At 62.3% G+C, this 115,343-nt stretch carries 99 protein-coding genes and 4 pseudogenes (2 of these 103 only partly in view); 49 read left to right on the top strand and 54 right to left on the bottom strand.

Annotation, left to right across the window (positions count from 1 at the left end; all coding sequences use genetic code 11):
* On the bottom strand, positions 1-5,247 hold the 5' portion of the coding sequence (locus BOP93_RS10755) for a non-ribosomal peptide synthase/polyketide synthase (protein ID WP_104502583.1). Its footprint begins 8,790 nt before the window's first position; 5,247 of the gene's 14,037 nt are visible here — the first part of the coding sequence; it begins with the start codon at positions 5,245-5,247; its stop codon lies beyond the left edge, outside the window.
* A gap of 208 nt (positions 5,248-5,455) precedes the next feature.
* Here BOP93_RS10755 and BOP93_RS10750 point away from each other — a divergent pair, with 208 nt between their 5' ends.
* Both BOP93_RS10750 and BOP93_RS10745 read left to right on the top strand, forming a co-directional pair.
* Positions 5,456-5,707, top strand: coding sequence for a type II toxin-antitoxin system HicA family toxin (locus tag BOP93_RS10750; protein ID WP_104502582.1), 252 nt, complete (start codon positions 5,456-5,458; stop codon positions 5,705-5,707).
* Positions 5,704-6,057, top strand: coding sequence for a type II toxin-antitoxin system HicB family antitoxin (locus tag BOP93_RS10745; RefSeq protein WP_065894293.1), 354 nt, complete (start codon positions 5,704-5,706; stop codon positions 6,055-6,057). The genes BOP93_RS10750 and BOP93_RS10745 overlap by 4 nt, the downstream gene beginning before the upstream one ends.
* On the opposite strand, the gene BOP93_RS10740 is transcribed toward BOP93_RS10745, so the two are convergent.
* From BOP93_RS10740 to BOP93_RS10710, 7 genes are all read right to left on the bottom strand, one after another.
* Positions 6,036-7,229: an MFS transporter gene (locus BOP93_RS10740; RefSeq protein WP_104502581.1), complete on the bottom strand. Its 1,194-nt coding sequence runs from the start codon at positions 7,227-7,229 to the stop codon at positions 6,036-6,038. The genes BOP93_RS10745 and BOP93_RS10740 overlap by 22 nt on opposite strands.
* 40 nt (positions 7,230-7,269) lie before the next feature.
* Positions 7,270-8,625 carry an MATE family efflux transporter gene (locus BOP93_RS10735; RefSeq protein WP_104502580.1) on the bottom strand — a complete coding sequence of 452 codons (1,356 nt, stop codon included), beginning with the start codon at positions 8,623-8,625 and terminating at the stop codon, positions 7,270-7,272.
* A 184-nt stretch (positions 8,626-8,809) separates the two neighbouring features.
* Positions 8,810-10,063, bottom strand: coding sequence for a hypothetical protein (locus BOP93_RS27675; RefSeq protein WP_205885798.1), 1,254 nt, complete (start codon positions 10,061-10,063; stop codon positions 8,810-8,812).
* A 169-nt stretch (positions 10,064-10,232) separates the two neighbouring features.
* Positions 10,233-10,703 (bottom strand): hypothetical protein, encoded by a 471-nt coding sequence (locus BOP93_RS10725; RefSeq protein WP_104502579.1) that lies wholly within the window; start codon positions 10,701-10,703, stop codon positions 10,233-10,235.
* 117 nt (positions 10,704-10,820) lie between these two features.
* On the bottom strand, positions 10,821-11,636 hold the full coding sequence (nadE, locus tag BOP93_RS10720) for an ammonia-dependent NAD(+) synthetase (RefSeq protein ID WP_104502578.1): 816 nt from the start codon (positions 11,634-11,636) through the stop codon (positions 10,821-10,823).
* Between the two features lies 1 nt (position 11,637).
* Complete coding sequence (gene pncB / locus BOP93_RS10715; RefSeq protein WP_104502577.1) at positions 11,638-12,855, bottom strand: nicotinate phosphoribosyltransferase; 1,218 nt, start codon at positions 12,853-12,855, stop codon at positions 11,638-11,640.
* A gap of 11 nt (positions 12,856-12,866) precedes the next feature.
* On the bottom strand, positions 12,867-13,514 hold the full coding sequence (locus BOP93_RS10710; RefSeq protein ID WP_104502576.1) for a nicotinamidase: 648 nt from the start codon (positions 13,512-13,514) through the stop codon (positions 12,867-12,869).
* A gap of 145 nt (positions 13,515-13,659) precedes the next feature.
* On the opposite strand from BOP93_RS10710, the gene BOP93_RS10705 reads away from it, so the two are divergent.
* Positions 13,660-14,352: an NUDIX hydrolase gene (locus tag BOP93_RS10705; protein WP_104502575.1), complete on the top strand. Its 693-nt coding sequence runs from the start codon at positions 13,660-13,662 to the stop codon at positions 14,350-14,352.
* A 67-nt stretch (positions 14,353-14,419) separates the two neighbouring features.
* Here the strand turns inward: BOP93_RS10705 and BOP93_RS10700 are convergent, their stop codons facing one another.
* A complete protein-coding gene (locus tag BOP93_RS10700; RefSeq protein WP_104505269.1) occupies positions 14,420-15,193 on the bottom strand; it encodes an L-iditol 2-dehydrogenase in 774 nt (257 codons plus the stop codon).
* A 214-nt stretch (positions 15,194-15,407) separates the two neighbouring features.
* Between BOP93_RS10700 and BOP93_RS10695 the strand changes: the two genes are divergently transcribed.
* The 3 genes from BOP93_RS10695 (at position 15,408) to BOP93_RS10685 (ending at position 18,492) form a co-directional block, all read left to right on the top strand.
* Entirely contained in the window at positions 15,408-16,322 is a 915-nt protein-coding gene (locus BOP93_RS10695) for an AraC family transcriptional regulator (protein ID WP_104502574.1), read from the top strand.
* 176 nt (positions 16,323-16,498) lie between these two features.
* A complete protein-coding gene (locus BOP93_RS10690) occupies positions 16,499-17,449 on the top strand; it encodes a nucleoside-specific channel-forming protein Tsx (RefSeq protein ID WP_104502573.1) in 951 nt (316 codons plus the stop codon).
* A 14-nt stretch (positions 17,450-17,463) separates the two neighbouring features.
* Complete coding sequence (locus BOP93_RS10685) at positions 17,464-18,492, top strand: purine-nucleoside phosphorylase (RefSeq protein WP_104502572.1); 1,029 nt, start codon at positions 17,464-17,466, stop codon at positions 18,490-18,492.
* A gap of 106 nt (positions 18,493-18,598) precedes the next feature.
* Here BOP93_RS10685 and BOP93_RS10680 read toward each other — a convergent pair whose 3' ends face one another.
* From BOP93_RS10680 to BOP93_RS10670, 3 genes are all read right to left on the bottom strand, one after another.
* On the bottom strand, positions 18,599-18,772 hold the full coding sequence (locus BOP93_RS10680; RefSeq protein WP_083203250.1) for a metallothionein: 174 nt from the start codon (positions 18,770-18,772) through the stop codon (positions 18,599-18,601).
* A gap of 89 nt (positions 18,773-18,861) precedes the next feature.
* Positions 18,862-19,317, bottom strand: a complete 456-nt coding sequence (locus BOP93_RS10675) for a DMT family transporter (RefSeq protein ID WP_104502571.1) — start codon at positions 19,315-19,317, stop codon at positions 18,862-18,864.
* A gap of 4 nt (positions 19,318-19,321) precedes the next feature.
* Positions 19,322-19,810 (bottom strand): DMT family transporter, encoded by a 489-nt coding sequence (locus tag BOP93_RS10670; protein ID WP_104502570.1) that lies wholly within the window; start codon positions 19,808-19,810, stop codon positions 19,322-19,324.
* Between the two features lie 115 nt (positions 19,811-19,925).
* Between BOP93_RS10670 and BOP93_RS10665 the strand changes: the two genes are divergently transcribed.
* Positions 19,926-20,858 (top strand): LysR family transcriptional regulator, encoded by a 933-nt coding sequence (locus BOP93_RS10665; protein ID WP_104505268.1) that lies wholly within the window; start codon positions 19,926-19,928, stop codon positions 20,856-20,858.
* Between the two features lies 1 nt (position 20,859).
* Here BOP93_RS10665 and BOP93_RS10660 read toward each other — a convergent pair whose 3' ends face one another.
* Entirely contained in the window at positions 20,860-22,179 is a 1,320-nt protein-coding gene (locus tag BOP93_RS10660; protein WP_104502569.1) for an Nramp family divalent metal transporter, read from the bottom strand.
* A 38-nt stretch (positions 22,180-22,217) separates the two neighbouring features.
* Positions 22,218-23,774, bottom strand: coding sequence for a DUF726 domain-containing protein (locus BOP93_RS10655; protein WP_104502568.1), 1,557 nt, complete (start codon positions 23,772-23,774; stop codon positions 22,218-22,220).
* Between the two features lie 256 nt (positions 23,775-24,030).
* On the opposite strand from BOP93_RS10655, the gene BOP93_RS10650 reads away from it, so the two are divergent.
* Entirely contained in the window at positions 24,031-25,839 is a 1,809-nt protein-coding gene (locus BOP93_RS10650) for a monovalent cation:proton antiporter-2 (CPA2) family protein (protein ID WP_104502567.1), read from the top strand.
* Between the two features lie 72 nt (positions 25,840-25,911).
* The gene (locus BOP93_RS10645; protein WP_104502566.1) at positions 25,912-26,466 is read left to right on the top strand and encodes a hypothetical protein; all 555 of its coding nucleotides are present in this window, start codon (positions 25,912-25,914) and stop codon (positions 26,464-26,466) included.
* A 114-nt stretch (positions 26,467-26,580) separates the two neighbouring features.
* Here BOP93_RS10645 and BOP93_RS10640 read toward each other — a convergent pair whose 3' ends face one another.
* The 6 genes from BOP93_RS10640 to BOP93_RS10615 all read right to left on the bottom strand — a co-directional run bounded on the left by BOP93_RS10640 (position 26,581) and on the right by BOP93_RS10615 (position 32,810).
* A complete protein-coding gene (locus BOP93_RS10640; protein WP_104502565.1) occupies positions 26,581-27,300 on the bottom strand; it encodes an alpha/beta hydrolase in 720 nt (239 codons plus the stop codon).
* 12 nt (positions 27,301-27,312) lie between these two features.
* Complete coding sequence (gene cobF, locus BOP93_RS10635) at positions 27,313-28,068, bottom strand: precorrin-6A synthase (deacetylating) (protein ID WP_065884716.1); 756 nt, start codon at positions 28,066-28,068, stop codon at positions 27,313-27,315.
* 45 nt (positions 28,069-28,113) lie between these two features.
* Positions 28,114-28,668 (bottom strand): histidine phosphatase family protein, encoded by a 555-nt coding sequence (locus tag BOP93_RS10630; protein WP_104502564.1) that lies wholly within the window; start codon positions 28,666-28,668, stop codon positions 28,114-28,116.
* Between the two features lie 77 nt (positions 28,669-28,745).
* Complete coding sequence (locus BOP93_RS10625) at positions 28,746-30,065, bottom strand: MFS transporter (RefSeq protein WP_104502563.1); 1,320 nt, start codon at positions 30,063-30,065, stop codon at positions 28,746-28,748.
* Between the two features lie 33 nt (positions 30,066-30,098).
* Positions 30,099-31,628 carry a class I adenylate-forming enzyme family protein gene (locus BOP93_RS10620; RefSeq protein WP_104502562.1) on the bottom strand — a complete coding sequence of 510 codons (1,530 nt, stop codon included), beginning with the start codon at positions 31,626-31,628 and terminating at the stop codon, positions 30,099-30,101.
* A 3-nt stretch (positions 31,629-31,631) separates the two neighbouring features.
* Positions 31,632-32,810: an acetyl-CoA acetyltransferase gene (locus BOP93_RS10615; protein WP_104502561.1), complete on the bottom strand. Its 1,179-nt coding sequence runs from the start codon at positions 32,808-32,810 to the stop codon at positions 31,632-31,634.
* A 128-nt stretch (positions 32,811-32,938) separates the two neighbouring features.
* Here BOP93_RS10615 and BOP93_RS10610 point away from each other — a divergent pair, with 128 nt between their 5' ends.
* Complete coding sequence (locus BOP93_RS10610; RefSeq protein ID WP_104502560.1) at positions 32,939-33,511, top strand: LuxR C-terminal-related transcriptional regulator; 573 nt, start codon at positions 32,939-32,941, stop codon at positions 33,509-33,511.
* Positions 33,512-33,687: 176 nt separating this feature from the next.
* Here the strand turns inward: BOP93_RS10610 and BOP93_RS10605 are convergent.
* Positions 33,688-34,763, bottom strand: a pseudogene (locus tag BOP93_RS10605) (NAD(P)-dependent alcohol dehydrogenase).
* A 147-nt stretch (positions 34,764-34,910) separates the two neighbouring features.
* Here BOP93_RS10605 and BOP93_RS10600 point away from each other — a divergent pair.
* The 3 genes from BOP93_RS10600 (at position 34,911) to BOP93_RS10590 (ending at position 38,110) form a co-directional block, all read left to right on the top strand.
* Positions 34,911-35,807 carry a VOC family protein gene (locus BOP93_RS10600; protein ID WP_104502559.1) on the top strand — a complete coding sequence of 299 codons (897 nt, stop codon included), beginning with the start codon at positions 34,911-34,913 and terminating at the stop codon, positions 35,805-35,807.
* On the top strand, positions 35,804-37,195 hold the full coding sequence (locus BOP93_RS10595) for an alginate export family protein (protein WP_104502558.1): 1,392 nt from the start codon (positions 35,804-35,806) through the stop codon (positions 37,193-37,195). The genes BOP93_RS10600 and BOP93_RS10595 overlap by 4 nt, the downstream gene beginning before the upstream one ends.
* Before the next feature lie 96 nt (positions 37,196-37,291).
* Positions 37,292-38,110 carry an alpha/beta fold hydrolase gene (locus BOP93_RS10590; RefSeq protein ID WP_104502557.1) on the top strand — a complete coding sequence of 273 codons (819 nt, stop codon included), beginning with the start codon at positions 37,292-37,294 and terminating at the stop codon, positions 38,108-38,110.
* Positions 38,111-38,226: 116 nt separating this feature from the next.
* Here BOP93_RS10590 and BOP93_RS10585 read toward each other — a convergent pair whose 3' ends face one another.
* On the bottom strand, positions 38,227-38,613 hold the full coding sequence (locus tag BOP93_RS10585) for a DoxX family protein (protein WP_104502556.1): 387 nt from the start codon (positions 38,611-38,613) through the stop codon (positions 38,227-38,229).
* 194 nt (positions 38,614-38,807) lie between these two features.
* Here BOP93_RS10585 and BOP93_RS10580 point away from each other — a divergent pair, with 194 nt between their 5' ends.
* Positions 38,808-39,806: an NAD(P)H-quinone oxidoreductase gene (locus BOP93_RS10580; RefSeq protein WP_104502555.1), complete on the top strand. Its 999-nt coding sequence runs from the start codon at positions 38,808-38,810 to the stop codon at positions 39,804-39,806.
* A gap of 603 nt (positions 39,807-40,409) precedes the next feature.
* On the opposite strand, the gene BOP93_RS10570 is transcribed toward BOP93_RS10580, so the two are convergent.
* The 3 genes from BOP93_RS10570 to BOP93_RS10560 form a co-directional block, all read right to left on the bottom strand.
* Positions 40,410-41,537 carry an alkene reductase gene (locus BOP93_RS10570; RefSeq protein WP_104502554.1) on the bottom strand — a complete coding sequence of 376 codons (1,128 nt, stop codon included), beginning with the start codon at positions 41,535-41,537 and terminating at the stop codon, positions 40,410-40,412.
* A 94-nt stretch (positions 41,538-41,631) separates the two neighbouring features.
* A complete protein-coding gene (locus tag BOP93_RS10565) occupies positions 41,632-42,309 on the bottom strand; it encodes a type 1 glutamine amidotransferase domain-containing protein (protein WP_065884738.1) in 678 nt (225 codons plus the stop codon).
* Positions 42,306-42,935: a TetR/AcrR family transcriptional regulator gene (locus BOP93_RS10560; RefSeq protein ID WP_104502553.1), complete on the bottom strand. Its 630-nt coding sequence runs from the start codon at positions 42,933-42,935 to the stop codon at positions 42,306-42,308. Before BOP93_RS10560 ends, BOP93_RS10565 begins: the two co-directional genes overlap by 4 nt.
* A 173-nt stretch (positions 42,936-43,108) precedes the next feature.
* On the opposite strand from BOP93_RS10560, the gene BOP93_RS10555 reads away from it, so the two are divergent.
* On the top strand, positions 43,109-44,050 hold the full coding sequence (locus BOP93_RS10555) for a GlxA family transcriptional regulator (protein WP_104502552.1): 942 nt from the start codon (positions 43,109-43,111) through the stop codon (positions 44,048-44,050).
* 4 nt (positions 44,051-44,054) lie between these two features.
* Here the strand turns inward: BOP93_RS10555 and BOP93_RS10550 are convergent, their stop codons facing one another.
* Entirely contained in the window at positions 44,055-44,693 is a 639-nt protein-coding gene (locus BOP93_RS10550) for a GNAT family N-acetyltransferase (protein WP_104502551.1), read from the bottom strand.
* A gap of 46 nt (positions 44,694-44,739) precedes the next feature.
* On the opposite strand from BOP93_RS10550, the gene BOP93_RS10545 reads away from it, so the two are divergent.
* Positions 44,740-45,612, top strand: coding sequence for an undecaprenyl-diphosphate phosphatase (locus tag BOP93_RS10545; RefSeq protein WP_104502550.1), 873 nt, complete (start codon positions 44,740-44,742; stop codon positions 45,610-45,612).
* Between the two features lie 2 nt (positions 45,613-45,614).
* Here the strand turns inward: BOP93_RS10545 and BOP93_RS10540 are convergent, their stop codons facing one another.
* The 4 genes from BOP93_RS10540 to BOP93_RS10525 are packed head-to-tail and all read right to left on the bottom strand — an operon-like array spanning position 45,615 to position 49,087.
* Positions 45,615-46,439: a sugar phosphate isomerase/epimerase family protein gene (locus BOP93_RS10540; RefSeq protein WP_104502549.1), complete on the bottom strand. Its 825-nt coding sequence runs from the start codon at positions 46,437-46,439 to the stop codon at positions 45,615-45,617.
* 1 nt (position 46,440) lies between these two features.
* Entirely contained in the window at positions 46,441-47,640 is a 1,200-nt protein-coding gene (locus BOP93_RS10535) for an NAD(P)/FAD-dependent oxidoreductase (RefSeq protein WP_104502548.1), read from the bottom strand.
* A 2-nt stretch (positions 47,641-47,642) separates the two neighbouring features.
* Positions 47,643-47,963, bottom strand: coding sequence for a MocE family 2Fe-2S type ferredoxin (locus BOP93_RS10530; RefSeq protein WP_057721995.1), 321 nt, complete (start codon positions 47,961-47,963; stop codon positions 47,643-47,645).
* A 32-nt stretch (positions 47,964-47,995) separates the two neighbouring features.
* Positions 47,996-49,087 (bottom strand): fatty acid desaturase family protein, encoded by a 1,092-nt coding sequence (locus BOP93_RS10525; protein WP_104502547.1) that lies wholly within the window; start codon positions 49,085-49,087, stop codon positions 47,996-47,998.
* A 162-nt stretch (positions 49,088-49,249) separates the two neighbouring features.
* On the opposite strand from BOP93_RS10525, the gene BOP93_RS10520 reads away from it, so the two are divergent.
* Positions 49,250-50,299, top strand: a complete 1,050-nt coding sequence (locus BOP93_RS10520; protein WP_104502546.1) for a LacI family DNA-binding transcriptional regulator — start codon at positions 49,250-49,252, stop codon at positions 50,297-50,299.
* Between the two features lie 242 nt (positions 50,300-50,541).
* On the opposite strand, the gene BOP93_RS10515 is transcribed toward BOP93_RS10520, so the two are convergent.
* Positions 50,542-52,515: a sigma-54 interaction domain-containing protein gene (locus BOP93_RS10515; RefSeq protein ID WP_104502545.1), complete on the bottom strand. Its 1,974-nt coding sequence runs from the start codon at positions 52,513-52,515 to the stop codon at positions 50,542-50,544.
* 173 nt (positions 52,516-52,688) lie between these two features.
* On the opposite strand from BOP93_RS10515, the gene BOP93_RS10510 reads away from it, so the two are divergent.
* The 3 genes from BOP93_RS10510 to BOP93_RS10500 are packed head-to-tail and all read left to right on the top strand — an operon-like array spanning position 52,689 to position 55,414.
* Positions 52,689-53,693, top strand: coding sequence for a Gfo/Idh/MocA family oxidoreductase (locus BOP93_RS10510; protein WP_104502544.1), 1,005 nt, complete (start codon positions 52,689-52,691; stop codon positions 53,691-53,693).
* Positions 53,690-54,469 (top strand): TIM barrel protein, encoded by a 780-nt coding sequence (locus BOP93_RS10505; RefSeq protein WP_162303212.1) that lies wholly within the window; start codon positions 53,690-53,692, stop codon positions 54,467-54,469. The genes BOP93_RS10510 and BOP93_RS10505 overlap by 4 nt, the downstream gene beginning before the upstream one ends.
* A gap of 18 nt (positions 54,470-54,487) precedes the next feature.
* Positions 54,488-55,414 (top strand): sugar ABC transporter substrate-binding protein, encoded by a 927-nt coding sequence (locus tag BOP93_RS10500; RefSeq protein WP_104502543.1) that lies wholly within the window; start codon positions 54,488-54,490, stop codon positions 55,412-55,414.
* A gap of 502 nt (positions 55,415-55,916) precedes the next feature.
* Here BOP93_RS10500 and yghU read toward each other — a convergent pair.
* A complete protein-coding gene (yghU, locus tag BOP93_RS10495; protein ID WP_104502542.1) occupies positions 55,917-56,744 on the bottom strand; it encodes a glutathione-dependent disulfide-bond oxidoreductase in 828 nt (275 codons plus the stop codon).
* 44 nt (positions 56,745-56,788) lie between these two features.
* Positions 56,789-58,015 carry an MFS transporter gene (locus BOP93_RS10490; protein ID WP_104502541.1) on the bottom strand — a complete coding sequence of 409 codons (1,227 nt, stop codon included), beginning with the start codon at positions 58,013-58,015 and terminating at the stop codon, positions 56,789-56,791.
* 65 nt (positions 58,016-58,080) lie between these two features.
* Between BOP93_RS10490 and BOP93_RS10485 the strand changes: the two genes are divergently transcribed.
* Complete coding sequence (locus BOP93_RS10485) at positions 58,081-59,067, top strand: AraC family transcriptional regulator (protein WP_104505266.1); 987 nt, start codon at positions 58,081-58,083, stop codon at positions 59,065-59,067.
* Between the two features lie 162 nt (positions 59,068-59,229).
* On the opposite strand, the gene BOP93_RS10480 is transcribed toward BOP93_RS10485, so the two are convergent.
* Complete coding sequence (locus BOP93_RS10480; RefSeq protein ID WP_104502540.1) at positions 59,230-59,997, bottom strand: SDR family NAD(P)-dependent oxidoreductase; 768 nt, start codon at positions 59,995-59,997, stop codon at positions 59,230-59,232.
* A 138-nt stretch (positions 59,998-60,135) separates the two neighbouring features.
* On the opposite strand from BOP93_RS10480, the gene BOP93_RS10475 reads away from it, so the two are divergent.
* Positions 60,136-61,284, top strand: a complete 1,149-nt coding sequence (locus BOP93_RS10475; RefSeq protein ID WP_104502539.1) for an aldose epimerase family protein — start codon at positions 60,136-60,138, stop codon at positions 61,282-61,284.
* A 115-nt stretch (positions 61,285-61,399) separates the two neighbouring features.
* Here BOP93_RS10475 and araH read toward each other — a convergent pair whose 3' ends face one another.
* The 7 genes from araH to BOP93_RS10435 form a co-directional block, all read right to left on the bottom strand.
* A complete protein-coding gene (gene araH / locus BOP93_RS10470; RefSeq protein ID WP_104502538.1) occupies positions 61,400-62,368 on the bottom strand; it encodes an L-arabinose ABC transporter permease AraH in 969 nt (322 codons plus the stop codon).
* A 9-nt stretch (positions 62,369-62,377) separates the two neighbouring features.
* Entirely contained in the window at positions 62,378-63,880 is a 1,503-nt protein-coding gene (gene araG, locus BOP93_RS10465; RefSeq protein ID WP_104502537.1) for an L-arabinose ABC transporter ATP-binding protein AraG, read from the bottom strand.
* A complete protein-coding gene (locus tag BOP93_RS10460; protein ID WP_065883611.1) occupies positions 63,877-64,881 on the bottom strand; it encodes a substrate-binding domain-containing protein in 1,005 nt (334 codons plus the stop codon). The genes araG and BOP93_RS10460 overlap by 4 nt, the downstream gene beginning before the upstream one ends.
* A 138-nt stretch (positions 64,882-65,019) precedes the next feature.
* Positions 65,020-65,883 (bottom strand): SMP-30/gluconolactonase/LRE family protein, encoded by an 864-nt coding sequence (locus BOP93_RS10450; protein ID WP_104502536.1) that lies wholly within the window; start codon positions 65,881-65,883, stop codon positions 65,020-65,022.
* Positions 65,884-65,899: 16 nt separating this feature from the next.
* Complete coding sequence (locus BOP93_RS10445; protein ID WP_104502535.1) at positions 65,900-67,480, bottom strand: aldehyde dehydrogenase (NADP(+)); 1,581 nt, start codon at positions 67,478-67,480, stop codon at positions 65,900-65,902.
* A gap of 11 nt (positions 67,481-67,491) precedes the next feature.
* The gene (gene araD1, locus BOP93_RS10440; protein ID WP_104502534.1) at positions 67,492-68,481 is read right to left on the bottom strand and encodes an AraD1 family protein; all 990 of its coding nucleotides are present in this window, start codon (positions 68,479-68,481) and stop codon (positions 67,492-67,494) included.
* A gap of 15 nt (positions 68,482-68,496) precedes the next feature.
* A complete protein-coding gene (locus tag BOP93_RS10435) occupies positions 68,497-69,819 on the bottom strand; it encodes an MFS transporter (protein WP_104502533.1) in 1,323 nt (440 codons plus the stop codon).
* Positions 69,820-70,011: 192 nt separating this feature from the next.
* Here BOP93_RS10435 and BOP93_RS10430 point away from each other — a divergent pair, with 192 nt between their 5' ends.
* Together BOP93_RS10430 and BOP93_RS10425 are read left to right on the top strand one after the other, a co-directional pair.
* On the top strand, positions 70,012-71,748 hold the full coding sequence (locus tag BOP93_RS10430; protein ID WP_104502532.1) for an IlvD/Edd family dehydratase: 1,737 nt from the start codon (positions 70,012-70,014) through the stop codon (positions 71,746-71,748).
* A gap of 48 nt (positions 71,749-71,796) precedes the next feature.
* On the top strand, positions 71,797-72,519 hold the full coding sequence (locus tag BOP93_RS10425) for a FadR/GntR family transcriptional regulator (RefSeq protein ID WP_057721977.1): 723 nt from the start codon (positions 71,797-71,799) through the stop codon (positions 72,517-72,519).
* Positions 72,520-72,658: 139 nt separating this feature from the next.
* On the opposite strand, the gene BOP93_RS10420 is transcribed toward BOP93_RS10425, so the two are convergent.
* Complete coding sequence (locus tag BOP93_RS10420) at positions 72,659-74,794, bottom strand: TonB-dependent siderophore receptor (protein WP_104502531.1); 2,136 nt, start codon at positions 74,792-74,794, stop codon at positions 72,659-72,661.
* A gap of 288 nt (positions 74,795-75,082) precedes the next feature.
* On the bottom strand, positions 75,083-76,174 hold the full coding sequence (locus BOP93_RS10415; RefSeq protein WP_104502530.1) for an NADH:flavin oxidoreductase/NADH oxidase: 1,092 nt from the start codon (positions 76,172-76,174) through the stop codon (positions 75,083-75,085).
* 92 nt (positions 76,175-76,266) lie between these two features.
* Between BOP93_RS10415 and BOP93_RS10410 the strand changes: the two genes are divergently transcribed.
* A complete protein-coding gene (locus BOP93_RS10410; protein WP_065883595.1) occupies positions 76,267-76,566 on the top strand; it encodes an ArsR/SmtB family transcription factor in 300 nt (99 codons plus the stop codon).
* A gap of 17 nt (positions 76,567-76,583) precedes the next feature.
* Here BOP93_RS10410 and BOP93_RS10405 read toward each other — a convergent pair whose 3' ends face one another.
* Together BOP93_RS10405 and BOP93_RS10400 are read right to left on the bottom strand one after the other, a co-directional pair.
* On the bottom strand, positions 76,584-77,609 hold the full coding sequence (locus tag BOP93_RS10405) for a GGDEF domain-containing protein (RefSeq protein WP_167400615.1): 1,026 nt from the start codon (positions 77,607-77,609) through the stop codon (positions 76,584-76,586).
* A gap of 2 nt (positions 77,610-77,611) precedes the next feature.
* Entirely contained in the window at positions 77,612-78,463 is an 852-nt protein-coding gene (locus BOP93_RS10400; RefSeq protein ID WP_170875999.1) for a hypothetical protein, read from the bottom strand.
* 329 nt (positions 78,464-78,792) lie between these two features.
* Between BOP93_RS10400 and BOP93_RS10395 the strand changes: the two genes are divergently transcribed.
* The 10 genes and pseudogenes from BOP93_RS10395 to BOP93_RS10355 all read left to right on the top strand — a co-directional run bounded on the left by BOP93_RS10395 (position 78,793) and on the right by BOP93_RS10355 (position 87,204).
* On the top strand, positions 78,793-79,683 hold the full coding sequence (locus tag BOP93_RS10395) for a bestrophin family protein (RefSeq protein WP_057721971.1): 891 nt from the start codon (positions 78,793-78,795) through the stop codon (positions 79,681-79,683).
* Positions 79,684-79,826: 143 nt separating this feature from the next.
* Positions 79,827-80,909 (top strand): annotated as a pseudogene (locus BOP93_RS28160) (HAMP domain-containing protein); the annotation flags it as partial.
* A 345-nt stretch (positions 80,910-81,254) separates the two neighbouring features.
* A pseudogene (locus BOP93_RS28155) lies at positions 81,255-81,770 on the top strand (methyl-accepting chemotaxis protein); the annotation flags it as partial.
* A 249-nt stretch (positions 81,771-82,019) separates the two neighbouring features.
* Positions 82,020-82,610 carry an amino acid synthesis family protein gene (locus BOP93_RS10385; RefSeq protein ID WP_065883587.1) on the top strand — a complete coding sequence of 197 codons (591 nt, stop codon included), beginning with the start codon at positions 82,020-82,022 and terminating at the stop codon, positions 82,608-82,610.
* A gap of 39 nt (positions 82,611-82,649) precedes the next feature.
* A complete protein-coding gene (locus BOP93_RS10380) occupies positions 82,650-83,483 on the top strand; it encodes an alpha/beta fold hydrolase (RefSeq protein ID WP_104502527.1) in 834 nt (277 codons plus the stop codon).
* Positions 83,480-84,961 (top strand): aldehyde dehydrogenase, encoded by a 1,482-nt coding sequence (locus BOP93_RS10375; RefSeq protein WP_104502526.1) that lies wholly within the window; start codon positions 83,480-83,482, stop codon positions 84,959-84,961. Before BOP93_RS10380 ends, BOP93_RS10375 begins: the two co-directional genes overlap by 4 nt.
* 12 nt (positions 84,962-84,973) lie before the next feature.
* Entirely contained in the window at positions 84,974-85,459 is a 486-nt protein-coding gene (locus tag BOP93_RS10370; protein ID WP_104502525.1) for a flavin reductase family protein, read from the top strand.
* Between the two features lie 13 nt (positions 85,460-85,472).
* Positions 85,473-85,862: a carboxymuconolactone decarboxylase family protein gene (locus BOP93_RS10365; RefSeq protein ID WP_065883580.1), complete on the top strand. Its 390-nt coding sequence runs from the start codon at positions 85,473-85,475 to the stop codon at positions 85,860-85,862.
* A 23-nt stretch (positions 85,863-85,885) separates the two neighbouring features.
* Positions 85,886-86,638: a GntR family transcriptional regulator gene (locus BOP93_RS10360; protein ID WP_057721964.1), complete on the top strand. Its 753-nt coding sequence runs from the start codon at positions 85,886-85,888 to the stop codon at positions 86,636-86,638.
* A gap of 2 nt (positions 86,639-86,640) precedes the next feature.
* Positions 86,641-87,204, top strand: coding sequence for an NUDIX hydrolase (locus BOP93_RS10355; protein ID WP_104502524.1), 564 nt, complete (start codon positions 86,641-86,643; stop codon positions 87,202-87,204).
* A gap of 521 nt (positions 87,205-87,725) precedes the next feature.
* On the opposite strand, the gene BOP93_RS10345 is transcribed toward BOP93_RS10355, so the two are convergent.
* Entirely contained in the window at positions 87,726-88,019 is a 294-nt protein-coding gene (locus tag BOP93_RS10345; RefSeq protein ID WP_065898441.1) for a DUF1330 domain-containing protein, read from the bottom strand.
* Between the two features lie 69 nt (positions 88,020-88,088).
* Here BOP93_RS10345 and ribBA point away from each other — a divergent pair, with 69 nt between their 5' ends.
* From ribBA to BOP93_RS10320, 5 genes are all read left to right on the top strand, one after another.
* Entirely contained in the window at positions 88,089-89,195 is a 1,107-nt protein-coding gene (gene ribBA, locus BOP93_RS10340; RefSeq protein WP_104502523.1) for a bifunctional 3,4-dihydroxy-2-butanone-4-phosphate synthase/GTP cyclohydrolase II, read from the top strand.
* Positions 89,196-89,374: 179 nt separating this feature from the next.
* Positions 89,375-90,400, top strand: coding sequence for an ABC transporter substrate-binding protein (locus BOP93_RS10335; RefSeq protein WP_104502522.1), 1,026 nt, complete (start codon positions 89,375-89,377; stop codon positions 90,398-90,400).
* Positions 90,385-91,308 (top strand): ABC transporter permease, encoded by a 924-nt coding sequence (locus BOP93_RS10330; protein WP_104502521.1) that lies wholly within the window; start codon positions 90,385-90,387, stop codon positions 91,306-91,308. The genes BOP93_RS10335 and BOP93_RS10330 overlap by 16 nt, the downstream gene beginning before the upstream one ends.
* Positions 91,309-91,314: 6 nt before the next feature.
* Complete coding sequence (locus BOP93_RS10325; protein WP_104502520.1) at positions 91,315-92,124, top strand: ABC transporter permease; 810 nt, start codon at positions 91,315-91,317, stop codon at positions 92,122-92,124.
* 17 nt (positions 92,125-92,141) lie between these two features.
* Positions 92,142-93,296: an ABC transporter ATP-binding protein gene (locus tag BOP93_RS10320; RefSeq protein WP_104502519.1), complete on the top strand. Its 1,155-nt coding sequence runs from the start codon at positions 92,142-92,144 to the stop codon at positions 93,294-93,296.
* 85 nt (positions 93,297-93,381) lie between these two features.
* Here BOP93_RS10320 and BOP93_RS10315 read toward each other — a convergent pair whose 3' ends face one another.
* The 3 genes from BOP93_RS10315 to BOP93_RS10305 all read right to left on the bottom strand — a co-directional run bounded on the left by BOP93_RS10315 (position 93,382) and on the right by BOP93_RS10305 (position 95,898).
* Positions 93,382-93,744, bottom strand: a complete 363-nt coding sequence (locus BOP93_RS10315; RefSeq protein WP_104502518.1) for a hypothetical protein — start codon at positions 93,742-93,744, stop codon at positions 93,382-93,384.
* A 2-nt stretch (positions 93,745-93,746) separates the two neighbouring features.
* Complete coding sequence (locus BOP93_RS10310; protein ID WP_104502517.1) at positions 93,747-94,217, bottom strand: hypothetical protein; 471 nt, start codon at positions 94,215-94,217, stop codon at positions 93,747-93,749.
* 274 nt (positions 94,218-94,491) lie between these two features.
* Positions 94,492-95,898 (bottom strand): purine-cytosine permease family protein, encoded by a 1,407-nt coding sequence (locus tag BOP93_RS10305; protein WP_104502516.1) that lies wholly within the window; start codon positions 95,896-95,898, stop codon positions 94,492-94,494.
* A gap of 320 nt (positions 95,899-96,218) precedes the next feature.
* On the opposite strand from BOP93_RS10305, the gene BOP93_RS10300 reads away from it, so the two are divergent.
* The 4 genes from BOP93_RS10300 (at position 96,219) to BOP93_RS10280 (ending at position 101,817) form a co-directional block, all read left to right on the top strand.
* Complete coding sequence (locus BOP93_RS10300; RefSeq protein WP_104502515.1) at positions 96,219-96,704, top strand: flavin reductase family protein; 486 nt, start codon at positions 96,219-96,221, stop codon at positions 96,702-96,704.
* 57 nt (positions 96,705-96,761) lie between these two features.
* Positions 96,762-97,805, top strand: coding sequence for an LLM class flavin-dependent oxidoreductase (locus BOP93_RS10295; RefSeq protein WP_104502514.1), 1,044 nt, complete (start codon positions 96,762-96,764; stop codon positions 97,803-97,805).
* A 280-nt stretch (positions 97,806-98,085) separates the two neighbouring features.
* Positions 98,086-100,494, top strand: a complete 2,409-nt coding sequence (locus tag BOP93_RS10285) for a glucose/quinate/shikimate family membrane-bound PQQ-dependent dehydrogenase (RefSeq protein WP_104502512.1) — start codon at positions 98,086-98,088, stop codon at positions 100,492-100,494.
* A gap of 57 nt (positions 100,495-100,551) precedes the next feature.
* Positions 100,552-101,817, top strand: coding sequence for a carbohydrate porin (locus tag BOP93_RS10280; RefSeq protein WP_104502511.1), 1,266 nt, complete (start codon positions 100,552-100,554; stop codon positions 101,815-101,817).
* Here BOP93_RS10280 and BOP93_RS10275 read toward each other — a convergent pair.
* Positions 101,814-102,989, bottom strand: a complete 1,176-nt coding sequence (locus BOP93_RS10275; protein WP_065883553.1) for a XylR family transcriptional regulator — start codon at positions 102,987-102,989, stop codon at positions 101,814-101,816. The genes BOP93_RS10280 and BOP93_RS10275 overlap by 4 nt on opposite strands.
* Positions 102,990-103,128: 139 nt before the next feature.
* On the opposite strand from BOP93_RS10275, the gene xylA reads away from it, so the two are divergent.
* From xylA to BOP93_RS10255, 4 genes are all read left to right on the top strand, one after another.
* Positions 103,129-104,445 carry a xylose isomerase gene (gene xylA / locus BOP93_RS10270; RefSeq protein WP_065891991.1) on the top strand — a complete coding sequence of 439 codons (1,317 nt, stop codon included), beginning with the start codon at positions 103,129-103,131 and terminating at the stop codon, positions 104,443-104,445.
* A gap of 123 nt (positions 104,446-104,568) precedes the next feature.
* A complete protein-coding gene (xylF, locus tag BOP93_RS10265; RefSeq protein ID WP_057721949.1) occupies positions 104,569-105,570 on the top strand; it encodes a D-xylose ABC transporter substrate-binding protein in 1,002 nt (333 codons plus the stop codon).
* Positions 105,571-105,733: 163 nt separating this feature from the next.
* Positions 105,734-107,278 carry a D-xylose ABC transporter ATP-binding protein gene (gene xylG, locus BOP93_RS10260; protein WP_065935299.1) on the top strand — a complete coding sequence of 515 codons (1,545 nt, stop codon included), beginning with the start codon at positions 105,734-105,736 and terminating at the stop codon, positions 107,276-107,278.
* Entirely contained in the window at positions 107,279-108,415 is a 1,137-nt protein-coding gene (locus BOP93_RS10255; RefSeq protein ID WP_065891989.1) for a sugar ABC transporter permease, read from the top strand.
* Between the two features lie 1,343 nt (positions 108,416-109,758).
* On the opposite strand, the gene BOP93_RS10245 is transcribed toward BOP93_RS10255, so the two are convergent.
* From BOP93_RS10245 to BOP93_RS10235, 4 genes and pseudogenes are all read right to left on the bottom strand, one after another.
* Complete coding sequence (locus tag BOP93_RS10245) at positions 109,759-110,679, bottom strand: substrate-binding domain-containing protein (protein WP_104502509.1); 921 nt, start codon at positions 110,677-110,679, stop codon at positions 109,759-109,761.
* Positions 110,680-110,695: 16 nt separating this feature from the next.
* On the bottom strand, positions 110,696-111,451 hold the full coding sequence (locus BOP93_RS28150; protein WP_430758791.1) for a methyl-accepting chemotaxis protein: 756 nt from the start codon (positions 111,449-111,451) through the stop codon (positions 110,696-110,698).
* Between the two features lie 102 nt (positions 111,452-111,553).
* Positions 111,554-111,973, bottom strand: a pseudogene (locus BOP93_RS28145) (HAMP domain-containing protein); the annotation flags it as partial.
* A gap of 1,353 nt (positions 111,974-113,326) precedes the next feature.
* On the bottom strand, positions 113,327-114,826 hold the full coding sequence (locus tag BOP93_RS10235; protein ID WP_104502507.1) for a CoA-acylating methylmalonate-semialdehyde dehydrogenase: 1,500 nt from the start codon (positions 114,824-114,826) through the stop codon (positions 113,327-113,329).
* 108 nt (positions 114,827-114,934) lie between these two features.
* On the opposite strand from BOP93_RS10235, the gene BOP93_RS10230 reads away from it, so the two are divergent.
* Positions 114,935-115,343: the beginning of a LysR family transcriptional regulator gene (locus BOP93_RS10230; protein WP_104502506.1), read on the top strand. 530 nt of this gene lie beyond the right edge of the window; only the first 409 of its 939 coding nucleotides appear in the window; its start codon is at positions 114,935-114,937; its stop codon lies off the right edge, out of view.

Here is a 115,343-nt window from a genome sequence, read left to right as displayed (position 1 = left end):
TGCAGTCCCCGCACCGTCAACCGGCGCGCGCAGCGCCTGGGCCAACCGGGTCGGCGCCGGCAATGGCGCCAGCTCGGCTTTCCAGAATGCTTCGCCGTTGCCTTGCTGTTGCAGCCAGCCCAGATAGTCGCGAAATTGCCCGAGCGGTGCGGGCACGGCCTGGCCTGCATAATGAGCAAGCACTTCGCCGAGCAACTGGGCGTTGCTCCAGCCATCCATCAGGATGTGATGGCTGGTGAAAATCAGCTGCCAGGTCGTGCCCGCACCACGCACCAGCACCAGGCGAAACAGCGGCGCGGCATTGAGTTCGAAGCCGCGTTCACGCTCGGCGTTGGCCAGCGCATCGAAATCAGCGCGGGGGTCTTCAATCACTTGCAGTTGCAGGTCGACCTGGCGGCGAATCACTTGATGCGCGCTGTCCAGGCCCAGCCAATGGAAGCTGCTGCGCAGGATGTCGTGACGGTCCAGCGCGGCCTGCCAGGCGCGCCCGAACGCAAGCAGGTCGAGGCCGTCGATGTCCAGGCGCAGCTGGTTGATATAGGCCTGGGCCTCGGGTTCCAACAGCGTGTGGAACAGCATGCCCTGCTGCATCGGCGACAAGGGGTAAAGGTCTGCGATGGCCGGCCCGGCCACCGGCAATGCATCCAGTTGCGCCTGGGTGACGCGTGCCAGGGGGAAATCCGATGGCGTGACCTGCCCGGCCGGCGTGGCACAGCAATGTTCGATCAGGGTCTTGAGTTCAGCGGCGTATTCGTCCGCCAGGCGCTGGATGGTCGAGGGTTCGAACATCTCGCGACTGAAGCCCCACTGCAAGGCCAACTCACCGCCATACACCTGCCCTTCCACCGTCAGCCAGTTGGCCAGCGGCGCCTCGGGGTCCTGAGCCTGGCCACTGCCCTCGGCGGCCGGTACGAACAGCGCCGACTCATCGAACTGGCGGTCGAACTGGCCCAGGTAGTTGAAGGTGATGCGTGGCGCGGCCAGCCCGGCCAGGGATTCGCGCGCTTGCGGCGCGCCGAGGTAGCGCAGCAGGCCATAGCCCAGGCCCTTGTCGGGGACGGCGCGCAGTTGCTCCTTGACCGCCTTGATTGCACCGGACAGCTCGCCATCGGCTTGCAGGCGCAATGGAAACAGGCTGGTGAACCAGCCGACGGTGCGGGTCAGGTCGATGCCATCGAACAGGTCTTCGCGACCATGCCCTTCCAGCTGGATCAGCGCGGCGGGTTGACCGCTCCAACGGCTGACTACCCGTGCCAGGGCGGTGAGCAACAGGTCATTGACATGGGTGCGATAGGCCGCCGGCGCCTCTTGCAGCAATTGGCGCGTGTGCTCGGCATCGAGGCGCGTTTCAAGCTTGGCGCCCAGGCGATTTTGCAGGCCGCCCTCGGGGTGATCGCAGGGCAACTCGGCATCGATGGATTGCGCCTGCCAGTACGGCAGTTGGTGATCGAGGGCCTGCGCGTGGTCTTGCAGGCGCTGCGCCCAGTGCTGGTAGGCGCTGGTCTTTGCCGGCAATGTCTGTTCGCGATAAGCCTGTTGCAGGTCTTCCAGCAGGATGCGCCAGGACACGCCGTCCACCACCAAATGGTGCACCACCAACAGCAAGCGCTGGGTACCGTCGGCCATGTCGACCAGGGCGGCGCGCAGCAGCGGGCCGTGCTCCAGGTCCAGGCTGCGCTGGGCCTCATCGCACAGCGCGGCGAATTCGGCGTCGCTGCCGGCACGGGCCTGCCACAACACCGATGCGCCGACCTGCGCGGCGTGATGCTGTTGCCAACCCTCGCCCTGCGCCACGAAGCGCAGACGCAGGGCGTCGTGATGCCGGATCAATTGCATCACCGCCGCATCGAGTCGAGAGAACTCCAGGGTTTCACGCGGCGTCAGCAGCAATGACTGGTTCCAGTGCTGACGCGCCGGAATAGCCTGGGCGAAAAAGCCCTGCTGCACCGGCGTCAGGATGACCTCACCGCTGACCGGGCCTTGATCGATCGCATTGAGCTCATCGAAGCTCGCCACCAGCGCCAGGCTGCGCACGCTCTGGTATTGGAACAGGTCGCGCGGGCTGAGGCGGATACCGGCCTGACGGGCACGGCTGACCACCTGGATGGAAATGATCGAATCGCCGCCCAGCTCGAAAAAGTTATCGTCCAGGCCTACGGCCTCGATGCCTAACACACTGCTCCAGATCGCGGCCAAGGCTTGTTGCAGGGGGTTTTCAGGCGCGGCGAAAGCCTGCTGCGGCGCAGTGTCCGGCAGTGGCAGCGCCTTGCGATCAAGCTTGCCGTTGGCGGTCACCGGCAGCCTGGCCAGGGTGATGAAATGGGTCGGCACCATGTATTCCGGCAGGCTGTTGAGCAGCCAGGCCCTGAGGTCACCGACGGCCTCGCTTTCAAGGACCAGATAGGCCACCAGCTGCTTGCCGCCGTGTACCAGGACCACTGCCTCGCGCACCTGCGGGTGCTGCATCAGGCGCGTTTCGATCTCGCCCAGTTCGATGCGCAAGCCGCGCAGCTTGACCTGGTGGTCGAGGCGGCCGAGGTATTCGATCACCCCATCGGCGCGCTGACGCACACGGTCGCCGGTACGGTACAGGCGCTCAGCGGCCACGAAGGGGCTCGGCACAAAGCGCTCGGCGGTCAGCGCCGGGCGGCGATGGTAGCTGCGCGCCAGACCGGTGCCGCCCAGGTACAGCTCACCCGCAACACCGGCCGGTACCGGGTTGAGCTGGGCATCGAGCACGTAGGTGCCGAGGTTGGCGATCGGCCGGCCAATCGGCACGCTGTCAGCGCCTTCGTCGATGCAGGTCCAGTGGGTCACGTCGATCGCGGCTTCGGTCGGGCCGTAGAGGTTGTACAAGGCCGCATTCGCCAGCCTTGCGAACACCTGGCGCTGCGCGTCCAACGGCAAGGCTTCGCCGCTGCAGACAATGCGTTTGAGGCTGGCGCAGGCGCCTGCGCCTGGCTCATGGATGAACGCCTGCAACATGGACGGCACGAAATGCAGGGTGGTGATGGCGTGCCGCTCGATGGTCTCGATCAGGCGGGCCGGTTCACGGTGCTCTCCCGGTGCGGCGACCACCAGGCGCGCGCCGGTCATCAGCGGCCAGAAAAACTCCCACACCGAAACATCGAAGCTGAACGGCGTTTTCTGCAGTACCGCGTCGCTGGCATCGAGTGCGTAGGCCTGCTGCATCCAGCACAGGCGGTTGACCAGCGCACGATGGCTGTTACCGGCACCCTTGGGCTTGCCGGTGGAGCCGGAGGTGTAGATCACGTAGGCCAGGTTCAACCCATGGAGGGTGACGTTCGGGGACGCGCTGCTGTAGGCGTCGAGCCAGTCGGCGGGCTGGTCCAGGGCTATCACCTGGATGCCTGCGGTCGGCAGTCGCGCCAACAGGTTTTGCTGGCTGAGCAGCAGCGTGATGCCGCTGTCGTCGATCATGTAGGCCAGGCGTTCCTCGGGGTATTCCGGGTCCAGCGGGACGTAGGCGCCGCCTGCCTTGAGGATGGCCAACAGGCCCACGACCATGTCGATGGAACGCTCGACACAGATCCCCACCAGCACGTCCGGGCCGACGCCTCGCTCGCGCAGTGCATGGGCCAATTGATTGGCACGCGCGTCAAGCTGGGCATAGGTCAGGGTGACCTCACCGAATACCAGCGCCGGCGCATCCGGCGTGCGTTGGGCCTGGTCTTCAATCAGGTGATGGATCGCGCGTTCGGTCGGGTACGGCGCGGCGGTGTGGTTCCAGGCCTTGACCAATACCTGCTGCTCGTCAGCGCCCAGCATCGGCAACTCGCCGATGCGCTGTTCACCGTCCGCCACCATCGCCTGCAACAGGCTGATCCAATGGCGGGCCATGCGCTGGATGGAAGGCGCATCGAACAGGTCGTTGGCGTATGTCAGCGCGGCATGCAGGGTGCCTGATTTTTCATAGGTGTCGAGGGTAAGGTCGAACTGGGTGGTGCGGCCTTGCCACTCCACCAGCGCCAGTTCCAGGCCGGAGGCGGTACTGACGCAGGCGATATCCGCCACCACCGGCTGATGGTTGTACATCACCTGGAACAGCGGCGTATGGCTCAGGCTACGCTCGACTTTCAAGGCTTCAACCAGGCGCTCGAAAGGCAATTCCTGATGCGCCTGGGCACCCAGGGCGTGTTCCTTGATGGCTTGCAGCAGTTCGGCGACGCGGGTCTGGCCGGTCAGTTCGGTGCGCAGCACCTGGGTATTGACGAAGAAACCGATCAACCCTTCGACTTCAGTGCGATTGCGGTTGGCGATGGGCACGCCGACGCGTATATCGCCCTGCCCCGTGTAGCGATGCAGCAGCACATTGAACGCGCCGAGCAGCAGCATGAACAAGGTGACGTTGTGCTTTTGCGCGCAGGTGCGCAGTTGCGTGGCCAGCGCCGGATCGATCTCAAAGGTGTGGCGCGTGCCCTGGTAGCTGGGCATGGCCGGGCGTGGACGGTCGGTCGGCAGCTCCAGCACCGGGTGTTCATCGCCCAGGCGCGCCTGCCAGTATTGCAGCTGGCGCGCCTGCTCGCCGGCTTCCAGCCAGCGACGCTGCCAGAGGGCGTAGTCGCTGTACTGGATCGCCAGCGCCGGCAATTGCGGCGCCTCGTTGCGCTCATGGGCATCGTAAAAACGAATGAATTCGTCGATCAGCACATTCATCGACCAACCGTCGGAGACGATGTGGTGCAAGGTCAGCAGCAACACGTGCTCGTGTGCATCCAGCTTGAGCAGTTGCACGCGCAGCAGCGGGCCGTGTTCCAGGTCGAACGGCAACAGCGACTGACGCGTTGCCGCCGCGTTGACGGCCTGCTCACGGTCAGCGGGGGCCAGGTTACTGAGGTCCAGGTGCTCGACTACCCCTGACGGTTCGATTGGAACCTGGGCCAGACGCTCATCCGCCTGGCGCTGAAATACCGTGCGCAAGGTTTCGTGGCGCGCCACCAGGCTGGCGAACGCCTGGTCCAGGGCATCCAGGCTGAGCACACCCTTCAAGCGTACGGCGCCGGGCAGGTTATAGGCGCCGCTGGCCGGGTCCAACTGCCACAGAAACCACATGCGCTGCTGCGCGTAGGACAGCGCCTGGCGGTCCTCTGCCTCCACCCCTGCCGGAATCGGAAACCGGGAAAAATCCACGCCTTCTTTCTGCAGGGCCTGCAGGAACACTTGGCGTTTTTCCAGGGGCAACCCGATAAACCGGCGAGCAAGTTTCAAGGAGTCTTCAGCATTCATTTGTTGGAGTCCGGAGCAATAGGCAGGAAGCACAAAGGCACGTCGTCCCTATAAAACGAACCGGAGAGGGAAAAATTAGCGAGCAATGGGGGCTGCAAGCGAGGTGTTATCAAGGGTTACATCAATTCCGGGAAAGACACGCCGAGTCGAGCTAGCATTGACGCACACCACTTTTTGCAACTACATTTAGTTACACGCAGGAAACGCCGTGTCCAAAAATGAAAAGCTGCTCGCCAAACTGCTCGATGAGCACGTGGCATTCACCTGGTCTGAACGCGTAACGCTGTTACGCCGACTGGGCTACACACAGATTGAAGGGGCTGGAAGCCGGGTCAAATTCGATATCGGCGACCCCAGTGCACTGATTACCCTGCACAAGCCTCACCCCGGCAACGAACTGAAACACTACATTCGGCGCCAAATCATCGAACAATTGAAATCAGGAGAACTGATTCAGTGAACAACCAGCTGAAACACAAAGGCTACATCGGCTCCATCGAAGCCAGCCTCGAAGACAACTGTCTGTTCGGCAAAATCCTGTTCATCAAGGCGTTGGTGAGCTACGAAGGCAAAACCGTCGCCGAGCTGGACGCGGCCTTCAGAGAGGCGGTGGACGATTACCTCGCCACCTGCCAGGCCCTCGGGCAAACGCCGGAAAAGCCTTGCAAGGGCTCGTTCAATGTACGCGTGGGCCATGACCTGCATTTGGCGGCAGCGCTGGCGGCGACCCGCAAGAAAGTGACGTTGAACGATCTGACACGCCAGGCGCTGAATGAGTTTTTACAACATCATTGCCCGGCGATTGGCTGACTGCCCAACCGCCGATACCCCAGCACGGCCGAACCCAACACCACCAACCCCGCCGCCAGCGCCACCCAGAATCCGCTGGCGGCGCCGGAGTGGTCAATCATCCAGCCCGAGCTGGCGGCGCCAATGGCCACGCCGATGCTCAGGCCGGTGATCAGCCAGGTCATGCCTTCAGTGAGGCGGCTCGGTGGGACCACTTGCTCCACCAGCGCCATGGACACGATCAGGGTCGGGGCGAAAAACAGGCCGGAGATAAAGATCGCCACGGCCAGGCCCGGAATATCGGTTACCCACAGTAACGGCAACGTCGTCAACGCCGTGGCCACGCCGCAGAACAGAAACTGCCGAGGCAACGAGGCCTTGAGCTTGAGCGTGCCGAAAGCCAGGCCGGCCAGGCAGGAGCCGATGGCGTAGACCGACAGCACGATACTCGCCGCGGCGGGTTGACCCTGATGCTGAGCAAAGGCGACGCTGACCACATCCACCACCCCGACGATTACACCCATGGCCAGCAACAGGGTCATCAGGATCAGCACCGAAGGCGAAGCGATCAGCCAGCGTCCATGGTGGTCGTGGCGTGGGTGCACCGGCGGTTCGGTCTCGCGTTGCAGCACGAAAGTGGTCACGCCCACCGCCAGCAACAGCGCCGCCACCAAAGGCCCGGCCTCGGCAAACAGCACCACGCTCAGACCGACCGAAATGGGCGGGCCGATGATGAAGCACACCTCATCGAGCACCGACTCCAGGGCGAACGCGGTTTGCAGCCTGGGCTGGCCGCGGTACAACTCGGTCCAGCGCGCTCGCACCATGGCCGACATGTTGGGCATGCAACCGGCCAGCGCGGCGAACAGGAACAACGTCCAGTTCGGCGCCTGCAGACGCGTGCACAGCAGCACCATCAACAACGCGCCCCCACCGATCAGCGCGGCGATGGGCAGCACCCTGCCCTGGCCGTATCGATCCACCAGACGCGACACCTGCGGCGCACAAAATGCCGTGGCCAACGCGAACACCGCCGCCACCGAGCCCGCCAGGCCATAACCGCCATGCACCTGCGAGAGCATGGTGATCAGGCCGATACCGGTCATGGAGATCGGCATGCGTGCCAGCATGCCTGCCAGGACAAAAGCGCGAGCGCCGGGAACCTGGAACAACGCGGCGTAGGGATTTGCCATTGATAAAGCGCCTTCTGTCCTTAGGTGGGGCAACCTTGTATCACACCAGCCGCTTGATCTGCTTATGCCGCCATACCAGGCGGTAATAGGCTGTCTGCAACACCAGCATCGCCAGATAAGTCACCGGAAATGCCATCCACACCCCTTCCAGGCCAAAGTGCGCATTGAACAGGTACGCCACCGGCAGTTCCACGCACAGCACACAGAAAATCGAGATGGCGACCGGCATCAGCACCACGCCGCTGGCGCGCATGATCCCGCCGATCACGGCCTGGAAGCCGAACACCAGGATGCTCCACAGCATGATATGCAACAGGTGCTCGGCGTTGACGCGCGCAGCGGCGTCGGTGATGAACAGACCCAGCAGCCAATGCGACAACCCATAGCCGAGCACGATCAGGCCACCGGTGAGGCCGGTATTGATCAACAGCCCGGTGCGCAGGATCGGCCCGATGCGCTCCAGGCGCCCGGCGCCAATGGCCTGCGCGCCCAGGATCGAGGCGGTGATGGCAATCGACAGCGCCGGAAACTGCACGTAATTGACGATCTGCGTCACCGCGCCGTACGCCGCCGTTGCCTGGGAACCGTGGCCGTTGACCAGCGCCAGGATGACCAACTCGGACAACGACAGCACCACCATCTGCAAGCCGGTAGGCAAACCGATGCGCAGGACCTTGCCGAGGATCACCCGGTCCAGGCGCAGGGCTGCGAGCATCTCGCGATCCGGCGCCATCACGTGCTGCTTGTGGCGCAGGCGCAGAATCAGGAACAGCATCGCCAGGGCATTCCCCGCCAGCCCGGCGTACGCCGCACTCTGGATACCCATGGGCGGCAGGCCGATCCAGCCGCGGATCAGCGCCGGCGTCAGCAACAAGCCCACCAGGGTCGATACCATCAGCGCCAACAACGGCGAAACCGTGTCGCTGACGCCGCGCAGCAGCTGGGTATAGAGGATAAATACCAGCAGCAGCGGCATGATCAGCATCATCACCTGGGCGTAGCCCACCGCATCGTCCAGCACGTCGACGGGGGTTCCCAGGGCCTGCAGCGCGGGGCGCGCAAACAGCCCACCCAGTACGGCCGCGAGCAGGCCTATCAGAGCGCCAAGGGTCAGCGTGGCGCCGGTGATCACCTTGACCAAGCCCGTCTCCCCGGCGCCCCAGGCCTGGCCGATCAGCACCGAGGCGCCGGCACCCAGGCCAATTACCAGGGCGATGAAGAAAAACACGATGGGGAACATGCCCGACACCGCCGCCAGCGCGTGGGTACCGAGCATCTGCCCGACATAGATGCCGTTGAGCGTACCGGAGAAGCTTTGCAGAAAATTGGAGAGCACCATCGGTGCCAGAAAGAACAGGTAAACCTGCCACAACGGTCGTTGCTGGGTGACTTCCATGATGGTTTGGGCCCCTGGGTGGCAGTGGAGTGGTCAATCGCTTGAGGCTGTTGGCGCTGAACCGCCAATGGTACGCCGAGATCGATGGACCACTCCAGAGGGCAGGTAGTTGCGTGCAACGAGGCAGGTGCCAGGGGCGGCTGCTATCCGCCTGCCGGAAAGCAGCCTTTGATAGCCGCAAATATTACCCGCCGGCGGATACGGAGAAGTTACCCGCATACGCGCTGGCGTAGGGTTTGCCTGGCGCACGGGAGGATTGCTGGTCGATCATGTGGTCGATGTTGACCATATCAAAGCGTTGGTCTTCAGCACCCGGCTTGCCCTCCTCCCGAACGCCGATATCCAGCTCACGCAACAAGCCAGGACGATTGAGCAATTCCAGGGCCACTTCGCGCGCTTGCGGACTGAAGGTTCGTGTGGACGGGGTAAGACCCGCCGCCTCTTTCAGCTCATTGACATTGACGTACTTGTCATCCGCACCGGCGGTAAACTGTCTGAAATTATTTTTGACGGCATGCAGCAGCCCTTCGTCGCTCATCGTCCTGAATGTATTCGATGCATCCCCCAGGTCCTGCCGGGAGATACTGCCGTCAAGCACGCCACTGCGGCCTTGGTCCAGTGTCTTGAACAGTTGCCCTCGCTCCATCAATTCCTGCGCGACAGCAGTATCGGCCGCACTGATAGGTCGTCCATCCAGGGTATGTCCCGACGCAGCGGCGCTCAGCGATTCGTCCGTGATGCTGCCTCGCGAAGGTTCTTGCAGGGCACTGAAATGGGAAAGCACCTTGGCCGAGAACGCCTCGTCACTGTCATTGGCATAGGGTCGACCTGCGGCCATCATCGGGCTCCATGGCTGGTTACCTTGCACGCCCATATAGGACGGGGGCTGCGTCGCCTGCCAGCCTTGCATGCCTTGCGGCCCACCACTAAATGCAGGTTGCGCGTTGAACTGAGGAAAGCATTGCTGATTTATTCTCTGCTGTTGCATCGCGCCGTTATTCCCTCCGGCGAACCGATTGCCTGACAGTGCGGAATAGCCGCCTGCCTCCTGCTGAGACAACTGACCGATAGCCAGTTGCATATCCTCGCGGTTAATCAGGCCATCCTCCTGAGCGCCGTTTTGAATACCGTCAAACAGGCTTGCGAGACCGGGCCGACCCAATATATCCCTGGCCAGCAACGTCATCTGGTCATCATGACCGCCCATCCCCAATGGGCGATTGGCCACATCAGCCAGCGACTCCCGAGACGCGAACGAACTGCCAGGCGATCTGAAATATTCGAAGTTTTGCAGCAGCATGTCTGCAACGGCCGAGTGGGAATAATTGCTGGTCATTACGCCAGGCATATTCGTCGTCGCATTACCCGCTGGCGAAAATTCGTGGTTCTGCACGGGCGGAGGCGAATAGAACGGTTGGTTTAAGTAAGGATTCATCATGGCAACACCTCATGTCTTGGACGTAACAACGGCCTGGCCAAACACACAAGCGCTCGGTTCAGCTGCCTGTTGGTGGCAACTGAAACAGTGCAGTTCCAAACCAACATAGGGTTTTCGCATCAGGATTGGGCTACCCACCAAACGCCTGCAAGGCTGGCGAAGTGCAAGGTCAAACAGAGCGGTCTGCGCGCCGATCGCCGCCGCCGTGGAGCTGAACACGTAGCTTGAACAGCGAGTGGCGCATCTCGCGGTGGCGTTCGCTATTGAGCAGCAGCAATCCGCACAGCGGACATACGACACCCAACGAATAGGCCAGGGTGTGGGGATGGTACTGAAGCGTCGGTACCACCAGCATCAGACACATCGCAAAATAGCCTGCCAGGACAACACCCGCCCAATGCCGACCGCACACCATCATGACATTGGAAAACACGGCAACAGTCGCCAATGCGACAAGACTCCACCCGGACATCTGCGCTTTGAGCGACGGGTCGAACCGGCGCAGATAGGTCGCATCATCCAATACCGTCACCAGGATGCCTGACAAAATCGCCATGGCCGTCGTGCCGAGAAGCACTGGCAGGTTGCGGCGCAACACCCTGGCAATTGAATCACTCGCTCTCAATACGCTGGAAGCCATTCCCATGATCCTGAACTCATTGATAGCCCAGAGCGTAAAGAATCCTCATCCTTCAATAATGTAGGAAAAATTCCATTTCACGGCGAGACACTTCCTGATATGGCTTGCAGCCCGCGCCTACTGCGGGGCAATCGGCAACGCACGTTTATGCGCTGTCTTGCCATACGCCGCCTCGACAATCGCCCTCACCCGCTCGCTCACCGGTTCGCCCATCAAGTACGCGTCGATCTCGGCGTACGAGCAACCGTAGGCGTCCTCATCGAGTTTTCCCGGTACCAGTTCTTCAAGATCGGCAGTCGGCGGCTTTTGCGCCAGTTTTGCCGGGGCACCGAGTGCGGTTGCAAGCAGGCGCACCTGGGATTTGGTCAGGCCAGACAACGGCGCAAGGTCGCAGGCGCCATCGCCGAATTTAGTGAAGAACCCCATCAGCGCTTCAGCCGCCTGGTCGGTGCCGACCACCAGGCCATTGTGCAGGTTGGCGAGCGCATATTGCGCGATCATGCGCGCGCGGGCCTTGACATTGCCCTTGATGAAATCGCGTTGTGCGGCACTGGCTTGCGCAGCGGCCAGGCTGGTCATCAGGCCGTCGACACTGGCGGCAATGTCCAGGGTATCGACATGGTCCGGCAGGATAAAATCCAGGGAGGCCTGGGCATCGTGTTCGTCGCCCTGGGTTTTGTAGGGCAGACGCATGGCGATAAAGCGCGCGGCGTAGTCTTCGTCGCGCAGTTGCTGCACCGCCAACTGGCACAGGCGGCCTGCGAGCAACGAGTCGACGCCGCCGCTGATGCCCAGCACCAGCGCCTTGCAGCCAGAAGCGCGCAACGTGGTCTTGATGAAATCGATGCGCCGTTGAATTTCCTGGGATTCGCCGCCTGCGACCAGCGAGCGATCGACGTTCAGCGCACGGGCGATGCGTTCTTGAGTGTGCATGTCATACCTCCACGCTACCAATGTTGAATACCTGTGCCGCGTACTGCAAAAACGACGGGTCTTCGCAGACGTTCTTCACCGGGTCATCGGAGAATTTCACCACCGGCTCGCCGTGTACCCGCACCAGCTTCATCACGATGCTCAGTGGCTCCACACCGTCCACATCGCAGGCAAGGCTGGTGCCCATGCCGAAGCCGAACCGGGCCTTGCCGCGGATGTGCCGCAGGATCGGCAGGCATTTTTCGAAATTCAGACCGTCCGAGAACATAAGGTCTTTGGTCATGGGGTCGATACCGAGTTCCTTATATCTGGCCAGTACCTTGTCGGCCCACACGATGGGGTCGCCGGAGTCCTGGCGCAGGCCGTCGTAGAGCTTGGCGAAGTACAGGTCGAAATCCTTGAGGAAGAAATCGGTACTGATGCAATCGGTCAGGGCCATCCCGAGACGGCCGCGGTACTCGCGCACCCAGTTTTCCAGTGCGGCGTTCTGGCTTTCGCGCAGGCGCCCCAGTTGCTGGTGCACCATCAGCCATTGGTGGGCCATGGTGCCGATCAGCGGCAAATCGAATTCATAGGCCAGGTGCGCGTTGCTGGTACCAAGAAACTGCCCTGGGAAGTCGCGGCGCATGATGTCCACCACTTCGCGCTGGGCCTTGAATGACAGACGCCGGCGTGTGGAAAAGTCGGAGACGCGCAGGTCGGCCAGCTCGTCGCGGCTGAGGTTTTTCTCCAGCCAGTCGAACTTCTGGTAGAGCTTGCGGGTGACGTCCTCAAGGATCACGTCGGGGTACTTGTCGCGGTTGCGCAATTCACTGACCAGCGCCAGTACCGGTTGCTCGAACATGATGCAGTGCAGCATCGGGCCGATCACCCGGATGTTCAATTGCCCGTCCACTTCACTGACGTGGATATAACGCAGGTCGAAGCGAAACAGCCCGAGGAAGCGCTCGTAATCCGGCGTGAGGTATTCGCGAAAGCGCGGGTTGAACAGGAAGCGCAGCTCGCCTTCACGCATCTGCAGGCCGGCAAGCTTTTCCAGTTCGGTTCGCAACTGTGGGATCAGATGGCCGAGCTTTTCCCTGGAGCGAACGATGAAGTTGTATTCCACATCCACATTGGGGTGCTGGTGCAGCACCGCCTGCATCATGGTGAAGGTGTAGTAATCGGTGTCGAGCAAGCCCTGGATGACCGGGGACTCGGTGTCATAGGCGCTTTCCATGGTGGATCTCCTTAACGCGTGGCCATCGCGGCCAGTTCTTCGCGGGTGCGGCTGATGGCGGCACCGGCCTTGAGTAACTCGTTGACGGCCTGCACGCTGCCTTCTTCAGTGATTCCTCGGCATGCCGGCAGGTGCAGCACCACCTGCAGGCCGGCCTTGAGCAATTGCAAGGCGGTGGTCTTGACGCAGTAGTCCAGGGCCAGGCCACCGACGAGCACGCGGACGATGCCCCGGGCCTTGAGGTATTCAATGACGCCGGTGGACAGCTTGTCGTGCAGGTCGTGGTAGCAGGCGCCGTAGGGGTGCAGGTCGGGTTCGACGCCCTTCCAGACGAAGTAGTCGTAGTCATAGGGGCTGGGCAATTCAGCCAGCAAGGTGAAGCCCTCGGTACCCGGCACGCAGTGGCTGACCCAGGTGACATCGGCGTGAGCCAGGCCGGTAGGTTGCAGCATCTGGCTGTGCTGCTCGACCACCCAGGGCGCCTGCGGGCTGTGGGCGTCCTTGCTGCCGATACGGCGCCCGGCGAGGCTGGCCATGTAGTTGAGTTCGGCACCGATCAGGTCTCCTCCGGCTACGGGCAGTTCGTCGGGGCACAGCGGCGTGAAACTCTTCTGGGCATCCACATCGAATGAGGCAATGGCAGTTTTGGCGAGGGTCATGATGATTCTCCGGTGGCCTGGAAACAAAAGTACATGTCATGTACTTTCAAGGCAACAAGTATTTTCACGACTGCCTAAGATCGAGTACATGACATATCTGTCCGAAGCGTTAGACTAGGTGCCTACGTTGTAAGAAGGACGTCACATGCCATTGAGCCCCTACCTGCACACCGTCGACTTGTGCGTACTGTGTTACTCCCGTGCCTGCGGGGAATTGAAGCTGTTGCTCAACAAGCGCGATGCCGAGCCCTTTGCCGGACACTGGGCATTGCCGGGTGTGGTGGTCAATGGCGATGTGCAGGACCTGAGCCTGCAGGATGCGGTGGAGCGACTTCGCTCCTGTGACAAGGTCGGCCTCGATCTGGTCTGGAACGAACAGGTGGGCACCGTGGGCGATGCGTTTCGCGATCCGCGCTGCTGGTCATCGTCCACTTACTACCTGGGGATCGTGACCGAAGAAGTCGCTCTGGGCAGCCATCAGGCCTGGTATTCCTTGAATGCGGTCGCCGATGGCAGTATCAAGTTGCCGTTTGATCACAACAGCCTCGTGGCGGCCGTGCAGGAGCGATTGTTTTCCAAATCGCTGTACAGCAGCCTGCCGTTGATGTTCCTGGGCCGTGAGTTCAGCGCACCGGAGGCGACTACGATTTTTTCATTGGTGCTCGCCCGGCCGGTGCTCAAGACCAGTATCCGCCAGCGCTTGCTGAAACTGACCGAGGCCGGGTATCTGCGTGAAACCGGGCGCAAAAAGCAGGGTGAAGGCGGCCGGCCCCAGGCGACGGTGGACATGGTGAAGCCAGGAGAGATCTACTTCTTTGATCGCAGCTTTGCCGAGTAACCGAACAACGAATATCAACGGGGTGGGGCTCGTTGTCCGTGCCCACCGTGTTGATCGGTGCACGCCACTAGTTCATCCAGTTACCGCCATCGACGTTGTAGGTCTGCGCGACGACATAGTCAGCCTCTTTCGACGCCAGGAAGATCGCCATGCCGGTCAGGTCTTCAGCCGTGCCCATGCGTCCGTAAGGCACCTCGTCCCCTACCCGTTTCTTCTTCTCGCCCGGCGCCAGGCCTTCATGCCGGGCGAACAGTGCATCCACCCCTTCCCAGTGCTCACCGTCCACCACGCCCGGGGCGATGGCATTGACGTTGATGCCCTGCCTGATCAGGTTCAACCCCGCCGATTGCGTCAGGCTGATCACCGCCGCCTTGGTCGCGCAATACACCGCCACCAATGCCTCGCCGCGCCGCCCGGCCTGGCTGGCCATGTTGATGATCTTGCCGCCGTGGCCCTGGCGGATCATCTGCCGCGCGGCGGCCTGCAAGGTAAACAACGTACCAGCGACGTTGATCGAAAATAACCGTTCATAGCTGTCGCGGGTGATCTCGACGATGGGTGCCAGGTCGAAGAGTGCCGCGTTATTGATCAGAATATCCAGCTTGCCGGCGTGGGCGACCACGGCGGCAATGGCTGCGTCAATGGAGGCCTGGTCGGTGACGTCCATCGCCACTGCGTAAGCCTGGGGGCCCAGTTCGGCAGCGGTCTGCTCGGCGCGCTGCAGGTTGATATCGGCAATGGCGACCGTGGCGCCTTCGTGAATATAGGCCTGGGCAAACGCGCGGCCAATGCCGCGCGCCGATCCGGTGATCAGCGCGCTTTTACCTTCAAGTCGTTTCATGGCGGTGTCCTTTGCAATCATGTCGGATTCCTGCACGGCTGATTACAGCAGTTGGAGCCGACCTCTCACAAACGCACCGCACACGCTCGACCGGTACTTTTTTAACCGGCCTCAAGCGTGCAAAAAAGTATCAGTGCCCGATAGCACCGTGGGTAGCGCCGCGCCTGCCAAGGCGCGTATTTTGGCGGTTATCCAACGCACAAGAGGCAGCCCCATGCCCATCCGCGCTCCCCTGTTCGAGCAACGCCGCGCCGAACGTGAAGTGATCCTGCCCGAACCGCAGCACTGCTTTCGCTGGTTCGAGCATGACTACCCGATTGACTTGGCGCGCTGGAACCACCACCCCGAATTCGAAATCCACCTGATCCGCCACGGCAGCGGCAAGCTGGTGGCGGGCGACTATATCGGTGCATTCGGCGCCGGGCATGTGGCGCTGATCGGTCCCGACCTGCCCCACGACTGGATTGGCGACCTGGCACCCGGCGAGTACCAGCGCGGCCGTGACGTGGTGCTGCAATTCGACGGCGTCGCCCTTCTTGCTCTGCGCGAGGCCCTGCCGGAACTTGGCGACCTGCAGCCGCTGTTTGAACAGGCGCGACGCGGCCTGGAGTTCAAGCACGAAACAGCGGCGCAGGCGGCGCGGCTGATGGAAGCCATCGGCAACGCCCAGGGCCTGCAACGCCTGGTGCTGTTCCTGCAACTGCTCGACACCCTCAAGAACGCCCCGCCCCGACAGATCAAGGTCCTGGCCAGCCCGCGCTACGCACCGACCCTGGACCCGCGCAGCGCCGACCGCATCAACCAGGCCTTCGACTACCTCATGCGTGAATTAAGCGGCGAGGTGCGCGTGTCGGATATCGCCCGGCAGCTGGAAATGAGCGAACCAGGCTTCTCGCGCTTTTTCAAACGCAATACCGGCCATGGCTTTATCGAACTGATGCGCAAATTTCGCGTGCAGCACGCCTGCCGGCTATTGCTGCAAAGCGACAGGTCGGTGGCGGACATATGTTTTGAAGTGGGCTACGCCAACCTGTCCAACTTCAACCGGCATTTTCGGATCGAGATGAACCAGACGCCAAGTGAATATCGGCGTGAGACCGGCCTGCACGCGGTCAGTCACCTCGGCTGAATGACACCCAGTCATTTTCTGATCAAAGAGACGGTTATTTCCGCCTTTTCTCAGTCGATTCAGACCATTGACGAAAGTTGGTACAGCCTGTGCAAACGTTTGCGGAACCAACCTGGTCGCCAGGTTCACCCTGCCCGAGCAATCGGGTTCAAACCGCGTACGAATAGGGATTTTCAATGCACCCCACCTCAACGCCTCGTGCTTGCCTTGGTGTTTCCTTGCTACTGGCCGCCGTTACGGGACTACTCAGTGCACCCATTTTGGCGCACGACCAGCCTTCGGATGACTCGGCACAGGGCGAAACCCTCAGCCCCGAGGCCAGCCCGCCGGCGAAAAAAGGCGCTTACCTGTCGGAATGGTTCAACCAGGACCTGACCCTGATCGGCAGCAAGGACATCAGCTTCGGTCCCAAGCCCCAGGACGACGTCTACCTGGAATACGAGTATTTCGGCCGCAAGGGTCCGTTCGAGCTGTACGGCTACATCGACGTGCCAAAGATCCTCGGCATCGGTAATGGTAACGACAAAGGCGCGTGGGACCATGGCTCGCCCGTGTTCATGGAACATGAGCCGCGCATCTCCATCAACTATCTGGCCGGCCGCAGCCTGGCGATCGGGCCGTTCAAGGAATGGTATGTGGCGTTCGACTGGATCTACGACCACGGCAGCAACAAAGAGAATCGCGCCAATACCCTGTACAGCGGCCTTGGCACCGACATCGACACCCGCTCGCGGGTCAACCTGTCGGCCAACTTCTACGGGCGCTACCAGTGGGAAAACTACGGTGCCAGCAATGAATATTCCTGGGACGGCTACCGCGCGCAGATGAAATACATCGTGCCCATCGGCAAATTCGACAACGGCGCCTCGCTGACCTACATCGGTTTTACCAACTACGATTTCGGCTCGGACCTGCACAAGGACAACCCGGCGCGCACCGCCAACTCCCTGGTGGCCACCAACGTATTGCTGTACTCGTTCACCCACCTGCGCTTCACCCTGGTCGGCCGTTACTTTCATAACGGCGGCAACTGGGAGGATGGCAGCGAGTTGAATTTCGGCGAAGGCAACTTTCGCGCCCGCTCCGACGGCTGGGGTTACTACGCCGGCGTGGGCTACCAATTCTGATCAAGGAGCTGCAGATGAAAACTTTTACCCGCCTCTCGATGGCCGCAGGCCTCGCCCTGCTGTCCCACGTGGTGCTGGCGGACAGCGCTGCGCCGATCAAGCCCAAGGTGGTGCTGATCACCATGTTCGCCCCCGAGGCGCAAACCTGGATCGATCGCCTGGAGCTCAAACAGGAGGTACGCGTGCCCGGCTTGTCCGCCGAGTACCCGGCGATTCGCTGCAACACCCAGGACGTGTGCCTGCTGGTGACCGGCATGGGCCAGACCAACGCCGCCGCCTCCACCCTGGCACTGGCCCTGTCGCCCAGGTTCGACCTGCGCCAGAGCTATTTCCTGATCGCCGGGATTGCCGGTATCAGCCCCAAGCATGGCACCATCGGCACGGCCGCCTGGGCGCATTACCTGGTGGAATTCGGTACGCAGTGGGAGCTGGATTCCCGCGACGCGCCCAAGGATTGGCCGACGGGTTATATCGGCATCAACACCAAGGGCCCCAATGAAAAACCGCCGCTGGACTACAAGACCGAAGTGTTCGAGCTCAACCCAAAGCTGCAGGCCAAGGCGTTTGCCTTGTCGCACAAAGTGGAGCTGACGGAAAGCAAGGAGTCCGCCGCCTGGCGCAAGCACTACCCCGCCGCCCCGGCCAATCAGCCGCCCCAGGTCACACGCTGCGACACCCTGGCGGGCAATACCTGGTTTTCCGGCACCCGCCTGAGCGAACGCGCCGAGGTGTGGACCAAACTGCTTACGGACAACAAAGGCGAATACTGCACCACCCAGCAGGAAGACAACTCCACCTATGAAGCGCTGCTGCGCGCCAGCCGCGAAGGGCTGGTGGACATCCAGCGCCTGGCGGTGGTGCGTGCAGGCTCCGACTTTGACCGCCCGTACCCGGGCTACAGCGAAGTGGACAACCTGCTCAAGTACGCCGACCAGGGTGGGTTTGTACCGGCGTTGGAGAACCTCTACCGCACGGGCAATCCGCTGGTACAGGCGATCCTGAACAACTGGTCGGCCTGGGAAAAAGGCGTTCCAGAGGCCTGATACAGATCCAACTGTGGGAGGGGGCTTGCTCCCGATAGCGATGCATCAGCCAGTACGTGATTGGCTGATCACCGCTATCGGGGCAAGGGCCCGCCGATCAATCATCTCAGGCGTTGGCAGACGACTTGGCGCATTCGCATCCCGTTGCCGCCGCGCACGGCTCACCGTGCGCATGATGCTCGGCGCAGCCCTGGCAGCAGTAGCCCTTGCCGTCCTTCATTATCGCGTCGACACCCAGTACGCATTTGCAGTGTGGGCAGGCACAGGTTTGATCCGGCATGGTCAGACTCCTTCTTCATGGTCGTCACGGCGCGGCGAATGCCACACCTTAAACAGTGACTCCAGGCACGGCGCCAAGGTTCAGCGCCATCAGTCAGCCTGACGCGTATTGCTGCGATACATGAACACCAGGGCCAGGGCCAGGCACAGCATCGCTACGATCCGGCTACCGGACAACTCGATCGCGGGGTTGCCCAGCCAGCCGAAGTTGTCGATCAGCATGCCCATGCCCAATTGCCCCACGATCACCGCTACCGTGGCAACCGCCGTACCCACCACCGGCACGGCGCCGACCATTACCATCATGTACACCACGCCGAACAGGGCACCGGTCAACTGCCACTTGGGCACCTCCAGCAAACTGACAGCCTGGGCGGGCTCAAAGAAAAAAATCAGCAGCGAGGTGGTGAGCGCACCGACCGCAAAGGTCAGCAGGCTACTGCGCAACACCCCGACGGTCTGGCCCAGACGACCGTTGATGGCGGCCTGCACGCTCAATACCGCACCTGCGGCGACCACCACGACCAACAACACAATCAGATTCATCGCCTTACCCTCGTGCAATCAGAACAAGTGCCGCCACAATCAACGCCAGGGCTATCCAGCGCTCCACATTGACCCGCTTGCGCGCCGTGCCGAACCAGCCGAAATGGTCGATCAGCACGCTCTTGCCCACCTGGCCGGAGAGGATCGCAATCATCGTCATGGCCACACCGATATGGGGCGTGGCCAGGGTCAGCACCACCACGTACATCGGCCCCAGGAAACCGCCGATCAACTGCCAGCGCGGCAGTTGCGTGAAAGCCGGGCCCTTTTGCGGGCCGCTGAACAACAACAGCAGAAACAGGATCGCCGAGCCGACACCAAAGATGCTCAACGTGGCCCATAAATGCCCGACCTGCACCCCCAATGGTCCGAGCAAACCGGCCTCCACCGACAGGCCCATGCCTGCCAGGATGACCAACGGCAGCAACAGCAACCGAAGTATGTTGCGGTTCGGCCGCGACTGGGCCGTACCTTCGATAGAACCTGCCTGCATACATCACCCACGCTTCAAGAAGAAAACAGGGGCGCATTATCCGGTGGTCGAGCTGTGCAATAAATGGCAGCATGCAGACAACACCTTTGCGCAAAACGCACAGACCGGAGCCACCATGCAAGGTTTGAACGAGTTGAGTTTCAAGGCGCTGCGCCTGTTCGTCGCGGTGCTGGACCAAGGCAGTTTTTCCGAGGTAGCGCGCCGCGAAGGCCTTGCGCCCTCCTCGATTTCGCGGCAGATCCAACTGATGGAGCAAGCCCTCGGCCAGCAGTTGCTGTACCGCCACACCCGCGCCGTGAGCCCCACCGAAGCCGGTCGCCTGCTCGGGCGGCATGCGCGGCTGATGCTCGAACAACTGGAGACTGCCAGCCAGGCCCTGCAGGAGCAGGACAGCGAACCCAGCGGACTGGTGCGCATCAATGCGCCAATGGTGTTCGGCCAGCGCCACCTTTCGCCGTGGCTGGGGGAACTGTGCCGACGCTATCCGAAGCTGCAACTGGACATCCAGCAAACCGATACCTTCGTCGACCCGCTGCAGGACGGCACCGACCTGCTGTTTCGCATCGGCGTACTCAATGATTCCAGCATGCAGGCGCGGATCTTCGCGCCGCAACGCTTTCGTCTCGCCGCCAGCCCCGCCTACCTGGCGCGGCACGGCACGCCGCGCCATCCCGACGAACTCGTCAATCACCAATGCCTGGCCTACAAGGGCATTAAAGGCCAGGAGCGCTGGTTCTTGCGTCGCGACCAAGGCGACTGGAGCGCCTACAGCGTCAAAGGCCCGATTACCGGCAACCACGCCGACACCCTGACCCACGCCGCCGAACAGGGCCTGGGGCTGGTGGTGTTTCCCTCCTGGCTGATCGGCGAAAGCCTGCGCGCCGGTACCTTGCAGGCGGTACTGACGGAATACGAGGTGGCAACCACCCTGGAGCCCCAGCAGATCGCGGCGTTATGGCCGGGCAGCCGCAGGCTGTCGCTGAAGGTGCGGACGGTGATCGATTATTTTGTGGAGTGTTTTGGGGCGGTGCCGTATTGGGATCGGTAAGTCAGAACACCCACTGTCCAATCAACCACGCATTCGCCCCACTGATCACCGCAAACAGAAACCACGCCAGCATTCGTGTGGGCAGCCGATTAACAAACGGCCCCATCAACTGTTTGTCGCCGGTCATGCGGATCAGCGGGTATAGCGCGAAGGGCAACTGCAGGCTCAGGACCACCTGGCTCAGAATCAACAGCTTGCCGATGGCGTCGTCGCCCATCAGCCACACCCCGAGAAAGGCCGGGATCAGCGCGAGCCCACGGGTGATCAGGCGGCGCTGCCAGCACGGGATGCGCAGGTTCAGGTAACCCTCCATGATCACCTGCCCGGCGATCGTGCCGGTGAAGGTCGAACTCTGGCCGGAGGCCAGCAAGGCGATGCCGAACAGGATGCTGGCAAAAGCGCCGCCGACCAGCGGGTCAAGCAGATGATAGGCGTCCTGGATCTCCACCACGTCGGTATGGCCGGTCTTGTAGAACGCTGCCGCCGCCAGCACCAGGATGGCCGCGTTGACCATCAGCGCCAGGGCCAGCGAGCCAATGGTGTCGATGCGTGCCAGCTTGACCGCATCCTGTTTGCTGGCCAGGTCCTTGCCGATCAGGCGGGTCTGCACAATGGAGGTGTGTAGGTAGAGGTTATGCGGCATCACGGTCGCACCAAGGATGCCGATGGCCAGGTACAGCGGCGCGGCGTCGCTGATGGCCGACAGGGATGGGGTGAAACCACTGAGCACGTCCGGCCAGTAGGGTTTGATCAGCACCAGTTCGATAAAGAAGCACACACCAATGGTCGCGACCAGCGCCAGCATGATTGCTTCCAGCCGGCGGAAGCCACGGTTCTGCAAGGCCAGGATCAACAGCGTGTCGAAGGCGGTGATGACGATACCGGTGGTCAGCGATACACCGAGCAGCAGGTGAAACGCCAGGGCGCAGCCGAGCACTTCGGCGAGGTCGGTGGCAATGATGGAAATTTCCGCCAACACCCACTGTGTGCGTGCCGAGCGCTTGCTGTAGCGCTCGCGGCACAGTTGCGCCAGGTCCTTGCCGGTCGCGATACCCAGCCGCGAGCACAGGCACTGCACCGCCATCCCCGCGAGACTCGCCAGCAACACTACAAATAACAGGCTGTAGCCATAGCGCGACCCGGCTTCGATGGCAGTCGCCCAGTTGCCGGGGTCCATGTAGCCGATGGAGATCAACAGGCCGGGGCCGGCGAACATCAGGGCGCGCTTGAAAAAAGACGCTTTGGGGTCAACGGCAACGGAGCCGGCCACTTCCGGCGGGCAGAAGGGGGCGGTAGCAATTTTCGGCAGGCTGAATTTCACGCGGTATCCCAGGCAAACACACAAGTCAGGGTGCCAGCTTAGCAGTCCGACGCGACCGTGCGCATCACCGTCTCCCGGGGCAGGTCAAACGCCTCGACCACTTGCACCACCAGGTCCAGCTCCTGATTCAGCGCCTCACGTTCCAGGCGCTGGCGAATCACGCCGACCACCAGCACCGCCAAGGTCGTGATCGAATAAGCCGGCCCGGAAAACGCCCGCACGCCGCTGACCAGCAACATCGCGGCGGCCACCGCCCGGCCCACCACCGGAATCGCCGTGGCGGCGCCGCGCCGCACAATAAACCCGGTAAGTCCGGCCAATGCCGTGCCGCTCAAGGCGGTGGTGGCCGAACGGCCAATGTTGAAACGCGTGAACACGCCTTGCTCTTTTTGCATCGCGGCCTTGAGCTCGGCGTCGAACGCCTGGCGGTCGGCAGCGCTGAGTTTGTCCTGATACTGCTCGATCAGTTTTTCCGCCACCTGCGCTTCGATATCCGCCAGGGCAACGCTGGCAACGGCCTCGTCGAACTTGATGCCCAAGCGTTGCGCCACCGCTTCGGCGATCTGGCGATAGGCCACGCCGTGACCACGGGCCAGGTTCATGAAACTGTCGCCCCCCATGCGCTGCAACTCGATGGCGAGCTTGCGCGGTTCGCGCACATCGGCATCAATCGAGGCACTGCGCTTTTGGGCCATCAGCTCGGCGAGAAACTTCAACTCATCCGGTCGCGCCTGCGCCAGGATCGGAAACAGGTCCGCGTCTTCTTCGGCAAAGCGCACTTCACTGCTGCGCAGGTCGGCGCGGATCAGGCCACGGCGCTCCTGCAGCAGGTCGGTGTACTGCACCACTGTTTTCAACTGCGGCCAGTAGGCGGCATGGTCGAAGCTGGCCAGGTGAACATTGGTGACCTTGGCCTTCAGGGCAGGCGTCACCGCGATGGCATAGCGGCCTATGCAACGCTCGGTGTCCGGCTTCATCGCCAGTGCCCAGTCCTTACTGGAATGGCAATTGATCACCCGCCCCCTGAGCGGCGCCGTCACCTCTTCCCAGGGGCTCGACGTACAGATCGCCCCGCCCATCAGCAATACATTGTTCAGCGGCAGTTCATGGGCGACTTCAGGGTTGGCCAGAACACTCTTGACCAGGATCCGCGCACCCAGGGAGTGCCCGATAAGATTGATTTGTCGCACCTGCAGCGATTCGGCGTGCAGGTAGCTCGCCAGCTCAGGCAACAAGGTCCTGGCCACTTCATCAACCCGCGCCTCGACACTTTTATAATGGTCAAGAAAGTAGGCAATCGCCTTGCCCACCCCCACCGTCGCCGCGCCCAGGCCACCCCCGCCAAGCATCGAGGCGATCACCTCCTTGAACGGTGCAAACAGGTTTTCCAGAAAGTGCCCCGCCGGCCAGAACAACATCAGGTTGGTCGAGCCTTCAATGCCCGCCAGTTGTTCCTTGAAGCCAGCCAACTGCTGCCGGCTGAAAAACGCCGAATAACCGTGAACATAGAGATTGAGCACGTCCCCCTGAGGCTCGCCGCACAGGACGAACGTGGGCTTGCGGGTGCGGTGCATTTCATCCCACTGGTGCTGCATGGGCCGGTGACTCCTGATGGCAAGGGACGGCCATGGTAACAAAGCGTCGATCAAACCGAGATGAAAACGCTGGGCGTCGCTATGCAGGGATGGTTTGCACGTGACGTTGTCAGCGCCCTGTAAAATCGGGCTCTGACCCCGCACTCGTTGATCCTCGCATCAAAAATACAAGTTTCAAAATGCGAAAACGCGTTCTAATAGCGCCCTCGCCCATGAAGGCGTCAGCTGTTGATCCAAGTAGACAATGGAGTTTGCAATGCCCCATGAAGGCAACCTTTTACAAGCAGCCGTGGTGTTCCTGTTCGCCGCCGTGCTGGCCGTGCCCTTGGCCAAGCGTCTGCAACTGGGCGCGGTGCTGGGCTATCTGTTCGCCGGTGTGATCATCGGCCCCTCGGTGCTGGGCCTGATCGGCAACCCGCAAAGCGTGGCGCAGTTCTCCGAATTGGGCGTGGTGCTGTTGCTGTTCATCATCGGCCTGGAGCTTTCGCCCAAACGCTTGTGGGTAATGCGCAAGGCGGTGTTCGGCGTAGGCCTGGCCCAGGTGCTGCTCACCGGCCTGGTCATGGGTGTGGTGGCGCTGTGGCTGTTTGGCCAGTCATGGAACAGCGCGATCGTGCTGGGCCTGGGCCTGGCGTTGTCCTCCACCGCGTTCGGCCTGCAAAGCCTGGCCGAACGCAAGGAACTCAACCAGCCCCATGGGCGCCTGGCCTTTGCGATCCTGTTGTTCCAGGACATCGCGGCAATCCCCTTGATCGCCATGGTGCCGCTGCTGGCCGGCAGCGATCATCCGACCACCGAAGCCCAGGGCGTGCAGCACGTGTTGCAGATCCTGGGCAGCATTGCCGTGGTGATCATCGGCGGGCGCTACCTGTTGCGCCCGGTGTTTCGCATCGTTGCCAAGACTGGCCTGCGCGAAGTGTCCACCGCCACCGCGTTGCTGGTGGTGATCGGCACCGCCTGGTTGATGGAGCTGGTGGGCGTATCCATGGCCCTCGGCGCCTTCCTTGCCGGGCTGCTGCTGGCGGACTCCGAATACCGCCACGAACTGGAATCCCAGATCGAACCCTTCAAGGGCCTGCTGCTGGGTCTGTTCTTTATCAGCGTAGGCATGGGCGCCAACCTCAGCCTGCTGCTCAGCACACCGCTGGTGGTGATCGGGCTGACCTTGCTGTTGATCGGATTGAAACTGCCGCTGCTGTATGCCGTGGGTCGTATGGCGGGTGAGCTCAATCGTGAAAGCGCCCTGCGCCTGGGCGTGGTGCTGGCGGCCGGTGGTGAGTTTGCCTTCGTGGTGTTCAAGATCGGTCGCGACCAGGGCCTGTTCGAACCGCACCTCTACGACGTGCTGGTGCTGACCATCACCCTGTCCATGGCCGTGACCCCGCTGTTGCTGTTGATATGCCCGAAGCTGTTCAAACCCAAGGTCAAGTCGGTGGACGTGCCCGAGGAATACCGCGCCATCGAAGGCGATGCACCGCGTGTGGTGATTGCCGGCATGGGCCGGATGGGCCAGATCGTCGCGCGTATCCTGCGCGCGCAGAATGTCTCGTTCATTGCCCTGGACACGTCGGTGGAAACCATCGAACTGACCCGCAGTTTCGGCGGAATGCCGGTGTTCTACGGCGACCCGCAACGCCCGGAAATCCTGCATGCGGCCAAGGTCGAACAGGCGGAGTTCTTCGTAATCGCCATGGATGACCCGGAGATCAACATCAAGACCGCCGAACTGGTGCGCAACCTCTACCCGCACATGAAGATCATCGCCCGCGCGCGTAACCGCCAGCACGTACACCGCCTGGTGGACCTGGACGCCTCACCGGTGCGTGAAACCTTTTATTCCAGCCTGGAGATGAGCCGACGCACCCTGGTCGGCCTCGGCTTGAGCCAGGCTCAGGCCGATGCGCGCATCGACCGCTTCAAGGCCCACGACCAGCAGGTCCTCGCCGCCCAGCATGCGGTGTACGACGATGCGGCCAAAGTCATGCAGACTGCCCAGGAAGCCCGTACCGAACTGGCGCGCCTGTTCGAGATGGATCGACTGCAGGAAGAGTCCGACAAGGTGTGAGGCTGCAGGTGAACGATCTTGCGAATTTTCTGACAGAATACGCCGCAATTTCGTTCATCTCTGGAGCGCTTCATGGCCACGTTCACCAAGACTGCACTGCTGCTGGTCCTTGCGCTTACCGCCGGCAGCGTATGGGCTGCCTCCAAGGCGACCACGCAAACCATCTCCACCCTGGGCGGCAAGTTCACCTTCGACCTGCCCAAGGCCTACACCGCCGATACCCTGCCTTCCGGTAAAGCCGATGATGGCACCGCCGATACCCAGGGCACCCTGTACGCCAACGCCACCACCAAAAGCGTGGTGATCGTCGCCGAAACCGTACGTAACGATGGGGTAGCCATCAAGGACAACGACCCGCAGTTCCTCGATGGCGCCGTAGCCGACTTCGTCAAGAACCAGAGCGCCGCCCTGCCCGACTTCAAGAAGCAAAACGAGAAAAAACTCACCTACAAAGGCCTCGGCCTGCGGCAAGTCGACAGCACCGCCACCCAGGGCGGCGGCAAGACGTTGAACTCCACCTTTCTCGGCGGGTCCGGCAATCAGTTGCTGGTGATCCAGGCGATATCGCGGGCGGATGATGTGAAGGGGCATGCTGCACTGGTCAAGCAGATTACCGGCGGCAAGTAAGCCAATCTCCAATGTGGGAGGGGGCTTGCCCCCGATAGCGGTGTGTCAGTCTCAATATCTTTGACTGAAAGATCGCTATCGGGGGCAAGCCCCCTCCCACATTTTTAACCGTGTTTATCGCAGGCTCTTCTCCAGCCAAGACTTCAGGTCCTGGATTTCCGCTTCGCTGATCGTATGGTTCATCCCGGGATACCCATGAAATTCCGGCTTCAACCCAATCCCCTCGAGCACCGCATTCGCCCGCGTCCCCAACGCATAAGGCAGCGCCTGGTCCAACGTGCCATGGCCGATAAAGATCGCCAGCTTGGCCAACGCTTCATCCTGCTTGAGCTCGGCCTTGAGCACCGGCAACACACTGCCGCTCAGGGCCGCTATGCCACGCAGCAGCTCGGGCCTGCGCAAGCCCACTTCATAGGACATGATCGCCCCCTGGCTGAACCCGACCAGAAACACACGATCACTCATGGTGTGGTACTTGGCGGTGGCCTTGGCCACAAAGTCTTCAATCAGCCTGGCGCTGCTGTGCAGATCGGCGGTCACGCCATCGTAATCACCGTCACCGGGGGCCTTGGTGAACCAGCGATAGCCACGTGGCTCCACCGGCAGCGGCGCACGCACCGACAGGTAGGTCCAGGTGGAGGGCAGCGCATCCTTGATGCCGAACAGGTCTTCCTCGTTGCTGCCAAATCCATGCAGGAAAATCACCAGCGGTTGGTTGCGTGAATCGCCCTGGGTTTGCTCCAGGTACGACAGCGGCAAGTCGGTGTGCAGGTCGGCATCCGCCTGGGCGACACCGGCCAGCAGGGTCAGGGTGAGCGCGAGCAATTTGAGCATGGAAACTGTCCCTCAGGGTTTGCGCAACAAATAGGTGTCCATGATCCAGCCATTGGCGAGCCGCGCAGCCTTGCGTACCCGTTGGATATCTTGCGCCACGTCAGCCACTTTGCCGCTGATCAGGATTTCGTCCGGCGTGCCCAGGTAGGCGCCCCAATAGATGTCCAGGTCTTGATCGGCCACGCTGCGGTAGGAATCTTCGGCATCGAGCATCACCACCAGGGTGTCGGCATCACTCGCCTGCCCCGCCGCCAGGCGCCGCCCGGTGGTGATTTCGATGGATTTACCGATCCGGTTCAACGGCACTTTATGCCGGGCCGCCAGGGCCTGCACGCTGGTGATGCCGGGGATCACCTCAAACTCGAATTCACAGCGGCCGTCGGCCAGGATCGCCTGCAGGATGCGAATAGTGCTGTCGTACAACGCCGGGTCACCCCAGGCCAGAAACGCGCCCACTTCGCCGTCGGCCATTTCCTCGTTGATCATACGCTCGAAGGTTTGCTGCTTGTCGCGGTTGAGGTCCCGCACGGCGGTGGTGTAGTCGATATCACCGCGCGCGCGCTCAGGGCAATCGGCCTCGACAAAGCGATAGCCAGGCTCGGTGATGTAGGTCTCGCAGATTTCACGCCGCAGGTCGATCAGTTTGTCCTTGCTCTGGCCCTTGTCCATCAGGAAGAACACGTCGGTGCGGTTCAGCGCCTTCACGGCCTGCATCGTGATGTAGTCGGGGTTGCCGGCGCCGATGCCGATGATCAGGATGCGTTTCATGGGTTGCTCTCATTGCGGAGCGTGGATTTTGCCATGATCAGGGGGTCAGGCGTGAGTTTCCAGACGCAGGCGCCAGACTGCATTGAAGCGCAGTTCGGTGCGCGACAGCGGTTCAACGTCGATCCGGTAGAACATCGAGACTGGGCACTGCATGACGAACAGCAGCGCAGCGCGGATAACGAACGGATGGGTCACTGCCAGCACATGGCCGGGCTGACGTTCCTGGGACTTGATCCAGTCCCCGACCCGCGTGCACAACTGCTCCACCGACTCGCCGCCATGGGGTGCGGCGGCGCTGTCGGTGAGCCAGGTGTTCATCCCATCGTTGTCGAGATCGCCGATTGCCTGGCCTTTCCAGTGCCCCAGGTCCAGATCGCGCAGCGACTCTTCGATGCACGGCTGCGCACCAAATAACGCGGCCGTCTGCCGGGTTCGCGCCTCCGGCCCGCACACCAGGCGCACAGCCTTGGGGTAATGGCCTGCCAAAGACAGTTGCGCGTCTTGCCAGTCCATGAGCAGCGACTCGTCATCGGCAAAACGTGCCTGTTTCTGCGCCGCCGTGGCCGCATGGCAGATCAGGGTCAATCGGGTAGCCTGCACGCCATTCGCTCCGCCGGGATCAGGCCGCCAAGCCTGGCGCAGTTAACGCCTCAATGCAACGCCCGGCGACCGCGCCCTCAAGCCAATGCCGCCGCCGCAGGCACTGCCGCCGGGCTGGTGCTGGCCACGAAGTCCTCCTTGCGCAGCAGCACCAACGCGATCAGCGACACCACCCCGGTCGCCACATAGAAGTACCAGGGCGAGGTGATGTCACCGGTCACCTTGATCAGCCAGGTGGAGATCAGCGGCGCGCTGCCGCCAAACACCGCGACCGGCACGTTGTACGCAACGGCAATCCCGGTGGAACGGATGCGCGTGGGCAGCAGTTCGCTCATCAGCGCATAGGTAGACGAAGCGTACAGGCCGAACAGAATCGCCACCGCCATTAACGGCGCGAAGAAGGTTGCCGGCGTGGCGGTCGGTGCCATCTTGAACAGCCAGAACATCGCCAGGGTCGCCAAGGTGCCGATCACCATCAGGAACGGCTTGCGCCCGTACTTATCGGTGAAGGCGCCGCCGAACGGCATGACGAAGGCCGCCGAGAAACTGGCGACGAACACATAAAGCAAGGTGGTGCCGCTGTCGAACTTGAGAATCTTGGCCATGTAGGTCGAGGCAAAGGTCAGCACCAGGTAAAAAATCGAGCTGTGCAAGGTGATGATGAAGAACACCAGGGCAATCGCGCGCTTCCACTGCCAGACTTCACGCAGGGGTGCGCGAGAAGTTTGCCCGGCGCGTTGCAGGGCAAGGAACTCGGGGCTGTCTTCGAGCTTGAGGCGGATGTACATGGAAATGAAGCCCAGGGGCGCGGCAATCAGGAACGGCACGCGCCAGGCCCAGTCCTGCATCATGTCGGCGCCCAGCACCCAGGTCATGCCATTGGCCACGGCGCCGCCCAGCAGCAGGCCAAGCACGGCGGTGACCATCAACCAGCAGGTGGCAAAGCCGCGTCGGCCGGGACCGGCGTATTCGGAAATGAAGCTGGTGACCGTGCCGATTTCACCGCCCGCCGAGAAGCCTTGTACACAGCGCACCAGGATCAACAGAATCGGGGCGGCGATGCCCAGGGTCGCGTACGTGGGCAGCAAACCGAGCATCACCGTGGAGCCGGTCATCATCACCAGCGCCATGATCAGGGTTTTACGCCGGCCGATCTTGTCCGCCAGCGGGCCGAAGAACAGCCCGCCCAGGGGCCGGATGAAGAAGCTCAGGGCGAACGCGGCAAAACTGGCCAGCAGGCTGGTGGTGGGGTCGTCGGAGACGAAGAACGCCTGGCCGATATAGACGGCAAGAAAGCCGTAGACGCCATAGTCGTACCACTCGATCAAGTGGCCGGAGGTGGCACCGAGAAACGCGCGGCGGCGTTTGCGGACAGTGTCGTGCGCGTGATTGCCCATCGAGGGGACTCCTTGTCTGTTTGTCGATCCATGCTAAAGCGCGGCGATACTCGCTGCTTTGAGCCATTGCCGCAAGTCGGTCTTGAGGATTTTGCCGTAGCTGTTCTTGGGCAATTCGTTGCGCCACACGTATTTTTTCGGTTTTTTGAACGACGCCATGCGCGCCAGGAACCATGCCGTCAGCTCGCCTTCGTCGAGGGGCCGGCCGCTGCGCGTGACCACAAATGCCACCACTGACTCGCCCCATTGCGGGTCTGGCTCACCCACCACGCACACTTCAAACACCTCGGGATGCTGGGCCAGCACTTCCTCGACTTCGCGCGGATACACGTTGCTGCCGCCGCTGATAATCACATCCTTGGAGCGATCCGTCAGGGTCAGGTAGCCGGCGGGGTCGAGAAAGCCGATATCACCGGTCAGCAACCAGCCATCGACCAGGGCCTGGCGGGTGGCGTCGGGGTTACGCCAGTACCCCTGCATGACCGTGGCGCCTCTTACGGCAATTTCGCCGCGCGTTCCCGTGGGCAGCGGTTGGTGCCCGGTATCGAGAATGCGGATTTCCACGCAGGCTTGCGCATAACCAACGGACGCGGCCAGGGTCGCCCAGTCAGGGCGCTGGCGGTCGGCAATCAGCCCGCGGGGCAGCACGCTGATGGTCATCGGGCTCTCGCCCTGACCGTAGATCTGCACCAAACGGGCGCCGAAGGTGTCGATGGCGTCGCGCAAGTCGGCCAAATACATCGGGCCACCGCCGTAGACAATGGTCTTGATGCCTTCGCCACTGTAGCCCTGGCGCCGCGCCTGCTCGACCATGCGCTTGACCATGGTCGGCGCGGCAAACAGCGAAACACTGCCCAGCTCGGCCGCCAGGCCAAACAGCTCGGCGGCGTCAAAACCGTTGGATGCCGGCACCACATGGCGCGCGCCGCAGCGTACGTGAATGAAGTTATAGAGCCCGGCGCCGTGGGACATCGGCGCGGCATACAGCGCCGCATCGTCGGCGCTCACCGGGTCGACATCGGTGGCGTAACACAACGACATGGCGATCAGATTGCCATGGGACAGCATCACCCCCTTGGAACGCCCGGTGGTGCCGGAGGTGTAGAACAGCCAGGCGAGGTCGTGATCCTGGCGCGGCACCGGTTGCTCCAGTGTCGACCCGCCACGGTCAGGCGGCAGCACGCGGCCATCGACCTCCGTGCAGCACAGGGGCAGATCCCGCGATGAAAACACCCGGCCGCCATCGGTAAAGATCAAGCGGGCCTGGGCGTTATCGGCGATCCACGCCGCCTCGGTCGGATGCAGCTTGGCGTTGATCGGCACCGCCACCGCCCCTATCCACCAGATGGCGTAGAGCAACTCCAGGTAGTCGCAGCTGTTTTTCATCAGCACTGCCACCGCATCCCCCGGCTGCACGCCGTGTTGGTCCAGCAACTGCGCGGCGCGCTGGCGCACATGAGCGGTGAAGGTGGCGTAGTCGGCCACTTGCCGGGCGCCGTCGAACAATGCCGGGCGTTGCGGGTCGCGACGCTGGGTGTCGTGCAACCAGTTGGCAATGTTCATCACTCAGTACCGGCGCGCATGCAGGACCGAGGCGTAGTTGGCCACCGCCATGCCCCCCATGTTGAACACCAGCCCGAACTCGGCGTTGGGCACCGCCAGGCCGATCGGCTCGCCGGTCAATTGCCGGAACGCCAGGGCATGCATCGAGACGCCGGTCGCGCCGACGGGATGGCCCTTGGCCTTGAGCCCGCCGGACAGGTTCACCGGCAAGCGCCCACCGGCGCGCACCACGCCGCTGTCGAGCACACGGTGCCCCTCGCCTTTGGGCGCCAGGCCCATGGCTTCGTAGATCAGCAGCTCGGCGATGGTGAAGCAATCGTGCACCTCGGCGAAACTCAGGTCGGCCAGGGTTACGTTCGCCCCGCGCAACGCCCCATGAATCGCCCGCTGCGGACCTTCAAACGCGAGGATGTCGCGCTGGGCGATGGGCAAGGTGTCATTGACCTGGGTCATCGCGCGAATCTGCACATCGCGACGAAACGCCCGCGCCCGCTTGGGTGAAGCCAGGATGATCGCCGCCGCACCGTCGCTGATCAGCGAGCAATCGGTGAGGCGCAGCGACTCGGCCACGAACGGGTTGCTCTGGGACACGTTGTTGCAATGCTCGAAATTCATCTCCCGGTGCATCTGCGCCAACGGGTTGGCCATGGCATTGGAGTGGTTCTTGGTGGCGATCGCCGCCATCGAGCCCAGCGGGCTGTGGTAGCGCTCGGCGTATTGGCGTGCGGCGCGGCCGAACAGCTGCGGGAAACTCAGGCCGGCCTCGGCCGCGTCGTTCTGGTAACCGGCGCCGGCCAGCGCCTGGGTAACGGCGGCCGTGGAGGTGTGGGTCATTTTTTCGGCGCCCACCACCAGCACCAACTCGGCGCTGCCGGACAGGATCGCATTGACCCCGGCCTGGATCGCCGCCGAACCGGATGCGCAGGCGTTCTCACAGCGCGTGGCCGGCTTGAAGCGCAGCCCGGGGTCGGCCTGCAACAGCAACGAAGCGGCAAAGCCATCGGGCACCAGCCCGGCATTGAAGTGCCCCAGGAACAGCGCGTCGATCTGCGATGCCTCGAGGCTGGCATCGCTGAGGGCCTCACGCGTGACCTGAACAATCAGATCCTCCAGCGTGATGCCTTCCAGGCGACCAAAACGCGAATGACCAGCGGCAACGATAGACACGCAATCAACAGGCATAATCAATTTCTTCTGTGCTTGAACCGGACTTTCCCTACAATGACCCACCTCAGGGCGCGGGCCAATTCGTGTAACTACTTACATGGATAAGTAGTCCGCCAGTGAGTTGAACAACGAGGCAGGATGCCATGACCGTGTTTACCCAGCCATTGAAAGACCTCGAACGCCTGGCGTTCAAACTGTCCCCCGCTCCGCAGTTGGTCACCAGCAACCGCGTGATCCTCGACTGCAACGACGCGTTCCTGAAACTGTTCGGCTATACCCGCCAAGCGCTGGTCAATCAATTGACCTTGCTGATCTACCCGTCCCAGGCCGACTACCAAGCCATTGGCAAGCGCAGCCATGATTGGCTGCTTGACAGCGACAACGGTTTTTATTCCGACGAGCGTTTCATGCAGCATCGCAACGGCGAGGTGTTCTGGGCCAAATCCCATGGCTACACCCTCACCCCCAAGGACCCGTTCAAGCTGATGATCTGGCACTTCGAACGCCTGGACCGCAGTCACCAGGGCACAGGGGACCTCACGCCAAGGGAGCGGGAAATCGCCATGCATATTGTCAACGGACTCAAATCCAAGGAAATCGCGTTGCGTTTGGGCATATCCCATCGCACGGTGGAAGTGCACCGGGCGCGGTTGATGAGGAAATTGCAGGCCAAGACGGTGGTGGAGTTGGTATCGAAGATCATCATGGTGGCGTGAGGGGGCAAGCCCCAATACCAGCCAGGGTAGGAGCGAGCTTGCTCGCGAAAAACTCACAGGCGCCGCGTTCATTCCGGAAGCACGCGTTATCGTTGACGTTTTTCGCGAGCAAGCTCGCTCCTACAGAGGGCAAGCCCCCTCCCACATCTGGACCGGGATCGACACAAAGCGAACGGTCAAGCCACACTGGCCGCACGACTCTCCTGCTTCAAACTCTCCATATCAATCACAAACCGATATTTCACATCGCCCTTGAGCATCCGCTCATACGCCTCATTGATACCCTGGATATCAATCATCTCAATATCCGAAACAATCCCGTGCTGGGCACAAAAGTCGAGCATCTCCTGGGTTTCCTGAATCCCCCCGATCAACGAACCCGCCAGGCTGCGACGCTTGAAGATCAGGTTGAACACCGCAGGCGACGGATGCGGACTGTCAGGCGCACCGACCAGGGTCATGGTGCCGTCGCGCTTGAGCAAGCTGATAAAGGCATCCAGGTCATGCGGCGCAGCGACGGTGTTGAGGATGAAGTCCAGGCTGTTGGCAACCCTGGCCATTTCATCCGCGTTCTTCGACACCACCACCTGATCGGCGCCCAGGCGCAGGCCGTCTTCGCGCTTGTTCGGTGAAGTGGTGAACAGCGTCAAATGGGCGCCCATGGCGTGGGCAATCTTCACCGCCATATGCCCAAGCCCGCCGAGGCCGACCACCCCGACTTTCTTGCCCGGGCCGACCTTCCAGTGGTGCAGCGGCGAATAGGTGGTAATCCCGGCACACAGCAACGGCGCCACCGCCGCCAGGTGGGTGTCACCGTGGGAAATGCGCAGCACGAACGGCTCCTTGACCACGATGTTGTCAGAATAGCCGCCATAGGTGTTTTCACCGCCGAACAGCGGCCCGTTATAGGTGCCGGTGAAGCCGTTCTCGCAATACTGCTCCTCGCCCTCGGCACAGGATGCGCAGTGTTGGCAGCTGTCAACCATACAGCCGACACCGGCCAGGTCACCCACCTTGAACTTCGTTACATTGGCGCCGACCGCCGTCACACGGCCGACGATTTCATGGCCGGGCACCGAAGGATAAAGGGTGTTGTTCCACTCGTTGCGAGCGGTGTGCAGGTCGGAATGGCACACCCGCAATAAAGAATGTCGATCTGTACGTCATCCGTCCCGGGGGCGCGGCGCTCAAAGGCAAAGGGCTTGAGCGAATCCTTGGAGCCCCGAGCGGCGTAGCTGTAAGTCTTGGCCATTTCGTTCATCTGCGTGATCTGACGGAAGAGTGCGGTGGACACGCCGGGCCGCTGAAACGTTCAACCGAGCACGTCCATACAATTCGCGCTGCGCCGTGCCCCCTAACCTCACGGCTTTCGAACCTGCACAAGCGCTGGAGAGTGGGCATGCGTAACAAAGCAATCAAGGTATTCGTGGCACTGACGCTGTTGGCAAGCGCAATGATCAACTGCGCGCTGGCCGCCACCCCAGGCGTCGCCGTGGCGCCACAATATGACACCAGCCACGTGTATGTGGCGCCGGCCGATGTCGAGCGTTTCGCCCGGAGTTTCCTTGCCACGTTCGGCGGCAAAAGCACGCCCCAGGTGGTGGTGAATGTACTGCCGGTGCCGAGCAGTACCACCTCGCAATTGCTGCAGACCCCGGCGGGCACGGTATCGTTGTTCGGCTTTACCACGCCCGTACCGCACCCCTTCGGCCAGGAGCGTAACGGCTATCTGGTCAAGGACATGGACGTGGCCCTCAAGGCCGCGCGGGAGAACGGCGCCGATGTGATCGTCAGCGACTTTCCCGACCCCATCGGCCGGGACGCGGTGGTGCAGTGGCCGGGCGGCGTCAACATGCAACTCTACTGGCACACCAAGACCCCGGATTACGCGGCGTTCGAGACCATTCCGGAAAACCGCGTGTATGTCTCCAACGACAGCGCCGAGCGCTTTATCAAGGCGTTCCTCGGTTTCTCCCACGGCAAGGTCGTGAGCGACGACACGCACGCTCCCGCCGTTGATGTCGGCCAGGCGGGCGGCACTTACCGACGTGTGGAGCTCGAATCGCCCTTCGGGCGCATGACCGTGCTGGTCACCAACGGCCAACTGCCCTACCCGTTCGGCCACGACACCACCGGTTATCAGGTCAGCGACCTGGCCACGACCCTCGGCAAGGCCACAGGGTCCGGGGCCAAGGTGCTGGTGCCCGCGTTCGACAGCAAGGGTCGGCGCAGCGCACTGGTTGAATTCCCCGGCGGTTATGTCGCGGAAATTCACCAGCTCACCGCGGCAAAATGATTCGTCACACAGGCTGGAGCCTGGCCGTGCTGTGGCCGCTGCTGGTCGGCAGCGTCCATGCCGAGGATCAACCGAGCCGACCGGCGATCAAGGCCAATCGCTGGCAGGAAGACTGGTCGGTGCTCAAGGACCCGGCGCTGCGCACGCAGCCACTGGACAACCTCAAGTATATCCCGCTGTCCGGTACCGACCCGTTCACCTACCTGTCCCTGGGCGCGACCTTGCGCGAGCGCTTCGAGATGAATGACGCCAGCGGTTTCGGCGTAAAGAACGTGGCCCGTGACCGCTATTTGATCCAGCGCTTTCAGGTGCATGCCGACCTGCACTTGAATCAGCACTGGCGCGTGTTCACCCAGCTTGAAGACGTGCGCGCGTATGACAAGACCACGATCGGCGGCGCCGATCAGAACCGTGTGGATCTGCGCCTGGCCTTTGCCGAATACGTGAACACCTTCAGCAGCGGCACGTTCAAGAGCCGGATCGGCCGTCAGGATTTCGCCTTCGACTTGCAGCGCTTCATTTCGTCACGGGACGGCCCGAACGTGCGGCAGTCGTTCGATGCGTTGTGGGCCGACTGGGAAACGCCGAACTGGCGCTTTATCGGGATCGCCAGCCAACCGGTGCAGTACCAGGATGGCCGGCATTTCGACGACAAATCCAACAGCGATGCGCGCTTTCACCTGCTGCGGGTCGAGCGCCTGGTGGGCGGCACGAACGAGCTGTCGGCCTACTACGGCGTGTACGAACGCAGTGCCGCGCACTACCTGGACGCCGATGGCGACGAGACGCGCCAGTTGTTCGATGCGCGCCTGGGGGGCGAGGCACAGGGGTTCGACTGGGACATCGAAGCCATGCTTCAAGGCGGCTCGGTGGGCAGCAAGAACATCCGCGCCTGGGCCGGCGGCAGCCGCACCGGCTACACCTTTGACAGCCTGGCGTGGAAACCGCGCGTGGGCCTGCAACTGGACATTGCCTCCGGCGACCGTAAAAGCGGTGACGGCACGGTCGGCACCTTCAACCCGCTGTTCCCCAACGGCTACTATTTTTCCCTGGCGGGCTATACCGGCTACAGCAACCTGATCCACGTCAAGCCGTCGATCACCGTCAAGCCCATCGCCAGGCTCAGCGTGCAAACCGCCGTCGGCCTGTTGTGGCGGCAAACCACTGCCGATGCCGTCTACACCCAGCCCAGCGTGCCGGTCGCCGGCACCGCAGGCCAAGGTGAACGCTGGACCGGCGCCTACGGCCAGTTGAGAACCGACTACGCCTTCACGTCGAACCTGACCGGCGCGGTCGAAGCCGTGCACTACGCGGTCGGCCAGACCCTGCGCGATGCCGGCGGACACGACAGCAACTACCTGGGCATGGAACTCAAGTTCAGCTGGTAACGCCGGCAAGCACACCGATACAAGCCGCGCGTCGGCTTTGACGCAATAGTGGCGTGGTTTTCACCCACTCTTTTCATGCAGACAAAGGAGCTTCAGATGAGCACATTCGTTGCCAAAGACGGTACCCAGATCTATTTCAAGGACTGGGGCAGCGGCAAGCCCGTGCTGTTCAGCCACGGCTGGCCGCTGGATGCCGACATGTGGGAATACCAGATGGAATACCTGAGCAGCCGTGGCTTTCGCACTCTCGCGTTCGACCGCCGAGGCTTTGGCCGCTCGGACCAGCCGTGGACCGGCAACGACTACGACACCTTCGCCGACGATATCGCCCAGTTGATCGAACACCTGGACCTCAAGGAGGTGACCCTGGTGGGCTTCTCCATGGGTGGCGGTGATGTGGCCCGCTACATCGCGCGCCATGGCAGCGCACGGGTCGCCGGGCTGGTGCTGCTCGGCGCCGTGACGCCGATCTTCGGCCAGAAGGACGATTACCCGCAGGGCGTGCCCAACGACGTATTCGATGGCATCAAGGCCGGCCTGCTGAAGGACCGTGCGCAGTTCATCAGCGATTTCAACACGCCGTTCTTCGGGCTCAACAAGGGCCAGAAGGTCTCGGAAGGTGTACTCACCCAGACCCTGCAGATCGCCCTGCAGGCCTCGCTCAAATCCACCGTGGACTGCGTGACCGCGTTCTCGCAGACCGACTTCCGCGCGGACATGGCCAGCATCGACGTGCCGACCCTGGTCATCCACGGTGACGGTGACCAGATCGTGCCGTTCGAAACCACCGGCAAAGTCGCGGCCCAGATGATCGAGGGCGCGCAACTGAAGGTGTACAAGGACGCGCCCCACGGGTTCGCCGCCACCCACACCCAACAGCTCAATGAAGACCTGCTGGCCTTCCTCAACCGCTGAAAATCCCCTGTGGGAGGGGGCTTGCTCCCGATGAGGGTGTATCAGTCGATTCATTCAGCGACTGACACACCCTCATCGGGAGCAAGCCCCCTCCCACATTTGAATCACCTTGACTATCAGGCAAAGCGCTGCCCCAGTGTCAGTCGCCCCGGCCCGGCGATCAGGATGCTGGTAAAGATGATCATCAACAGCCAGCCAAACTGCCCTTCGAACAGCGTCCACTGCGGATGCACCACCAGCAGCGCGATCACCAGCACCGCCAGGATCGGCAGGCACGCCAGGCGCACCAGCACGCCCGCTACAATCAACAACGGGCACAGCACTTCGGCGAAAATCGCCAGCCACAAGGTGACAGACGCACCCAGGTGAAACGGGTCTTCGATCAGCTTCAGCTGTTCGCTGTAGTTGAGCAGTTTCGGCAACCCATGCACCCACAGCAAAAACAGCGCCCCGCTGACTCGCAGAAACAACAGCCCGATATCCTGATTTCTTGTTTCGTTCATACGCCACCTGTGTCCGTCGAAATGACCGACCGCCAGTGTGGTCCTGATCATGACAATGGGCTTGCAGGGGTGTGCTGACTTCGCAACCGGCGCCATTGAGGTTGCACTGCTGCTGGAAGCGGGCATCATCTGGCTGAACCGTCGACCGCTCGCCACGGTCCCACCCATACGCTCATCGTTACAGGAACCCGTCCATGACCCTGCCTCAAGAAATGACCCTGATCGAAATCACCACTCCCGGCGGCCCCGACGTGCTGCAGCCACGTCGCGCAGACGTGCCGGTGGCCGGCCCGGGCGAGATCCTGATTCGCGTGCATGCGGCCGGGGTCAACCGTCCCGACGCCCTGCAACGCGCCGGCAAATACCCGATGAAACCCGGCATGAGTCCGATTCCAGGCCTTGAAGTGGCCGGTGAAGTGGTGGCGCTGGGCGAAGGCGTGCATCAATATGCGCTTGGCGACAAGGTCTGCGCCCTGACCAATGGCGGCGGCTATGCGCAGTTCTGCACGGTGCCGGCCAGCCAGGCGTTGCCGATTCCCGAAGGCATGGACTGGATTCAAGCGGCGGCCGTGCCGGAGACCTTCTTCACTGTCTGGGCCAACCTGTTCGGCCTCGGCGGCGCCTGCAACGGCCAGCGCGCGCTGATCCACGGCGGCACCAGCGGTATCGGCACCACCGCCCTGATGCTCTGTCGGGAATTCGGTATCGAGGCATTCGCCACCGCCGGCAGCGCCGATAAATGCGCGGCGATCGCCAAGCTCGGGGCGCAGCCGATCAATTATCGCGAAGAGGATTTTGCCCAGGTCATCGCCGAGAAAACCGCAGGTAAAGGCGTCGATGTGATTCTCGACATCATGGGTGCCTCCTACCTCAACAACAACCTCAAGGCCCTGGGCATGGACGGCCACCTGGTAATACTGGGCTTCCTCGGCGGCGCCAAGGCCAATGAGGTGGACCTGCTGACCATCCTCGGCAAACGCGCGGTGATCACAGGCTCCCTATTGCGCGCCCGCACCCGCGAAGAAAAGGCCGCCATTGCCGAGCAGTTGCGTGAACACATTTGGCCGGTGCTGAGCCAGGGGCGTTGCCTGCCGATCATCGACAAGGTGTACGAATACACCGACGCCGCCCAGGCTCACGCACGGATGGAAGGTGGGGACCATATCGGCAAGATTGTGTTGCGCGTCGAATAAACCAGCCCCCTGTGGCGAGTGAGCTTGCTCCCTCTGGAGCATAGATATCCACACAACTCAGCAGCGCCCAACCGTAACCACGATGCGAAGCGAGTCGCTCTTGATCTTGATCTGCTTTTGATCTCAGGCGCCCCGTTAAACCACGCTGGCCGAACGCAGGCTTGAATCCGTGGGTAACCCGGCAGGACGCCGGGTTAGCCGCACTGGGCCAGGGATGGCCCATTGCGGCGGCCCACGGATTCAAGCCGGAGAGAGGGCACACCGAGCCTAGGCGAGGTGCCGAGTGGTGGGGCAAGAGCCCTTTTGGTTACTTTTGGGGCTCTTTTCCAAAAGTGACCCGCTGTAAAGGCGGAACCAATAGAAGCCGTTACCGCAGAAACGGATATGTACTCGGTCCAATCCAACATCCTGGTCGGCCCAGAGGCCGCCATCGCGGGCAAGCCCCCTCCCACATTTGGATTGTGGAGCATCAGTAAGGTAGTCATAGGCTGACGAGTAGCCACGGGGAGCAAGTCGAATCGTCGCACCGCCCCTCCCACATTTGGACCTCGGAGCGTCAGGTAGATACGCGTTAGCTCCCTCGCCACAGGGTAGCTGTCGAGCTCAGCCTGGTTGGACATATTCCGGATAATCCACATACCCCGCCTCGGTCCCGCCATACAACCCCTCAGCCTTCAACGCATTCAACGGCCAGCCATTGAAGATCCGCTGCGGCAGGTCCGGGTTGGCAATGAACGGCCGGCCGAATGCAATCAGGTCCGCCAGCCCGGCTTCCACCAGTGTTGCACCGCGTTCAGCGGTGTAGCGGCCGGCATAGATGATGCATCCACTGAAAGTGCTGCGCACGGCCTGGCGGAAGCTGTCCGGCAGGTCGGGAGCATTGTCCCAGTCGGCTTCGGCGATGGAGACATAAGCGATACCCGACTGCTCCAGCACCTTGATCGCTTCAATATAGGTGTGGTGCGGGTCTTCTTCCACCAGGCCGATGTAGACACGCTCCTGATCGGTGCCACTGAACAACGGCGAAAAACGCACGCCGACGCGCTCAGGGCCGACTACGCGGCACACGGCATCGACGATTTCGCGCAAAAAGCGCAGGCGATTGTCCAGCGTGCCACCGTATTCATCATCGCGCTGGTTGGAATGGGCCGAGATGAACTGGTTGACCAGGTAACCGTTGGCCGAATGAATCTCCACTCCGTCGAAGCCGGCGTCCAGGGCATTGCGCGCCGCCTGTGCGTAGTGGCCGACCAGCTCCTCGATCTCCAGCACCGTCAGGGCGCGGGGGACCGGCGGTTGTTTGAGCTCGCCGGCACCCGGTGCCGTTTCGATAAAGGCCTTGGCCTGCAGGGCCTGGATGGCCGAGGGGGCGACTGGTGCGGCGCCGTCGGGTTGCAAGGCATTGTGGGACACGCGGCCCACATGCCACAGCTGGGCAAAGATCACGCCGCCCTCGGCATGCACCGCCTCGGTGACCTTGCGCCAGCCGTCGATCTGCGCCGGCGTATAGATCCCCGGCGTCCACGCGTAACCCTGGCCGCGAGGTTCGATCTGGGTGCCCTCGCTGACCATGAACCCGGCGCTGGCGCGTTGACGGTAGTACGTGGCCATCAAGTCGGTGGCGATATCGCCCGGTTGCGCGCTGCGCTGGCGGGTCAGGGGCGGCAGCACGATGCGGTTGTTCAGGGTGTGATGCCCCAGTTTTACAGGGGTGTTCAACGGATGAGCCATGGGGATATTCCAAATTCAGGACGAGCGAAAACACTGGCGACTCTTGCGAGCCGCCACATGCATCAATCGGTGGGGTTAAGTCGGTGGGGTTAAGTTAAGCGGTGAGGTTCAACAGGGCCTTGGCCACTTCACTGGAGCTGCCGGGGTTCTGCCCCGTCACCAGCAGACCATCGACAATCACGAACGACTGCCAATCGGCGCCCTTCTCGTACTTGCCGCCCAGTTTCTTGAATTCATCTTCCACCAGGAACGGCACGACGTCAGTCAGGCCCACGGCGGCCTCTTCCGAGTTGGAGAACCCCGTGACGCGACGGCCCTTGACCAAGGGCTCGCCGTTGACCGCCTTGACGTGACGCAAGGCGCCCGGTGCATGGCAGACCAACCCGACAGGCTTGCCGGCACGCTCGAACGACTCGATCAGCGCAATGGACACCGGCGACTCGGCCAGGTCCCACAGCGGGCCGTGGCCGCCCGGGTAGAACACGGTGTCGAAGTCATCGGCGTTGACCGCGTCCAATTTCACCGTAGTGGCAAGGGCCTGCTGCGCGGCAGGGTCGGCGTTGAAGCGATGGGTCTGTTCGGTCTGGGCATCGGGCTGATCGCTGACCGGGTCCAGCGGCGGCTGGCCACCGGCAGGCGATGCCAGCACCACCTCGGCACCGGCGTCCTTGAACGCGTAATAGGGAGCGGCAAACTCTTCGAGCCAGAAGCCGGTCTTGCGGCCGGTATCGCCCAGCTGGTCGTGAGAGGTCAGTACCATTAATACTTTCATGTTCCAGTGCCTCGATCGTGGTGGATAGCAGGGGTTTCGGGATGGCCCAACAACTGTCGGGTCAGGCCCAGCGCCTCATCGAACGGCGCGGTGGTACGGGTGATCTTGCCCATGACGCTGGTTCCCAGCCACAACGCGTACAGGCGTCGGGCCAGGCTTTCAGGGGATTGCTCAATCATCAGCGAGCCGTCTTGCACGCCGTGCTGCAACGCCGTGGCGAGCAACTCGATGGTGCGTGACGTGCCGCGTTGCAACGCCAGGCGCATCGGCTCTGAAAGGTCTGACACCTCGGCGCCGAGTTTGACGGCAAGGCATTTGCCGGCGTCGGTGCAGCCGGTGTGGTTGTCGATCCAGCCCTGCCAGTAGCGCATCAGCCTGGCGTAGTGGGACACGCCCGGCTGGCTGAACAGCTGCTGCATGCCCTCGATGTAGTGATCGAAGTAGGTATCGAGCAGCACCACCCCGAACGCATCCTTGGAGGTGAAGTAGTGATAAAACGAGCCCTTGGGCACCTCGGCGGCTTGCAGGATTTCGTTCAACCCCACCGCAGAAAATCCCTTGGCGCCGACAATCGCTTGTGCACTGTCAAGAATGGTCTGCCGTGCGCTTCTGGTTTGGCTGTGCATGCTTGGCCCCTTGCGATTAGACCAGTCGTCTAGTTCGTTGGGGCAATGTTAGGGACCGGGGCGCAGGCTCACAATGTCATATCCGCAAGGATTCCGGACATTCGCCACCGGCAGTTGCCGTTTACCCGGCACGCGCCGACAATCCTCCCTCCCGCGCCCCTTGGAGAATGACGATGCACAGCGTTGCGCTGATGGTTTACCCGAACTTCCAATCCCTGAGCCTCAGCCTGGGCTCGGTGTTCGAGTGCGCCAACCTGCTGCGGGGCGAGCCGGCCTATGCCTTTCATCTGGTGTCGGAAAGCGGCGGCGCCGTCATGACGTCCCAGGGGTTTTCGGTAAACACCACGGCGATACGTCCCGAGGGCTATGACACGCTGATCGTCAGCGGCTACCTGGAGTTTCGCCTGCCGGAAGCCAATCTGCTGGAGATGGTCAAGGCGGCTTCTGCGCAATCGCGCCGCGTGGCCTCGCTGTGCATGGGCATTTTCGTGCTGGCCGAAGCCGGCTTGCTGGAAGGCAAGCGCACCACCACCCACTGGATCCACGCGCCGGCGTTTCGCAAGCGCTACCCGCACATTCGCCTGGAAGACGACAAGTTATTCGTGGTCGACGGCCAGGTGTGGACCGGCGCCGGCATGAGCGCCGGGGTCGACCTGGCACTGGCGATGGTGGAGAACGATCTGGGCAGTGACCTGGCCCGGCGCATCGCCCGCAAGCTGGTGATCGCACAGCGGCGCGGCAGTGAACAATCGCAACTGTCAGCCCTGCTCGAACTGGACCCCAAGTCCGACCGCGTACAACTGGCCCTGGCCTACGCCCGGGAAAACCTCACCCACGACCTGTCGGTGGACGCCCTGGCCGAGGTCGCCCGCCTCAGCCCGCGCCAATTCAGCCGGGTGTTTCGCGAAGAAACCGGGCAGACGCCGGCCAAGGCCATCGAAGCGCTGCGCGTGGAAGCGGCACGGGCCATGATGGAAACCAGTCGCCACCCGGTCGAAGTCGTGGCCCGCGAAACCGGGTTCGGTGATCGTGAGCGCATGCGCCAGGCGTTTCTCAGGGCGTTCGGGCAACCGCCGCAGGCGATGCAGCAGGTGCTCTGCGGGCGGGTCCAGTAATCGATCAATGCAGTGAAGCGTGGGTAATCAGGTAGCTCATCAGGTGCGGCTCATCGTCCAGCTCCAGGGTCTGCACCGGACGCGGCAGGTTATCCAGCACCGTGCGCCAGAACGCCTGGGACACTTCGTCCTGATCAAAAAAACGCACCAGCCAATTGTCCTCACCGCTGCACAGCACCTGGGTGGCGATGGCGCGGCCGATGCCTTTGCGGCGGTAGCGCTTGAGGATGAACAGGTCGGCCAGTTCCAGGGCGTTGATGCCCGGCAGTTCGCTGCCTTCGATCAGCAGGAAGCCGGCGATATAACCGTCCACCAGTAACAGATTGGCGCTCCATTGCGGGTCTTGCCAATAGCGGGTCAGGTGCTCGTCGTGGATGTAGAAACGGCCATCGGCCTCGACGTCTTCCTGTTCCCAGTCCGAAGACTCATACGCGTAGTACTGGTAGAGATTGCGGATCAGCTCGGCGTGTTCAGGGCCGGTCTGGATCAATTCAACGGTGGTTTCAGGCATGGGGCTCTCGGTGAAAAAACGCAGGGCGCCATTGTTCACAAAAGCGCTGTCCAGCGCCAATACATTGCCCAACCTTTCTATTGGCTGAACCGATTGCAGATAGCGACCGCCCAGGCCGAAATCCTGAAACATTTAGAATAAACTTTGCCGGTTATCCCTTTTTTCAAGGACTTGTATTTTGACTAACGTCTGCTCCGCCGGCCTGGATGTGGGGTTCGCCTCCCTGGATTACCTGCAGATTTTCATCCTGGGGGTGATCCAGGGCATTACCGAGCTGCTGCCGGTGTCGTCCACCGCCCATATGCGCGTAGTCCCCGCCCTGCTCGGCTGGCAAGACCCGGGCTCGGCGTTTTCCGCGGCGATGCAGTTGGCGGCGCTGGCGGCGGTGGTGAGCTATTTTTGGCGCGACGTGCAACAAGTGACCACCGGCAGCATCAGTGCCGTACGCCGGGGCGACTACAACGACCGCTGGTTCAAGCTGGCGGTGGCGATTGTGCTGGCAACAATTCCGATCTGCATCGCCGGCCTGGTGCTGTCCTCGACCTTGAACACCTGCAACTCGCCGTTGCGCGGGCTGATGGTGATCGGCATTGCCTGCGTGGTGATGGCGGTGTTGCTGGCGGCGGCTGAACTGCGCGCCCGCCACACCCGCGACGTAAGCCAGATGCGTCTGCGTGATGCGCTGATCGTCGGGGTCGCGCAGATTGGCGCGTTGATCCCCGGCGTATCGCGTTCGGGCTCGACCTTGACCGCGGCGCTGTTCCTGAACTTCAAACGCGAAGAAGCCGCACGGTTCTCGTTCCTGCTGGGCCTGCCCGCCATTGCCCTGGCCGGTTTGAAAGAACTGTGGGTGCTGCTGCACACCGACATGCCCGCCCATGCCTGGCCGCATTTGATCTTCGGCCTGGTGGTGGCGAGCATATCGGCGTTCTTCGCCATCTGGGGCCTGATGAAGTTTCTGGAACGCTTCTCCACCTGGCCGTTCGTGATCTACCGCGCGCTGCTGGGGGTGTTTTTGATCGTGGCGGTCAGCACCGGCTTGCTGGCCTGATGCTACGTTGTCGCCAGTGAGTGGTCCCACACCTGGCGAATCAGCGCCTTGAGCTTCAGCGCCTCGGCCCAGCGATCACTGAGCTCTCGGCCGTCCGCGCCGGTGATCGCGTAAGGCGGCGGGCCGAGTTCGCAGGTGAACGACAGGCTTCGCGGCGTCTCGGGGCGGGCCAGCCAATCCTCGATCCCGTAGCGCCACCATCCGGTAAATCGTTCTACCCACGGCTGATGCTGCGGGAAATCCAGCGCCACCTGCACCTGTTCACTGCTGGCCACGCGGCCATGAAAGCCCCAGCTACGGCGCAGGATGGTACGTATGTGCTCATCGTCATCGGCGTCGCCGGGCTCGGGCAATTCGCGCCCGACCACGTAGTGGGACAGATCGGCCAGCAGTTTCAAGTCAGGCATGTGCGCCAGCAGGTCGAGGGTGAACAGCAGATCACTGGTCAGTCGATAACGGTGGGTTTCCAGCAGGATCGGGAAATCCACCTGCTCGGCCAGGCGTTGCCAGCCTTCGATCAACCGTCCCGCCTCGGCCTGGGTACGCGGACGCACGTCGGCTTGCAGGGTCAGGTGGTGACAGCCATAACGGTTGATCACCTCCAGGGCACGCGCCAGGTCGTCCACCGTCTGCGGGAACAGTTGCCCTTCGATCTGCAAGCCCCGCGCAGCGGTGGCTGCATGCAGGCGCGCAACTGCGTCGGCCTGCCAGTAATGGTCGGTGACGCCATCGAAACCGGCGGCGGCGATGCGATCCAGCTGCGCCTCGATCGGGCCGGGTTCGGTTTGCATCGCCCATAAGGATTGAAATACCAGCAATTGGCGCATATCAGCCTCGCAGCCATTGTTTGAGAGAAACACCCGGATCCGCCAGGGCAACCGACGACAACGGCACACGGGCGCTGATCAGGCGTTCGCACAGCTTGATGTCCCTGGCCACGCGGTTGCCCGGCGCCCAGCCGCAGGCGCCTTGCAAATGTCCGTTGTCATCCAGATAGAACAGCAGCAGGCCGCCATCGGGCAGGTGCCGGCTGACCGTGCTCGGCGTCATCACGCCAACCGTCTGCAAGCCCCAGTCGTACTGGTCGGACCAGAACCCCGGCACGGCCTCGAAAGGTAATGCGCGGCCGAGCAGATTCAAGGCGGCATGCCGCCCCTGAGCCTCGGCGTTGCGCCAGGTTTCCTGGCGCTGGTAAAGCCCGCCAAGACGGAACTCACAGACGTCCCCCGCCGCGTAGATATTCGCCGCGCTGGTGCGCAACTGCGCGTCAACACGAATGCCCTGCCCCACGTCCAGCCCGGCCGCCGCAGCCAGTTCGATATTGGGTTGCATGCCGATACCGACCACCACCAGGTCGCACGGCAGCGTGTGCCCATCCACCAGGCGTACAGCGTCGGCCTCGATGGACGCCACGGCGACATTCACGCGCACGTCCACGCCTTGCTCGCGGTGCAACGCCAGCAGCGCGTCACTGATAATTGCGGGCAATACCCTGCCCGCCAGGCGCGGGCCGGCTTCGAGCAGCGTCACCGCGCAGCCCAGGCCGCGCGCGGTCGCCGCCACTTCCAGGCCGATAAAGCCGCCGCCGATAACCACCAGCCGAGTGCCAGGGCGTAACTGCTCGCGCAGGGCCAGGGCTTCGTCATGGGTGCGCAGGTACAGCACGTTGGACTGCGCCTGCGGCAGACGCCGCGCACGGCCGCCGGTGGCCAGCAGCAATCCGTGGTAGGGCAGCCACTGGCCATCGGCCAACTGCAGCCGATGCTGCAACGGCGCCAGCCGACTGACCGCGTTGCCCGCCAGATGCTCGATACCCAGCTCGGCCAGGCGCGCGCTGTCGCACAGGCTGCAGCCGGCCAGGTCCTGGCTGCCTTGCAACAGGCCCTTGGACAGGGGCGGTCGTTCGTACGGCACGTGGGGTTCGTCGCCGATCAGGATCAGCCGACCGCTGTAACCCTCTTCGCGCAGGGTCAACGCCGCACGGCCACCGGCATGGCCGGCGCCGACGATAATCAGGGGCGCGTCCATCGTCACGCCGTGACGGCGAGCAGCACCCGCCCCGCTTCGACCCGTACCGGGTAGGTTTGCAGATTGACGCACACCGGTGCGCCCAGGGCCTTGCCGGAGCGGTAGTCGAAGCGCCCATTGTGCTTGGGGCATTCGATCACATGGTCCATGACCAGGCCGTCGGCCAGGTGGATTTTTTCATGGGTGCACAGGCCGGCGGTGGCGAAAAACTCATTCTCGGCCGAGCGAAACACCGCATAGGTGTGCGCCCCATGGTCGAAGCGCAGCACGTCTTCTTCGTCTATGTCGCCCACGGCGCAGACGTCGATCCATTGATCGTTCATGGTTTTTATCTCTTATTAAAAGGAAACGAACTTCAGCCGGCAGAGATTTCTGCGTGCACGGAGGCAGGGGCTGATTCAGGCTGCCGTCGGATCGGACGCTGGACGAAATAGGTCGGGTCGCTGCGCTGCTTCCAGACCGTCGGGAGGATCTCCTTGTAGGCCTCCCACAAATTGGCGTAAGGCGGCGGGCAGTCGCGACGGATCTCTTCGTGCAATTGCGCCAGTGCGTGGAACGGCACCATCGGGTACATGTGGTGCTCGAGGTGGTAGTTCATGTTCATGTAGATAAAACGCAGCACGCGGTTCATGTAGATCGTGCGGCAGTTGCTGCGGTGGTCGAGCACGTCTTCGGCCAGGCCCACGTGCTGGGTAAGGCCGAACAGGTAGCCGAGCCAGGCGCCATAGATGCTTGGCAAGCCCACCAGCATCAGCGGCAGCCAGCTGTGAAGGTACAAGGCGCTGCCGATGATCACCCCATACAGGCCAACCCAGATGCGCGCGGCGCGAAACACTTTGGGCCATTCGGATTCGGGGATGAAATCCCGTTCCTGGGCACTCATCCGGCCGATGGCATGGCGCGCCACGCCACTGAAGGTCTTCCACGCCAGGGGCAGATTGAACAGGCTCAGGAACATCATCAAAAAGCTCGGCGGGCGCGGCTCGACGATCTCCGGGTCGCGGCCGACGACGATGGTGTCGGTGTGATGCCGGGCATGGCTCCAGCGCCACACATGGGGCTCGAAAATGCACATGAAGCATGCCACCTGGTACAGCGCGTCATTCATCCAACGGGTCTTGAATGCCGTGCCATGGCCGGTTTCGTGCCAGCGCGGGTTGGAAGCAGTGCCGTAGAGCACGCCATAGGCCAGGAAGAACGGCACGCAGGCCCAGGAGCCCCAGAACCAGTAGCCGCCAAAGCCGGTTGCGAACAATGCCGCGAACCAGATGGCCGTGTCGACCAGCGCCGGGCCGTCGCGGCGCTGCATCAGTTCCTTCATGCGTTTGCGCGGGACCGGCGACTGGTACCAGCGCGCCGAAACCAGGCCTTTTTCGGCGGCGCGGGCGGCCTCGGGGCCGGTCAGGCTGTAGTCGCGCCGGGCGCGGTGAGCGGTGTGTCCAGGCATTGTTATTGTTCTCCGCAAGCGTAGGGTTTCAGGTACTTTGCGAAACCAACGATAGAGTGCGGCTAAATCACCCTCAAGGCCTTGAATCCATTCCCTATCAAGCTATCATCCAGGCCCAGCGGAGCTTGATAGTTTTCTATCAAGACGCTCAAGGGGCTCGCCATGACCAACCATAAACGCCCGACCATCGCCACGGTTGCCGCCCATGCCGGCCTCAGTGTGGCCACCGTCGACCGCGTGTTGAACGCCCGCGCACCGGTCAATCCACAAACCGCCGAACAGGTGTTCCAGGCCGCCGAAGCCGTGGGTTATTTCGCCGCGCGGCTGATCGGCCAGCGCATTCGCGAACGGCGCCCGACCTACCGCTTCGGCATTCTCCTGCTGGGCACCGCCCAGGCGTTCTATGCCAACCTGGCCCAGTCCATCGGCGACGCGGCGCAGCATCACGCCACGGCCAACCTGACCTGCCAGTTCGACTACATCAACGACCGCACGCCCAGCGCCATCGTCACGCAAATAGAGCAGTTGGCCGTGCAGTGCGACGCCCTGGCGGTGGTCAGCTTCGCCCATCCGCTGATCAATGCCTGTCTTGCGCAAATCCGCGAAGCCGGCGTGCCGGTAGTGGCATTGCTTTCGGATATTCATGAGCAAGCCCGGGAACCGTATGTGGGCCAGGACAATCACGTCGTCGGACGCACCATGGGCTGGCTGTTGGCGCGCACGTGCGGTGCGCGCAAGGGCAGCGTGGGCATTCTGCTCGGCGGCCATCGTTTCCTCGGCCACCAGGCACGGGTCGAAGGCCTGCACAGCTACCTGGCCGAACACGCGCCGGGGCTCAAGCCGCTGGAACCGCTGATCAACCTGGACAACTGCGACATCACCGAAGAGGCCACCCTCGACCTGCTCAGCCGCCACACCGACCTGCGCGGGTTGTGCGTGGTGGGCGGTGGCGGTGACGGCGTGATCAACGCCCTGGCGCAACTGCCCAAGCGCCCGGCGTTGTGCTGCATCCTGCAGGAGTCCACCGAATTGTCGCGCCAGGCGCTGAGCCGCGGCTTGATCGATGTGGTGATGGATTCGCAGCCGCGCCAGACGGCGGTGGCGTTGGTGGAGTTGCTGGTGCAATTGCAGAGCGCCGAGGGGTTCGATGCAATGCGGCATCGGGTGTATATTGCGCCGCACATTGTTACCTCGGAAAATATGGGCGCCTGAGGCATGGACGGCGAATGGGGGGTTTGCTCCCGATGGCGGCCTCTCAACCGACGGGTATCCATCTGACGCACCTCGGTCCAAATGTGGGAGGGGGCTTGCCCCCGATGAGGGAGAGTCAGTGAGTACATCAGTGACTGACACACCGCCATCGGGGGCAAGCCCCCTCCCACATTTTTACCTCGGAACGTCAGGTAAATACGCGTTGACTGTCCGGCCGTCACGGGAGCAAGCCCCCTCCCACATTAGTAACCGCCCACCGGCCTGCGAAAATCTCCGGCATTCAACCCGAACCGAGTCATCTTGTTGTACAGCCCGCCCCGGGACACGTTCAACTGACGGGCGGCCAGGCGGATATTGCCGCCGGTGCTTTTGAGCGCGGCGACGATGGCATGCATTTCGTGGCTGCTCAGGTCCTGGGTGGGTTGCGGCGCATAGCCATGGGCCAGCGCACGGGGCTTGCTGTCCAGCGGCAAGTCGCCCGGCTGGATCAACTCGCCCATGGCCAGGTTGGTTGCCCGTTCGATGGCGTTTTCCAGTTCGCGCACGTTACCCGGCCAGGCATGGGCGCAAAGCAAGGCCAGCGCGTCCGGCGCGAAGCCCTGCACCGTTTTACGCAACGAGCGCGCGCAGCGCTTGAGGAAGTGCCGCGCCAGCAGCGGGATGTCTTCGCGGCGCATCCGCAGCGGCGGCACCGTCAGGTTCAGCACATTCAGGCGGTAATAAAGATCTTCGCGAAACGCGCCGTCGGCCACTGCCTGGCTGAGATTGCGGTGGGTGGCGGCGATGATGCGCACATCCACCTGGCGTGCGCTTTTTGCGCCGACCCGCGCGACTTCACCTTCCTGCAACACCCGCAACAGGCTGACCTGGGCGTCGAAGGACATGTCGCCAATCTCATCCAGGAAGATGGTGCCGCCATCGGCCAGCTCGAACTTGCCCGCCGAGCCGCCACGGGCCGAACCGGTGAACGCGCCCTCGACATGCCCGAACAGTTCACTCTGCACCAGGTCCCGTGGAATCGCACCGCAGTTGACCGCCACGAACGGACCGTGGCAACGCTCGCTGGCGTTATGGATGGCCTGTGCGAACAACTCCTTGCCGGTGCCGCTTTCCCCGAGAATCAGCGTGGTGGAATCACTGCGGCTGGCGATGCGCCCCAGGTGCAGCGCATCCTGGATCGCCCGCGAGCTGCCCTGGATGGTGTCGAAGGTATACCGCGCCTGGGTGCCGACAATGCGCCGGGTGATTTCACGGATGCGCCGGTTTTCGCGCAGCGACACGATCACCCCGCCCTGCTCCAGTGGGCACACCGAGACCAGGCAGGCGAGTTGGCTGCGGTCATGCAAGTGGAATGTGCAATCCAGGTCGCGCACAGCCTCACCCAGCGTCTCGCTCAATTCACTGCGGCCCAGGTGCTGGAAGGGACTGCCAATCAGCTCCAGTCCCACCCCGAACAACTGCCGGGCATAGCGGTTGAGCGCCTTGATGCAGCCGCGTTCATCCACCACCACGAGGCCTTCGTTGAGCACTTCAAGCACGGTCTGCTGTTCTTCCAGCAACGCCTGCAGCGCCATTTGCCGCGACACGGCTTCAGCGGCCGCCTGCACGGTGCCCAGGGTATGAAAGTGAAACCAGCCGGGTTCGGCGGTGAGCGTCAGCACGGCCAGGGTCTGGCCCTGGGCGTTCTTGATCGGCGCGGCGGCGCAGTGCATGCGGCGTTGACGCAGGCCGACCGCGAAGTTTTCTTCGGCCAGCACATACACCAGGTGATCTTCAGCCAGCGCCAGGCCGGTGCAGTTGGTGCCCTGCACCGATTCGAGCAGTCGACTGCCCACGGGGGTGATATCCAGCCCGCAGAAATGCAAGGTGGTGCCCTCGGCATCGGTGAGGTTGATATGCCCGCGTGGGTTGTACGCCAGCAAGCCCTGCATGACTTGCGCGGCGGCGTCGATCAGCACGCGGTGGCTGGCCAGCGTGGCCGTCAGGCGGTCGGCGGCGACGAAGCGGTACGCGTTGTCGGCCGGATCAATGCCGGCCTGGAGGCTGCGCAGCCAGGAGTCCCAGATCAATTGACGCACCTCGCGCGGGCGTTGCACCTGGCCGCGCAGGCAGGCCTGCCACGCCTGTTCCAACGCGGCGACCGGGCCATCGTTCAGCGCGGCGGGGCCCAGCGCCGTCAGGTAGTCGAGGTCTTGCGCACTGATCGCAGCGCTCATAAGCGGGCTCCATGTTCATGTTTTCGACATGTCAGCATAGACATGTCATTTAAATGAACACTATATTTTTTAAACTCTATAAATATCAGCTAGTTATATTCTGGCACAGCCTTTGCTCCTGCCTCTTTGCCAACCAGGATTGTCCTGAGGCCAACAATAAAAAGGGGTCACACATGAATACCAAACGCATCCGCCTGGGCTTGATCGGTGCCGGTCGCATGGGCAGCTTCCACGGCCTGACGGCCGCCCGCCACATCCCCGGCGCCTGCCTGGCCGCCATCGCCGACCCTACCCCAGGGCAAGCCGCGCGTCTGGCGGCGGAGCTGGGTGTGGACAAGGTCTACAACGACCCACAGCAACTGCTCGACGACCCGGACATCGACGGCATCCTCATCGCCGCCCCCGCCCGCAGCCATGCCGAACTGGTGATCAGCGCCGCCCGCGCCGGCAAGGGGATTTTCTGCGAGAAACCCATGGCCATCACCCTCGATGAAGCCGACCGCGCCATCGCCGCCGCCGCCGATGCCCGTGTGACCCTGCAGGTCGGCTTCAACCGGCGCTTCGCCAAGAGCTTTCGCAGCGCTCACCTTGATGTTGCCGCAGGACGCATCGGCACCCCGCAGTTACTGCGCTCACTGACCCGCGACCCGGCGCTGAAGAACCCTGGCGCCTCACCGCAATGGGTGATTTTCCTGGAAACCCTGATCCACGACTTCGACACCCTGCGCTACCTCAACCCCGGTGCCGAAGCGGTGCAGGTGCAGGTGATGGCCGACGCGCTGATCGCCCCGGAATACAAAAGCCGAGGCTTGCTCGACACCGCCGTGGTCACGATCCGCTTCGATAACGGTGCGATTGCCACCGCCGAAGCCAGCTTCCAGGCCGTATATGGCTACGATGTACGCGGTGAAGTGTTCGGCAGCGCCGGCATGCTGACCATGGGCGGCGTGCAGGCATCCGACCTCGTGCGCTACCAGGTCCAAGGCATCCAGGCCGACACCCAGCGCCTGGACACCGACCTGTTGCGCGACGCCTACATCGCCGAGCTCAACCACTTTGTCGACTGCCTGCGCAGCGGCGCCAAACCCCTGGCCAGCGGTGAAGATGCCCGCGCCGCCCTGGCGATTGCGCGCGCGTGTATCGAATCCTACGAGCAAGGCACGGCGGTGAGCCTGTGATCCCGTTCAAGCTGGCGGTCAGTGCCGAGATGGTGTTCCTGGACCTGCCGTTCGTGGAGCGGGTCAAACGCATTCATGCACTCGGTTTCAGCGCCGAAATCTGGAGTTGGACAGACAAGGACATCAACGCCCTGGCCGCGACAGGCGCGGACTTCACCTCCATGACCGGCTACATCAGCGGCACGCTCACCGACCCTGACGGTATCCGCCACTTGCTCGACAGCGCCCGCGAATCCCTGGGCATTGCCGAGCGCCTCAACTGCCCCAGCCTCAATCTGCACGGCACCGGCCTGGGTGACGGCGGACTGCCGGTGCAGCCCGTCAGCCACACCTCCGGGCGCATGTGGCTGAGCGCCTGCAAGACCCTGGAAAAGATCGCACGCCTGGGCGAGGACGCCGGCCGTGTGTTCCTGCTGGAAAACCTCAACACCGAGCTGGACCACCCCGGCACCCCGTTCGCCCGTGCCGCCGACACCCTGGCCCTGATCGAAGCGGTGGGCAGCGCGCATTTGAAGATGAACCTGGACCTGTACCACGCGCAGATCGGCGAAGGCAACCTGATCGAACTGGTCCAGCGCGCAGGCCCCGCCATCGGAGAAATCCAGGTGGCCGACGTGCCCGGACGCCAGGAGCCCGGCACCGGCGAAATCCACTATCCGGCGATTGCCAGGGCGCTGCATGCCATGGGCTACAGCGGCGTGGTCGGCCTGGAAGGCTGGGCCAGCGGCGCCAGCGACAGGGCCCTGGAGCGTTTCCGCCAGGCGTTCACCCTATAACAACAAGAGGAACACCTTATGCATCGCTATTCATTGATTGTTGCCACGCTGTTACTGCTGTTCAGCCAATGGAGTTTTGCCGCGTATCGCATCGGCGTGAGCATCGCGCGGGTCGACGATAACTTCATGACCTACGTGCGCACCGGCCTTGAAGCGGCCGCCGCGCAACAGGACGTGCAGATACAGTTCGAGGACGCCCAGGGCGACGTGGTGCGTCAGCTCAATCAGGTCGAAGGTTTCCTCAACCAGAACGTCGACGCCGTGATCGTACTGCCGGTGGACACCGCCGCCACCGCCAACATCACCCGTGCCGCCGTCGCCAGCAACACCCCGCTGGTGTACGTCAACCGTCACCCGGATGAACGCACATTGCCCAAGGGTGTGGTCACCGTGGCGTCCAACGACATTGAGGCCGGGCAATTGCAGATGCGCTATCTCGCGGAAAAACTCGGCGGCAAGGGCAACGTGGCGATCATCATGGGCGACCTGGCGCAAAACGCCACCCGCGACCGCACTGAAGGCGCCAGGCAGGTGCTCAAGGAATTTCCGGGCATCAGGATCGTTGAGCAGCAAAGCGCCGAATGGCAACGCAGCAAGGCCATGGACCTGACCAGCAACTGGTTGCTGGCGGGCACCCAGTTCGACGCGATCGTGGCCAACAACGATGAAATGGCGATTGGCGCGGCCATGGCTTTACAGCAGGCAGGCAAGGCCAAGGGCGAAGTGGCGATTGTGGGGATCGACGGCCTGCCCGATGGACTCGCGGCGATCCGGCGCGGCGTGCTCAGCGCATCGGTGTTCCAGGACCCCAAAGCCCAGGCGACCCAGGCCGTGCAGGCAGCCGTGCGGATGATCAAGGGCGAGCCGATTGAGTCGGAGGTGTGGGTGCCTTTCGAGCTGATAGAGCCCGAACAGGTGGCCGTCTTCGAACAACGCTACAAATAAATCGAAGGCAAGCCCCTCCCACACAAACAACGTATCCACGATGCGAAGCGAGCCGCTCTTGATCTGCTCTTGATCTGCTCTGCTTTTGATCTCAGGCGCCCCGTTAAACCACGCTGGCCGGAATACGCCATGGATTTGGGGGGTAAACCGGCAGGGATGCCGGTTTAGCCGCCCCGCGCCATGGATGGCGCGTGGCGGCGGCCCCCCAAATCCATGGCGGATTACGGGCACACCGAGCCTAAGCGAGGTGCCTAGTGGTGGGGCAAGAGCGTTTTGCTTACTTTTGCGCTTTTCAAAAGTGAGCCGCTGTAAAAGCGGAACCCTAAGTGGCCGTTACCTAAATAATGGATATGTACTCGGTCTGATCCAAGATACTGGCCAGCCCAGAGGCCGCCATCGGGGGCAAGCCCCCTCCCACATTTGGACCGAGGTGTGTCAGATGGATACCCGTCGGTTGAGAGGCCGCCATCGGGAGCAAGCCACCTCCCACATTGGTTTTCACTCAGTCCAGATCACGTGCATCATGGCGCTCAGCCAACTGATCGTCACCCGACACCCGATTCACCCGCCGTCCACGCTGCACCGCCGGCCGCGCATCAATCGCATCGGCCCAGCGCAACACATGCTTGTACTCATGCACCGACAGAAACTCCGCCGCCCCATACAAGCGCCCTTTCACCAACCCGCCGTACCAAGGCCAGATAGCGATATCGGCAATGGTGTATTCATCCCCGGCAATGTACTCGCTCACCGCCAGGCGCTTGTCCAGCACATCCAGCTGCCGCTTGGCCTCCATGGCAAAGCGATTGATCGGGTACTCCATCTTGCTTGGCGCATACGCATAGAAATGCCCGAAGCCGCCGCCCAGATACGGCGCGCTGCCCATCTGCCAGAACAGCCACGACAGGCACTGGGCACGGGCCGCAGGTTCGGCGGGGAAGAACGCCGCGAATTTTTCGGCCAGGTATTGCAGGATCGCGCCCGACTCGAACACGCGAATCGGCGCAGCTCCGCTGTAATCCATCAACGCCGGAATCTTCGAATTCGGGTTGGCCCCCACGAAGCCGCTGCCGAACTGATCGCCGTCGCCGATCTTGATCAGCCAGGCGTCGTATTCGGCGCCGGTGTGCCCGAGGGCCAGCAACTCTTCGAGCAGGATGGTGACCTTCTGCCCGTTGGGGGTGGCCAGGGAATACAACTGCAAGGGGTGCTTGCCCACCGGCAAGGCTTTTTCATGGGTGGCGCCGGCGATGGGCCGGTTGATACTGGCGAAGGTGCCGCCGCTTTCGGCGTCCCAGGTCCAGACCTTGGGGGGTACGTAGTCAGCCATGCTCAGTGCTCCTAGGGCGTTTGCGATCAACGAAGGGTTTCAGACTAAACCAAAGACTGATGGCGCGTCACACCCAGATCCCCTTCTTGCCCTGGAACCTGCACACGCAGTGCGATGAGTAAGGCCGCGAGCAGCATCAACACACCCGCACCGACAAACACGCCACCAATGCCACTGAAGCTGAACATCAACCCGCCACCGGCAGCGCCCGCGGCGATGGCCGACTGCACCGACGCCACCACCATGCCTCCGGCACTTTCGGCCTGATCCGGCACCGCTCGCGCGACCCAGTTCGACCACGCCACGGGCACGCCGCCAAACGCCATGCCCCATAGCGCCAGGAGCAATGCCTGGGTCGGCAGTGACGCAGGCAGCCAGACCAGCGCCAGTGCCGCAATGCCCACCAGCACCGGCATCAAGACCAGCGTTGCCCGGGGATGGCGCACCAGCAACCAACCGGCGAACAGCGTGCCGGCTAAATTCGCTACGCCGAAACCCAGCAGCATCAGCGCCAGCCCTTCCGTACCGACCCCGGTGGTGCTTTCCAGGAACGGCCGGATATAAGTAAACAGCGCGAAATGCGCGGTGTGCACCAGCACGCAGCCGAACATGCCCATGGCGATGCCGGGGCGCTGCAGCACGTGCAGCACGGTGCGCAGGCGCGCGGTGCCATTGGGCGCCAGGCGCGGCAGCGTGAACGACTGGAACGCCAGGGTTACCAGGCCGACGGCGGCCGCCGCGATAAACGCACTGCGCCAGCCGTACAGGCCACCCAGGTAGCTGCCCAGCGGCACAGCAACCACGGTGCCCAGCGCGATCCCGCTGAAAATGATCGACAGCGCACGGGGCAACGACGCCGCAGGCACCAGGCGCATCGCCACCGCCGCCGCCATGCTCCAGAAACCGCCGAGGGCGATGCCCAGCAGGATGCGCATCAACAACAGCACCGTCAGGCTGGAGGACAACGCCACCAGCAGGTTGGAGGCGATCATAAGCGTGGAAAAGCCCAGCAGCACGATGCGCCGGTCGATACCACGGGTCAGCCCGGGCACCAGCAAACCGGCAAACAGCGCGACCACCGCCGTGACGGTGACGGCTTGCCCGGCCAGCGCCTCTGTAACGCCCAGGTCCAGGGCCATCGGCGTCAACAGGCTGGCCGGCAAGTACTCAGCCGTCAGCAGGCCGAACACCCCCATCGCCAGGGAAAATACCGCCAGCCAGGCCGGCTCTGCCACAACGCCCGCAGGCGCATGGGCTGCACAATCAGTCATAACAAGTCTTCCTGCAGTCATTAACGTGACGCTCAGTCTAGGTAGCCCGATCAGGATGATCTATGATGCAGAACCTTGAATCCTTGACTGAAACCCCGAATATGACTTCAGTGGACGCTTTCACCGCTTCCTCCGACCTGATCAATGAGTTGCTGCGCGGCATGCGCCTGCGGGGTGTGCAGTACCGGCGCATTCAGGCCGGGCCTACGTTCGGCATCGGTTTTGGCGCCAAGCCGGGCCACGCCTATTTCCACTTCCTCGCGGCCGGTCGCGCCACGCTGCGCGCTGAGGACGGCAGCCTTTTCGCACTGTCGGCCGGCAACGCGGTGTTCGTCTCCCATGGCGGCGCGCACGCGTTGCTGTCCGAAGCGGATGCCGCTGTGCAGGACATCAGCCATTTCGACAGCGCACCGCTGGGGGATACCGTCTGCGCCGTGGATGCGTCACCCGATACCGTCCCCGACCGGCTGTTGTTCAGCGCATGCATGGAGTTCGAGCTTGGCAGCCTCCAGGGTCTGGGCAACCTGATGCCGGCCCTGATGCTGATTGATACCGCAGGCCAGCGTTACCCGGGGCTGATGCCGATCCTGGCGGTCATGGAACGCGAAGTGTCCACGGCGCGCGTGGGTTATGCCGGTATCCTCGCGCGCCTCGCCGATGTGGTGGCAGCGATGATCGTACGGGGCTGGGTCGAGTGCGCCTGCGGCAACGCCTCGGGCCTGGCGGCGGCGTTGCGCGACCCGCGCCTGGCCCGCGCCCTGCTCGCCCTGCACCAGCAACCGGGCCACGACTGGAGCGTGGCGGAGCTTGCCGACCAGTGTCATACCTCGCGCTCGGTATTCGCCGATCGCTTCCAGGCCGTCCTCGGCGTACCGCCACTGCGCTACGCCACGCAACTGCGCATGCGCCTGGCCAGCCAATGGCTGACCCTGGAGCGCATGCCCATCGAAACCGTGGCGCAGCGCCTCGGCTATACCTCCCAGGCGGCGTTCAGCCGTGCCTTCAAGCGCATTACCGGACAGCCGCCCGGCGCTGCCAGGCGTTCGATATGAAGGCCTGGAGCAGCACCGCTTTTCAAATGTGGGAGGGGCGGTGCGACGATTCGACTTGCCCCCGATGGCGGTGTACCAGACAACATATAAGCTGGCTGACACACCGCTATCGGGGGCAAGCCCCCTCCCACACTTCATCCTCATCGTTTGATAGTCGCGTTTCTACACCCAACCACCATCCACGATAAAGTTCTGCGCCGAACACATCGCCGAGGCGTCGGAAGCCAAAAACAGCGCCATATTGGCGATATGCTCAGGCATCACACTGCCCGGCAGGCACTGGCTGCGGGCGATCAGCTCGCGGGCGGCGTCGTCCACCCACATGGCCAGTTGCTTTTCCGTCATCACCCAACCCGGCACCAGCGTGTTGACGCGGATGCGGTGCGGCCCCAGCTCCCGAGCCAGGCCGCGGGTCATGCCATGGGCGGCGGCCTTGCTGGCGGCGTACACCGGGTAGCCGGCGGAGGCCATCATCCAGCCGACAGAGCCGAGGTTGATGATCGAGCCGCCACCGGCGTGTTTCATCATCGGTGCCACGGCCTTGGCGGCAAAGAACGCGTGCTTGAGGTTGACCGCAATCAGGCGGTCGAACATCTCCGAGTCGATTTCCTCCAAGGTATGGCGCACATCGTTCGCGGCGTTGTTGACCAGTACCGTGATCGGGCCCAGGGAGTGTTCGAAACGCCCGATCGCCGCGCGATAGCCAATCTCGTCGGTGATATCGCAGCATTCGAACTCGACGGTATGCCCCTTGGAGTTCAACAGTGCCGCCAGGCGTTCGCCCTGGCTTTGTGCGCGGTCCACGAAGGCCACCTTGGCGCCCTGGGCCGCGAAGGCCCGCACCATGAATTCGCCGATGCCGGAAGCCCCGCCGGAGATCATTACGGTCTTGCCCTTGAGGTCGGGATACAGGGCGTGCTCAGTACTCATAACGTGATGCCTCGATCAATTAGTCTTATTTTATTTTACGAAATCGGCGTTAAAGGCTATAAATTCGCTGTCCAAGTGACGAAATATCGCACATTAGTAGAACTATTCAATCCTAAAACAACAAAAGGAAGTTCGACCATGAAGCACCCTCGATACCTGCTGTCCGGCCTGGCGCTGTCCATGCTGATCGCCAGCGGCGGCGCACATGCCGCCGGCTTGAGCAGCGAACACAAACCCTTCGGCAAAACCAACGACGGCACCGCCGTCGAACAATACGTGCTGCGCAACAGCCATGGCATGCAAGCCACGGTAATTACCTACGGCGGTGTGCTGCAGTCGCTGAAGGTGCCGGACAAACACGGCAAGGTCGACGACGTGGTGCTGGGTTTTGACGACGTGCAGGGCTACCAGGCCGGCACCGCGTTTTTCGGCGCGACCATTGGCCGCTTCGGCAATCGCCTGGCCGGCGGTGCCTTTGAACTCGACGGCAAACGCTACCAGGTGCCGCTCAACGACGGCCCCAACTCGCTGCATGGCGGCGCCCAGGGCTTCGACAAGCAGGTGTGGCAAGCCAAGCCGCTCAAGGACAAGGATTCGGTCGGGGTCACCCTCACCTACCTGTCCAAGGACGGTGAAATGGGCTTCCCCGGCAACCTGAAAACCGAAGTCACCTATCGCCTGAACGACAAGAACGAACTGCACATCGACTACAAGGCCACCACCGACAAACCGACCGTGCTCAACCTGACCAACCACAGCTACTTCAACCTGGCCGGCGCGGGCAATGGCGACATCCTCAAGCAGGTCGCCACCCTGCACGCCAGCCATTACACCCCGGTGAACGCCACCCTGATCCCCACCGGCGAACTGGCGCCGGTCAAGGGCACGCCGATGGACTTCCTCAAGCCCACACCTATCGGCCAGCACATCAAGAACGACCACCCGCAGCTCAAGTTTGCCGAGCCGAAACAGGGCGGGTTTGACTTCAACTGGGCCCTGGATACCAAGGGTGACGTCAAGCAGCTGGCGGCCGAGGTGCATGACCCCGAGTCGGGTCGGCGCTTGCAGCTCTACACCAGCGAGCCTGGGGTGCAGTTCTATACCAGCAACTTCCTGGACGGTTCGATGAAGGGCAAGGGCGGCAAGGCGTACCAGCATTGGAGCGGGTTCACCCTGGAGACCCAGCATTTTCCGGATGCACCTAACCAGCCTGGTTTTGCCTCGACTCGCTTGAACCCAGGGCAAACCTATACCCAGAACACCATTTTTAAATTCACTGCCGATTAAAACTGTGGGAGGGGGCTTGCCCCCGATTGCGGTGGGTCAGCTACAGATGCATCAACTGACTCACCGCTATCGGGGGCAAGCCCCCTCCCACATTTGATCTCCAGATAACTTGGATTCAGCGTTGTTTCATGCGGTCGATGACCACGGCCAGCAGCAGGATCGAGCCGCGAATCACATACTGATAAAACGTGTCGATGTTTTTCAGGTTCATCGCATTCTCGATGATCGCCAGGATCAACACCCCGGCAATCACATGGCGGATCATGCCGATACCGCCACTCAATGACACCCCGCCCAGCACACAGGCCGAAATCACCGTCAGCTCGAAGCCCTGGCCGATCATCGGTTGGCCGGAGGTCATGCGCGAGGCCAGGATCACCCCGGCCAACGCGCCGATCAAACCGTGCACGGCGAAGATCAGGATCTTGGTGCGATCAACGTTCACGCCGGCCAGCAACGCCGCTTCCGGGTTACCGCCGATGGCCATGGTGTTGCGCCCGTAGGTGGTGTAATTGAGCAACCAGCCGAAGAACAGGAAGCACACGATGGTGATCAGGATCGGCACCGGCACGCCGAACAACTGGCCGTTGCCGAACACGAAGAACTGATCCTGGGACACGCCCACCGCTTTGCCGTCGGCAAAGATATAGGCCAGGCCACGCACGATCTGCATGGTCGCCAGGGTCGTGATCAACGCGTTAACCCGCAGCTTGGCGATAACGATGCCGTTGATCAGGCCCACCATCAGGCCCATCAACAGCGCTGCGCCGATGCCCAGCATCACGCTGTCGGTATCGCGCATCACAATCGCCGCCACCACGCCGGCGCAGGCAATCACCGAGCCCACCGACAAGTCGAAATGCCCGGAAGCCAGGCAGAACAGCATGGTGCACGCAGCAATGCCCACCGTGGAAATCGCCAGGCCCAGCCCGCGCATGTTCAGCGGCGAGAGGAAGTTATCGATCAACAAGGCACACAGCACAAAGATGCCCACCGCCGCCAGCAGCATGGCCCAGTTGTCGAGCAGTGCGCGCAGATCGAGGGGTTTGCGTGCCGACGGCAACGCGTTGTTTTGAAGGGTCATGGTCGTCTCTCAGTTCGCCAGGCCGCGCGGCAAGGCCAGCTGCAGCAGGTTGGATTCAGTCGCGTTTTCGCGCAGTTGTTCACCGCGCATGGCGCCTTCGCACAGCACCAGGATGCGGTCGGAAATGCCCATGACTTCCATCAGGTCGCTGGACACTACGATCACCGCAATACCCTGGGCCGCAAGGTTGTGGATGATCTGGTAAATCTCGGCCTTGGCGCCGATATCGATACCGCGCGTGGGCTCATCCAGCAGCAGCACCTTCATCGGCATCGACAGCCAGCGGCCAAGAATGGCCTTTTGTTGGTTGCCGCCGGACAGGTACATAATTTTCTGCTCGGCGCTCGGCGTCTTGACCTTCATGGCCTTGATTTGCCCGTCGGCGTTGCCCTTTTCCCAGCCATCGCGTAGCAGCCAGCCGAACGCCGAATGCGCGCCCCGGGCACTGATGTTGATGTTTTCGGCGACGCTGGACAGCGGAATGATGCCCTCCTTCTTGCGGTCTTCCGGGCACAACAGCACACCGGCCGCGATGGCATCGCGCGGTGAACGCAATTGCAGCGGCTCACCGCACAACTCCAGGCGGCCGGCACTGGCACGCTCCAGGCCGCTGAGCAGGCGGAACAGTTCCGTGCGCCCTGCCCCCACCAACCCGAACAGGCCGAGGATCTCGCCTTTGCGCACATTGAAACTGATCGGCTCGCGCAGGCCGGGACCGAGCAGGCCGTCGACGTTCAGGGCGACGTCGCCGTGCTCGCGCGGGCGATAGTCGTAGATGTCCTGGATATCGCGGCCGACCATGCAGGTCACCAACTGATCGTGGCTCAGCGCGCTCATGTCCTCGAAGGTGCGCACGAAGCGCCCGTCCTTGAACACCGTCACCGCATTGCAGATACGGAACACTTCTTCCATGCGGTGCGACACGTAGAGCACCACTTTGCCCTCATCGCGCAGGCGCGCAATGATCGCCATCAAGCGATCGATCTCGCGCGCCGACAGGCTGCTGGTCGGTTCATCGAAGGCAATCACATGGGCGCCACGGGACAGCGCTTTGGCGATTTCCACCAGTTGGCGCTGGCCCAGGGACAGGCGCCCGAGCTTTTCCTGGGGATCGATTTCATCGGCCAGGCCCTTGAGGCACGCCAGCGCCTGCTGACGCAGCACGCCGCGGTTGACCACGCCAAAACGCGACGGCAAATGCCCGAGGAACAGGTTCTCGGCCACGGTCATTTCCGGCACCAGGTGCAGCTCCTGGTGAATCACCGCCACGCCGCTGGCAATGCTGTCGGCGGCGTTCTTGAAGGCCATGACCTGCTCGCCGATCTGCACCGTGCCGCTGCTGGGAATATAGGCACCACCCAGGATCTTCAGCAGCGTCGATTTACCCGCACCGTTCTCGCCCATCAGGGCGTGCACTTGCCCCGGGTGCGCGGTGAAGCTGATGCCATCGAGCGCCTTGACCCCAGGGAAGGTTTTGCCGATACCGTCAAAACGCAGGGCCGCAGCGGTCATTTCCACAGCCCGATCTTGGTCAATTCTTCCTGGAAATTGGCGCGGGTGATCAGGGTCACTTCGTCCATGGCGGTGTATTTGGCGGGCTCTTTACCGGTGGTGACCCACTCGTACATCGCCAGCGCGGTGTTGTAGCCCTCGATATGCGGGCTTGGCAGCATCGAGCCGAAGAAGCCGCTGTCGGCTTTCTTCAATTCGCCGATGGCGTCGGTGCCATTGATGCCGATGCCAATGACGTTGGCGGCCTTGAAGCCGGCGCTTTCAGTGGCACGTACGCCACCGAGCACGGTGTTGTCGTTCATGCCGCCGATAATCAGGTTTTTCGCGCCGCTGGGCAGCTTGACCAGGGCCGAGTTGGTGGCGTCCATGCTGCCGGGCACGTCGAGGGTTTTAAGCGCGGCGGTGAGGATATGGTCCTTGGGAATGCCGGCTTCTTCCAGGGATTTGATCGAGCCGTCGGTGCGTTTCTTGCCGGTGTCGAGTTCGTTGAAGGTGTTGATCACCGCGTAGGTGTCCTTCCAGTCCCAGCCGCGTTTTTTCGCTTCGGCGGCCATCGCGGCGCCCTGTTTCTGGCCGACTTCAAACGCGGCCATGCCCAGGTACGGCACGTCTTCCATGAAGTTGCCCTTGGCGTCGACGAAGCGGTCGTCCACGGCCATTACTTTGAGGCCGTTGACCTTGGCCTTGGCGACGATGGCCGGGCCGAGGGACACGTCCGGCGGGCAGATCACGAATCCCTTGGCGCCGTTGGCGGCCAGGCTGTCGATGGCCGAGAGGGTTTTCTCGCCATCCGGCACGGCGATCTTGATCACAGTGAAACCGTGCTCCTTGCCGGCTTTTTCGGCGAAGGCCCATTCGGTCTGGAACCAGGGTTCTTCGGCCTGTTTGACCAGGAAGCCGATCTTCACTTCTTCAGCGGCCAGCAACAGCCCGCTCAAGCTCATGGCCGAGACCGCCACAGCGGCGCAGCACAGGGAACGCAAACCACGACGACGATTCATACGGGTGACTCCTTGTTGTTGTTTTATGTTTTTGTGTAGGAGCGAGCTTGCTCGCGAAAAACCTGAGAGCACCGCGTTCATCCAGGATGAACGCGTTATCGTTGACGTTTTTCGCGAGCAAGCTCGCTCCTACAGGGTTTATCCGGCAAAGCGAGTGCAAGGTTTTCCAGGGACATCAACTTCCAGGGCCAGCACCGCACCGTCCAGGGAGTGACCCAGGGGGCTCGCGGCGCTGGTGATATACAGGGTGGTGAGATCCGCTCCACCGAAAACGCAACTGGTGGGCCGGCTGACCGGCAGTTCGATGATGCGGTCCACCTCACCGTCAGGCGCCAGGCGCAGCAGGCAACTGCCGTCCCAGCGCGCATTCCAGATATAGCCTTGAGTGTCCATGGCCGAGCCGTCCGGCCCGCCGCGTTCGTGCGGGCCGAACCACACCTGTGCGGGTGCCAGCCGGCCATCGGCGTGGATCGAATGCTGATAGAGCGTGCCATCCAGGCTGTCGCCAAAGTGCACCTGGCTACCCTCCTCGTTCCACAGCAAGGTATTGGGAATGCCCAAGCCGCTGAGCAACGGCGTGACCGTCGCATCGGCATCGATGCGAAACAGCCCGCCGGAGCGTCGCGTGATCGGCAGGTCTTCACCCTGCTCGCCAATATTGTTCTGCATGGTGCCCAGCCACAGTCGGCCCTGGGCATCGCAGCGCGCTTCATTGCCACGGTTGCCCGCTTGCGGGTCTGCCACGCACAGCAGGGTCAAGGCTTCGGTGCTCAAGTCCAGCCGGTACACACCGCTGCTCAGGGTCACCAGTGCATCGCCGCTTTCACAGGGAATGAACGCCGAGACGTGCTCGGGTAATTGCCAGACCCGCAACTGCCCGTCCATCAGGCGCAGCGCCTGCCGGGCGGCGATATCCACCCAATAAAGGGCCTGGGAAAGCACATCCCAGAATGGCCCTTCGCCCAACCGGGCACGGTGTGAGGTGACTGCGCTCAATGTCATGAAGCCTCCGGGTGACTTACAGCGATTCGCGAGACGGCGCGCCATCCACCAGCCGCTGGATACGCAGCGGGTTGGCGTTCTTCAGCGCGTCGGGCAGCAGGCTGTCAGGGTAGTTCTGGAAGCACACCGGGCGCAGGAAACGATCGATGGCCAAGGTGCCGACCGAGGTGCCACGGGCATCGGAGGTGGCCGGGTACGGCCCGCCGTGCACCATTGAATCGCAGACTTCCACGCCGGTGGGGTATCCGTTGAGCAGGATGCGCCCGACTTTCTGCTCCAGCAGCGGCGTCAGCTCGGCGAACTGTTGCAGGTCGGCCGGCTCACCAATGATCGTCGCCGTCAACTGCCCGTGCAGGCCGTGCAAGGCGGTGCTGAGCTGGGCCTGGTCGGCGACTTCGACAAACACCGTGGTGGGGCCGAAGACTTCTTCCTGCAGCACTTCGTCGCCGTCGATCAACAGGCGTACATCGGCTTTGAACAGTTGCGGCTGCGCCTGGTTGCCCGATTGCGCGTTGCCGGCCAGGTGTTCAATGCCAGGGTGGGACAGGAGTTTTTCCAGGCCCTTGCCGTAGCTGCCCAGGGTGCCGGCGTTGAGCATGGTCTGCGCCGGTTGCTCGCCGATCAGCTGCGCCACTTGTTGGGTGAATGCGCTGAATTCGGGCGAAGCGATGCCGATCACCAGGCCTGGGTTGGTGCAGAACTGACCGCAGCCTTGCACCACCGAAGCGGTCAGGTCGCGGGCCACGCTTTCGGCCCGTGCCTTGAGGGCCTGGGGCAATACAATCACCGGGTTGATGCTCGACATCTCGGCAAATACCGGGATCGGTTGCGGGCGGGCTGCGGCCATGTCGCACAGGGCACGGCCGCCCTTGAGCGAGCCGGTAAAGCCCACCGCCTGGATCGCCGGGTGCTTGACCAGCGCTTCGCCGACGCCGCCACCAAAAATCATGTTGAATACACCGGCGGGCATCTCGGTTGCTTGCGCAGCGCGAATGATTGCATCGGCGACCTGTTCAGCCGTCGCCATATGGCCGCTGTGGGCCTTGAACACCACCGGGCAGCCTGCCGCCAACGCCGCCGCGGTATCGCCACCGGCCGTGGAAAACGCCAGGGGGAAGTTGCTGGCGCCGAACACGGCGACCGGGCCGAGGCCGATGCGGTATTGGCGCAGGTCCGGGCGCGGCAGCGGCTGGCGATCAGGCAGTGCCTTATCGATACGCGCACCGTAGAAATCACCGCGACGCAGCACGGTCGCGAACAAGCGCATTTGGCCGCTGGTACGCCCGCGCTCGCCTTTGATGCGCGCTGCCGGCAGTGCGGTTTCACGGCAAACCAACTCAATGAAGTTATCGCTCAGGGCATCCAGTTCGTCGGCGATCGCATCCAGGAACTGTGCGCGGCGCGCGGCACTCAGGGCGCGGTACGCCGGGTAAGCCTGCGCGGCGGCCTTGGCGGCGGCGTCCACCTCCTCCGGGGTGGCCTGGTAGAAATCCTGGGGCAAGGCTTCGCCAGTGGTCGCGTCAACGCTTTGCAACTTGACGCTGCCGTTGGCGCTGCGCTGGCCGCCGATGAAATTGTGGCCGAGGAACTGGGTCATGAGGCTCTCCTTTAAAGGGTGATGACGTTGCCGGGTTCGAATGCCGCTTCGCTGCTGCCGACACGGTTGACCAGCGGCGCGCCGAACTCAGCCTGGCTGATCTCGAACACATCGCCGGCCTGGGTACGTATACCGTCGGCAAATGACAGCGTGGCGGTGCCGAAGAAGTGAATATGCACATCGCCAGGCTTGAGGAACTGGCGGTATTTGAAGTGGTGGTATTCGAGGTTTTCCAGGCTGTGGCACATATTGGCCTCGCCGCTGAGGAATTCGTTCCGCCAGATTTCCTCGCCGTTGCGCAGGATACGGCTGGTGCCCGACAAGTGCTGGGGCAACTCGCCCACGCGCACCTCCGGGCCATAGCTGCAACTGCGCAGTTTGGAATGGGCCAGGTACAGGTAGTTCTTGCGCTCCATGATGTGGTCGGAGAATTCGTTGCCCACCGCAAAGCCCACACGATAGGGCTTGCTGTCCGGGCCGATCACGTAAAGGCCGCCGATTTCCGGCTCTTCACCGGCGTCTTCGGCAAACGGCGGCACCGGGAAGGCTGCGCCCGGGCGCACGACGGTGCTGCCGTCGCCCTTGTAGAACCACTCCGGTTGCACGCCCGCCTGGCCGGCCGCCGGCTTGCCGCCCTCCACGCCCCATTTGAAGATGCGCATGGTGTCGGTCAAGGCGGTCTCGTCGCCGGCCTGGTGCATCTTGTCCCGCGCCGAAGCGCTGCCCAGGTGGGTTAGCCCGGTGCCGCTGATGAGCATGTGTGCAGGGTCCGGATGATCCAGCGGCGGCAGGACCTTCAGGTCGGCCAGCAGGCTCGCATAGTCATGGCTGTCGCCCAGGCCGAGGCTGTTCACCTGTTGTTCCAGGCCCACGCCCGCTTCGATGGCGGCCAGGGCCAACTCGCGCACGCTGCGCGCGGTGCGCACCTCACGCAGTTGTCTGCCCTCGACGACGCCGACGCGGCGTTCGCCGTTGCTTGACTCGAACTGAACTAAACGCATGAATTTTCTCCCAGGTTAAGGTCGTGTGGCGCCGCGGGCGCTGGCGGCGAATTGGTCAACGGGCAGCACATGCTTGCGCTCCAGCACACGGTAGACCACGCCGGTCAAGACCAGCCCGAACACCATCACCGCCGACAGGAAGTACAGGCCCGAAGCCAGGTTGCCGGTGTATTCCTTGAGCGCACCGATCACGAACGGGCCGATGTAGCCGCCGAGGTTGCCCACCGAGTTGATCAACGCAATACCCGCCGCCGCACTGGCGCCGGCGAAGAAGCGCCCCGGCAAGGTCCAGAACACCGCCGTGCAGGAAAACAGGGCGAATGCGGCCAGGCACAGCGCCGCCATTTGCAGCACCGGCGCACTCAGCCAGGCACTTGAGAACAGGCCGATGGCGCCCAGCACATAGAGCACGGCGAGATGGCCGTAACGGTCGTTCAGACGGTCGGAACTGCGCGGGATGATCAGCAGACCGATGATGCCAAAGAGGTAAGGCACGGCGGAGATGAAGCCGGTGGTGAGGTCACTGCCGCCGAACTGCTTGATCAAGGTCGGCAGCCACAGGCCCAGGCCGTAGATGCTCAAGGTCACCGGCAGGTAGAACAGCGCCAGCAGCAACACGCGCTTGTCTTTCAACGCATGCAGCGGGTTGCCGTGGCGGGTCTGGCCGTAGGCTTGCAGGTCTTTGTTCAACTCACCCGTGAGCCAGGCCTTCTCCTCCTCGCTCATCCACTTGACTTGCTTGGGGCCGTCCGGCAGGTAGCGCAGCACCGGCCAGGTCAGCAGGATCGCCGGGGTGCCGATCACGATAAACAGCCACTGCCAGCCGTGCAGGCCGAGGATGCCATCCATGCCCAGCAGGCCGCCCGACACCGGGCCGGTGATCATCATGGCGATGGGTTGGGACAGAATGAACAGCCCGAGAATCTTGCCGCGATGGCGCACCGGGAACCACTGGGTGATGTAGTACAGCACGCCCGGAAAGAACCCCGCCTCGGCCGCGCCGAGCAGAAAGCGCATCACGTAGAAGCTGTGCGGCCCCTGCACAAAGGCCATGCCGATGGTGATGGTGCCCCAGGTGATCATGATGCGCGCAAACCAGCGCCGCGCGCCGAAGCGGTCGAGCATCAGGTTGCTGGGAATCTCGAACAGGAAGTAGCCAATGAAGAACAACCCGGCGCCCAGGCCATAGGCCGCATCGCCGATGCCGACGTCGGCGCCCATGTGCAGCTTGGCGAAGCCCACGGCGGAGCGGTCCACATAGGCAATCAGGTACAGCAGGATCAGGAAGGGAATCAGTTTCAGCGTGATGCGCCGAATAAGCCGCAGTTCCTGGCTCATGGGGTCGATCTCCGATTGTTGTTTTTATAGAAGCTCGGGGGACGCCTCTCGCGAAAATCCGCCAGGGTCATACCTCAGTTGAGAAAGACTATATAGTAGGACTATTTACAAAACAACTCTTCCAAAGCTTGGTTTTTGCGCTTATGTTTAGCTACGGTTAGAACATATAGTCATACAATAAGAGAATCGATCATGTCTGATAAAAAGCCCGGCCTACGCTCCGCCCAGTGGTTTGGTACTGCCGACAAGAACGGCTTCATGTACCGCAGCTGGATGAAGAACCAGGGCATTGCCGACCATCAGTTCCATGGCAAGCCGATCATCGGCATCTGCAACACCTGGTCGGAGCTGACCCCGTGCAACGCGCATTTCCGCCAGATCGCCGAGCACGTCAAACGCGGCGTGATCGAAGCCGGTGGCTTCCCGGTGGAATTCCCGGTGTTCTCCAATGGCGAATCCAACCTGCGCCCTACCGCCATGCTCACGCGCAACCTGGCGAGCATGGACGTGGAAGAAGCGATTCGCGGCAACCCGATTGACGGCGTGGTGCTGCTGACCGGCTGCGACAAAACCACCCCCGCGCTGCTGATGGGCGCCGCCAGTTGTGATGTGCCGGCCATCGTCGTCACCGGCGGGCCGATGCTCAACGGCAAGCACAAGGGCCAGGACATCGGCTCGGGCACGGTAGTGTGGCAGCTCAGCGAACAGGTCAAGGCCGGCACCATTACCCTGGATGATTTCCTCGCAGCCGAAGGCGGCATGTCGCGCTCGGCGGGTACCTGCAACACCATGGGCACCGCGTCGACCATGGCCTGCATGGCCGAAGCGCTGGGCACCTCCCTGCCGCACAACGCGGCGATTCCGGCGGTGGATGCGCGGCGTTATGTGCTGGCGCACATGTCGGGCATGCGCGCGGTGGAGATGGTGCGCGAAGACTTGAAGCTGTCGAAGATCCTCACCAAAGAAGCGTTTGAAAACGCGATTCGCGTCAACGCGGCCATTGGCGGTTCGACCAACGCGGTGATTCACTTGAAAGCCATCGCCGGGCGCATCGGCGTCGAGCTCGACCTGGATGACTGGACGCGCATCGGCCGTGGCATGCCGACCATTGTCGATTTGCAGCCGTCGGGGCGCTTCCTGATGGAGGAGTTCTACTACGCCGGTGGCCTGCCCGCCGTGCTGCGCCGCCTGGGCGAAGCCGACCTGATCCCGCATCCGAATGCCTTGACCGTCAACGGCAAGTCGTTGGGCGAGAACACCAAGGACTCGCCGATCTACGGCCAGGACGAAGTGATCCGCACCCTCGACAACCCGATCCGCGCCGACGGCGGCATCTGCGTGTTGCGCGGCAACCTGGCGCCCCTGGGAGCGGTGCTCAAGCCATCGGCCGCCAGCGCCGAGCTGATGCAGCACCGTGGCCGCGCGGTGGTGTTCGAAAACTTCGACATGTACAAGGCACGCATCAACGACCCGGAACTGGACGTGGACGCCAACTCGATCCTGGTCATGAAAAACTGCGGGCCCAAGGGTTATCCAGGCATGGCTGAAGTCGGCAACATGGGCCTGCCGGCCAAGCTGCTGGCCCAGGGCGTGACGGACATGGTGCGTATTTCCGATGCGCGCATGAGCGGCACGGCCTACGGCACGGTGGTGCTGCACGTGGCGCCGGAAGCGGCGGCCGGCGGGCCGTTGGCCGCGGTGAAGGAAGGCGACTGGATCGAACTGGACTGCGCCAACGGCCGCCTGCACCTGGACATCCCGGACGCAGAGCTGGCGGCGCGCATGGCGGACCTGGCGCCCACTGAAAAACTCATCGTCGGCGGCTATCGCCAGCTGTACATCGACCATGTGCTGCAGGCCGACCAGGGCTGCGACTTTGACTTCCTGGTGGGCTGCCGTGGCGCCGAAGTCCCACGGCATTCCCATTAATTGGGATGCTATGATGCGGCGAATCTAAGCCAGAGCCTGCCCGTCGTTATGGATCACCAGCCGCCCAAGCCGCGCAAGAGCATGCATGCCCAGATCGTTCAGGACTTGGGCATGCACATCGTTTCCGGTCGCTTCAAGCCGGAAGAAAGACTGCCCATGGAAGCCACGCTGTGCGAGGAATACAAGGTCAGCCGTTCGGTGCTCCGCGAGGCGACGCGGGTGCTCAGCGCCAAGGGCCTGGTGTATTCCAAGCCCCGGGTGGGCGCCGTAGTGCGGCCACGCTTGAAATGGCACCTGCTCGACCCGGACGTGCTGTCCTGGTTGATGCAGTCCACGCCCCACAGTGAATTCTTCAATACCCTGGCCGGGGTGCGGCGCATTCTCGAACCGGAAATCGCCGCCATGGCCGCGACCACCGCCACCGATGAAGACATCGCCACCATCGAACACGCGTACCAGGGCATGGAAACCGCCAAGACTCACGACGAGCTGTTGCAGGCCGACCTGGACTTTCACCGCGCGATTGCCGACGCCACCCGCAACGACCTGCTCGCCTACATGTGCAACATGCTGTCGCTGCCGTTGCGTGAATCGATCAACATCACCAACCGCCGCCCGGATATCCAGGGGTTGAGCCTGCCCCGGCACAAGGCGATTCTGACCGCGATAAAAAACCGTGACGCGCTGGGCGCGCGGCATGCCTCGCTGGTGCAACTGGATGACACCCGCGTGGCGCTGGATACGGTGATGAATGTGTTGACGCCGCTGTAACGGGCCCGGAGTGTAAGTAAACGGGATCAAATGTGGGAGGGGGCTTGCCCCCGATGGCGGTGTATCAGTACCAGATAATCTGACTGACCCACCGCTATCGGGGGCAAGCCCCCTCCCACATTTGGATGTGCGTTCATATTTAGAGGTTGTAGGCGATTCCGACCTGCACCGTACGCGGCGCGCCTGGGTAGGCGTAGATATTGCCGAAGGCGCCTTCCTCATACTCACGGTTGAACAGGTTTTTCACGTCCAGATTGACGCGTACCTGTTCATTGATTTTGTAGTAACCGAGCAGATCGACCACGGTGTAGGCGTCCATCGAGAAGGTCGTATTGGCGGTCTGGCCCGCGCGCTGGTCGACGTATTTGCCGCCGGCGCCAAGGCCCAGCCCTTTCAGCGCGCCGTCCTGGAACTCGTAGACGTTGAGCAGGCTGAAGCTGTTGCGCGGGATGTTCATCAAGCGGGTGCCGGAGCGCAATGTATTGTCGCGGGTGACTTCGGCATCCACGTAAGCGTAACCGCCGATCATGCGCCACTCGGGTGTGAGGTTGCCCGCCACGTTCAGGTCGAACCCGCGGCTGCGCACCTGGCCGGCGGCGACACTGAAGGTATTGTCAACCGGGTCGGTGGTCAGCACGTTTTTCTTGTCGATCTGGTAGATCGCCGCGTCGACGCTCAGTTGGCGGTCAAGCGCTTCCCACTTGATACCCAGCTCGTAGGACTTGCCTTTCTCCGGTGCAAAACCGCCACCTTCGCGGCTTGCGCCGGTGTTGGGCTTGAACGAACGGGCGGCGTCGGCATACACCGCGACGGTGTCGGTGAGGTCGTAGATCATACCCACACGCGGGGTAACGGCGTTGTCGGCGGCCTGCCAGCTCTTGCCTGCTGGCACATAGTTTTCGTAATCATGCTCAAAGCGTTCGAAGCGCGCACCCGCCAGCACTTTCAAACGCTCGGTCAAAGCGACCTGATCCTGCACAAAGACGGCGTAGGTCTTAAGGTTTTCCTTGTCGTGGGTGGGCGTGCGGGTCAGCGCTGGACGAGGCTGGCCGTAGACCGGGTTGAAGATGTCGATCGGGTAAGTCCCCGCAGCCGCACTGGAACGCTGGATGATCGACTTGTAGTCGTAATCCTCGTATTCGACGCCCGTGAGCAAGGTGTGATCGAACGCGCCGGTGGAAAAATGCCCGGTCAGATTGAGTTGGTAGTCCTTGTCGGTCCACTCCAGCTTGCGGTAGTTGAAGTTGCGTTGCAGGGTGCGGCCATCGGCGCCCAGGCTGCCCGGCCCGTTGGCTTCGATGGCGTTGCCTTTCAAACTGCCGTCCAGCCACTGGAAGCCGCCGCCGAGGGTCCAGTTGTCGTTGAGCGCATGCTCGAAACGCAATTGCGCCATGTTGTTGTCGTTGTGCAGCTTGCCCGCGTCCTTGTCGCCCCAGAACGTATCGCGCGACGGCGTGCCGCGCTGGTTGGGAAAGCGCGTCAGACCACGGTCCAGCGGGTGATTGTTGCGCATGAAGTCGCCTTCGAAGATCACCTTGGTGTCATCGCTGGCCTGCCAGGTGATCACCGGCGCCACGCCGTAACGTTCGGTCTCGACATGGTCGCGAAAGGTGTCGCCGCCCTCGCCCACCACGTTCAGGCGATAGGCCAGGCGGCCCTCTTCGTCCAGCGGACCGGAGGCGTCCAGGGTGCCGCGCTGCATGCCCTGGTCATTGACTTGGCTGCCGAGGGTGACGCTGCGTTCGGCCAGCGGCTGCTTGGACACCACATTGAACGTGCCACCCGGATCGCCACGGCCGTAGAGCATGGTCGCAGGGCCGCGCAATACCTCCAGGCGCTCGATGGAATTGGCATCCGGCATGTTCGGGTACCCGCGGTTGATCGGGAAGCCGTTGCGGTAGAACTCACCGGTGGTAAAGCCACGCACGGTGAAGGTGGTCAGGCCCTGGCCGCCGAAGTTGTTGGCACGCCCCACGCCGCCGGCATAGTCGAGGGCATCCTGCAGGCGCGTTGCGCCAATGTCCTCAACCACCTCCTTGGACACCACGCTGATGGACTGCGGGGTTTCATGAATCGAAGTGTCGGTACGCGTCGCACTGGCTGAACGTGTGGCGTGGTAGCCCTTGACCGGTCCTTGAGCCGTCTCGAAATCCGCCGTGCCGGTCACAGTGGTCGCTTGCAACTCAAGGCTGGTTTTTTCGGTGGGGACACTATCTGCCCAACTGAACGGGGAAAACGCCTGCAGCACACAGATGGAAATCAGGGTACGACGCATGGATGTTGAACCTAGTGAATGAGCCAGATGGGGCGGCAAACCTGCCAAGAATTCGCCGCGCATCATATATCAATGCATTCTCGTTTGATATCCGTTCTCATTTGTTATTTTTCGTGTATCAGCTTTGTACGAAGTGGCGCGGATTGTCTGATGGATGAAAAACAAATGTGGGAGGGGGCTTGCCCCCGATGGCGGTGCATCAGTCAAAAATACTTAGACTGACCCACTGCTATCGGGGGCAAGCCCCCTCCCACATTTAGATGTGCGCAAAAACGCTTTCTACTGGCCTCAGCGATAGCGTTCCAACCAATGCGCATAAGGCGCCGGCAAGGTCCAGGAGGATTTGTCCACGCCCAGTTCCTTGGCCGCAAAGTACGCCCAATGCGGATCGGCCAGGTGTGCACGGCCCACCGACACCAGGTCAAGATGCCCGGCCTGCAGCGCGCCTTCGGCCAGTTGCGGCGTACCAAAGCCCCACGCCGACGTCACCGCAATACCCGCTTCGCGGCGCACACGCTCGGCGATCGGGCCCAGGAAGGCCGGGCCCCACGGGATGTTGGTGTCGGGAATGGTGAACCCGACGCTGACGCTCAGCAGGTCCAGACCACCGGCCTTGAAACGGCGAGCCAATTCGATGGACTCGGTGAGGGTCTGCTCATCGCGACCGTCGTATTCGATCACACCGAAGCGTGCGGTAAGCGGCAGGTTTTCCGGCCAGACTTCGCGCACGGCGGCCAGGGTTTCCAGGAGGAAGCGGCTGCGGTTGTCGAAGCTGCCACCGTAGGCGTCGGTGCGCTGGTTGGAGTGTTCGGAAAAAAAGCTCTGGCCCAGGTAGCCATGGGCGAAGTGCAGTTCGATCCACTCAAAACCGGCATCACGGGCGCGACGGGCGGCGTCGACGAAATCCTGCCGGACCCGGGCGATATCGTCCAGGGTCATGGCACGCGGCACCTTGGGCAGGTTCTCGCCGAACGCAATCGCCGACGGGGCGATGGTTTCCCAGCTACGGGCATCGGACGCAGGGATGTGGTCGTCGCCTTCCCATGGGCGGTTGGCGCTGGCTTTGCGACCGGCGTGGGCGATCTGGATACCCGGTACGCACCCCGCCGCCTTGATGGCCTTGACCATGGGCACGAACGCCTCGGCATGGGCATCGCTCCAGATACCGGCGCAGCCTGGAGTGATACGCCCCTCAGGCGAGACGGCGGTGGCCTCGACCACCAGCAGGCCGGCACCGCCACGGGCCATGCTGGCCAGGTGCACGTGGTGCCAGTCATTGACCATGCCGTCGTCGGCCCTGTATTGGCACATCGGTGGAATGGCAATGCGATTGCGCAGGGTGACGTCTTTGAGTTTGAACGGTTCGAATAATGCGGACATCAGATACTCCGAGGGAAAGGTGGATTGATTCGATAGTTCGATGGTAATCGAACTATGGTGTCCAGTGCCACCCCCCTGTTATGATTTGCTCCATGCGCGCATTCAAACACCCTACCCTGCAAGAACTCACGCTGGAGCGTCTGCTTTACGCCCTCAGCGACCCCGTGCGCCTGGAAATCGTGCGCTGCCTGGCCGACGTGCCCGAAGCCACCTGTGGTGAACTGGACGGTGGGCGACCCAAATCCAGCGTGTCCCACCACTTCAGGGTATTGCGCGACGCCGGCCTGGTGAACACGCGCAATGTGGGCACCACCCACATGAACTCATTGCGCCGTGATGAACTCGAGGAGCGTTTCCCCGGGTTGCTGGCCAGCGTACTGGCCCAGCGCTGAATCACGCCGGCAGCGCTTCAGGCCGCGACGGGCCGCAGCGGCGCGCCATCCAGATGCACACAGTCCTTGCCATTGCGCTTGGCGCCATACAGGTTCTTGTCGGCGATCTTGAGTACCATCGACAGTTCGTCACCTGAGGCAAAGCGCGCCATGCCGGCACTGCACGTATAGTTGTGCGGGGCCGCGACGCTGCAACGGATCGCCTGCAGCAAATCCAGCACAAACTCGCAGGCAAACGCCGGGTCATCGCCCTGCAACAGCACGCCGAACTCTTCCCCGCCGATCCTTCCAAAGCTGTAGCTGCCTGTGGCGTTTTTCAGGCAGAGCGCCATCGCGCGCAGAATTTTGTCGCCAACGTCGTGGCCATACCGGTCGTTCATCGCCTTGAAACTGTCGATGTCGAGCATGATGAAGTAGCCACCGTGGCCGCTGTCGAGCAACTTTTCGAAGCTCTGCATGAACGCGCGCCGGTTGAGGATAGACGTCAGGTAATCGGTCTCGGCCAAGGCGCGAAACTCACTTTCCACCAGCAACACCGAACGCAGGTTCTTCAGGTACGAGTAACTGAGGATAAAACCGATCGACACCGACGAGGCGCAAAATATCAACAGATAGCCTTGGGTTGCGGCATACAGCTCGGCCTGCATGGGCGACCACAGGATGAGCCACACCGACAGCGCGCCGACCAGATAGTCCTGAACGCTGATAAACAGGATGGCGCTGCCGACCACCAGCGTGACCGCCAAGGGCAAGCCATAGATACGCAATTGCGGATTCAAGTGAATCACATAGGCAAACCCCACTGACAACAGCACGATGTAGGTCACCCCCAGCAAGCGCCACAGTAGAAAGTTCGTCGTCAGCGAATGAACACGGCAAACAAGCAACAGGGCAAGGGTGACACTCAACATATACAGGTCCAACAGCGTTGCCTGCATCCAACCGATACCTGTCCAGGCAATGATGCCTATCCATTCGGCTTGCGTGACCGCAGGCGACAGTAACCTGCGCATCCTGGGTCTCAACTTCAAGTGAGCCGGCATCCTTACGCTCCCATTTCAATAGCATGCAGGCCCACCGCAAATGAAAAGGCCATGAACCGCTTTACCAGGCTGACGAAGGGTGGCAGCACTTCCAGGCGGGTCTTGGAGTGCGCTTTGAAATAGCCCTTTTCAACGCCCTCCTGAACCATTCGGATAATGTGGGTCTTGGACACCGAAAGTTGCTTGGCCAATGCAAGATAAGACGATGACCTGAACGTTGCCCGATCATTTTCCGGCGCAAAGGCATCGTTATAAATGGCCAGCATCAACAGGTGCCCGGCGTCTCTTTTCACCAGCCAGTAACACTCGGGCAGCAATACATCGACCGTCAGGTCGGCGTCGAGAATGATGGCAAAGCCCCTGAAGTAGAGGGCCAGGAAGCCGCGATCATCCAGCTCGCGCATTTTCCGGAATATCGCCCGGTCAGGGTACAGCCGCGCCAACGACTCGGTAAGCGAGTTCAACATCAAGCGTGCTTCACGGCAGGCTTCATCCGAGGGCGCATACACTCGGAAACGGCTGTCTTCCGGGTGCGGCGCCACCTCCATGAAGCCCAGCGCGCGTAATAACAGAAACATTGATTCCAGGCTGTTTTTTGAACAATACCTGCGCGTCACGCACAGGGTTTTAACTTCGGACAACAACGGTAACGGTGTGGCGAAGTACTCACTCAATAACGCAAACGACACCATCAGACGACTGTACTTAAGTGCACTCTTGTAGAAAAACGGTCGTCTGGAATAGGGCACGAGCAGCACGTGGTAATGCGCTCTCAAGCACGATTCAAAATCCTTATGACGTTCGATTGCTTGCGCGGTACTCCACATAGCCGACTTCAACGAACTGACATGCATGAAAGAGCCCTGATCATCCAACTTGATTCCTGATCTCAGCTACGAAATCCCTGCAGCCCGGCCCCAAAACAAATCACGTGGTAAACCCTGCGGTTAATGGCTTTTTGCCTCGAACGCAATGTACAGCGATTGCTGCGCAAGACGTCATCAGTACCAAAGTTGTTCCAGTTTGCCGGTGCCTCCTGCCATCGGCAGTTCGAAGACACTTCCTGTTACATCCACCCCGGCGTCGCGCTAAAACATCCAACCAGGTCTCGTTGGGCGAACCTTCATCCGCCTGCGGCGTCGTAACCTGGCATTGTCGCCAAACGCACGCGCGAGGTTCTCGTTTGAAAGCTGCCCTTCTCAAGAAATACCGCCTGATCATCAAGACCATGGGCTATGTGGGCTGGGCCCTGTTCTGGCTGTTGTTGTGGGATATCGCCGTCACGGTGGATTTCATGCTGTTCCTCAACTCCAAGATCAACCTGCCGCTGATGCCCCTGACCTTGCTGGGTTCGGCGCTGGTGGTGCTGATCAGCTTTCGTAACAGCAGCGCCTACAACCGCTGGTGGGAAGCGCGCACTTTATGGGGCTCGATGGTCAACAACTCGCGCAGCTTCGCGCGCCAGGTGCTGACCCTGCTGGACGACCCCGACAGCGAAGTGAACCCGATCAAATCGACCCTGCTGCGCCGTCATGTGGCCTATGTGAATTGCCTGGCCGCGCACCTCAAGGGCGAGCCCTGCCCGGAGGAAGTGCGCGCGTTCATCCCAGACGAGGAATTCGCACGCAATGGCGCCACCAACAACTTTGCCAACGACATCCTGACCGGCTCGGCCGCCTTGCTCGCCCGGGAATACAAGGCCGGTCATCTGGACAGCATCCGCCTGGCGCGGCTGGAGTCGACCCTGGTGGACCTGTCCAATGCCCAGGGCGGCATGGAGCGCATCGCCAACACGCCGCTGCCCTACCCCTACGTGTATTTCCCACGGCTGTTCATTTCGCTGTTCTGCCTGATCGTACCGGTGGGCCTGGTGGAATCCCTCGGTTGGTTCACCCCGTTGGCCTCTACGGTGGTGGGCTTCATGCTGCTGGCGATCGAACGCATCGGCACCGACCTGCAAAGCCCGTTTCGCTCCAGCGAACATCAGATCCAAATGGAAGCCATCTGCGAAACCATCGAGAAAAACCTGCAGTCCATGCGCCGTGACGCCCTGGCCGGCGATCAAATCGGCTGAGTCCCCGCCCTTCCCCCTCAAGTGCCGGCGCCCTCGGTCGATAAACCGAGGGTACGCATGGCCTCGGCCCCATAACAACGCATGCGACGCTTAGCACGACCGTTTCCCCCTTGCCAAAACTATAAATACCCGCGGGTGAAGTCATGAATATCAAGCAGAAGCTGACATGGGCGTTTGCGGCCATCGCGTGCGTGCCGGTCATCCTGGTCGCCGTTATTGTGGTGTTGAATGTGCGCGAAGGCGCCCTTGCCAACTTTCTCGACAGCAGCGGTCGCGAGATCCGCCAGATCGACAATGGCATGAAGCAGTTTTTCGACGGCATCAGCCAGAACGTGGAATTCGTGGCCAAGGACCCGCGCGTTGTTGCGGCCAAGGACCTGAAAAGCTACGCCGGCGCGGATGGGGCGAAAATCCCCCTCACACCGACCAATATCGAGCTGCTGGCGATATTCGACCAGTTCGCCAAAAGCCATCCCAGCACCGCCTACCTGTCCCTGGGCCTGCGCGATGGCGGCTACGCCAGCTGGCCGGACGACACCAAGCTGAACAACTACGACCCACGCGTGCGCCCGTGGTACCAGGCCGCCGTCGCTGCACCGGGCAAGACCGTGCGCACCGGTGCCTACTACTGGGCGCCGGACGATGTGGTGCTGATCGGCACCGTGCGCACCGTCGCCGATGCCACGGGCAATATCCTCGGCGTGGTCGGCCTGGACGTGTCGCTCAAGCAACTCACTGAACTGGTACGCACCATCAAGCTGGGCGACAGCGGCTACTTGATGCTGGTGGAAGACAACGGCAACGTGCTGGTAGACCCCAGCGATGCCAAGCACAACTTCAAGCCCCTGGCCGACCTGGGCCCCAACTACGCCGAACTGGCCAAGGGCGGCGACGGCGTGACTCAGGTCGACATCGACGGCGTGGCCTACATGGCCAACGTGGTCAGCTCCAAAGACCTGGGCTGGCGCTTTATCGGCCTGATCAAGCGCGATGAAGTAATGGCCGGCGCGACCCGCCTGACCTGGTTGATCGCGGCCATCGCCGCGGTATTGGCCGTCGTGTTCGCCATTGTCGGCGCCAGTTTCGCCCGCGTGATCGTGCGCCCGATTCGCGGCGTGGCCGATGGCCTGCAGGAAATCGCCGAAGGTGAAGGCGACCTCACGCGTCAGCTCAAGGTGCAAGGCAAGGACGAAACCGCCATCCTCGCCGGCTGGTTCAACCAGTTCCTGGGCATGATTGCCCAACTGGTGCAACGCATCGGCAACGCGTCCTCGGACCTGCAAACCGCCGCCGCCGACACCAGCGAAGTGGCCAGTAACATGAACCAGGCCGCCGGTCGCCAACGCGAAGCGGTGGAACTGGTGAGCACCGCCTTCAACGAGATGGTGGCAACCGCCAATGAAGTGGCCCGTTCCTGCAGCGCCGCTGCGGTGAGTGCCGACGAAGGCTATCGCGACGTACACAACGGCCAGCAGCACATCGGCGAAGCCACCGGCAGCGTGCTCAAGCTCAGCGAAGACTTGCAGAAGTCGACCCAGACCATGCAGTTGCTGGAGCAGGACAGCCAGAACATCAACACCATCCTCGACACCATCCGTTCGATTGCCGAACAGACCAACCTGTTGGCGCTCAACGCCGCGATCGAGGCGGCCCGCGCCGGCGACCAGGGCCGTGGTTTTGCGGTGGTGGCCGACGAAGTCCGCGCCCTGGCTCGACGCACCGCCGACTCCACCGGCGAGATCGACAGCCTGCTGGGCAATCTTGCCCGCCGCACCCAGGAAGTCACCCAACAGATGCAAGGCAGTTTGCTGGTGTCGCACACCAGCGTCGAGCGTATCCAGCAGGCCCGCGACAGCTTCGAAAAGATCCGTGGCTCGGTGGACTCGATTCGCGACCAGAACACCCAGATCGCCACGGCCGCCGAAGAACAGCACCAGGTGGCCGAAGAGATCAACCGGCACATCGCGCAGATCCATGCCGATGCGCAGCTGGTTGAAGAGTTTGCGCATACGGCGCAGACCGGCTCGGGGCGTTTGACCGACATTTCCGGTCAGCTCAACGGTCTGGTGGGCCGCTTCAAGTTCTGACGTCCTCTCCCAAAGCAGGCGGTGAGCCCTTCACCGCCTGATCGCTGCACCCCTTCCCCCCCTCAAGCACTGCCAGCGAGCAACTGTAGGAGCGAGCTTGCTCGCGAAAAACTTCAACGATAACGCGTGCTTCCTGAATGAACGCGGTGCCTGTGAGTTTTTCGCGAGCACGCTCGCCCCTACAGCTATTGCGCTTCTCGTATTATGGTATACCATCATACGCAGACCCTCACTTAGACGGAGCAGCCCATGAGTTTCGAAATCCGCAAGATCGTCAGCTATGTAGAAGAGACCTTTATCGAGGGCGGCAAAGCCTCCGACACGCCCGTGAAAATGGTCGGCCTGGCCGTGGTGCTGAAAAACCCCTGGCTGGGTCGTGGTTTCGTCGAAGACCTGAAGCCGGAAATTCGTGCCAACTGCTCCGACCTCGGCGCGCTGATGGTCGAGCGCCTGGTCGCCATCATCGGCGGCGCCGAGAACATCGAGGCCTACGGCAAAGCGGCCGTGGTGGGTGCCGATGGCGAGATCGAACACGCAAGCGCGATCATCCATACCCTGCGCTTCGGCAACCACTACCGTGAAGCGGTCAAGGCCAAGAGCTACCTGAGCTTCACCAACAAGCGCGGCGGCCCGGGCACCTCGATCCAGATTCCGATGATGCACAAGGACGACGAAGGCCTGCGCTCGCACTACATCACCCTGGAAATGCAGATCGAAGACGCGCCGCGCGCCGACGAAATCGTCGTGGTGCTGGGCTGCGCCGATGGCGGTCGCCTGCACCCACGGATCGGCAACCGTTATATCGACCTGGAAGAGCTGGCGGCTGAACAAGCCCAGTAAGCAACACCGGCCATGACAAAAAGCATGCAGGAGCGCTCCATGATTCGGCTCACCGCTGAACGCACCCCGGCCGGCACCAGTTACCTGGCGACCGGCCAAGGCCAGCCTGTGGTTTTGATCCACGGCGTGGGCCTGAATAAAGAAATGTGGGGCGGGCAAGTCGTTGGCCTGGCCACGAAATACCATGTGATCAGCTATGACATGCTCGGCCATGGCGCCAGCCCGCGCCCGGCCGCCGGCACGCCGTTGCTCGGCTATGCGGACCAGTTGCTGGAACTGCTCGACCACCTGCAAGTGCCCCAGGCCACGGTGATCGGGTTTTCCATGGGCGGCCTGGTCGCACGGGCGTTTGCCCTGCATTACCCCGACCGCCTCAAAAGCCTGGTGGTGCTCAACAGTGTGTTCAACCGCAGCCCCGAGCAGCGTGCCGGCGTCATCGCGCGCACGGCCCAGGCCGCCGAGCACGGCCCGGATGCGAATGCGCAAGCGGCGCTGTCGCGCTGGTTCAGCCCTGAATACCAGGCGGCCAACCCGGCGCAGATCGCCGCGCTGCGCCAGACCCTGGCGGGCAACGACCCCCAGGGCTACCTCACCACCTACGAGCTGTTTGCGACCCAGGACATGTACCGCGCCGACGACCTCAAGGGCCTGCGCGTGCCCACCCTCGTCGCCACCGGCGAACTGGACCCCGGCTCGACGCCGGAAATGGCCCGGCAACTGGCCGACTGTATTCCCGGCGCCACGGTTGCGGTGCTGGCCGAGCAACGGCATATGATGCCGGTGGAATCACCGCGCCTGGTCAACAGCCTGCTGCTGGGGTTCCTCGACACCGTGTACACCCAAAATAATCCAATAAAGGGGATCGTTGCATGACACTCGCACGCTTCCAGATGTGCATCGGCGGTGAATGGGTCGATGCCCTGTCCGGCAAGACTTTCGACAGCCTCAACCCGGCCCTGGCCGAACCGTGGGCGCAACTGCCCGATGCCGATGAAGCCGACGTGGACCGCGCCGTACAGGCCGCGCAAACGGCTTTCGAGAGCCTGGCCTGGCGCGGCCTCAGCGCCACCGCACGGGGCAAACTGCTGCGCCGCCTGGGTGACTTGATCGCACAGAACACCGAACAACTGGCGCAGTTGGAAAGTCGCGACAACGGCAAGCTGATCCGCGAGACCCGCGGCCAGGTCAGCTACCTGCCGGAGTTCTTCCACTACACCGCAGGCCTGGCCAACAAGCTCGAAGGCGGCACCTTGCCGCTGGACAAGCCGGACCTGTTCGCCTACACGGTCCACGAAGCCATGGGCGTGGTCGCCGCGATCATTCCGTGGAACAGCCCGCTGTACCTGACGGCGATCAAGCTCGCGCCGGCCCTCGCGGCAGGCAACACCATCGTGATCAAGCCCTCGGAACACGCTTCGGCGACCGTCCTGGAACTGGCGCGCCTGGCCCTCGAAGCCGGCATTCCACCGGGCGTGGTCAACGTGGTGACCGGCTACGGCCCAAGTACCGGCGCCGCCCTCACCCGTCACCCACTGGTGCGCAAAATCGCCTTCACCGGCGGCGCGGCCACCGCACGGCATGTGGTGCGCAGCAGTGCGGAGAACTTCGCCAAACTGTCGCTGGAACTGGGCGGCAAGTCACCGAATATCATTTTTGCCGACGCCGACCTCGACAGCGCCATCAACGGTGCGATTGCCGGTATCTACGCGGCGTCAGGGCAAAGTTGCGTGTCGGGTTCGCGCCTGCTGGTGCAGGATGAAATCTACGACGAGTTCGTCGAGCGCCTGGTGCAGCGCGCCGAGCGCATCCGCATCGGCAACCCTCTGGACGATGCCAGCGAAATGGGCCCCATGGCCACCGCCCAGCAACTGGCTGTGGTCGAAGGCCTGGTGGCGGATGCCATCGCCGAAGGCGCACGCCTGCGCACCGGTGGCAAACGCCCGCAGAACCTCGGTGCAGGCTGGTTCTATGAGCCGACGCTGTTCGAGTGCGACGCCAACTCAATGAAAATCATGCAGGAAGAAGTGTTCGGCCCAGTGGCTTCGGTGATTCGTTTCAAGGATGAAGCCCAAGCGCTGGCGATTGCCAACGACTCCCAGTTCGGCCTCGCCGCCGGCATCTGGACCCGCGACCTGGGCCGCGCCCATCGACTGGCCCGCGACGTGCGCTCGGGGATTATCTGGGTCAACACCTACCGCGCCGTCTCGGCCATGGCGCCCATCGGCGGCTTCAAGAACAGCGGCTACGGACGCGAAAGCGGCATCGATTCGGTGCTGGCCTACACCGAGCTGAAGACGGTGTGGATCAACCTGTCCCAGGCGCCCATGCCTGATCCCTTTGTGATGCGTTAAGAGGCCACACCCATGATCGAACCCGGCATTTACAAAGACGTCATGAGCTCGTTTCCTTCGGGCGTCACGGTGGTCACCACCCTCGACCCGGACGGCGGCATCGTCGGCATTACCGCCAGCGCATTCAGTGCGCTGTCGATCGACCCGGCCCTGGTGCTGTTCTGCCCCAACTACGCGTCGGACACCTACCCGATCCTGCGCGACAGCAAGCGCTTCGCCATCCACCTGCTGTCCGCCGGCCAGACCGCCGAAGCCTATGCCTTCGCCGGCAAAGGCAAGGAAAAGGCCAAGGGCATCGAGTGGCACTTGAGCGACTTGGGCAACCCGCTGCTGGCCAACGCCACGGCCATCATCGAGTGCGAGTTGTGGCGCGAATACGACGGCGGTGACCACGCGATCATTGTCGGCGCGGTGAAGAACCTGATCCTGCCCACACAGCCGGTCACGCCGATGATCTATCACAAAGGCAAGCTCGGCCCGCTGCCGACCCTGGCCTGAGGAGCACTGAACCATGAGCAACGACAAGTATGAACAGGGCCTTAAAATCCGTACGCAAGTCCTGGGTGAAGCCTACGTACAGCGTTCAATCGACAACGCCGACGACTTCACGCGACCGCTGCAGGAGATGGTCACCGAGTACTGCTGGGGCCATGTGTGGGGCCGGGAGGGTTTGTCGCTTAAAGAACGCAGCATGATAAACTTGGCAATGATTTCGGCCCTCAATCGGCCTCACGAACTCAAGCTGCACGTGCGTGGCGCCTTGCGCAACGGACTGAGTCGTGAACAAATACGCGAAATTCTGCTTCAGGTCGGCATTTACTGCGGGGTTCCCGCCGCCGTGGACAGCTTCAGGCTGGCCCGTGAAGCCTTCGCCGAAGCCGATGCCGAGGCCTCCAGTTAACCGCCACATTCAGAGCAAACCCCATGAAACGCGCGCCCCTCGACGACAGCTTCAAGGTCAATCACAACCCGGTCACCCTGCGCGAAATCGTGCTGGAGAAACTGCGCAGCGCCATCATGAATTTCCAGCTGCTGCCCGGTGACCGCCTGGTGGAGCGCGACCTGTGCGACCGCCTTGGCGTCAGCCGCACGTCGGTGCGCGAAGCCTTGCGCCACCTGGAGTCCGAAGGCCTGGTGGAATTCGCCGATGCCAAGGGCCCGCAGGTGGCGATCATCACCCTGGCCGATGCCGTCGATATCTATGAACTGCGCTGCGTGCTCGAAGGCTTGATCGTGCAGCTGTTCACCCTGCGCGCCAAGGCCAAGGACATCAAGGCCCTGGAAAAAGCCCTGGAGGAAAACCGCAAGGCCCTCAAGGAAGGCGAACTGCAGCAAGTGATCGACTCCGTGCAGGGCTTCTACGATGTGTTGCTCGAAGGCTGCGGCAACCACGTGGCCGCCACTCAGCTGCGCCAGTTGCAGGCGCGTATCAGCTATCTGCGCGCGACCTCGGTGTCCCAGCAGAACCGGCGTGGCGCCAGCAACCAGGAAATGGAGCGCATGGTCCAGGCGATCAAGAGCGGCGACCCCCTCGCCGCCCACCAGGCCTGCGTCGATCACGTACGTGCGGCGGCAGCCGTGGCCCTGGATTACCTCAAGCGCAAACAGGAAGAAACCGGCAAGCTCCCCGAGATCACCCTGCCCATCGCGCTCAAAGAACCGCGCATAGGTCACTGACCGTGCCCGGCCCCAGCTTCTGCCCGACCTGCGGCGGCCATGACCTCGGTCACCGACTGCCACCGGGCGACACCCACGAGCGCCTGATGTGCCGGGGCTGCGGCTACATCCACTACATCAACCCCAAGATCATCACCGGCTGCATCATCGAGCAGGACGGCAAATACCTGCTGTGCCAGCGCGCAATCCCCCCGCGCCCCGGCACCTGGACGCTGCCGGCGGGCTTCATGGAAGGTGGCGAAACCACCGAAGAAGCGGCGTTGCGCGAAGTCTGGGAAGAGACCGGCGTGCGCGCCGAGATCGTGTCGCCCTACTCGATTTTCAGCGTGCCGAAGATCAGCGAGGTGTACATCATCTTCCGCGCCATCGCGCTGGAGATCACCGGCCAGTTCGGCCCGGAAACCCTGGCCTACACCTTCTTCGCCCCCGAGGACATCCCCTGGGACAGCATCTACTATCCGGCGATCCGGCAGATTCTGGAGCGCTATATCGAAGAGCGCCAGGCGGGGGTATATGGCATTTACATGGGGAATGATGACAGCGGCAAGATTCACTTCATGCGCTGATCTTCAGCCTAATGTGGGAGGGGGCTCGCCCCCGATGGCGGCCTCTGGGCCGACCAGGATGTTGGATTGGACCGAGTACATATCCGTTTCTGCGGTAACGGCTGCTAATGGTTCCGCTTTTACAGCGGCTCACTTTTGAAAAGCGCAAAAGTAAGCAAAACGCTCTTGCCCCACCACTCGGCACCTCGCCTAGGCTCGGTGTGCCCGAACGCAGGCTTGAATCCGTGGGCCGCCGCAATGGGCCATCCCTGGCCCAGTGCGGCTAACCCGGCGTCCTGCCGGGTTACCCACGGATTCAAGCCTGCGTTCGGCCAGCGTGGTTTAACGGGGCGCCTAGGATCAAAAGCAGATCAAGATCAAGAGCGACTCGCTTCGCATCGTGGTTACGCGGTTGGGCGCTACAGAGTTGTGTAGATACCTATGCCTCGATGAGGGTGTGTCAGCTACAGATAAGCTGGCTGACCCACCGCCATCGGGGGCAAGCCCCCTCCCACATTTGGACCACACTGGGCCAGGTATACCTAGGGCGCCAGCCCTTCCACAATAATGATCTGCGCCTCCCCCACCCCCGCTCTGTGGCCCTTCGCCGCCTGATATTCGGCAGACTCATAGCACGCCACCGCCTGCTCATAGCTCTCAAACTCAATCACCACATTGCGCTGCCGTGCCGGCCCGCCTTCCAGTGCCTCACTGCGCCCGCCCCTGGCCAGGAAGCGCCCGCCGAACTTCGCAAACGCCGCTGGCGCGCGTTGGGTGTACTGGGTGTATTGCTCTGCATCGGACACGTCCACATGGGCAATCCAATAGGCCTTCATCGAGACATCCTCTTGTTTGGAATTTGTGGTATACCATAATACATACAACCAACAAGCAGAGCACTCCCCATGCCCTTCAACAGCATCGCCGACATCATCGAAGATTACCGCCAGGGCAAGATGGTGCTGCTGGTGGACGACGAAGACCGGGAAAACGAAGGCGACCTGCTGCTGCCTGCAGCGTGTTGCACCGCCGAGACTATCAGCTTCATGGCCCGCGAAGCCCGTGGCCTGATCTGCCTGACCCTCACCGATGAACATTGCCAACGCCTGGGCCTGGAGCAGATGGTGCCCAGCAATGGCAGCGTGTTCAGCACCGCGTTTACCGTGTCCATCGAGGCCGCCACCGGGGTGACCACCGGCATCTCCGCCGCCGACCGCGCACGCACGGTGGCGGCGGCTGTGGACAGCAACGCCGGCCCCGCCGACATTGTGCAGCCGGGGCATATCTTTCCACTGCGCGCCAGGGATGGCGGTGTGCTGACCCGCGCCGGCCACACCGAAGCCGGTTGCGACCTGGCGCGCCTGGCCGGGCACACACCGGCCTCGGTGATCGTGGAAGTGATGAACGATGACGGCACCATGGCCCGCCGCCCCGAGCTGGAAGCCTTTGCCCGCAAGCACGGGATCAAGATCGGCACCATCGCCGACCTGATCCACTACCGTCTCAGCACCGAACGCACCGTGGTACGCATCGGCGAGCGCGACCTGCCCACGGTGCACGGCACCTTTCGCCTGATCACCTTTGAAGACCGCATCGACGGCGGCGTGCACATGGCCATGGTCATGGGCCAACTGCGCCGCGATGAACCGGCGCTGGTACGTGTGCACGTGATCGACCCGCTGCGCGACCTGGTCGGCGCCGACTACAGCGGGCCGTCCAACTGGACCTTGTGGGCCGCCCTGCAACGCGTGGCGGCAGAAGGCTGCGGCGTGGTGGTGGTGCTGGCCAACCATGAATCGTCCCAGGCCTTGCTCGAACGCGTCCCGCAGTTGACCCAGGCGCCGCGTCAGTTCAGCCGTTCGCAGTCGCGGATTTACTCGGAAGTGGGTACCGGCGCGCAGATATTGCAGGACCTGGGCGTAGGTAAACTGCGCCACCTCGGGCCACCGCTCAAATACGCAGGCTTGACCGGTTACGACCTGGAAGTCGTGGAAAGCATCCCCTTCACCTGAGGCTGAAAACCCAGCGTTGGCAGATAGCCGGTATGGCAAAGTGCTTGCGCAAAGTTTGGAATACCATAATATGATATTCCATAGGCCGGACGACCTTAACCAGTTGCTCCGGACCGACTGCTCCCGATAGGCGGGCACTGCAAAGCCCCGCTCATAAACACAACAATGAGGGCGTAAACATGGTGTTGAACAAAGGTGCAACCGCGGCGCTGTTCGCGGGACTGTTGAGCGTGGCCACCCACGCGGCCATGGCAGCCGAAAGCGTCAATTTCGTCAGCTGGGGCGGCAGCACCCAGGATGCGCAGAAGCAGGCGTGGGCCGATCCTTTCAGCAAGGCCAGCGGCATCACCGTGGTCCAGGACGGCCCCACCGACTACGGCAAACTCAAGGCCATGGTCGAAAGCGGCAATGTGCAGTGGGACGTGGTGGATGTCGAAGCCGACTTCGCCCTGCGCGCCGCCGCCGAAGGCCTGCTTGAGCCCCTCGACTTCGCGGTGATCCAGCGCGACAAGATCGACCCGCGCTTCGTCTCCGACCATGGCGTCGGTTCGTTCTTCTTCTCCTTCGTGCTCGGCTACAACGAAGGCAAGCTCGGCGCCGGCAAACCGCAGGACTGGAGCGCCTTGTTCGACACCAAGACCTACCCCGGCAAACGCGCCCTCTACAAATGGCCAAGCCCAGGCGTGCTGGAACTGGCGCTGCTGGCCGACGGTGTTGCAGCCGACAAGCTCTACCCCCTTGACCTGGACCGCGCCTTCAACAAACTCGACACCATCAAGAAAGACATTGTCTGGTGGGGCGGCGGCGCGCAGTCGCAACAGTTGCTGGCCTCCGGCGAAGTCAGCATGGGCCAGTTCTGGAACGGTCGCATTCACGCCTTGCAGGAAGATGGCGCACCGGTGGGCGTGAGCTGGAAGCAGAACCTGGTGATGGCCGACATTCTCGTGGTGCCCAAAGGCTCGAAAAACAAAGCGGCGGCGATGAAGTTCCTGGCCAATGCCAGCAGTGCCAAAGGCCAGGCGGATTTCTCCAACCTGACCGCCTACGCGCCGGTGAACATCGACAGCGTGCAGCGCCTGGATTCGGTCCTGGCGCCCAATCTGCCGACCGCCTACGCCAAGGACCAGATCACCCTCGATTTCGCCTACTGGGCCAAGAACGGTCCGGCCATTGCGACACGGTGGAATGAATGGCTAGTCAAATGAAAATGACGGCAACCACGCCGGCCGGGGGCGCCCTCGGCGGTACCGTTGGCGCGAAGGCCGGGGCGCCGTCCCTGGCGCAGCGTTGGCGCGGATCGAGCAACCTGATTCCGGCGCTGCTGTTCCTTGGCCTGTTCTTCCTGGCGCCACTGATCGGCCTGCTGCTGCGCGGCGTGCTGGAGCCGGTGCCGGGCCTGGGCAACTACGAACAGCTGTTTGCCAACTCGGCGTATGCGCGGGTGTTGCTCAATACCTTTTCAGTGGCCGGCCTGGTGACCCTGTTCAGCCTGCTGCTGGGCTTTCCGCTGGCCTGGGCGATTACCCTGGTGCCGCGCGGCTGGGGCCGTTGGATCCTGAGTATCGTGCTGCTGTCGATGTGGACCAGCCTGCTCGCCCGCACCTATTCCTGGCTGGTATTGCTGCAAGCCTCGGGAGTGATCAACAAGGCGTTGATGGCCATGGGCATCATCGATCAACCGCTGGAGATGGTGCATAACCTCACCGGCGTGGTAATCGGCATGAGCTACATCATGATTCCTTTCATCGTGTTGCCGCTGCAGGCGACCATGCAGGCCATCGACCCGATGATCCTGCAGGCCGGCTCCATCTGTGGCGCCAGCCCGTGGACCAACTTCTTGCGCGTCTTCCTGCCGCTGTGCCGGCCGGGGTTGTTTTCCGGCGGGTTGATGGTGTTTGTGATGTCCCTCGGCTACTACGTCACCCCAGCCCTGCTGGGCGGTGCGCAGAACATGATGCTGCCCGAGTTCATCATCCAGCAGGTGCAATCGTTCCTCAATTGGGGCCTGGCCAGTGCCGGTGCGGCGTTGCTGATTTTGATCACGCTGGTGCTGTTCTACTTCTACCTGAAGCTTCAGCCGGAATCCCCGGTTGGCGCCAGCAACGCGAGGTAAGCCGTCATGCTCCTGACCCCCAACGCCATGAGCCGCAGGCTGCGCCTGGGCCTCTACACCACCACCGGTTTGATTGGCCTGTTCCTGCTCTTGCCGATCGTGTTTATCGTGCTGCTGTCGTTCGGCTCGTCGCAATGGCTGGTGTTCCCGCCGCCCGGCTGGACGCTGAAATGGTACGGCCAGTTCTTCTCCAACCCCGACTGGATGAACGCGGCGCTGGCCAGCCTCAAGGTGGCAGTGCTGACCACGGTGTTCGCCGTCGCGCTGGGGTTGCCTACCGCCTTTGCCTTGGTGCGCGGGCGCTTCCCCGGTCGAGAACTGCTCTATGGTTTGTTCACCCTGCCGATGATCGTGCCGCTGGTGATCATCGCCGTGGCGGTGTACGCGCTGTTCCTCAAGCTCGGCTACACCGGCACGATGTTCGCCTTTGTGGTCAGCCATGTGATCGTTGCGCTGCCGTTCACCATCATCTCGATCATCAACTCGCTGAAGCTGTTCGACCAGTCGATTGAAGACGCGGCGGTGATCTGCGGCGCCTCGCGCGTACAGGCGGTATTCAAGGTGACCTTCCCGGCGATTCGCCCAGGGATGGTGGCCGGTGCGCTGTTCGCCTTTCTCGTTTCGTGGGACGAAGTGGTGCTCAGCGTGATGATGGCCAGCCCGACGCTGCAAACCCTTCCCGTGAAAATGTGGACCACCCTGCGCCAGGACCTGACGCCTGTGATCGCCGTCGCTTCGACGTTGCTGATCGGCCTGTCGGTACTGGTCATGGTGATTGCCGCCGCCCTTCGTCGGCGCACTGAAACCCGCGCCTAAGCGCCCAGGAGCAGAACATGAGTGCAGTGATCCAAGATGTCGCGCAGAACCCCGGCCAACCCCTGGTCAGCCTGCGCAACCTGAACAAGTACTACGGCGACTTTGCCGCCGTGGACAACATCTCCCTGGACATCCAGGACGGCGAGTTCCTTACCTTCCTCGGCTCCAGCGGCTCGGGCAAGAGCACCACCCTGTCGATGCTCGCCGGCTTTGAAACGCCGAGCAGCGGCGAGGTCCTGGTGAGCGGGCAATCCCTGGTCAACGTGCCGCCGCACAAGCGCGACATCGGCATGGTGTTCCAACGCTACTCGCTGTTTCCGCACTTGTCGGTGCGCGACAACATCGCCTTCCCCCTGGCCATCCGCAAACTGGCCAGCGCCGAACGCGAGAAACGCGTCGACGCCATGCTCAAGCTGGTACAGCTGGAACCGTTCGCCCATCGCCGCCCTTCGCAACTCTCCGGCGGCCAGCAACAGCGCGTCGCCATCGCCCGCGCGCTGGTGTACGAGCCACGTATCCTGCTGATGGACGAACCCCTCGGCGCCCTCGACAAGAAATTGCGTGAAGACCTGCAGGACGAGCTGCGCCAGCTGCACCGGCGCCTGGGCATCACCATTGTCTATGTGACCCATGACCAGGAAGAAGCCATGCGCCTGTCCCAGCGCATCGCGATTTTCAGCCACGGCAAAATCGTCGGCCTGGGCAGCGGTTTCGACCTGTACCAGAACCCGCCGAACGCGTTCGTCGCCTCGTTCCTGGGCAATTCCAACTTCCTCAAGCTCAAGGCCCAGGGCAATGCGGCGGCGTCGTTCGAAGGGCAGTCGCTGTCGATCCGCATGACCAGCGGGCTGCGCACCGAGCAGGACGTATTGCTGATGGTGCGCCCGGAAAAGGCCCTGGCGCTGAGCGTCGAACAGGCCGCCGAGCAACCGTTGGCGGCGGGCTGGAATGAAGTCTCGGCGATTGTCGGGGAGGTGCTGTTTCTGGGCGAGAGCCAGACATGCGCGGTGAAGACCCTGGGCGGTACGTCGATGGCGGTCAAGGCGCTCTCGGCAGCGGGCATGCCGCTCAAGGCCGGCGACCCGGTGCGGGTGCGCTGGGCCACGGCGGATGCATGTGTGTATACGCAGTGGGCGGAGAGTGATTTGAACAAGGCGGCCGGGGCGCATTGAGCTTGCTTTGGAATGCTTCATGTGGCAGCGGCTGGGAGAGCGCCAGCTGGTTTGTAGCTGGCCGTTCCACCATCGCAGCGTCGCATCAACCTCTGTACCAAATGACCCAGATGACGGTTCCAACCACCCAGATATGACTGATGCGATAGGGCCACAGGGCCCATCTTCTGAGCGCTAAGGGAACTAATGCCAACTCGTCCTCGGTGACCAGGCCAGCTTTCACAAAACGCTTGGAATCAGACAGGAAATCAATCATAAGCCCCATGCGGTAAAACTTATCGATCCGTTGGTTCCTTTTCCAAAAACGTTTGTGCCTACGAACACATTCGTTCTCACTGAAGTAGCTTTCCAGCTCGTCCAGTTTTCTGTATTCGGCGTATAGCATCAGCCCCAGAAGGATGAACACCCCCGCCATCAGCACGATGCTATAGACAAGAAAGAGCGACATTATTAAGCCCCCTCTGATTGAAATAAAAAAACACCATCGACTTCTACGATCTCTCCACCCATGAAAGCACCAACATCTCCCAAAGAAGAACCTCCTGCATACCCTCCCGCAGCGCCACCGATAATTCCACAGGCCAACTCGGCGCGCCCCTTGGTGGCGACCGCGAAAGCTATCCGGCAAAGGCTGCCCCCAACCTTTGCACCGAAATTGCCAATCCAGGCAGCCCCCGCCACGCTACCCGCCAACCGCCCCGTCTCCACATACCTGGCCCGCCGACACTGGGCCTCCCTCCCCGTCATACACGCCTCCTCGATCTCCAATCCCGCCGCCCCAACGTCCATCGCCAGGCCCACATACATACCCTTGCCCAACCACTTCGACACCCGGGCAATCGCCGCCATCCGTTGGGCATACCCGGCAATCTCACCCTTATGCAAATAGCTTCTGGTGGAGACCCCGAGGATCTTCTTCAACGACTGAAATGGTCGGAGCGCTGGCGGCTCAAACCGCTTCCCATCAAATGGGACTTCAAGCTGCTGTAGTCGATTGTGTGGTCGTTGATATAACCCTGCGCCATGCCCTGCATCCCGCGTCCAATAGAGAGGGCATCGGAATATAAGCAAGCGAATACGGCCCGGACACACGCCGGAAAGCGAAAAGAAAAATAGAGAAGTTGCCTACGTCACCCGGAAAAACCGACTACAAAAAAACCCGGCAAGCGCCGGGTATTTGATGTGACGTGAGGGTTCAGTCCGAATAACCCAGCTTCGCCGCCCGGACCTTCTGCGTTTGCTTGCGCGTCGCCAGGCAGTAATACAACGGACACGTCACCGCCAACCCCACCAGCCACGACAAGTCCGCGCCTTCCACCAGGTTGGCCCAGGGCCCCACATACAACGACGTATTGGCAAACGGCAGTTGCACGATGATCCCGATGAAGTACGCAACGATCGCATGCAGGTTAAATCGGCCATACACCCCGCCATCCGCCTGGAAAATCGAGGCAATGTCATACACCCCGCGCTTGATGAGGTAGAAATCGATCAGGTTGATCGACGCCCAAGGCACCAGCACCAGCAACAGCGCGAGGATCAGTCCGATGAATTGCGCGATGAAGTCCGCCGACGCACCCAGCGCCACCAAGCAGCAACCGGCGAGGATCACGCCTGACAGCACCACGCGCACCTTGATGCTGGGGGTCCAGCGGCTGGCGAAGGTCTGGATCGAGGTGATGATCGAGAGCACCGCGCCGTACAGGTTCAGGGCGTTGTGGCTGATGATATTGAGCAAAAACAGCACCATCAGGATCGGCCCCAGCGCGCCGGTGGCTTGCTTGACCGCGACCATGGCTTCGGTGCCTTCCGGTGTGGCCAGCGCCGCCACCAGGCCGAAGGCGAACGACAGGATGGTGCCCAGGGTTGCGCCCAGGTAGGTGGCAATAAACGGCCGGGTGATGCCGATGTCCGCCGGCAGGTAACGCGAATAGTCGCTGGTGTAGGGCGAGAAGCTGATCTGCCAGATGATCCCGAGCGACACCGTGGCCAGCCAGCCGGCGGCGTTGAAGCCGCCACGGGTGAGGAAGTCGGCCGGCAGGTCATGGGCAAAGATGTAGACAAAACCGGCGAGCAACGCGCTGCCCATCACCCAGGTGCCGATGCGGTTCAAGGTATGGATAAAGCGGTAGCCGATCACGCCGATGGCCGTGGCGCTGAGCGCGCCGATCAGGATGCTCGCCGGCACCGGCACCGAGGGCACGATGCCGACGATGGATTTGCCGGCCAGCACAATATTGGAAATGAAAAAGCCGATGTAGATCAGCGCCGCGAAAAACACGATCAGCAGCGCGCCGTAGCGCCCGAACTGGCCACGGCTCTGCACCATCTGCGGGATGCCCATGCGCGGGCCCTGGGCCGAGGCCAGGGCAATCACCACGCCGCCCAGCAGATGCCCGAGGGCAATCGCCAGCAGCCCCCACAGCAGGTTGAGATGGAACACCTGGGCCACCATCGCACCGGTGACGATGGGCAGCGGCGCGATATTGGTACTGAACCATAACGTGAACAGATCGCGGGCCTTCCCGTGGCGCTCTGCGAGGGGGACGTAATCGACCGTGTGATGCTCGATCAGGGGGTCTTGCCGGGACATCTGAGGCATAGGAATAACTCGCGCTTGTCTGATCTTATAGTTGTTTGACGCCATCCGAAGGAAGCTCGATGGCTCCCCCTCAGACGAACACCATATTATGGTATTCCAACATTTTAACAAGACTGATCCGCTGTTTTAGCCCGCCTCTGATCCGGCAATCGCGCCCCGAGAACAACCGCCATCACGGGATAAATCCCCGTAATAAAGGACTTTGGCGGGCTCCGGACACGTTTATCGCCTGTCCAAAAAAGCCCTTGCAACTCCTGTATTACGGTATACCATCAGACCTATAAATTTAAAAAAACCGCTTCATAGCAGAGGACCATCCCATGATCGATGCCGCCATCTACAAACAAGTGATGGGTTCGTTTCCGTCCGGGGTCACCGTGATTACTACGCTGGATGACGACGGGCAAATCGTCGGCCTCACCGCCAGTGCGTTCAGCTCGCTGTCCATGGACCCGGCCCTGGTGCTCTTCTGCCCCAACTACAGCTCCGACTCCTATCCCGTACTGATCAGGAACAAACGCTTCGCCATCCATGTGCTGTCCGGCGGGCAGCAGAGCGAAGCCTATGCCTTTGCGCGCAAAGGCAAGGACAAGGCCCAGGGCATCGAGTGGACCCTGAGTGCACTGGGCAATCCGATCCTGGCCAACGCCACGGCGGTCATTGAATGCCAGCTGTGGCGCGAATACGAAGGCGGCGATCACGCCATCATGGTGGGCGCCGTCGAGAACCTGATCGTGCCGGCGCAACCGAACAACCCCCTGGTGTATTGCCACGGCAAGATGGGTACCCTGCCGGTGCCTGCCTGACACCCCGCTCAACCCGTTTTTTTGCGGAAAAATAACAATAGATCCGAGGTACGCGTCATGAAATTTTCGCTGTTCGTACACATGGAACGCTGGGATGAAAGCGTCAGCCACCGTCAGTTGTTCGAAGACTTGACCGAACTGACCCTGATGGCCGAAGCCGGTGGCTTCAGCACCGTGTGGATTGGCGAACACCACGCGATGGAATACACCATATCGCCGAGCCCGATGCCGTTGCTGGCTTACCTTGCGGCCCGGACCACCACGATTCGTCTGGGCGCCGGCACCATCATCGCGCCGTTCTGGCACCCGCTGCGGGTGGCGGGGGAATGCGCGTTGCTCGACGTGATCAGCAACGGACGCATGGAAGTGGGCCTGGCCCGTGGCGCTTACCAGGTTGAATTCGACCGCATGGCCGGCGGCATGCCCGCCTCGAGCGGCGGCCAGGCCCTGCGCGAAATGGTGCCGGTGGTGCGCGCCCTGTGGCAAGGCGACTACGCCCATGACGGCGACATCTGGAAATTCCCCACCTCCACCAGTGTGCCCAAGCCGATCCAGCAGCCCACCCCACCGATGTGGATCGCCGCCCGCGACCCCGACTCCCACAATTTTGCAGTGGCCAACGGCTGCAACGTGATGGTCACGCCGCTGATGAAAGGCGACGAAGAAGTCCTGGACCTGAAAAACAAATTCCAGGCTGCCCTGGACAACAACCCTGGCGTGCCCCGCCCGCAATTGATGGTGCTGCGCCACACCCACGTGCACGCCGCTGATGATCCCCAGGGCTGGAAAGTCGGGGCCAAGGCGATCTCGAAGTTCTATCGCACCTTCGATGCCTGGTTCGGCAACAAGAGCGTGCCGGTCAACGGTTTCCTGGAGCCAAGCCCGGAAGAGAAGTTCGCCGCGCGCCCAGAGTTCGAGCTGGAGAGCCTGCACAAAACCGCGATGATCGGCACCGCAGAAGAGATCATCCCGCGCATTCAGTACTACCAGGAACTGGGCGTGGATGAGTTCAGCTTCTGGTGCGACAACAGCCTGCCCCATGCCGAGAAAAAGAAGTCCCTGACACTGTTTATCGAGCAGGTAATGCCAGCGTTTCGCTGACCGACTGCCGGCGCCCTCTGTAGGAGCGAGCTTGCTCGCGAAAAACGTCAACGATAACGCGTGCTTCCTGAATCAACGCGGTGTCTGTGAGTTTTTCGCGAGCAAGCTCGCTCCTACAAAGGGCGGTGACCGGCATCAGGGCTTGCCCGTCCTACGTTCTTTGCCCTCGGCCCATCATCGCAGCATCTGTAACAGTCTATTGCACGAGCATAATGTACTAACCAGTTACTTATCTTGCTAAAATCGCGCCCTTGCCCTCTCTCACTCGAGTCCTTTCGACATGAAACGAGCATCGCGCGCCGCTGGCGTCTCTAGATTCCTACTCCTTGGCCTGGGCGTGATCATCGCCCTGCTTGGCCTTGCGCTCGCCGTCGGCGGCGCCAAATTGATCAGCCTGGGAGGTTCCTGGTACTTCCTGGTCGGTGGTGTGGCCATGGCCATTGCCGGGCTGATGATTGCCCGGCGCAACCCGGCGGGTGCCTGGCTGTTCGCCGCGTTCCTGGTCGGCACGGCCGTCTGGGCCGTCGCGGACGTGGGCCTGGTGTACTGGCCGCTGTTCTCGCGCCTGTTCATGTTCGCCGTGATCGGTATCGTGGTCGCGCTGGTGTATCCGTTGCTGGTCGGCAAACCGGCGCGTGGTGCGTACGGCGTCGCTGCCGTGCTGACGCTCGGCGTGGCAGTGGCGGCGGGCAATATGTTCGTCGCTCACCCAAGCGTAGCGCCAACCGGTGCAGGCCCAGGCATCACCCCGGTGGCTGCGGCCGATGCCCAGAAAGACTGGGCCCACTACGGCAACACCGAGGGCGGCAGCCGCTTCGCCGCGCTGGACCAGATCAATCGCGACAACATCGACAAGCTCAAAGTCGCCTGGACCTACCACACCGGTGACGTGGCGATCAGCGACGGCAACGGTGCCGAGGACCAACTGACGCCCCTGCAGATCGGCAACAAAGTGTTTATCTGCACCCCGCACAACAACCTCATCGCGCTCGACGCCGACACCGGCAAGGAGCTGTGGAAGAACGAGATCAATGCCCAATCGGCGGTCTGGCAGCGCTGCCGTGGCATGGCCTACTTCGACGCCACTGCGCCGATTGCCCAGCCCACCCAACAAGGCAGCTCGCCGGTCATTGCCGCCAGCGTGCCCGCCGGTGCGCAATGCCAGCGTCGTCTGCTGACCAACACCATCGATGCACGTCTGATCGCCGTGGACGCCGACACTGGCAAATTCTGCGAAGACTTCGGCACCCACGGCCAGGTGGATTTGAAGGCCGGCCTGGGTAACGTCCCGGACAGCTACTACCAACTGTCCTCGGCGCCGCTGATTGCCGGCACCACGGTGGTGGTGGGTGGTCGCGTCGCGGATAACGTGCAAACCGATATGCCGGGCGGCGTGATCCGTGGTTTCGATGTAATCAGCGGGCAGATGCGCTGGGCGTTCGACCCCGGCAACCCTGAAGACAAACACGCACCAGCCGCTGGCAGCACCTACGTGCGCAGCACCCCGAACAGCTGGGCACCGATGTCCTACGACCCGCTGATGAACACGGTCTTCCTGCCGATGGGCAGCTCGTCCACCGACATCTATGGCGTGGAGCGCACCCAGCTCAATCATAAATACGGTGCTTCGGTACTCGCGCTGGACGCCTCCACCGGCGCCGAGAAATGGGTGTACCAGACGGTCCACAATGACCTGTGGGACTTCGACCTGCCGATGCAACCCAGCCTGATCGATTTCACCCCGCCGGGCAGCGACAAGGCGGTGCCCGCCGTGGTGATCGGCACCAAGGCCGGGCAGATCTATGTACTCGACCGCGCCACCGGCAAGCCGTTGACCGACGTGCAGGAAGTGCCGGTCAAAGCCGCGAACATTCCTAACGAGCCGTACTCCCCCACCCAGCCCAAGTCCCTGGGCATGCCGCAGATCGGCGCACAGACCCTGACCGAATCGGACATGTGGGGCGCCACGCCGTATGACCAGTTGCTGTGCCGCATCGACTTCAAGGGCATGCGCTACGACGGCCTGTACACCGCGCCGGGCACCGATAAATCCCTGAGCTTCCCGGGCTCCCTGGGCGGCATGAACTGGGGCAGTATTTCCACCGACCCGGTGCACGGCTTTATCTTCGTCAACGACATGCGCCTGGGCCTGTGGATCCAGATGGTGCCGTCGCAGAACAAGGCCCTGGCCGCCTCCGGTGGCGAAGCGCTGAACACCGGCATGGGCGCCGTGCCGCTCAAGGGCACGCCGTACGCGGTGAACAAGAACCGCTTCCTGTCGGTGGCCGGCATTCCGTGCCAGGCGCCGCCGTTCGGCACCTTGACCGCCATCGACATGAAGACGCAGAAAATCGCCTGGCAAGTACCGGTAGGCACCGTTGAAGACACCGGCCCCCTGGGCATCCGCATGCACCTGCCGATCAAAGTCGGCCTGCCGACCCTCGGCGGTACGCTGTCGACCCAGGGTGGCCTGATCTTTATCGCCGGCACCCAGGACTTCTACCTGCGCGCCTTCAACAGCGGCAACGGTGATGAAATCTGGAAAGCCCGCCTGCCGGTGGGCAGCCAGGGCGGCCCGATGACCTACGTGTCGCCGAAAACCGGCAAGCAGTACATCGTCGTCACCGCCGGCGGTGCACGCCAGTCCACCGACCGTGGCGACTACGTGATCGCCTACGCCTTGCCGTAACAACCCCTTGTTAGCGCGGTGCGCCCGCACCGCGCTTTTGTGTCTGGAAAATCCTCCATGAACCCTACTTCTCATACGTGCCTTGGGCGCCTGGTGCTGGGCCTGGCCTTTGCCGCCGCCCTGCCCGTTCAAGCCGACGACACCACCCTGACCGGCGACTGGGGCGGCCTGCGCCGCGAACTCGACGACCAGGGCGTGCGCTTCAGCGGCGACTACAGCGGCGAGACCGCCTACAACGCCCACGGCGGCCAGCATCGCTCGGCGCGCTATTCACAGAATCTCAAGCTCGGTGTGCAGTTCGACCTGGGCAAACTCTACGGTCTCAACAACGGCGACCGCATCCAGCTGACCATCAACGACCGACGCGGCAACAGTGCCTCCGACGACCTGGTGGGCAACCGCCTGCCGATCCAGGAGAACTACGGTGGCCTCTACACCCGCCTCACCGAGTTGAGCTACGAACGCACGCTGTTCACCCCGGCACTTAACCTCAAGCTCGGCTACATGGCCATGGGCAATGACCTCGGCGGCCTGGACAGCGGCATCCTGTGCAACTTCATGAACGCCGGGTTCTGCGGGCACCCGTTGAACATGTCGGGCGGCAGCGGCTGGGCCAACTACCCGAATGCGCACCTGGGCGCGCGAGTGAAATACGACTTCTCGCCCAACTGGCAACTGCGCGTGGCCGCGTTCAATGTCGACCCGTCCAGCAACGGCAATTCCAGCCGCGCCTGGCACCTGGGGCCCAAACACACCACCGGCACGGTCGTGCCCATCGAGCTGATCTACAAACACACCGGCAGCCTGCCGGGTGAATACAAGCTCGGTTATTACTACGACAGCTCCGATGTCAAACGCATCGGCAGCGACAAAGAGGTCAGCGGGCGTGGCGGCCACTACCTGTTGATCGACCAGGCCGTGTGGGCCTCGCCGACGTCCCAGGGCCGCAGCCTGCATGCCTTCGGTCAATATTCGGCGGCCAGCGAGGCGGCCTCGCCGTTCAGCAAGTGGTATGGCGCGGGCGTGGTGTTGTACAAACCGTTCGAAGGCCGCCCGCGCGACACCGTCGCCCTGGGCTATGGCCGCGCCGTGCCGAACCCGCGCAGTCGCGATGTACAGGAACTGGCGGCCTTCAATGCAGGCAACCCCTACCCTGCCCTGGACAGCGCCGAGCAGTTGATCGAACTCAGTTATGGCTATCAGGCCACGCCGTGGCTGACCTTGCGTCCGGATGTGCAATACATCATCGAACCGGGGGCATTTTCCGGGAAGCATATCGACAATGCGCTGATCCTGGGTATGCAGGTCAAGGCGGTGTTCTAAGCCGCGCCCTGCTGGTACTGCCGCGGCGTACACCCGTACTCGCGGCGAAACACCGTGTGCAGGTATTGCGCCGAGGTGAACCCGCAGGTCTGCGCAATATCGGCAATCGCCAGCGCCTGGTTTTCCAGGCCCCTGGCGGCGGCGGCGAGTTTGAAGCGCAGGATCTCGTCGTGCACGCTGCACCCGCGCACCTTGCGAAAGTGCGACTCCAAGGATGAACGCGACACCCCGACATACGCCGCCACCTGCGCGGTCTTGATGCCCTGGCAGGCGTATTGACGAATGAACAGCAGGGCCTGCATCACATAGGGATTGCCCAAAGGTTGATGCAGGCTGGAGGCCTGCACGTTGATCGCGTCCGGCGGCACCAGCACCTGCGTACCCGCACAGGGTTTGCCATGCAGCATCTGATGCAGCAGCGCGGCGGCGGTGCGGCCCATGGTTTCGGTGCCCTGGATCACCGAACTGAGCGGCACCCGCGTCAGCGTGCGGGTCAGCGGGTCGTTGTCGATACCGATCAGCGCCACTTCCTCCGGCACCGCAATGCCTGCGGTCAGGCAGGCCTGCAACAGTTGCCGGGCACGGGCGTCGGTCACGGCAATAATGCCGATGGGCTTGGGCAGGCTGTGCAACCAGGCAATCTGCTGCTCCACCGCGCTGTCCCACAACGGCGCGCTGGTGCCCAGGCCGCGATAGATCTCCACCTGCAAACCATCGCGCTGCATCAAGCCGCGAAACGCCTTCTCACGCTCCTGGGCCCAGCGATTGGCCTGGGCTTCGGGCAGGCTGAAACAGGCAAACCGCGTCAGCCCGGCCTCGATCAGGTGCTCGTAGGCCAGCTTCATGAGGGCATGGTTATCGGTCGCTACATAGGGAATCCCCTTGGGGTACAGGCTGACGTCCTCATACGACCCGCCCACCGCCACCACCGGTATCCGACTCCCGGCCAACGCCTCACCAATCAGCGGGTCATCGAAATCGGCAATGATTCCATCGCCCTGCCAACGCTCGATGCCGCGCAGGCGACAGAGGAAATCCTCCTCCAGGAACAAATCCCAGGACGCACGGGTGCTGCTCAGGTAATTGCCGATACCGGCGATGATGCCACGGTCGTAGATTTTGCTGCCGTTGAAGAGCAAGGCAATGCGGTGCACGGGCGGTAGGGTTTTCATTGTTTTTGTCCTCGGGCCGGTGGAGACAGACTAGACCTGACTGCACAAAATCGCACCACCCCTTGGTGATTTTCATAATCAGCAGCCCCAGTGCCGTTGCTAGTATCCAGACACCGCCAAGAACAATAAGGAAAACCCCATGCCGTACTTCCCCGGTGTCGAGCAGGTTCGCTTCGAAGGCCCTGCCAGCGACTCTCCCCTCGCGTTTCGTCACTACGACGCCAACAAGCTGATCCTCGGCAAGCCCATGCGCGAGCACCTGCGCATGGCCGCCTGTTACTGGCACACCTTTGTGTGGCCGGGGGCGGATATGTTTGGAGTGGGCACCTTCAAGCGGCCGTGGCAGCGCAGCGGTGATCCAATGGAGCTGGCCATCGGCAAGGCGGAGGCGGCCTTCGAGTTTTTCTCCAAGCTGGGCATCGACTACTACAGTTTCCACGACACCGACGTGGCGCCTGAAGGCCGTTCGCTCAAGGAGTACCGCAACCACTTTGCGCAGATGGTCGATCACCTGGAGCGTCATCAGGAACAGACCGGCATCAAGTTGCTGTGGGGCACCGCCAATTGCTTCAGCAACCCGCGCTTTGCCGCCGGCGCCGCGAGCAATCCTGACCCTGAGGTGTTCGCCTACGCCGCCGCCCAAGTGTTCAGCGCAATGAACGCCACGCTGCGCCTCAAGGGTTCCAACTACGTGCTGTGGGGCGGCCGTGAAGGCTATGAAACCCTGCTCAACACCGACCTCAAGCGCGAGCGCGAGCAGCTTGGCCGGTTCATGCGCATGGTGGTGGAGCACAAACACAAGATCGGCTTTACCGGCGACCTGCTGATCGAGCCCAAGCCCCAGGAACCGACCAAGCATCAGTACGATTACGACAGCGCCACGGTGTTCGGCTTCCTGCACGAGTACGGCCTGGAGCACGAGATCAAGGTGAATATCGAGGCCAACCATGCGACGTTGGCCGGGCACAGCTTTCATCATGAGATCGCCACCGCCGTGTCCCTGGGAATTTTCGGCAGCATCGACGCCAACCGTGGCGACCCGCAGAACGGCTGGGATACCGACCAGTTTCCCAACAGCGTCGAGGAAATGACCCTGGCCACCTATGAAATCCTCAAGGCCGGCGGGTTCAGGAATGGCGGCTACAATTTCGATTCCAAGGTACGCCGCCAGAGCCTGGACGAGGTGGACCTGTTCCACGGCCACGTGGCGGCCATGGATGTGTTGGCCCTGGCCCTGGAGCGCGCGGCCGCCATGGTGCAGAACGACCGCCTGCAACAGTTCAAGGACCAGCGCTATGCCGGCTGGCAGCAGCCGCTGGGCAAAGCCGTACTGGCGGGCGAGTTCAGCCTGCAATCCCTGGCCGAACATGCGTTTGCCAACGAACTGGACCCGCAGGCCGTGAGTGGTCGGCAGGAGATGCTGGAAGGAATCGTGAACCGGTTTATCTACACCTGACGCCCATACCGGGGGCTGTGACATTTGCGCGACAAATCTATGCACAGAGCGCCCGAGGACGCTCTACAGTTTCAGGCGCACCACGCTGTGTCTTTTCCAACAACAATAAAAGGACGCACCACCATGAAGTCATTCAAACGTACGCTGCTCGCCACTGCCCTGGCCCTGCTCGCCCTGCCGGTGATGGCCGATTCGGCTCACCCGAAAATCGGTTTTTCCATCGACGACCTGCGCCTGGAGCGCTGGTCCCGAGACCGTGACTACTTCGTCGCGGCGGCGGAAAAACTCGATGCCAAGGTGTTCGTGCAGTCCGCCGATGCCAACGAGCAGAAGCAAATCTCGCAGATCGAAAACCTGATCTCCCGTGGCGTCGATGTGATCGTGATCGTGCCGTTCAATGCCACGGTGCTCACCAACGCGGTGGCCGAAGCCAAGAAGGCCGGGATCAAGGTGGTGTCCTATGACCGCCTGATCCTCAACGCGGACATCGATGCCTACATCTCTTTCGATAACGAAAAAGTCGGCGAAATGCAGGCCAGCGGCGTGCTGCAAGCGGCGCCCAAGGGCAATTACTTCCTGCTCGGCGGCGCGCCGACCGACAACAACGCCAAGGTGCTGCGCGAAGGCCAGATGAAGGTGCTGCAACCGGCCATCGACAAGGGCGATATCAAGATTGTCGGCCAGCAATGGGTGAAAGAGTGGAACCCCACCGAAGCCCTGAGCATCGTCGAGAACGCCCTGACCCGTAACAACAACAAAATCGACGCCATCGTCGCCTCCAACGACGCCACCGCCGGCGGTGCGATCCAGGCCCTGGCCGCGCAGAAGCTGGCGGGCAAGGTGCCGATTTCCGGCCAGGACGCGGACCTGGCGGCGATCAAGCGCGTGATCGACGGCACCCAGACCATGACCGTCTACAAACCGCTCAAGTTGATCGCCACCGAGGCGGCCAAACTCTCGGTGCAGTTGGCGCGCAATGAAAAACCCACCTACAGCTCGCAATACGACAATGGCAGCAAGCAGGTCGACACCATCCTGCTCACCCCGACGCCGCTGACCAAGGCCAATATCGACGTGCTGGAGAAGGACGGGTTCTACACCAAAGAGCAGATCGCCGGGCAATGATGACTGCCTCGATAAAACCTCGCCCCCTGTAGGAGCGAGCTTGCTCGCGAAAAACGTCAACGATAATGCGCGCTTCCTGGATAAACGCGGCGCTCTCGGGTTTTTCGCGAGCAAGCTCGCTCCTACGGGGGTGGGCGCCAGCCTATTTGTGTGAGCCTTTCCCATGTCCGACTACCTGCTGCAAATGAACGGCATCGTCAAAAGCTTCGGTGGTGTCAACGCCCTCAATGGCATCGACATCAAGGTGCGGCCCGGCGAATGTGTCGGGTTGTGCGGCGAAAACGGCGCCGGCAAATCCACCTTGATGAAGGTGCTGTCGGCGGTCTATCCGTACGGCACCTGGGAAGGAGAAATCCTCTGGGACGGGCAGCCGCTCAAAGCCCAGTCCATCAGCGAAACCGAAGCCGCCGGCATCGTCATCATCCATCAGGAACTGACCCTGGTGCCCGACCTGTCGGTGGCCGAGAACATCTTTATGGGCCACGAACTGACCCTGCCCGGTGGGCGCATGAATTACCCGGCGATGTTGCACCGCGCCGAGGCGTTGATGCGTGAACTCAAGGTGCCGGACATGAATGTGGCGCTGCCGGTGTCGCAATACGGCGGCGGCTACCAGCAACTGGTGGAGATCGCCAAGGCCCTGAACAAACAGGCGCGCCTGCTGATTCTGGACGAGCCCTCTTCGGCCCTGACCCGCTCGGAAATCGACGTGCTGCTGGACATCATCCGTGACCTCAAGGCCAAGGGCGTGGCCTGCGTGTACATTTCGCACAAGCTCGATGAGGTGGCCGCCGTGTGCGACACCATCGCCGTGATTCGTGACGGCAAGCACATCGCAACCACCGCCATGGCCGACATGGACATCGCGCAAATCATCACGCAAATGGTCGGCCGCGAGATGAGCAACCTCTACCCCACCGAACCCCATGAGGTGGGTGAGGTGATGTTCGAGGCGCGCAACGTTACCTGCTACGACGTCGACAACCCCAGGCGCAAACGCGTCGACGATGTTTCCTTCGTGCTCAGGCGTGGCGAAATCCTCGGCATTGCCGGGCTGGTGGGCGCCGGGCGCACGGAGCTGGTGTCGGCACTGTTCGGCGCCTACCCCGGGCGCTACAGCTGCGAGGTGTGGCTGGAAGGCCAGGTGATCGACACGCGCACGCCGCTCAAGTCGATCCGCGCCGGGCTGTGCATGGTGCCCGAGGACCGCAAGCGCCAGGGCATCATCCCCGACCTGGGCGTGGGCCAGAACATCACCCTGGCGGTGCTCGACACTTATGCCCACCTGACCCGCATCGACGCCGAGGCCGAACTGGGCAGCATCGACCAGCAGATCGCGCGCATGCACCTGAAAACCGCCAGCCCGTTCCTGCCGATTACCAGCCTGTCCGGCGGCAACCAGCAAAAGGCCGTGCTGGCAAAAATGCTGATGGCCAAGCCCAAGGTGCTGATCCTGGATGAGCCCACGCGCGGGGTGGATGTGGGCGCCAAGTACGAGATCTACAAACTGATGGGCGCGCTGGCGGCCGAAGGCGTGGCGATCATCATGGTGTCGTCGGAACTCGCCGAAGTGCTCGGCGTGTCCAACCGCGTGCTGGTGATCGGCGACGGCCAGTTGCGTGGCGACTTCATCAATCAGGGGCTCACCCAGGAACAGGTACTCGCCGCTGCGCTCAGCCAAAACAATAATGATCGGAAGACCGCGTAGATGAATCAGGTCAAACACCTTTTCACCCGCTACAAAATGCTCGCCCTGGTGATCGCCGTCGCGTTCATCTGGCTGTTTTTCAGCTGGCAGACCGACGGCGGTTTCCTCACGCCACGCAACCTGTCCAACCTGCTGCGGCAGATGTCCATCACCGGGATACTGGCGTGCGGCATGGTGCTGGTGATCATCAGCGGCGAAATCGATTTGTCGGTGGGTTCATTGCTGGGCTTGCTGGGCGGGCTGGCGGCGATCCTGGACGTGGTTTATCACATCCCGCTGCTGGCCAACCTGAGCCTGGTCGCGCTGTGCGGCTTGATGATCGGCCTGGCCAACGGCTATATGACGGCCTACCTGCGCATCCCGTCGTTCATTGTCGGTCTGGGCGGGATGCTGGCGTTTCGCGGGATCCTGCTGGGGATCACCGGCGGCACCACCATCGCGCCGGTGTCGCCGTCGCTGGTGTACGTGGGCCAGGGGTACTTGCCGCATTCGGTGGGCATTGGCCTGGGTGTCCTGCTGTTTGCATTGACCCTGTTCCTCACCTGGAGGCAGCGGCGTAACCGCGCACTGCACGGTTTGGCCGCGCATGCCCTGATGCGCGACGTACTGCGCGTGGTGCTGATCGGCGCAGTGCTGGCCGGGTTCGTCACCACCCTCAACAGCTACGACGGCATCCCGGTGCCGGTGTTGCTGTTGCTGGTGCTGCTCGGCGTGTTCAGCTACGTCACCAGCCAGACCGTGTTCGGCCGTCGCGTGTACGCGGTGGGCAGCAACATGGAGGCGACGCGGCTGTCGGGTATCAACGTGCAGGCGGTGAAACTGTGGATCTTCGGCATCATGGGCGTGATGTGCGCGCTGGCCGGCCTGGTCAACACCGCGCGCCTGGCCGCCGGTTCACCGTCAGCGGGGAACATGGGCGAACTGGACGCGATTGCCGCGTGCTTTATCGGCGGCACCTCAATGCGCGGCGGCTCGGGCACAGTGTATGGCGCGTTGCTCGGGGCGCTGGTGATTACCAGCCTGGATAACGGCATGTCGATGCTCGACGTGGACAGCTACTGGCAGATGATCGTCAAGGGCAGCATTTTGGTGCTGGCGGTGTGGGTGGATGTGAGTACGCGAGCGGGCCGGCGCTGACCCAGTGGCTGAACGCGGTCAAAACTGTGGGAGGGGGCTTGCCTTGATGCCAGTCAGTGAAGGCTTTTTTGTAGGAGCGAGGGGGGCGCCTAGCTCTTGCTCGCGAAAAACGTCAACGATAACGCGTGTTTTCTGAATGAACGCGGTGCCAGTGAGTTTTTCGCGAGCAAGCTCGCTCCTACAGACGGCGGCGTACGCTTAACTGACTGGCATCAGAGCTTGCCCCTCCCCCCACAGTTGATTGCATTTTTCAACATTGGGGTTGGTGGCACTTGCTGGCAGTTGCCAAGACCAGGCTCCATTGAGTGCCTGACCTGTACAAAACCCACTGCCTGAACGCGCTCAAAACTGTGGGAGGGGGCTTGCCCCCGATGGCGGTGGGTCAGTCACAGAATGATCAACTGATACACCGCTATCGGGGGCAAGCCCCCTCCCACATTGGTCTGCATTTCAACATTGGGGTTGGTGGCACTTGCTGGCAGTTGCCAAGACCAGGCTCCATTGAGTGCCTGACCTGTACAAAACCCACTGCCTGGACGCGCTCAAAACTGTGGGAGGGGGCTTGCCCCCGATGGCGGTGGGTCAGTCACAGAATGATCAACTGATACACCGCTATCGGGGGCAAGCCCCCTCCCACATTGGTCTGCATTTCAACATTGAGGTTGGTGGCACTTGCTGGCAGTTGCCAAGACCAGGCTCCATCGAATGCCTGACCTGTACAAAACCCACTGCCTGGACGCGCTCAAAACTGTGGGAGGGGGCTTGCCCCCGATGGCGGTGGGTCAGTCACAGAATGATCAACTGATACACCGCTATCGGGGGCAAGCCCCCTCCCACATTGGTCTGCATTTCAACATTGGGGTTGGTGGCACTTGCTGGCCGTTGCCAGGACCAGGCTCCATCGAATGCCTGACCTGTACAAAACCCACTGCCTGGACGCGCTCAAAACTGTGGGAGGGGGCTTGCCCCCGATGGCGGTGGGTCAGTCACAGAATGATCAACTGATACACCGCTATCGGGGGCAAGCCCCCTCCCACATTGGTCTGCATTTCAACATTGGGGTTGGTGGCACTTGCTGGCCGTTGCCAGGACCAGGCTCCATCGAATGCCTGGCCTGTACAAAACCCACTGCCTGGACGCGCTCAAAACTGTGGGAGGGGGCTTGCCCCCGATGGCGGTGGGTCAGTCACAGAATGATCAACTGATACACCGCTATCGGGGGCAAGCCCCCTCCCACATTGGTCTGCATTTCAACATTGGGGTTGGTGGCACTTGCTGGCCGTTGCCAGGACCAGGCTCCATCGAATGCCTGACCTGTACAAAACCCACTGCCTGGACGCGCTCTATTCAAACGCCTGGCGATTCTCGGGCGTGATCAGCTTGAACGGCACCCACACCACCATCGACTCCAGCACCTCGCCGCGCACCAGACGCAGCGCGGTGTCCACCGCACCGGCGGCCTGGCCGGCGGCATCCTGGAACACGCTGACCGCCATCTTGCCCTCGGCCATCAGTTTCAACCCGTCCGGTGTACCGTCAATGCCGCCGACCCAATAGTCCTTGGCCTGCTTGCCGGCCTTTTCCAGCCCCATGATCGCGCCGATCGCCATTTCATCGTTGTTGGCCGCGATGATCGAAAAATCCACACCCTGCTTGACCCAGTCAATGACAATCGTGGCAGCCTGGCTACGTTCCCAGTTACCGACCTTTTTCTGTACGACTTTCATATCCGGGTATTTGGCCACGACTTTTTCCACGTCTTCGGTGCGCATCAAGGAGGACGCGTTAGCCGGGTCGCCCACCAGAATCACCACGTTGCCTTTGTAACCGGCACGGCGCGCCAGCTCTTCCATCTGCAACGTCCCCGACTCCAGCTCGTTGGAGCCGACAAACGCGGTCTTCGCCGGCCACTGTTCCGGGTTCGGGTTGCGGTTGACGAAGACCAGCGGGATCCTGGCGTCAGAAGCCAACTGCATCATCTGCGCCGCACTTTTGCCGTCGACCATCGCGATGATGATCGCATCCACCTTGGAATTGACCAGATTGCGGAACTGGCGCATCTGCAAATCCACGCTGTCCTTGCCATTCTCCATAAAGATATCGGCGTTCATGACGCCGGCCTGTTGCTGCACCCCGTTGCGCAGCAGGGTCTGGAAGTTATCGTCGTACTTTGCCATGCCTACACCCAGCAACGGGGTGGCGGCCTGGGCGAAGCCCGGAACGAACAGCGTCGCTCCCAGGGCAAGCATCAACCATGCTTTCATGTTCTGACTCCTGGGCTCAAACGCTGAAATGATGGAGCAGCTCGCGCTGCACTTTGGCCATGTTGGACAGCTCTTGGCTGCTGATGGCGGACTGCTCGGCGCCGTTTGCCGTCAGTTGGGCCGAATCGTTGATCTGAATCACCATCCGACTGGTGTCCTGCACCGTGGCGCTCTGCTGCTCGGTGGCGGCGGCAATCTGGATGTTCATGTCGCGGATACTGTCGACCGCGCCGCTCATGGACAGCAATAAGTCACCGGCGCCCGAGGCCAGGGACACGCATTGGCTGGACTGCGCCTGGCTTTCGTTCATCACCTGCACCACCGAATGAATTTTTTCCTGCATGAGCCCGATCATGTCCTGGATTTCGCTGGTCGAGGTCTGGGTACGGCTGGCCAGCGACCGCACTTCATCGGCCACCACCGCAAACCCACGCCCTTGCTCGCCGGCACGCGCCGCTTCGATTGCCGCGTTCAGGGCCAGCAGGTTGGTCTGTTCGGCAATGGTACGAATGGCCACCACAATGCCTTCGATGTTCTGCCCGTACTTCTGCAGCTCATCGGTGACTTGCGTGGCTTTGTTCACCTGGTCGGCCTGCTGACGGATATTGACGATGGTCTCGGCCACGCGCGCCTGCACCTTGTGCGTGAGATCACTGGTGTCGTCCACCGCCTGGCGGGTGTCCTGCGCGCGCCGTGCCACCTCCTCGACCGTGCTTTCCATCTGCGTCATGGCCGAGGCGGCCGATTGCAAACGGTCCTTCTGCTCATCCACCACACGGGTGGTCTGCTCACTGTTCAAGGCGTTGCTGCCGGCGGTCACGGCCAGCGCATCGGCAGAACGGATCAGTTCACGAAAGGTTTTCTGCAGGGCCTTGGTCAGTTCGTTCAGGTAACCGCCCAACTCACCGAACTCATCTTTACGGCTGACATCGAAACTGACCCGCATGTCCCCGGCGGTGAGTGTCTTGAGCACGTCGCGAAAGGCCGCCAGCGGACGCCGCAGGCTGAAGGCCACCCACGTACCAATCGCCAACGCAGCCAGCACCGCCAGCACACACGCGATCAACAGCAAGCTGCGGCTGGTACCGATGGTGGCATTGGCCGAGTGACTGGCCTGGTTGGCGACCTCCAGGGACTGGCTGCCGAACTCGGCAATCCGGTCCAGGGTGGCTTTGAGCGCCGCGTCTACCGCCGTGCGCTGTTGCTGCACCTGCGCGGCGAGTTTTGCCTCCACCTGATAGGCCTGGAACAGGCCGTCAGCGGCGGTCAGGTCCGTGAGCAGGCGATTGACCATGACGCCGGCGATCCGCCCGACTCGCGGGTCAATCGCCGTCAGGGCCTGGGCGCGGGTGCTGATCACTTCGTCCTGCAGGTTCAGCACGCGCTGTAATTTATCGATGGCGGGCGTGACGGTATGGGCCGCGAAACCATCGTAGGATTTATTGACTTCCAGCAGCAGTTTCTCCGCGGCGGCCACCTGCTGCGGTTCGCCGGCACTGCGTGCCTGCGCGATGTAGTCGCGCAAGTAGCTGGTCAGCTGCATCGCCTGCGCACTGCTGTAGCCTTGCAGTGTGCGTGTCAGCGCCAACTGCTGCACATGCTGCAAGTGGGACGTCATCAACCCCTGCGCCTGTTCGGCGTAGGCCGCGACCTGTTGACGCTGCTGCGCCAGGTTCGCCCGCAGCGCCTCGTGCTCGCCGGTATAGGCCAGGGTGCTGTCGAGCAACTGGTTGAACTGGGCGATGCTCTCGGTGAACGGGCGCTTGCCGTCCTCGATCTGCTTGGGGTCGGTGCTGATCTGAATGGCCAGCAACGCCTGGTTGGCACGCAGGATGTGCACGTACAACTCACTGGCGGCCCGGCTCAACGGCGCCGACTGGCCGGTGATAATGCCCAGGCGACTGCTGATGGACTGGGTGTTCTGATAGCTGATCCCGGCCATGATCAGCAGCAACAGCACCAACACCGCAAACCCGCCGATCACACGCTGCAATATGGTCATGGCTACCCCTTTTTGATTGTTATTCGTTGACCTGAGCGATAACCAGGCGTGCACGCCCCGAGCTCGGGAACGCTCGGGGGGCTAGAGCCTGTATCGGCCAGCTGGGTGGGGACTTGATGAGCACCGTAAAAAAAGTGGGAGGGGGCTGCTCCCGATGGCGTTGGGTCAGTCAGCCTCTTCTGACTGACACTCAGCTATCGGGAGCAAGCCCCCTCCCACATTGGTCTGCATTTCAACATTGGGATTGGTGGCACTTGCTGGCTGTTGCCAAGACCAGGCTCCATTGAGTGCCTGACCTGTACAAAACCCACTGCCTGAACGCGCTCAAAACTGTGGGAGGGGGCTTGCCCCCGATGGCGGTGGGTCAGTCACAGATTTATCAACTGACCCACCGCTATCGGGGGCAAGCCCCCTCCCACATTGGTCTGCATTTCAACATTGGGATTGGTGGCACTTGCTGGCTGTTGCCAAGACCAGGCTCCATCGAGTGCCTGACCTGTACAAAACCCACTGCCTGAATGCGGTAGAAACTGTGGGAGGGGGCTTGCCCCCGATGGCGGTGGGTCAGTCACAGATTGATCAACTGACCCACTGCTATCGGGGGCAAGCCCCCTCCCACATTCGGGCATACAGTGCCTGCGAGACCTACTTCGACACCGGCATCGCAAACTCCGCGCCCTGCTCGATGCTCTCCGACCAGCGTTGCATGATCGATTTCTGCTTGGTGTAGAAGCGCACACCCTCGGTGCCATACGCGTGCATGTCGCCAAACAGGCTCTTCTTCCAGCCACCAAAACCATGCCAGGCCATCGGCACCGGGATCGGTACGTTGATGCCGACCATGCCCACTTCGATGCGCCGCGCAAATTCGCGGGCGATGTGGCCGTCACGGGTAAAGCAGCTGACCCCGTTGCCGAACTCGTGGTCGTTGACCAGCTTCACGGCCTCCGCGAAGTCGTTGACGCGCACGCAGGCCAGCACCGGGCCGAATATTTCTTCGCGGTAGATGCTCATGTCCCGGGTCACGTGGTCGAACAGGGTGGCACCGAGCCAGAAGCCCTTTTCCAGGCCGGGTTCGGTGGGCACATAGTCACGGCCATCGAGCAGCAAGTGCGCGCCGGCTTGTACGCCCTGCTCGATATAGCCGCTGATGCGTTCCAGCGCCACCTTCGACACAATCGGCCCCATCTCGGCTTTCACATCGCGGCCGTCGGTGATGCGCAGGGTCTTGGCGCGTTCGGTCAAGGCCGCAATCACTTTGTCGCCGACATCCCCCACCAGCACCGCCACCGAAATGGCCATGCAGCGCTCGCCCGCACTGCCGTAGGCGGCGCCCATCAGCGCATCGACCGTGCGCTCGATATCCGCGTCGGGCATCACCACCATATGGTTTTTCGCCCCGCCCAGGCCTTGTACGCGCTTGCCGTGGCGGGCGCCGCTCTCGTAGATGTACTGGGCAATCGGCGTGGAACCGACAAAACTCACCGCCTTGACGTCCGGGTGTTCGATCAGCGCGTCCACCGCTTCCTTGTCGCCCTGCACCACGTTGAACACGCCCTTGGGCAAGCCCGCTTCACGCAGCAGCTCGGCCATGAACAACGAAGCGCTCGGGTCGGTGGGGCTTGGCTTGAGGATGAAGGTGTTGCCCGCCGCAATGGCAATCGGGTACATCCACATCGGTACCATCACCGGGAAGTTGAACGGGGTCACGCCGGCGACCACGCCCAGGGGCTGGCGCAGGGTCCAGTTGTCCATGCCACGGGAGACCTGGTCGGAATGTTCGCCCTTGAGCAGGTTGGGAATGCCGCAGGCGAATTCGAGGATGTCGATGCCACGGTCGACTTCGCCCTGGGCATCGGTAAAGACCTTGCCGTGTTCGGCGACGATGATGCGCGCCAGGTCGTCCTTGCGTTCACGCAGCAGGTGCAGGTATTCGAACAGCACACGGGCGCGGCGGATCGGCGGAGTGTCGGCCCAGCCGGCGAAGGCGGCCTGAGCAGCGGCGACGGCTTCGGCCACGGTCTGGCGGCTGGCCAGGGCCACGCGCGCGGTGACTTCACCGGTGGCCGGGTTGTAGACATCCTGATAGCGATCATCGCGGCTCACGCGCTGGTCGTTGATGTAATGCTCAAGGGTAGTGGACATGGCGGGCGCTCCAGGTAGTTGGCGTTGGCACCCACCTTAGGCTTTCGCTTTGTTCCGAACCAGAGCAGAATCCTGAACTTATTGTGCACACTGGCGAACAATACCCCCATGGAAAAAGCCGAGATCGAAGGGCTCTGGACCCATATCCACTGGCTGTCGGTGCTGGAAGAACAAGGCACCTACACCGCCGCCGCCGCACGCCTGGGCGTGAGCAAGTCGGCGGTGAGCCAGCGCATTTCCGACCTGGAGAAGGCCACCGGCACCCGCCTGGTCACGCGCACCACCCGCAGCGTACGGCTGACCGACGCGGGGCTGTCGTTGACCCGCGAGGTGCGCAGCGCCTATGAACACATCGCCCGCAGCTTTTCTTCGGTGCGCGACCAGGCCGGGGAAGTCCGCGGTCTGGTGCGGCTGACCGCGCCCGTGGCGTTCGCCCGGCAACAGCTGGTGCCGCACCTGCCGCAATTTTTGCAGCAATACCCGCAGGTGCGCATCCAGCTGGACGTGTCCGACGCCT

It is taken from the genome of Pseudomonas orientalis, from assembly GCF_002934065.1.
In the GTDB taxonomy this organism is placed as follows: Bacteria; Pseudomonadota; Gammaproteobacteria; order Pseudomonadales; family Pseudomonadaceae; genus Aquipseudomonas; species Aquipseudomonas orientalis_A.
Note: the sequence above shows the minus strand (reverse complement) of the source record. Positions and strands in the feature narration are given on the sequence as shown.

Bases quoted from the DNA above. Each gene is read 5' to 3' on its own strand.
- BOP93_RS10740 (WP_104502581.1), bottom strand. From the start codon at position 7,229: ATGGCAAATCCCTACGCCGCGTTGTTCCAGGTTCCCGGCGCTCGCGCT.
- BOP93_RS10735 (WP_104502580.1), bottom strand. From the start codon at position 8,625: ATGGAAGTCACCCAGCAACGACCGTTGTGGCAGGTTTACCTGTTCTTT.
- BOP93_RS27675 (WP_205885798.1), bottom strand. From the start codon at position 10,063: ATGATGAATCCTTACTTAAACCAACCGTTCTATTCGCCTCCGCCCGTG.
- BOP93_RS10725 (WP_104502579.1), bottom strand. From the start codon at position 10,703: ATGGCTTCCAGCGTATTGAGAGCGAGTGATTCAATTGCCAGGGTGTTG.
- nadE (WP_104502578.1), bottom strand. From the start codon at position 11,636: ATGCACACTCAAGAACGCATCGCCCGTGCGCTGAACGTCGATCGCTCG.
- pncB (WP_104502577.1), bottom strand. From the start codon at position 12,855: ATGGAAAGCGCCTATGACACCGAGTCCCCGGTCATCCAGGGCTTGCTC.
- BOP93_RS10710 (WP_104502576.1), bottom strand. From the start codon at position 13,514: ATGACCCTCGCCAAAACTGCCATTGCCTCATTCGATGTGGATGCCCAG.
- BOP93_RS10705 (WP_104502575.1), top strand. From the start codon at position 13,660: ATGCCATTGAGCCCCTACCTGCACACCGTCGACTTGTGCGTACTGTGT.
- BOP93_RS10700 (WP_104505269.1), bottom strand. From the start codon at position 15,193: ATGAAACGACTTGAAGGTAAAAGCGCGCTGATCACCGGATCGGCGCGC.
- BOP93_RS10695 (WP_104502574.1), top strand. From the start codon at position 15,408: ATGCCCATCCGCGCTCCCCTGTTCGAGCAACGCCGCGCCGAACGTGAA.
- BOP93_RS10690 (WP_104502573.1), top strand. From the start codon at position 16,499: ATGCACCCCACCTCAACGCCTCGTGCTTGCCTTGGTGTTTCCTTGCTA.
- BOP93_RS10685 (WP_104502572.1), top strand. From the start codon at position 17,464: ATGAAAACTTTTACCCGCCTCTCGATGGCCGCAGGCCTCGCCCTGCTG.
- BOP93_RS10680 (WP_083203250.1), bottom strand. From the start codon at position 18,772: ATGCCGGATCAAACCTGTGCCTGCCCACACTGCAAATGCGTACTGGGT.
- BOP93_RS10675 (WP_104502571.1), bottom strand. From the start codon at position 19,317: ATGAATCTGATTGTGTTGTTGGTCGTGGTGGTCGCCGCAGGTGCGGTA.
- BOP93_RS10670 (WP_104502570.1), bottom strand. From the start codon at position 19,810: ATGCAGGCAGGTTCTATCGAAGGTACGGCCCAGTCGCGGCCGAACCGC.
- BOP93_RS10665 (WP_104505268.1), top strand. From the start codon at position 19,926: ATGCAAGGTTTGAACGAGTTGAGTTTCAAGGCGCTGCGCCTGTTCGTC.
- BOP93_RS10655 (WP_104502568.1), bottom strand. From the start codon at position 23,774: ATGCAGCACCAGTGGGATGAAATGCACCGCACCCGCAAGCCCACGTTC.
- BOP93_RS10650 (WP_104502567.1), top strand. From the start codon at position 24,031: ATGCCCCATGAAGGCAACCTTTTACAAGCAGCCGTGGTGTTCCTGTTC.
- BOP93_RS10645 (WP_104502566.1), top strand. From the start codon at position 25,912: ATGGCCACGTTCACCAAGACTGCACTGCTGCTGGTCCTTGCGCTTACC.
- BOP93_RS10640 (WP_104502565.1), bottom strand. From the start codon at position 27,300: ATGCTCAAATTGCTCGCGCTCACCCTGACCCTGCTGGCCGGTGTCGCC.
- cobF (WP_065884716.1), bottom strand. From the start codon at position 28,068: ATGAAACGCATCCTGATCATCGGCATCGGCGCCGGCAACCCCGACTAC.
- BOP93_RS10625 (WP_104502563.1), bottom strand. From the start codon at position 30,065: ATGGGCAATCACGCGCACGACACTGTCCGCAAACGCCGCCGCGCGTTT.
- BOP93_RS10620 (WP_104502562.1), bottom strand. From the start codon at position 31,628: ATGAACATTGCCAACTGGTTGCACGACACCCAGCGTCGCGACCCGCAA.
- BOP93_RS10615 (WP_104502561.1), bottom strand. From the start codon at position 32,810: ATGCCTGTTGATTGCGTGTCTATCGTTGCCGCTGGTCATTCGCGTTTT.
- BOP93_RS10610 (WP_104502560.1), top strand. From the start codon at position 32,939: ATGACCGTGTTTACCCAGCCATTGAAAGACCTCGAACGCCTGGCGTTC.
- BOP93_RS10600 (WP_104502559.1), top strand. From the start codon at position 34,911: ATGCGTAACAAAGCAATCAAGGTATTCGTGGCACTGACGCTGTTGGCA.
- BOP93_RS10595 (WP_104502558.1), top strand. From the start codon at position 35,804: ATGATTCGTCACACAGGCTGGAGCCTGGCCGTGCTGTGGCCGCTGCTG.
- BOP93_RS10590 (WP_104502557.1), top strand. From the start codon at position 37,292: ATGAGCACATTCGTTGCCAAAGACGGTACCCAGATCTATTTCAAGGAC.
- BOP93_RS10585 (WP_104502556.1), bottom strand. From the start codon at position 38,613: ATGAACGAAACAAGAAATCAGGATATCGGGCTGTTGTTTCTGCGAGTC.
- BOP93_RS10580 (WP_104502555.1), top strand. From the start codon at position 38,808: ATGACCCTGCCTCAAGAAATGACCCTGATCGAAATCACCACTCCCGGC.
- BOP93_RS10570 (WP_104502554.1), bottom strand. From the start codon at position 41,537: ATGGCTCATCCGTTGAACACCCCTGTAAAACTGGGGCATCACACCCTG.
- BOP93_RS10565 (WP_065884738.1), bottom strand. From the start codon at position 42,309: ATGAAAGTATTAATGGTACTGACCTCTCACGACCAGCTGGGCGATACC.
- BOP93_RS10560 (WP_104502553.1), bottom strand. From the start codon at position 42,935: ATGCACAGCCAAACCAGAAGCGCACGGCAGACCATTCTTGACAGTGCA.
- BOP93_RS10555 (WP_104502552.1), top strand. From the start codon at position 43,109: ATGCACAGCGTTGCGCTGATGGTTTACCCGAACTTCCAATCCCTGAGC.
- BOP93_RS10550 (WP_104502551.1), bottom strand. From the start codon at position 44,693: ATGTTTCAGGATTTCGGCCTGGGCGGTCGCTATCTGCAATCGGTTCAG.
- BOP93_RS10540 (WP_104502549.1), bottom strand. From the start codon at position 46,439: ATGCGCCAATTGCTGGTATTTCAATCCTTATGGGCGATGCAAACCGAA.
- BOP93_RS10535 (WP_104502548.1), bottom strand. From the start codon at position 47,640: ATGGACGCGCCCCTGATTATCGTCGGCGCCGGCCATGCCGGTGGCCGT.
- BOP93_RS10530 (WP_057721995.1), bottom strand. From the start codon at position 47,963: ATGAACGATCAATGGATCGACGTCTGCGCCGTGGGCGACATAGACGAA.
- BOP93_RS10525 (WP_104502547.1), bottom strand. From the start codon at position 49,087: ATGCCTGGACACACCGCTCACCGCGCCCGGCGCGACTACAGCCTGACC.
- BOP93_RS10520 (WP_104502546.1), top strand. From the start codon at position 49,250: ATGACCAACCATAAACGCCCGACCATCGCCACGGTTGCCGCCCATGCC.
- BOP93_RS10515 (WP_104502545.1), bottom strand. From the start codon at position 52,515: ATGAGCGCTGCGATCAGTGCGCAAGACCTCGACTACCTGACGGCGCTG.
- BOP93_RS10510 (WP_104502544.1), top strand. From the start codon at position 52,689: ATGAATACCAAACGCATCCGCCTGGGCTTGATCGGTGCCGGTCGCATG.
- BOP93_RS10500 (WP_104502543.1), top strand. From the start codon at position 54,488: ATGCATCGCTATTCATTGATTGTTGCCACGCTGTTACTGCTGTTCAGC.
- yghU (WP_104502542.1), bottom strand. From the start codon at position 56,744: ATGGCTGACTACGTACCCCCCAAGGTCTGGACCTGGGACGCCGAAAGC.
- BOP93_RS10490 (WP_104502541.1), bottom strand. From the start codon at position 58,015: ATGACTGATTGTGCAGCCCATGCGCCTGCGGGCGTTGTGGCAGAGCCG.
- BOP93_RS10485 (WP_104505266.1), top strand. From the start codon at position 58,081: ATGCAGAACCTTGAATCCTTGACTGAAACCCCGAATATGACTTCAGTG.
- BOP93_RS10480 (WP_104502540.1), bottom strand. From the start codon at position 59,997: ATGAGTACTGAGCACGCCCTGTATCCCGACCTCAAGGGCAAGACCGTA.
- BOP93_RS10475 (WP_104502539.1), top strand. From the start codon at position 60,136: ATGAAGCACCCTCGATACCTGCTGTCCGGCCTGGCGCTGTCCATGCTG.
- araH (WP_104502538.1), bottom strand. From the start codon at position 62,368: ATGACCCTTCAAAACAACGCGTTGCCGTCGGCACGCAAACCCCTCGAT.
- araG (WP_104502537.1), bottom strand. From the start codon at position 63,880: ATGACCGCTGCGGCCCTGCGTTTTGACGGTATCGGCAAAACCTTCCCT.
- BOP93_RS10460 (WP_065883611.1), bottom strand. From the start codon at position 64,881: ATGAATCGTCGTCGTGGTTTGCGTTCCCTGTGCTGCGCCGCTGTGGCG.
- BOP93_RS10450 (WP_104502536.1), bottom strand. From the start codon at position 65,883: ATGACATTGAGCGCAGTCACCTCACACCGTGCCCGGTTGGGCGAAGGG.
- BOP93_RS10445 (WP_104502535.1), bottom strand. From the start codon at position 67,480: ATGACCCAGTTCCTCGGCCACAATTTCATCGGCGGCCAGCGCAGCGCC.
- araD1 (WP_104502534.1), bottom strand. From the start codon at position 68,481: ATGCGTTTAGTTCAGTTCGAGTCAAGCAACGGCGAACGCCGCGTCGGC.
- BOP93_RS10435 (WP_104502533.1), bottom strand. From the start codon at position 69,819: ATGAGCCAGGAACTGCGGCTTATTCGGCGCATCACGCTGAAACTGATT.
- BOP93_RS10430 (WP_104502532.1), top strand. From the start codon at position 70,012: ATGTCTGATAAAAAGCCCGGCCTACGCTCCGCCCAGTGGTTTGGTACT.
- BOP93_RS10425 (WP_057721977.1), top strand. From the start codon at position 71,797: ATGGATCACCAGCCGCCCAAGCCGCGCAAGAGCATGCATGCCCAGATC.
- BOP93_RS10420 (WP_104502531.1), bottom strand. From the start codon at position 74,794: ATGCGTCGTACCCTGATTTCCATCTGTGTGCTGCAGGCGTTTTCCCCG.
- BOP93_RS10415 (WP_104502530.1), bottom strand. From the start codon at position 76,174: ATGTCCGCATTATTCGAACCGTTCAAACTCAAAGACGTCACCCTGCGC.
- BOP93_RS10410 (WP_065883595.1), top strand. From the start codon at position 76,267: ATGCGCGCATTCAAACACCCTACCCTGCAAGAACTCACGCTGGAGCGT.
- BOP93_RS10405 (WP_167400615.1), bottom strand. From the start codon at position 77,609: ATGCCGGCTCACTTGAAGTTGAGACCCAGGATGCGCAGGTTACTGTCG.
- BOP93_RS10400 (WP_170875999.1), bottom strand. From the start codon at position 78,463: ATGCATGTCAGTTCGTTGAAGTCGGCTATGTGGAGTACCGCGCAAGCA.
- BOP93_RS10385 (WP_065883587.1), top strand. From the start codon at position 82,020: ATGAGTTTCGAAATCCGCAAGATCGTCAGCTATGTAGAAGAGACCTTT.
- BOP93_RS10380 (WP_104502527.1), top strand. From the start codon at position 82,650: ATGATTCGGCTCACCGCTGAACGCACCCCGGCCGGCACCAGTTACCTG.
- BOP93_RS10375 (WP_104502526.1), top strand. From the start codon at position 83,480: ATGACACTCGCACGCTTCCAGATGTGCATCGGCGGTGAATGGGTCGAT.
- BOP93_RS10370 (WP_104502525.1), top strand. From the start codon at position 84,974: ATGATCGAACCCGGCATTTACAAAGACGTCATGAGCTCGTTTCCTTCG.
- BOP93_RS10365 (WP_065883580.1), top strand. From the start codon at position 85,473: ATGAGCAACGACAAGTATGAACAGGGCCTTAAAATCCGTACGCAAGTC.
- BOP93_RS10360 (WP_057721964.1), top strand. From the start codon at position 85,886: ATGAAACGCGCGCCCCTCGACGACAGCTTCAAGGTCAATCACAACCCG.
- BOP93_RS10345 (WP_065898441.1), bottom strand. From the start codon at position 88,019: ATGAAGGCCTATTGGATTGCCCATGTGGACGTGTCCGATGCAGAGCAA.
- ribBA (WP_104502523.1), top strand. From the start codon at position 88,089: ATGCCCTTCAACAGCATCGCCGACATCATCGAAGATTACCGCCAGGGC.
- BOP93_RS10335 (WP_104502522.1), top strand. From the start codon at position 89,375: ATGGTGTTGAACAAAGGTGCAACCGCGGCGCTGTTCGCGGGACTGTTG.
- BOP93_RS10330 (WP_104502521.1), top strand. From the start codon at position 90,385: ATGGCTAGTCAAATGAAAATGACGGCAACCACGCCGGCCGGGGGCGCC.
- BOP93_RS10325 (WP_104502520.1), top strand. From the start codon at position 91,315: ATGCTCCTGACCCCCAACGCCATGAGCCGCAGGCTGCGCCTGGGCCTC.
- BOP93_RS10320 (WP_104502519.1), top strand. From the start codon at position 92,142: ATGAGTGCAGTGATCCAAGATGTCGCGCAGAACCCCGGCCAACCCCTG.
- BOP93_RS10315 (WP_104502518.1), bottom strand. From the start codon at position 93,744: ATGTCGCTCTTTCTTGTCTATAGCATCGTGCTGATGGCGGGGGTGTTC.
- BOP93_RS10305 (WP_104502516.1), bottom strand. From the start codon at position 95,898: ATGCCTCAGATGTCCCGGCAAGACCCCCTGATCGAGCATCACACGGTC.
- BOP93_RS10300 (WP_104502515.1), top strand. From the start codon at position 96,219: ATGATCGATGCCGCCATCTACAAACAAGTGATGGGTTCGTTTCCGTCC.
- BOP93_RS10295 (WP_104502514.1), top strand. From the start codon at position 96,762: ATGAAATTTTCGCTGTTCGTACACATGGAACGCTGGGATGAAAGCGTC.
- BOP93_RS10285 (WP_104502512.1), top strand. From the start codon at position 98,086: ATGAAACGAGCATCGCGCGCCGCTGGCGTCTCTAGATTCCTACTCCTT.
- BOP93_RS10280 (WP_104502511.1), top strand. From the start codon at position 100,552: ATGAACCCTACTTCTCATACGTGCCTTGGGCGCCTGGTGCTGGGCCTG.
- BOP93_RS10275 (WP_065883553.1), bottom strand. From the start codon at position 102,989: ATGAAAACCCTACCGCCCGTGCACCGCATTGCCTTGCTCTTCAACGGC.
- xylA (WP_065891991.1), top strand. From the start codon at position 103,129: ATGCCGTACTTCCCCGGTGTCGAGCAGGTTCGCTTCGAAGGCCCTGCC.
- xylF (WP_057721949.1), top strand. From the start codon at position 104,569: ATGAAGTCATTCAAACGTACGCTGCTCGCCACTGCCCTGGCCCTGCTC.
- xylG (WP_065935299.1), top strand. From the start codon at position 105,734: ATGTCCGACTACCTGCTGCAAATGAACGGCATCGTCAAAAGCTTCGGT.
- BOP93_RS10255 (WP_065891989.1), top strand. From the start codon at position 107,279: ATGAATCAGGTCAAACACCTTTTCACCCGCTACAAAATGCTCGCCCTG.
- BOP93_RS10245 (WP_104502509.1), bottom strand. From the start codon at position 110,679: ATGAAAGCATGGTTGATGCTTGCCCTGGGAGCGACGCTGTTCGTTCCG.
- BOP93_RS10235 (WP_104502507.1), bottom strand. From the start codon at position 114,826: ATGTCCACTACCCTTGAGCATTACATCAACGACCAGCGCGTGAGCCGC.